This is a genomic window from Winogradskyella sp. 266wxhm (assembly GCF_058964685.1).
Genome location: NZ_CM179559.1, coordinates 3800341 through 3915683 on the forward strand (window position 1 = coordinate 3800341; position 115343 = coordinate 3915683).

Here is a 115343-nt window from a genome sequence, read left to right on the forward strand (position 1 = left end):
TATGTAAGATTAATAATATAAATAATAAAAAAAAGTAAGTTAATTCTTATTGAGAATTCTAAAATTAAGAATCTTGTGTAAAAAAAACATCAAAAAACACCTCATTATAAGACACTTAACTAACGTCTTTCATTTAATACCTTTACAATATCTTCCAACTTGAAGCCTTTTGCCTGCAATAACATCAAATAGTGAAATAATAAATCGGCACTTTCATTTAAAAATAAATCGTCATTATTGTCTTTAGCTTCGATAACGACTTCTACAGCTTCTTCACCAACTTTTTGAGCCACTTTATTTATCCCTTTTGCAAATAGTGATGCTACATAAGATTTTTCTGTGTTACCAGCTTCTACTCTACTTTGTATCGTGTTTTCTAATTTGGTTAAAAATCCGTAAGATTCGATATTAGCTTCATTCCAACACGTATCACTTCCTTTATGACATGTTGGCCCTTTTGGATTTACTGTAATCAATAACGTATCGTTATCACAATCTAATTTTATGTCTATTAAATTTAAAACATTACCACTTTCTTCACCTTTAGTCCAAAGTCGGTTTTTGGTACGACTAAAAAAGGTCACTAACTTAGTGTCTTGTGTCTTTTTTAGCGCTTCTTCATTCATATAACCAAGCATCAACACATTTTTGGTTGTTGCATCTTGAATGATTGCTGGGACTAATCCGTCTTTATTTTTATTGAAATCTATGTTCATAATGTTGATTTTTGGATTCCGTATCAAGTGCGGAATGACAAGTTATAATCTAACAGAAACACCTTCCTGTTTTAATTCTTTTTTTAAATTTTTTATTTCTATTTCACCAAAATGAAATACACTTGCAGCCAAAGCAGCATCTGCTTTTCCTACTTTAAAGGTATCTGTAAAATGCTGAATGGTTCCTGCGCCACCAGACGCAATGATTGGGATATTTACAGTGTCTGATAGTTTTGCCAAAGCATCGTTTGCAAATCCGTTTTTTGTTCCATCGTTATTCATCGAGGTAAACAGAATTTCGCCTGCGCCTCTTGTTTCAACTTCTTCTGCCCAATCGAATAGATCTATTTCGGTTGGAATACTTCCACCAGCTAAATGCACTTTCCATTGTTCTTTAACTTGTTTGGCATCTATAGCAACTACAACACATTGACTACCGAATTTACTTGACAATTCATTAACCAATTCTGGTCGTTTTACTGCAGATGAATTTATAGATATTTTATCTGCTCCAGATTTTAAAAGTACATCTACATCTTCTACAGACGAAATTCCGCCACCAACGGTAAATGGAATATTGACTTGTTCGGCGACTTTCAGCACCATTTCAATCATTGTTTTTCTACCTTCTAAAGTTGCTGAAATATCTAAAAACACCAATTCGTCTGCACCTTTTTCTGCATACTGTTTTGCTAATTCTACAGGATCGCCTGCATCTCTTAAATTAACAAAATTAACGCCTTTAACGGTGCGACCGTTTTTAATATCTAGACAAGGTATGATTCGTTTTGTTAGCATAATTTTACTTCCTGCGAAAGCAGAAATCTCATTTTTAGTTTCAAAATAGATTCCGCAACAAGTGCGGAATGACAGTTTTATAAAAAGCGTTCTAATTCTTTTAAACTTATTCTGTTTTCGTAAATAGCTTTTCCGATTATCACTCCATCGCAACCTATGTCTGCTAAAACTTCAACATCTTTAATAGTTGTTACTCCACCAGAAGCGATTAGCTTTACAGATTGATCGGCGCTACCATTGGTACATTCGCTGATAATTTTTTTATACAGATCTACTGATGGACCTTGAAGCATTCCGTCTTTTGAAATATCTGTACACACCACATATTGAATACCATTTTTTTGATAGTCTTGTATAAATGGTACAACGTCTAAACTACTTTCTTCTAACCAACCAGAAATGGCGATTTTTTCGTTTTTACAATCGGCACCAAGAATGATTTTTTGCGTTCCGTATTTATTAATCCATCTTAAAAAAGTGTCTGTATTTTTTACAGCTATACTTCCACCGGTAATTTGTTTAGCACCAGAATTAAAAGCTATAAATACATCGTCATCTGATTTAAGTCCGCCACCAAAATCAATTTTTAAATTGGTTTTGGTCGCCACCTTTTCTAATACTCTATAATTGACGACATGATCTGCTTTAGCGCCTTCCAAATCTACCATATGCAAGTATTCTATGCCTGCATCTTCAAATTGTTTGGCAACTTCTAGCGGATTTTCATTGTACATTTTTGTTGTGCTATAATCGCCTTTAGTTAATCTTACGCACTTTCCTTCAATTATATCTATTGCTGGTATTATTCTCATTTTTTCGCCTTTTGCTTTTAGCTTTTAGCTAATCGTTTTATTATTTATAAATTGATGAAATTTCTCAAAATTCGTTCGCCTGCTAAGGATGATTTTTCGGGATGAAATTGGACACCGTAAAAATTATCTTTTTGTAATGCAGAAGCGTATTCAACATCATAAGTTGTAGTTGCAATTGCTTCTTGGCATTGTTCTGCATAAAAACTATGCACCAAATACATAAATTCATTGTCTTTAATATCTTTAAACAAATCTGATTGAAGATTATTAATCGTATTCCAACCCATTTGTGGCACTTTTACTGAATTTGAAAAACGCTTTACATCTACATCAAAAACACCTAAGCCTTTTGTATTTCCTTCTTCTGTAGATTTACACATTAATTGCATACCTAAACAAATCCCTAAAACAGGTTGTTTTAACTGCGGAATTAAACAATCTAAACCTGATTCTTTTAGCTTTTGCATAGCACTACTCGCCTCGCCTACACCAGGAAAAATCACTTTGTCTGCTGCTTTAATTTCTTCAGGATTATTAGTTAACAACCCTTTAAAACCTAAGCGTTTAAAAGCAAATTGAATGCTTTTGATGTTACCTGCACCGTAATTTATGATGACAATATTAGCCCCTTCTAACTTCCCCAAAGGGAAAGAATTAGCATCTGTGTTTAAATTTTCTTTATCCATTTTTTAGAGTTATTTGTTCCTTCCCTTTGGGAAGGATAGGATGGGCTTTTACAACATTCCTTTTGTACTTGGTAAAATCATTTTTTCAACATCGCGTTTTACAGCCATTTTTATGGCTTTAGCAAATGCTTTAAAAATTGCTTCAATTTTGTGATGCTCGTTTGTGCCTTCTGCTTTGATGTTCAGGTTACATTTTGCACCATCTGTAAAGGATTTAAAGAAGTGAAAAAACATTTCGGTTGGCATTTTACCAATCATTTCGCGTTTAAAATCGGCTTCCCAAACTAGCCAGTTTCTACCACCAAAATCTATTGCGGCTTGCGCAAAACAATCGTCCATTGGTAAGCTAAAACCGTAACGTTCAATGCCTAATTTGTTTCCTAAAGTTGTTGCAAATACTTCACCTAAAGCAATTGCTGTATCTTCAATGGTGTGATGCTCGTCTACATCCAAATCACCATCAACTTTAATGTTTAAATCTAATTGTCCGTGACGCGCTATTTGATCTAACATATGGTCGAAAAACGCAATGCCTGTATCGGTATTACTTTGTCCTGTTCCGTCAAGATTTAAATCGATTTTAATCTTGGTTTCGTTGGTGTTTCGTTCGATGCTTCCTGTGCGTTCTTTGGCTTTTAAGAATTTATAAATTTCTTCCCAATCGTTACTTTCTAAAGCGATAAACTGGTCTAAAGCGTCTCGTTTTACCGTAATTTCATCGGTTCCTAAATTGGTATTATCATTAATAAAAATGCCTTTAGAACCAAGGTTTTTAGCTAATTCTACATCGGTTAATCGGTCACCAATAACAAACGAATTTTCTAAATCGTAATCTTCGCTAAAATACTTAGTTAATAGACCTGTATTTGGCTTTCGTGTTGGCGCATTGTCTTTTGCGAAAGTTCTGTCAATAAACTGTTCTTCAAAAATAACACCTTCATTTTCAAAAGATTGAATCACAAAATTATGAACTGGCCAAAATGTGTTTTCTGAATACACATCTGTTCCCAATCCATCTTGATTGGTAATCATAACGATTTCGAAATCTAATTCTTTAGCGATTTTACTTAAATACGTGAAGACTTTTGGGTAAAACACTAATTTCTCAAAACTATCGATTTGTTCGTCTGCTGGTTCTTTAATCAATGTGCCGTCTCGGTCTATGAATAGTACTTTTTTCATCTTATTTGTTATTCCTGCGCAGACAGGAATCTTTTATTAATTTAACTTCTTTAATATTTCAATCAACTTCTCATTTTCTTCACTTGTGCCAACAGTAAAACGCAAACAGTTTTCACAAAGTGGCTGATTGGTTCGGTTACGAACAACGATGTCTTTTTCTACTAATTGACTGTATCGTTTTGTCGCATCATCTACCTTAATTAACACAAAATTCGCTTGTGTTGGATATATAGTATCAATCCAAGTAATCGACATTAAGGCTTTAATTAACAAGCGTCTTTCTGAAATTATATTCTGAATTTCGTTTTGAACCTCTTGTTGCTTTTCTAAACGTTGGATTGCCTTTTGCTGCGTTAATTGATTGACGTTATATGGTGGTTTTATTTTATTTAAAATTGAAATAATTTCGGTTGAAGCATAACAAATTCCTAGTCTGATTCCTGCCATTCCGTAAGCTTTAGACAACGTTTGTGTAACTATCAAATTTGGGAAATCTGATATTTTTGAGATCCAACTTTCGTCTTCTGAAAAATCGATATATGCTTCGTCAATCACTACAATTCCATTGAAATTAGTCAATAATTTTTCAACTTTTGAAGCTTCAAAACTATTTGCTGTTGGATTGTTTGGCGAACATAAAAATAACAGTTTGGTGTTGCTGTTTTGCGTGTTTAAAATCTCGTTTACTTTTGGTTGAAAATTGGTGTCTAATTCAACAGTCAAAACATCTACAGCATTTGTATTTGCTAATACGTCGTACATACCATATGTTGGTGGTAATGTGATAACATTATCTTGATTTGGCTCGCAAAACGCTCTAAAAATTAAGTCTAACACTTCATCACTTCCGTTTCCTAATAAGATATTTTCGGTTGGAATGTGTTTAATTTTTGACAACACCGATTTTACATCTTTTTGTTGCGGATCAGGATAACGATTTACACCATTTTCAAACGGATTTTCGTTTGCATCTAAGAAAATCATTTGGTTTGAAGTTGAGTCCTTAAACTCATCTCTCGCTGATGAATACGGTTTTAAGGCTGCGATGTTTGGTCTGACTAAGGTACTTATGTTGAAAGTTTGTTTCATATTATAATCTTTAGATTCTTCGCTTTCATTTCGACTGCGCTCAATGTGACAAATCTGAATGACATTAGTTTGTTAAGTCTTTTAATCTAATCGAAACTGCATTCTTATGTGCTTGTAAACCTTCAGCTTCAGCCATTAGTTCTATAGTGTTTCCTATGTTTAATAAACCTTCTTTTGTGATATTTTGAAACGTAATCGCTTTTGTGAAACTGTCTAAATTCACGCCAGAATAGGCTTTACTAAATCCGTTGGTTGGCAAGGTATGATTGGTACCTGACGCATAATCGCCAGCGCTTTCGGGTGTGTAATTGCCTATAAATACCGAACCTGCATTTTGAATACCATCAACATAAAAGTCGTTGTTTTTAGTTGCTACGATAAAGTGTTCTGGACCATAATCATTAATTAAATCTAATGCTTCTTCATCAGTTTTCACTAAAATAGATTTTGAATTATTGATAGCTTGTTGTGCGATATCTTGTCTAGGTAAAGCTTTAATTTGTGTGTTGATTTCAGTTTCAACTTCATTAATTAAATTCTCAGACGTTGATACTAAAATCACTTGACTGTCAGTTCCGTGTTCTGCTTGACTTAACAAATCTGAAGCCACATAACTTGCATTGGCACTATCATCTGCCACAACCAACAATTCGCTTGGTCCTGCAGGCATATCGATAGCAACACCGTATTTTGTAGCCAATTGCTTTGCAACAGTTACAAATTGGTTTCCTGGACCAAAGATTTTATACACTTGCGGAATAGTTTCAGTTCCAAATGTTAATCCAGCAATCGCTTGAATGCCACCAACTTTCACAATTTTAGTGACACCACAAAGTTGAGCAGCATACAAAATTTCGTTAGCAATTTTACCGTCTTTATTTGGTGGCGAACATAACACAACTTCTTTACAACCTGCAATTTTTGCTGGAATTGCTAACATCAAAACAGTTGAAAATAATGGCGCTGTACCAGCAGGAATATAAATCCCAACTTTTTGTATGGCACGTTTTTCTTGCCAACAGGTAATTCCAACAGATGTTTCTAAACTTACCCTTTCTGTTTTTTGTGCTTTGTGGAATGTTTCAATATTTGTCTTTGCTTGGTTAATTGCAACTTTTAGTTCTGATGATAATTTGGAAGATGCCTCTTCTATTTCTTGCGTAGTTACAAGATTAGATTGTAAATCTGCACCATCAAATAAGTTAGTATACTTTTTTATTGCTGTATCACCATTGCGTTGCACGTCTTCAAAAATTTGATTTACCGTACTTTCTATATCTTTAACGGTTTGTGTTGGTCGTTTTAAAAGTTCTGACCACGTATTTTTATTTGGGTATTTTATTGTTTTCATTCTTCTCGATAATTAGGCTTCGACTGCGCTCAGCCAGACATTAAAAATTTTATTACAAGACCATATTTTCAATTGGACAAACTAATATGCCTTCTGCTCCATTTGCTTTTAATTCGTCTATAATTTCCCAGAAATCGTTTTTATTGATTACGGAATGTAATGAACTCCAACCTTCTTCAGCTAGTGGTAAAACGGTTGGACTTTTCATTCCTGGCAAAATATTTATAATGTCATCAACCTTGGTGTTTGGCGCATTTAGTAAAACGTAACGTGAGTTTCTTGCTTTTAAAACCGATTGTAATCTAAATTGAAGTTTATTTAAAATGGCTTGATTTTCAGTGGAAATTTGAGGTGACACTGCAAGTACAGCTTCCGATTTTAAAATGACTTCAACTTCTTTAAGGTTATTTTTAAATAAGGTGCTTCCGCTAGATACAATATCAACAATAGCATCTGCTAAACCGATATTTGGCGCAATTTCTACAGAACCGTTAATGATGTGCAAATTCGCATTGACATTGTTGTTTTTTAAGAATTGGTTGACTGTGTTTGGATACGAAGTAGCGATACGTTTTCCTTCTAAATCTTTAATAGAATTGTAGGTTTTTCCTTTTGGAATCGCTACAGAGACTTTACAGCTAGAAAATCCTAATTTCTCTGCAATAGTGATGTCTTGTCCTTTTTCTACTAAAACATTTTCTCCAATAATAGCTACGTCTACTACACCATCTTTTAAATACTGCGGAATGTCTCCGTTACGCAAATAAAATACTTCTAGAGGAAAGTTTTTAGCAGAAGTTTTGAGTTGATCTTTGCCATTATCAATAGCAATACCAACGTCTTTTAGGATTTTCATAGAATCCTCGTTTAATCGTCCAGATTTTTGAATTGCAATTTTTAGTTTACTCATTTTTCTTTTTTAGTTAAAAGTGTTTGAGTAAATCTTTTTGGATAAGATTCCTGTTTTCACAGGAATAAAAAAACCGCTTGATTTACTCAAACGGTTTTAAAAATATCTTGGTTTTATTCAATACATTTTCAGCTCGCTTGAGTGCAAGTATGAAAATGATGATGATGTAATTGAATAAAAATCATGTGTCGTTTTGTTCTTTACAAAGATTGTAAATTTAAATCTACAAATCCAAATCAATTTCAATTTTTATGAAAAATTTAAATTATTGATTTCCTAAAATTATAGGCATTCCGCTTTCACCAGAACCAATAATAACTACTTTACTGTTAGGTGATTCTGCTAATTTATTTGTCGCTTCAATACCTTTATCTTGCAAAATTTTATCTGTTAAAGAAGCACTTAAAATTTTATTAGCATCTGCTTTACCTTGTGCTTCAATAATTTGTCTCTCGGCTTCTTTTTCTGCAGTAACTAGTCTAAATTCATATTCTAAAGACTCTTGTTCTTGCTTTAATTTACGCTCAATAGCGTCTTTAATTGTTGGTGGTAAGGTTACATCTCGCACTAAAACTTCATCTAAAACAATGTATTGATCATCTACAATTTTTTTAGTTTCTTCGAAAATTTCACGTTGAATAGCATCACGTTTACTAGAATATAATTGTTCTGGCGTGTAACGACCAACAACACTACGTGCAGCAGAACGAATTGTTGGTAAAATGATACGTTGTAAGTAATTCTCACCGATTTCTTGGTGTAATTTACCTAAATTACGCTCGTCTGGTTTGTACCAAGCCGATGCATCTAACTGAATATCTAATCCGTTAGAAGACAGTACTTTCATTTTTTCAAAAATTTCTTGTCTACGAACTTCATAAACATACACTTTGTTCCAAGGTGCAACAATATGAAAACCTTCACCTAAAGGTGGTTGATCTGTAACAACTCCGCCATCAAAGGTTTTATATAAAACGCCAGCTTCACCAGAACCGATAGTAACAGCAGATTTTGCGATGATAATTATTAGTAGAACGATACCAATTAAAATTGGCAGTCCTATTTTAGGTAATTTGTCCATTTTAGTTTGTTTTTATATTAGTCCGTTGTACTTTCTGATAAACCACTCAGCAAACAAGCTTAAAGCGATTAAGCCAAGTAGATATTTCCAGTCTATCAAAGGTACGATATTTTTAGTGCTTTTCTGAATTGTAGAATATCGCTTATCTGAGAGGAGATTCTCAATTAAATCATCAGTTTCACTACTGAAATAAGACTTTCCTGAACTATTATTAGCTAGAGATTTTAATTTTGAAATATCAGCATTTAGAAATTGTTGTTCAACATTGTATTCTAAAACCTGAAATTGACCTAAGGCAGATACAGCTTCTGAAGCATGCTTAACTGTAAAATTATACTCGCCAGCTTTTATACCGCTGAGATCAACTGTGTAATTTCCATTATTTAATAGCAAAGGTACTTCTCTTACACTATCATCTTCCGTATTTTTTAAAGTGATACTTAAAGAAGCACTATTATCAAACTCATAATTCTTGTTGAAATATTGCGCTGAAATGATAACATCATCATTGCCATTATAGAATGATTTGTAATCGATGTTTATTCGTGTGCGCTTTTTATTAGAACTTAAGTATTGAATAAGTTTCCCAATAAAATTATCAAAATCACTGAAGCTTTCCGTATCTAAATATGATTGTGCGCGCCAACGCCATATACCTTCACCACTTAGTAAGGCGTGTTTTGTATTTTCAAACTCTATTGTAGAAAGCAAAGACTGATCCGTAGTAATGCCATTTACAGTTTTATAAAGAATAACATCAGCAGGCACTAAAAATTCTGTTTTTCCAAATTCAGATTTTAAGGGTGGATAATTATTAAAATCTAAATTATCAACGATAAAAGTGTTGTAGTTCTTGTTTAAATTAGGTTGAAAATTTTCAGTTTGATTTGTTATGGTCTGCTTAAAATAGCCTTGAGAATTATTGAGTAAATTCCAATTTGTTATTGGTCCAGAGATTGTAAATGTATTCAGCTTTTGAGCTTTAATTTCTTGAAGAACTCTATTAAAGCCATTATTCGGCTGATACAAAATAACCAATTGAAAATCATTTATTTTATCAAAATATTCTTTTGGATTTAAAATAGTAACGCTTCGCTGTTCATTACTTTCAATTGACTTTTTTAAAGCGCCTAAATCTGGATGTAATTTATCTGAAACTAAGGCTATATTTGTCTTTTGATCGATGACCTCTACTCCAAAATTTTTGGTATTGTTAACTTTATTTTTCTCATCTTCTAGGGGCACCAATTCTACACGAAACGTTTTTACACCAACTGAGTTTGCGGTTAAAGTAGTTGAGACAATTTCCGAAGTTTTTGCGTCATCAAACTGAATAGTTTTTCTGAAAACCATATTGCTTCCTGACCAAATCTTCAATTCAGTATTTACAGCTTCCGTACCATTATAGTTTGTAATAATTTCAACAGGAAAGTCATTCTTTAAAAAGGCGTAACGATTAACATTAAGCTGTTTAATGCTTAAATCTGAATACACTGTTGAGTCTCCTAAAATAATTGGATATATAGGCTGATTTACGGAATTATACACATAACTATAATCAGAACCATAGGTTTGATTACCATCGGTAACAAGGATTATTGGAGCTGTTTCATCTTTAAAAACTTCACCAAATTGCTTTAAAGCTTGCGAAATATTAGATTGACGTTCCGTAAAACTTAAACTATCTAAATTGTTTACAGACTTGCCAAAACTGTATTCTTGAATATTAAAACGTTCCTTGAGTTCTGAACTTGAATCAATAGATTTTAGAATGCTATTAACACCTGCATCTTGTTCCAAATACGAAACCGATTCTGAATTATCTACCGCAACAACTAGAGTGGGTTTTTCGTTGTAATAAGTATTGGATTGGAATTTAGGATTAATCAGCAATAATAAGATTCCAAATACAGCAATAAACCTTAACGCTACTAATATATACTTAAGATTAGATTTTAATTTCGATTTATATAAATACTGAAACAGCGCTAATAAAAGCGCTGTTATTGCAGCAATGGTTATATATAAAATCGTTTCTGTTTGCAATTATCTTTTTAATGCTTTTTTTATACAAGAATTAATATCCTTAACATGCCTTGCTTTCATATTATATGAAGATAACATTCCTGCAACATAATTTCTGTAAATGATTTCACCCGTTTTTGAGTTTATAATATGTATGAATTTTTGTGAATTCACTCTTACAAAACGGAGGTAATAAAATTCTTCTCCATTAAGAATCCTTCTATCTATCTCATTTTCATCTTGAAACTCAAACTTATAATTATAGTTTTCAAAAGTATCTTGAAATTCATCTTTATCTTCTTTGGCTTTCATTTTCCAAGGGTTGTACTTTATCAAGTGATAATTTGGAATATAAAGTGTTTCGTTAGCTAATTTTTTTAGTTCAGGTAAAAAATCATTATCATACATCCAATATTCTTCACCAGTCCCTATTTGATTATTTACCTTTTGAAAATAATTTTTTAAAAACCCTGATTTATAATTATAAAACACATCTCTAGTATAAATACTATCCATTATAACGGAAGTTTCTGAAGTTAATGCCGTAGCAAGAAAAGTGTCTTTTGGAAACAAATCAACTCTAGCTATATTTTCTCTATTAGAACTTATCGCATTATTGAGTTTTCTTTCATATTTTTTTTTGCTTTTATCTAACTTACTTATATCTTTCTTTAAACCCTCACTGTCAAGCATAAAGAAGTTTACATAAACATAAATATAGTCTACAACAGCACCTGATTTCATCTGTTTTTGCTTATGATAACCTTCTAAATTTGCAAATGAATAGTTACCATCTAAGTAATCCAACAAATTAAAATCTTCTCGGCTAATCAACTTGTATGGAGTTATATCCCATGAATCACTCAACAACTTTTTATAAGTAGCTGTATCAATTATATCTGATAAAACAAAAATTGTTTCGGTACCTTTAAATTTATCTAAACGATCTTTAGGAAATTTCTTTTGCTTACCAATATGGGTTGGCCCTACACTTACTTGTCCATTAATAGATATAGTTAATAAAAATAAGCATATAAAAACTAGGTTTATTTTTAGTTTCATTTTATTTTTTTATTGATTAATAGCTTACTGTATTTTAATGGATTTTATGTTAACATTCCACCATCAACATTCAGGGTTTGTCCAGTTACATAGGCACTAAGATCACTTGCTAAATACACACAAGCGTTAGCTATATCTTCTGGAGTACCACCACGTTTTAATGGTATTGCAGCTCTCCAACCTTTTACAGTTTCTTCATCTAGTTTTGCTGTCATTTCAGTTTCTATAAAACCTGGTGCAATGACGTTACTTCTTATATTACGAGAACCCAATTCTAAAGCTACTGACTTAGAAAAGCCTATAATACCTGCTTTTGAAGCTGCATAATTGGTCTGACCAGCATTACCCTTAACACCAACTACAGAGCTCATATTAATGATTGAGCCTTTACGTTGCTTTAACATAGTACGCTGTACAGCTTTAGTCATGTTGAATACGGATTTAAGATTCACTTCAATAACTTTATCGAAATCTTCTTCTCCCATACGCATTAATAGATTATCTTTTGTAATACCAGCGTTATTCACCAAAATATCTATTGAACCAAATTCAGCAACAACATCTTCAGCTAACTTTTGAGCTTCATCAAAACTAGCAGCATTACTTTGGTAGCCTTTAGCTTTTACTCCTTTGTCATTAAGTTCTTTTTCTAATTCATTTGCAGCCTCAACAGACGAACTGTACGTAAAAGCTATGTTTGCTCCATGATCTGCAAAAACTTCAGCAATGCCTTTACCAATTCCTCTACTTGCTCCAGTAATGATTGCTGTTTTACCTTCTAAAAGTTTCATAAATTATTTTTTCGATTAGTTAGTTCCTACCCTAACTCATAAAGGAAGGAAAGTGTTTATATAATGTCAAATATACCAATTACAAGTTGCATGAAATATAAAAACCTCACAAGATTTTGTAAGGTTTTTAACAGTTTATACCAAACTTGGTTTAGTATTTAAATATTTTGATTAGCCTAAAACTTCAGCTACTTTTTTACCAATTTCAGCAGGAGAATCAACAACGTGGATACCACATTCTCTCATAATTTTCTTTTTAGCTTGGGCTGTATCATCACTACCACCTACAATAGCTCCAGCATGTCCCATAGTACGACCAGCAGGTGCAGTTTCACCAGCAATAAAACCTATGATTGGTTTTTTACTTCCGCTTTCTTTGTACCATTTAGCAGCATCAGCTTCTAATTGACCACCTATTTCACCAATCATTACAACAGCTTCAGTTTCTGGATCATTAATTAAAAGCTCAACAGCTTCTTTTGTAGTTGTACCAATGATTGGATCTCCTCCAATACCAATTGCAGTAGTAATACCTAAACCTTGCTTCACAACTTGATCCGCTGCTTCGTAAGTTAACGTACCAGATTTTGAAACAATACCTACTTTACCTTCTTTAAAAACAAAACCAGGCATAATACCTACCTTAGCTTCACCTGGAGTAATAACACCCGGACAGTTAGGACCAATTAAACGACAATCTCTGTTTTTGATATAATCTGCAGCTTTAATCATATCTGCAACAGGAATACCTTCTGTAATAGTAATAATTACTTTTATACCTGCATCAGCAGCTTCCATAATCGCATCAGCAGCAAATGCTGGTGGTACAAAAATGATAGTTGTATCAGCCCCAGCTTGTTCTACAGCTTCAGAAACTGTGTTAAAAACTGGTTTTCCTAAGTGAGTTTGACCTCCTTTTCCTGGAGTAACACCACCAACCACATTGGTACCATATTCAATCATTTGTTCAGCGTGAAAAGTTCCTTCACTACCTGTAAAACCTTGTACAATTATGTTTGAATTTTTATTAACTAAAACGCTCATTAGATATTTCTGTTTTTAAGTTTTATTAATTTGTTATGCAAAAATAAGAGTTTTGAAATGTAAAACCGACCTCTTTTTTATGTTTTTCTACGACTTGATTATTATTTTTTGTTTTTCAACTTTTCGAGGATTTCAGGTATCATTTTTATAGAAGCAATCTCCTTGTATTTAGATCTAAAATCATCAGCTGGAACACCGAAATAGCTCTTTCCCCCTTCTAAAGATTTACTCACACCTGCTTTGGCAGAAATCACCGCTTTTTTACCGATAGTAATTCCGCTAGTAATACCAACTTGTCCCCAAATGGTAACTTCATCCTCAATCACTACACAACCTGCAATACCAACTTGTGAGGCAATTAAGCATTTTTTACCAATAACTGTATCGTGACCTACCTGAACCTGATTATCGATCTTAGTTCCTTCTTTAATTGTTGTATCCGCAGTAACTCCGTTGTCTATTGTGCAAAGTGCACCAATATCAACATTGTTTTCTATAACTACTCTACCACCTGATTTTAACTGATCGAAACCTTCAGGTCTATTTTTATAATAAAAAGCACTCGCACCTAAAACTGTTCCAGCATGGATAATAACATTATCTCCTATGATGGCATTATCATAAATACTAACATTGGAATGAATAATACAATTCTTTCCTATTGTTACATTATTACCTATAAAACAGTTGGGCTGAATGACGGTACCTTCACCAATTTTAGCTTCTTCTGCTATAGCCAAATTAGACGGCTTAAATGGCTGGAAGTGATTAGTCAATTTATTGAAATCTCTAAAGGGATCATCTGAAATTAATAAAGCTTTCCCTTCTGGACATTCAACTTCTTTATTAATTAAAACAATAGTTGCAGCAGATTGTAGTGCTTTATCATAATACTTTGGATGATCTACAAAGACAATGTCTCCTGGCTCTACGACATGAATTTCATTCATGCCTAAAACAGGAAAATTATCATTACCAACATAATCCGTTTGGATTATTCCGGCTATCTCTTTTAATGAATATTCTCTAGGAAATTTCATAAAAACCTTTTATTTATTGATTAATTTAAAAGTTCCATTTATATATTCAAAAGAATTTTCATATTTATCAAGCTTATCATTTACAGTCCAATTCATTAACATAAAAATATCTTTTTCCCCTTCCACAAATGCAATAATATAAACCACTTCAATATCATCTACTTTCCCAAATATTTTTATTTGCCTTGCTGGCTTATCATTAATGGATGATAAGCCATAATCCTGGAAAATAGGATTTGTTAAAGACTCTGTAAACATATTTTTCTGAGCGTTCTTATAGTTTTCAATTACAGGTAATTCATCATTATAATCACCAAACTCTTTGAATAACTCAACATACTCATTTTTGTCTTCTTGAATAACTACAAAATAAGTTTCCTTATAAATATTACCATATTGCAAAACCGCGTCTGAATTTAATTGATTCATGGGTTTCATATAAATCGGTAAATCTACATGGAATACACTATCCAAACTTACCTTTTCATAATTATGAGCTGAAGTAGATACTGGCTGATTATTGATTTGTTCACTAGCTGCTTTTCCTGCTTCAGAAATTAACTCAACACAAGATGTAGCTACTAAAGCTAACAAAACAACTAGAAGAATTTTTCTCATAAAACTACTCCTTGATACGCTCTTTATAAGTTCCTTTTTCGGTTTCAACTTTTATTTTATCACCTTCATTTATAAATAAAGGCACATTAACTTCAGCACCAGTCTCAACCGTAGCTGGTTTTGTAGCATTTGTAGCTGTGTTACCTTTAACACCAGGTTCTGTATGCGTTACTTCTAAAATTACAGTTGCAGGCATGTCAACCGATAAAGGCATGTTATCCTCTGTATTAATCTGAATAGTTACAATTTCACCTTCTTTTAATAAATCGGGTCTATCTAAAGCTGATTCTAGTAATCGTATTTGAGTGTAGTCTGCCTCATTCATAAAATGGTAGAATTCACCATCATTGTATAAATATTGAAATTTATGCGTTTCAACACGAACATCATCAATTTTATGACCTGCTGAAAACGTGTTATCTATTACTTTTCCTGTGGTTACACTTTTTAATTTAGTTCTAACGAATGCAGGACCCTTTCCTGGTTTTACATGAAGGAATTCAATGATTTTATAAATATCGTGATTGTATCTAATACATAGTCCGTTTCTAATATCTGATGTACTTGCCATTATAATTTATAAGTTGTTAATTTTAGTTTGATTTAAAGTAGCCTTTCATAATACCTCGATGTGAATTCTTTATAAACTGTAAAATCTCATCGCGTTCTGGAGTGGCTTCCATTTCTGCTTCAATTAAATCTGAAGCTTGTGTATTGTTATAATTTTTTTGATACAGTATTCTGTAAATATCCTGTATTTCTCTAATTTTTTCTGAAGAATACCCTCTTCGTCTCAATCCTACAGAATTGATTCCTACATAAGATAAAGGCTCACGAGCAGCTTTAACATATGGTGGTACATCTTTACGCACTAAAGAACCACCTGTTACAAAAGCATGGTTTCCTATAGAACAAAATTGATGTACGGCAGTCATTCCTGCTAAAACAACATAATCGCCTACTGTAATATGTCCAGCTAACGTACTGTTGTTTGAAAAAATACAGTTATCACCCACAATACAATCGTGTGCAATATGGCAATAAGCCATTATAAGACAATTGTTACCAATTACGGTTTTCATCTTATCTGCCGTACCACGATTTATAGTAACACACTCTCGAATGGTAACATTATCACCTATCTCAACGGTTGTTTCTTCGTCGTTATATTTTAAATCTTGAGGAACTGCCGATATTACTGCACCTGGAAAAATGTTACAATTTTTCCCAATACGAGCACCTTCCATGATAGTAACATTACTGCCAATCCAAGTACCCTCACCTATCTTTACATTGTTATGTATTGTTGTAAAAGGCTCTATTACGACATTCTTAGCGATTTTTGCACCAGGATGTACATATGCTAAAGGTTGGTTCATTTTATTTTACTTTTGAAATTTGAGCCATTAATTCGGCTTCTGCGCATAATTTTCCATTGGCATATGCATAGCCTTGCATGTGACAGATCCCTCTTCTAATAGGAGTAATCAATTCACACTTAAAAATTAAAGTGTCACCAGGAACAACTTTTTGTTTGAACTTAACATTATCCATTTTCATGAAGAACGTTAAGTAATTTTCAGGATCTGGAACAGTACTTAATACTAAGATACCACCAGTTTGCGCCATGGCTTCAACAATTAGCACACCCGGCATTACTGGAGCTCCAGGAAAATGTCCTTTGAAGAATTCTTCATTCATTGTGACATTTTTCAAACCAATAACATAACTTTCAGTAAGTTCAAAAACTTTGTCTAAAAGTAAGAATGGCTGTCTATGTGGTAACATGTTCATGATTTGATTCACGTCCATTAAAGGTTCAGAATTCAAATCGACTTGAGGCACATTATTACGTCTTTCGTTCTTTATAATTTTGGACATCTTTTTTGCAAACTGAGTGTTTACAAAATGCCCTGGTTTGTTAGCAATGACTTTGCCTCTAATACGAGTACCAATTAATGCTAAATCACCAATAACATCTAATAATTTGTGCCTTGCAGCTTCATTAGGATAATGCAGTGTAAGATTATCCAAAATACCATTAGGCTTAACAGTAATTTTATCTTTATTGAATGCGACACTAAGCTTTTCCATTGTTTCAGGCGATAATTCCTTATCGACATAAACTATGGCATTATTTAAGTCACCTCCTTTTATCAGACCATGCTCTAAAAGCATTTCTATTTCATGGAGGAAACTAAATGTTCTTGCATTTGCTATATCAGATTTAAAATCCGAAATTTTATTTAATGTTGCATTTTGAGTCCCTAAAACTTTTGTTCCAAAATCTACCATTGTAGTAATTTGGTATGAACTTGAAGGCATTAATATAATTTCGCTACCAGAGGCTTCATCTGAATAAGAAACTACTTCAGTAACTTCATATTCTTCTCTACAAGCTTCTTGCTCAACAATTCCTGCTTCCTCTAAAGCTTCCACAAAAAACTTTGAAGAACCATCCATAATTGGTGGTTCAGAAGCATTAAGTTCTATTATAACGTTATCTATATCCAAGCCAACCAAAGCTGCTAAAACATGTTCACATGTCTGAATAACAACTCCGTTTCTCTCTAAACAAGTTCCCCTTTGCGTGTTAGTAACATAGTTGGCATCAGCTTCAATTTTTGGGTGTCCTTCTAAATCGACACGCTCAAAAAGGAATCCTGAATTTTCAGCTCCAGGTTTAAAAACCAATTTAACATTTGCACCTGTATGAAGTCCTACTCCTTCAAGTGTAACTTCTTTTTCAATGGTCTTTTGCTTTATATCTGTTTTAATTATTGCCATCTACTTTTTTTTCTAATTCATTTATAGTTTTTGCAAGCTTCGGTAAGTTTTTGAAAAGCACATAAGACTTATTCCAGTCGGTATAACCAAAAGATGGTGAACCTTGCAAAACTTCGTTATCCTTTATGTTTCTTCCAATTCCGGATTGCGCTTGCACTTTTACATTGTTACCTATAGTAATGTGACCAACGATTCCTACTTGACCTCCAATAATACAGTTGCTGCCTATTTTAGTTGATCCTGCAACTCCTGTTTGAGCTGCTATAACAGTGTTTTTTCCTATTTCAACATTGTGTGCAATCTGAATTTGATTGTCTAGTTTTACACCATAACGAATTACGGTAGAACCCATTGTGGCTCTATCTATTGTAGTACCAGCTCCAACATCGACATTGTCTTCTAAAATTACATTTCCTATTTGTGGAACTTTTGAATACTCACCCTTTTCATTTGGAGCAAAACCAAAACCATCTGCTCCTATAATAGCTCCAGAGTTGATCACACAATTATTACCAATAACACAATCGGAATAAATTTTTCCGCCTGCAAAGATGATACAATCGTCACCAATTGTAACATTCTCACCAATGTATGAATTCGGGAAAATCTTAACATTATTCCCTATAGTTACATTATCTCCTATATAAGTAAATGCACCTACATAAATATTTTCACCCAATTTTGCAGTATCGGAAATAAAGCTTGGTTGCTCTATTCCTGACTTATTACTCATTTTAAATTGGTTGTAATATTCTAATAGTTTTGTAAAAGACCTGTAAGCGTCTTCTACTTTTATAAGTGTTGTACTTATTGGGTTTTCGGGTTTAAAGTCTTCATTAACAATAGTAACCGAAGCCTCTGTAGTATAAATGTATTGCGTGTATTTAGGATTTGCTAAAAAAGTTAAAGATCCTTCGCTTCCTTCTTCTATTTTGGATAGTGTAGAAACTTCCACGTTGGGATCACCATCAACAGTTCCTTCTAAAATACCTGCGATTTGTTCTGCTGTAAATTTCAATTAATTGATTTATTTGTCTGTTGGTTCAGCAAAAATAGAAAAAATGTATTACAATTTCTTCTTAGGATAGCACTTATAATATTTGGTTACAGGTTTACTTAGTGCTTTTAGGTTAACTTGATCTGAAGCTTTAACTATATCCTTTACTTTTCCTGACTTTAGAAGAATATTGATATTCTGCTTTTTACTCTTATAAGCTTGATTGGTAATTTCACCTTTAAAAACAAAATACTCTGCTTCTTCTCTAGTTAGATTATACTCGTCAACTAAAGCATTGATATGCTCTGTAAGTTCCGCTTGTTTAATATCTTTATTTTTCAACTTTATTTTGAGTAAATCTCTATCGAGAATCATTTCGCAAAGATTACTTAACACAAAATCATTATGATTTTGCCAATTCTTCATTGCTGAAACAATATCATAATCGTCCAATTTAGAGAATATGCTTAAAGTTTCACCATCAAAAGATGCTCTATCAATATTAGAATTTAAAAAATACGACAAAGCTTCACTTGCATTGAGATCAACTCCTCCCGAAACCAAATCTTTAGCTCGCTTTAAAATTCTTGTTAAAAGTTGTTCGGCCGCTAAGCTTGTTTTATGTAAATATACTTGCCAATACATAAAGCGTCTAGCAACTAAAAACTTCTCTACACTATAAATTCCTTTTTCTTCCACAACCAACTCATCTTCAACCACATTAAGCATCGTAATTAAACGTTCACTATTAATGTTTCCTTCAGCAACACCTGTGTAAAAACTGTCTCTTTTCAGATAGTCTGCTCTATCCATATCGAGTTGACTTGAAATTAATTGACACATGAATTTCCGATGGTATTCACCTTTAAAAATTGAGATTGCTAACGTTAAACTTCCGTTAAACTCATTATTGAGTTCTTCCATAAAACGCAGTGAAATTTCCTCGTGAGAAATATCATTTACTATACTATGCTCCATGGCATGAGAAAAAGGCCCATGTCCAATATCGTGCAATAAAATAGCGATTAGCAAACCGTTTTCTTCATCTTCCGAAATCGCAACTCCTTTAAAACGAAGTACATTTATAGCTTTTTGCATTAAATGCATACAGCCAAGCGCATGATGAAAACGTGTATGATGCGCGCCTGGATACACCAAATAAGATAAACCCATTTGGGTAATTCTACGTAACCTCTGAAAGTATTTGTGTTGAATAATGTCAAAAATTAGTGAATTTGGAATGGTAATAAATCCGTAAATTGGATCGTTAAATATTTTGAGCTTATTATTAGTAGGCAAAATGTATAAAAATCAATAGTTAAAAGACAAATATACCACAACATGATAAATATTCTTTGGGTAGACGACGAAATAGATTTACTAAAACCTCATATTCTCTTTTTAGAGCAAAAACAATATATAGTTACTAAATGCCAAAGCGGTACAGAAGCACTAGAAGTTATAGACGAAACGAACTTTGATATTGTGTTTTTAGATGAAAACATGCCTGGACTCACAGGATTGGAAACTTTAAATGAAATAAAAGAAAAACGACCAAACCTTCCTGTGGTAATGATTACCAAAAGTGAAGAAGAATATATTATGGAGGAAGCAATCGGTAATAAAATTGCTGATTATTTAATTAAGCCTGTTAACCCTAACCAAATATTACTAAGTTTAAAGAAGAACTTAGACCATTCTCGTTTAGTCTCAGAAAAGACGACATCTAATTACCAACAAGAGTTTAGAAAAATAGCCATGGATTTATCTATGGTAAATTCTTATCAGGAATGGGTAGATCTTTATCAAAAGTTAATTTATTGGGAACTTCAGCTTGAGGATATAGAAGACGTTGGAATGACTGATATCCTTGAATCTCAAAAAACCGAAGCTAATCTACAATTTGGCAAATTTATTGAGAAAAATTACGAAGATTGGTTTCAGTCAAATACTGAAGCACCTGTTATGTCACATACTTTATTTAAGGATAAAGTTGTGCCAGAACTAAGTGATAAACAACCAACGCTTTTAGTTGTCATCGATAATTTACGTTATGACCAATGGAAAGCTTTTGAGCCTATCGTTAACAATTATTACAAGAAAGCTTCAGAACTTTCATTCTTCAGCATTTTACCAACAGCTACACAGTATGCGCGTAATGCTATATTCTCTGGTTTAATGCCATCAGACATGGAAAAACTTTATCCTCAATATTGGAAAAACGATATAGATGAAGGAGGAAAAAACCTTCACGAGGATGATTTTCTAAGAGAACAGTTGAAGCGTTTAGGACTAACACATCTAAAGTATGAGTATCATAAAATTACCAATTTAAAATCAGGAAAGAAACTTGTAGAAAACTTTAGAGCATTAAAAGAAAACGATTTAAGTGTAGTTGTGTATAATTTTGTGGACATGCTATCACATTCTAAAACTGAGATGGAAGTTGTTAAAGAATTAGCCTCTAACGATAAAGCTTATCGCTCGTTGACTTTAAGCTGGTTTAAAAACTCTCCATTATTAGAAATGATACAACTTTCTCAACAATTAGGTTTTAAACTCATAATGACTACAGATCATGGTACTATTAATGTTAAAGCACCTTCTAAAGTTATAGGCGATAGAGATACTAGTTTGAATTTACGCTATAAAACAGGTCGTAGCCTCACCTATCAAGACAAAGATGTTTTGGCGGTAAAAGATCCAAAATCTATTCATTTACCTTCATTAAGTATGAGTAGCTCGTTTATTTTTGCTAAAGGGGATTTGTTCTTAGCTTATCCTAATAATTTTAATCACTATGTCAGTTACTACCGAAATACGTATCAACACGGTGGTGTTTCTTTGGAAGAAATGATTATTCCTTTTGTGATTTTAGAACCAAAATAACAAATCTTCCATAAAGGATAATATCTGTAAAAAGCAAAAAAAATCGACGAAATACATAAATTTCTAGGATTTTCAATATTTTATTCCTAACATTGCATCAAATTTAATTGATAGTGAATACTATAGAATTTGAATATCAACTCAATGAAATTGATAGCATTGCAACTAAAGTTTTAGAGCATTTAGTTTCTAAAACCGTGCTTTTCAATGGGGAAATGGGTGCTGGAAAAACAACTTTCATAAATGCTTTACTAAAAGCTTTAGGAAGTGATGATGTAGCTTCTAGTCCGACATTCTCCATTGTTAATGAATATGAGCTGACAAATGATAAGGTTTTTCATTTTGATTTCTATAGGATTGAAGATATTGAAGAAGCTTATAATTTTGGTGTTGAAGATTATTTTAACAGTAATAATTGGCTTTTTATTGAATGGCCTGAGCGTGTTGAAGAATTACTACCTGATGATAACCAGACAATAAGCATCACTAATATTAATAATGAGAAAAGATCCCTCAAATTAACTATAAAGACTAAACATTTAACCGAAAATAAAGCTATGACAGAAACAAAATTTTAGTTTAAATTTTGACTATATTCCTTTAAGATAGTATGCTAATTACGGGAAAACCGTAATTATAAACTCATAATTTCTAGGATTTTAACATTATTACATTTTAGCACTATTACTCTACACTGTAATTTTGTAGTAATTAATTAATTAAATCCCTTTAAATTATGAAAGCTAAAAAACTAGTACTAGCGATTGCTATCTTCGGCGGAATGTTATTCACTGCTCAAGCAACTAACATTATTGACTTAGATGGCCAAACTACAACACAAGTTGACAAAAGAAAACTTAAAATCCCAACACACGGATAAGAAATCTTATAATCGAAAGATTTTAATGGGGAGTATCATAGCTACAGTTATAGCTGGTACTCCTTTTTTATTCTATATCTACGAATATGTGCCTGACACTCCTAAATGGGAAACTATATTTGGAACATATAATAGTAATTTATATGGAAGTGCAAATGTAGGCGTCTGGGTTTTAATGATGAAAGTTATACCCTTATTACTTTCTCTCATATGGTTTTTTACTTGTAAGCATTGGTGGTATCATGTTTTAATAATCCCTATTGCTATGTTTTCTTTTCAGTGCTTAAGTGCATTAAATGATGATATAGTTTATATGGACGAACTTCATATTATTTGGCTTTTACCTTTTATGGCTATCGTTTTCCCTTCAATATATCTAATTAGAGCTAGAATGTTCAATAAAATAAACGATGCAGATAAAACTATGGAAGAATTAGAAGAAGAGTTTATGATAAAACCAAAAACCTTTTGGGGTAAGATTAAACAGTACTTTTAATTATTATATTCCTCTCTATTAAAGCATTTATTGTTTGAAGTAGAATAATTTTAGTAATTCATTTAGGCTTTCACTATATTGCAATTACTTTAAACTAACCTTCAATGAGTAAATCTTTATCTCCATTTACCAAAGCCCAACTATTACCTCAAGAAGAGACCTTAGAAATTTTTAAACGAAAAGGGGAGCTTTTTATTGGTATCCCTAAAGAAACTCATTTTCAAGAAAAAAGAGTTTGCTTAACTCCAGATGCTGTTTCTGCTTTAACAGCAAATGGTCATCGTGTTTTATTAGAATCTGGTGCTGGAGAAGGTGCTAATTTCAATGATAAAGACTATAGCGAAGCTGGTGCAGAAGTCACCAAGGATACGGCAAAGGTCTACTCCTGCCCTATGATACTAAAAGTAGAACCACCTTCCTTAGATGAAATTAGTTTAATAAATCCTCAGACAATTTTAATATCTGCCTTACAGATTAAAACTCAGAGTAAAGCTTATTTTGAAGCTTTAGCCAAAAAAAGAATCACTGCTTTAGCTTTTGAATATATTAAAGATGAAGATGGTGCTTACCCAGCAGTGAGGTCACTTAGTGAAATTGCAGGCACAGCTTCTATTTTAATCGCTTCTGAGTTACTATCTAATGTTAATGGTGGTAATGGATTAATGATGGGAAACATCAATGGTGTTCCTCCTACCGAGGTTTTAATTCTAGGTGCTGGCACAGTAGGTGAATTCGCTGCTAGATCAGCTATTGGTTTAGGTGCAAATGTTAAGGTTTTTGATAGTTCAATTACTAAACTACGCTGTATTCAGAATAATTTAGGACGTACAATTTACACCTCTACAATGCAACCAAAAAACCTACTAAAAGCCTTAAAAAGATGTGATGTTGCTATTGGTGCTGTTAGAGGCACTAATCGTTCTCCTATTGTAGTTACTGAAACTATGGTAGACAACATGAAAAAAGGCTCAGTAGTCATAGATGTAAGCATTGATATGGGAGGTTGTTTTGAAACCAGTGAAATAACCACTCATGACCATCCTACTTTTGAACACAACGGAGTACTCCATTATTGTGTTCCGAATATTCCTGCGCGTTACTCTAGAACAGCTTCAGTTTCCATAAGTAATATTTTCACACCTTATTTACTAGAAATTGGTGAACATGGTGGTTTAGAAAATGCGCTTAGATTTGATAGAGGATTAAAAAATGGGTTGTATTTTTACCACGGCATCTTAACTAATAAATCAGTTTCCGAATGGTATGGTTTAGATTACAATGATGTCAACCTATTAATCTTTTAAAATTATTCAATGAAGTTTATTCATCGACTTGGCTATTATCTTGGAGGATTTGCCATAGGTCTTATAATTCTTATGTTTTTTCTTAACGGCAAAGATGCTTCGTGTGATTATGGCCCAAATGCTAGAACAGTTAAAAACATCAGTTCTAAACCACTCTCTTATTCTGAAAGTGCCTCTACTTTTATTCAAAAAAACACACTAGATTCTTTAACTGTAGTTAACTTAATAAAGTACGGAACAGTTGATTTTTCAAAAAGTAATATTGATCTAGACTCTTGTAAAATATATATTATAGAAAACTCTTATAAAGAGCAAGAGATGGAACTCAAAGTTGAAAATTGCAACTCGCTAGCAAAAATTATAGAAATTGATTTTACGCAAAACTAATATTTATGTATTCTATCGCTAAAATCTCAAATTTATCAATCTAAATTTTAATCTTTGAGGTTAATTATTCAAAACATTAAATAAAAGATAATGAAAGTATTAGTAACTGGTGCCGCAGGCTTTATTGGCTTTTTTGTTTCAAAAATATTAATAAATAAAGGGCATCAAGTAGTAGGCTTAGATAATATAAACGATTATTATGATGTCAACCTTAAATTTTCAAGACTTAAGGAATTAGGAATTGAAAAAGAGTGTGCTAGCGAGTTTAACAAAGTATGCAAAAGTTCATCTAGCTTTTTCTCTTTTGTAAGAATGAACCTTGAAGATCGAGAAAATTTACCTGAATTATTTAAAAACGAAAAGTTTGATATCGTTTGTAATTTAGCTGCACAGGCTGGAGTTAGATATAGTTTAGAAAATCCCGAAACTTATATTGATTCTAATTTGGTTGGATTTCTAAATATTCTTGAATGCTGTAGAAACTTTGAAATTAAACATTTAGTGTATGCTAGTAGTTCTAGCGTATATGGTTTAAATAAAAAAGTACCTTTCTCTACTGACGACAATGTTGATCACCCAATAAGCTTGTACGCTGCTACAAAGAAAAGTAATGAGTTAATGGCTCATACTTACAGTCATTTGTTTAATGTTCCAACAACAGGCTTACGATTCTTTACAGTTTATGGCCCTTGGGGAAGACCAGATATGGCTATGTTTTTGTTTACTGATGCTATTGTTAATGACAGACCTATAAAAGTATTTAATCACGGAAAAATGGAGCGTGACTTTACTTATATAGATGATATTGTAGAAGGTGTTGTGAGAATTATTGAAAAGCCAGCAATATCTCGTGTTGAAAACAAAGAACTTTATAAAGTATATAATATAGGGAATAATAATTCCGTAAAACTTCTAGATTTTATAAAGGAAATAGAAAAAAATCTAAATAAGGAAGCTGATAAAAATATGATGGATATACAACCTGGTGATGTTGAAAGAACCTGGGCTGATGTAGATCAATTAATAGCAGATTATGACTACAGGCCTAATACATCTATAGCAAGAGGAGTAAAAGCTTTTGTAGATTGGTATAGAGAATATTATAAATAAATAAATAATTGATAATGGATTTTATCGTAAAAACTTGTCGTTAATATAATAATTTAGAGTAAGCGAATAATTTCTTACAAATTTGAAATCTAAATAAATAAACCTGAATCTAATAAACTTAGAAACATGAAAATAAATAAAATTTGTTGTATTGGTGCTGGATATGTTGGTGGCCCAACTATGGCAGTAATAGCAAAGAAAAACCCTAACATTCAAGTAACTATTGTAGATATAAATGAAGAGCGTATTGCCGCTTGGAATGATAAGGATGTATCAAATTTACCAATTTATGAGCCTGGATTAGCTGAAATAGTAGAAGAAACAAGAGGAAAAAATCTTTTTTTCAGTACTGAAATAGACAAAGCTATTGATGAGGCAGAAATGATTTTCATATCTGTAAACACCCCAACTAAAACTTATGGTAAGGGAAAAGGTATGGCTGCAGATTTAAAGTATGTTGAATTATGTGCTAGAAATATAGCAGAAGTAGCTACTACAGATAAAATTGTTGTAGAAAAGTCTACTTTACCTGTAAGAACAGCTCAGGCTATAAAAAGTATATTACATAACACAGGTAGTGATGTTAATTTCAGTATTTTATCTAACCCTGAGTTTTTAGCAGAAGGTACAGCTATAGATGATTTATTAAATCCTGATAGAGTCTTAATAGGGGGAGAATCTGAAGACGCTATTGAAAGCTTGGCTAATATCTATGGAAGCTGGGTGCCACAAGACAGAATATTAAGAACCAATGTTTGGTCTTCTGAGTTATCTAAATTAACAGCTAATGCCTTCTTAGCGCAAAGAATTTCGTCTATTAACGCAATTTCAGAATTATGTGAGCACACAGAAGCTAATGTTAATGAAGTTGCTAGAGCAATTGGTATGGACTCTAGAATAGGACCTAAATTCCTTAATGCATCAATTGGTTTTGGAGGATCTTGTTTTCAGAAAGACATACTAAACCTTGTCTATATTGCCAGAAGTTATGGTCTTAACGAAGTAGCTGATTATTGGGAACAAGTTATTATTCTCAACGATCATCAAAAACGCAGATTCTCAGACAATTTAATCAGCACATTATATAATACAGTTTCAGGTAAAAAGATTGCAATGCTAGGATGGGCTTTCAAAAAAGACACAAACGACACAAGAGAATCTGCTGCAATTTATGTAGCTGATCATTTACTGAGTGAGCAGGCTAATATCTCGGTATATGACCCTAAAGTATCTGATAAAAAAGTTCAAAATGATTTAAACTACTTAAATACCAGAACTTCTGAAGAAAACAGGGATTTGGTTACATCACATAGTAATCCTTATGAAGCTGTAAAAGATGCTCATGCTATTGCTATAATGACTGAATGGGATGAATTTAAAACTTACGACTGGAAAAAGATTTATGAGTCTATGAAGAAACCTGCATTTATCTTTGATGGTAGAAATATCTTAAATAAAAAAGAAATGAATGAAATAGGTTTTGAATATTCTTCAATTGGAAAATAGTTTTATAAAATGCGTTATAAATTTGATGTGAATTTTTTCACATCAAATTTATATTAAGTAAAATACCGAAAAAATCCTCAAATTTCATTTTATAAATAAAGCTTTATGTTACGAAGAGACTTGAGCCATATGAATCTACTTAGAGCCGTTGGTATTACTTTGGTTGTTTTAAGACATTCTTTTTCTCCATATAGAAATAGTTGGGATGTTAGTAAATACTATAAATATAATATCATAGCTGATTGCTTAGGACAATATATTTCAACAATTTCTATGCCTCTTTTTGTTTTTATTTCTGGATATATATACTACTATTTGAGAAATAATTATGGAAAGTATGAGAACTATAAAACTTTATTTAAAAAGAAATCAAGACGTTTAATTGTTCCCTATCTAATATTATCACCAATATATATCTATTTTTTAATTGATTATAGTTCTCTAAAGTCCTTTTTATTTTATATGTGGTCTGGTGCTGGGCATCTGTGGTTTCTCTTAATGATGTTTTTGATGTTTATCATATATTATAAATTTGAAAAGTATTTATGCAAACATTATATATTCAGTATCGCAATTGGCATTATATTATATCTACTAGTATTACCATTGAGTTATGTTAACCTTCAGCCCCTATCTTTGGTTTGTAAATATTATATTTTTTTCCAAGTAGGTAATCTTTTTAATAAATACTCTTCTATAATTTTAATTTATTTGAAGGGAAAAGTGCTATACATTTTTTTATTACATCTAATTCTTTTTTCTTTTTATTTTTTTCTAATAAACTTTTTTCAAAACAAGTATGTTTTGTTTGCAATTGACAAGACACAACTTGTATTGAGCTTATTAGCATTATGCTTTATTTACGGATTTTTAAATATCCTAATTGTTAAATATAATTCTTTACTAAGTAAAGCAAAACCAATCATCTCATATGTAAATAATAATAGTTATTATTTATATCTGATACATGAACCTTTACTTAAAGTATTTTTCACTTTCATGTTTATACAAAAAATGCCTATAATACTTGCTATATCATTAGCTTTTATAATTTCAATGACTATATCTTTAATTTTAGGAAATCTTTTGATGAAATTAAAATTAGGCAGAGCACTAATAGGTTCTTGATCGTAATTTAATCTATTATGAGTTTTTTGGTTATATCTCGGTCTCTGTCTATGAGCTGCACAAAATAAACACCTGCCTGTAACATACTAATATCTACTTGCTCAGTCGTAATAGGACTTAAGTTTTCATTTGAAATCTTAACTGATTTCACTAGCTTACCTGTTAAATCATAAAAGTGAACATCTGACTCTAATGAACTTGATGACAGTTTAACATTAACACGATTTTTTGCTGGATTAGGGAAAATATTTAGAGAAGTTTCAGATGGTTCTTCACTAGGTGCTACAACACTATTTCCGCAATTAGCATCTACCTCTACTATAACTGTGTCTTCACCATAACTCATAGCGTTAAAAACAGTTACGGTATATTCTGTTGTTTCAGTAGGAGATACTTCGATAGACTGGGTGGTTTCACCTGTACTCCAAAAATATTCATCACCTCCTGTAGCTGTTAATATTACAATTTCATCTAAACATATATTAGTATCTGCACCTGCATCTGCAACAACAGGCTCATATACATTTACTGTAACTTGTTTCTCATCAGAACAATCACCTATATACCCCATAACTTCATATGTAGTTGTTGCATTTGGACTTACAGCAATATTAGGTTGAGTCGCACCATTATTCCATTGATATGTATTGGCACCAGATGCTGACAATGTTATGAAATCACCACTTAATATATCGACACTTTCTCCGTTAGTTATAACTACTTCAGGGCTTGGATCAACATAAACAGTGACATCGTCAGTATCCTCTTGTTGTCCTTGTGTAACTGTAACTGAATAAGTTGTCGTAGACAAAGGACTAACTATAATACTTTGAGTAGTAGCACCTGTACTCCATAGATAGCTATCACCTTGTCCTGCAGTTAATACTACCTCATAGCTTTCGTTATTACAAACACGTTCATCAGTTCCTGCACTTGCCATAAATGGTTCTTCAACAATAACCGTAACTTGGGCTTCCGAAGAGCAAGAATTTGAAGTACCTATTACCGTATATGTTGTTGTTTGAACTGGACTTACTGAAATTGAAGCTGATGTTTCTCCTGTACTCCAAACATAGTTATTCGCTCCTTGAACTTGTAACGAGACAGTTTCACCTTCCACAATGGTAACATTGTCAGTAATGCTTAAAGTTGGTATTTCATTTACTGTTACAGTAACACTATCAGAATCTGAATTACCATATTCATCAGTCACAGTTATAGTATAAGTTGTTGTATTTGTTGGACTAACATTTAAACTTTGAGTATTATCACCTGTATTCCAAGCATAACTTACGCCTCCAGAGGCATTAAGGATTGTACTTTCGCCTTCACAAATTGAGACATCATCACCTGCTTCAGCTACGACTTCAGGGATTACTGTAACCGTAACTTCTTCTGTTGCTGTGCATCCATTTGTTCCAAGTGACGAAACAGAGTATGTTGTTGTTACGCTTGGGCTTATATTTATAGTATTTGTTGTTTCACCCGTACTCCATTCATAATTATCACTCCCGCTAGCCGTAAGTACTGCTGATTCACCATTTACAATGACTAGGTCATTTGTTACATTAATATTAGGCGCTTCATTTACAAAAACAATTACATCATCAACACTTGAACAATTGTTTTGAATCACCTCTACACTATAATTTGTTGTTGTACTAGGGGAAACTGAAATTGAAACTGTTGTTTCACCAGTGCTCCATATATAAGAATCACCTCCAGATGCCGTGAGCGTAATTAATTCTCCTTCACAAATTGTTTCATCCTCACCAGCGTAAGCACTAGGTATTGTATTTACTATAACAGTAACTTCATCTGTATCAAAATTACCATAACCATCTCCAACAGTAACACTGTATGTTGTTGTTTCTAATGGACTAACAGTCAATTGAGATGTTGTAGCACCAGTATCCCAAGCATAACTAACACCACCAGAGGCATTGAGTGTTGTACTTTCTCCTTCGCAGATTGAAACATCATCACCAGCACTTGCCATTAATTCATCTAAAACTGTAACAAGAATATCTGCTGAAGTCTCACATCCATTTTCAGAAATAGCAGTTACGGTGTAAGTGGTTGTTTCATTTGGGGAAACTTCAATTGAAGCTGTTGTTTCACCTGTACTCCATAAATATGTATCTCCACCATTAGAAACTAAAGTTGTTGAATTTCCAATCATGACGTAAACCTGATTGTTTACTACTAAATTAGGAGCTTCATTAACAAAAACTGTAATAGAGTCAGTATCGGAATATCCATAATCATCAGTAACAGTAACTGTGTATGTTGTTGTCTCTTCAGGACTGACAGATATTTCTGCTTGGTCTTCACCTGTGCTCCAAGAATAAGTTGATCCTCCTGTTGCAACTAAAGAAATTGTTTCACCGTTACAAATAGTTACATCCTCACCTGAATCAGCTACGACTTCAGGAATTACAGTTACTAAAATTTCTGCATAACCAATACAACCATTTTCACCAATAGAACTAACGGTATATGTTGTTGTTTCAGTAGGATTAACAGTTATAGAATCGGTTGTTTCACCAGTACTCCATTCGTAATTATCTACTCCACTAGCGATTAATGTTGTTGAAGTTCCATCTACGATAACCACATCTTCTGAAGTAATAATTATTGGTGAAGGGTTTACAAAAACAGAGACACTATCAGTGCTAGAACATGAATTGGAAATAACTTCTACATCGTAGATTGTTTCAATCTCAGGACTTACTTCGATTGATGCTGTTGTTTCACCAGTGCTCCACAAATAAGAATCACCTCCGGAAGCTGTTAATGTTATTGTTTCACCTTGACAAATAGTTTGATCTTCACCAGCATTAGCTGTAGGCATAGAATTTACGGTAACCATTACAGTAGCACCATCTGATTGACCAAAATCATCTGACACCGTTACAGCATAAGTTGTAGTTTCTACAGGAGACACTTGTATTTCTGGTGTCGTTTCACCTGTATTCCATAGGAAATAATCTCCACCTGTAGCTATTAAGGTAATCGTTTCTCCTTCACAAATTTGTTGGTCATCGCCTGCGCTCGCTTGGAGCGCTTCAGGAAAAACCGTTATCTCTGATGTATCAGTATAGCCTCCGTCATTAGATGTAAATGTAATTATTACTATGCCTTCAGAAACAGGCGTAACAACACCATTAGAATCTACCGTAGCTATTGCCTCATCACTAGAAGCCCAAACACCTGATTGGTTTGTAGCATCTGATGGCGTGAATGCTGTAGATAAGGTTATAGTTTCTGGAATTTGGATTTGAGCAGAACTAGGTAAAACTTCTACATCTTCAGCTGATACAGCTGATAAATCTACATCCACACCATTTAAGTACTCTTCAATCCAAGTATAACCTGAAGGAGCTATATCATTATGGTCTTGTCCTGCAGGTACATTATTTTGAAACCATATTTCAGGAATGTGAGGGTTTGATTGATAGAAATTATCAGGTCTTTGAACAGAAGGAATAGAAGGTAACACATATTCACTTGTTTCAAGCTTAGGTGTAAAGGATCCAGAGATAACATTATTTAACCACAGAAAATCATGCTCATCTAAATTATCACTAATACTACCGTCTTGATTTAGCCTAGAGCTACAACCAACATTAGACGACACATCTATTAGTGACTGACTTCCATCTAGAAGAGGTATTGCTCTACCTAGCAAGGTATGTTGATTATTTGCAAAATAATTATCTGGTAATTGGTCGCCATATTGGTATCCTCCACCGTCAAGAAAAAACTTCCAGCTGAGGTTATTATTACTATTCATTTCAGAAACTGAATAGGTTAAATCATTTGTATCTGTACTTTCATTTGGAGCAACAAGTATATTATCTGATGTATATATCTGAGGTATAGTACCATAAGCGAATACATTAAGGCTAGTGTTTTTCAATACAAAATTATTATAATGATAATAATTTCCTATGTGGTTCAAGCTAAAGCTACCATTACCTCTTATTAATCTTCCACTAGAATTCCAAACCACATTGTTTATAACATCTATTCTTCCGCCATCACCTGTTACATTCGGAAACCTATAACCAGAATTATAAAATAAATTACTTATAAAAGAGATTTTTGGAGATGGCCCTGTTTTTCCAGATTGTTTTCCAATGATACAACCTTTAACGCTTTCTGCAAATAAACATCGCTGTATAGTGACATTATTAACATTATCACCGTTACCTGTCGCATACCAACTTGCAGATTCATCTGCTCCAAATGCAAAACTACAATGATCAAATATTTGATTTGTCATTGTAGCTACAGAAGACAAAGAATCGTTTCCTAAGCTATCATTACTATTAGGGTAATAATCAGCATTAATTCCTCCTTTAAACCTTATATGCCTAACGATAATATTATCTACATCATTTAAATAAAACCTGGCACCATCTATAGTAATCCCCCCTTCTGGTGCAGTCTGGCCAGCAATTGTGACGTTACTATTGTCATTGTCTATATATAATAATGATGTTAAATTAATGATTCCACTTACATCAAAAACTATTATTCTAGGAACAGTCATTGATAATGCTTCTCTAAAGCTTCCTGGACCGTTATTATTTAAATTTGTAACATGAACTATAATTCCATCTCGTCCACCTGTAGTATAAGCTCCAGCTCCATAAGCGCTAGGAAATGCCAATTGTTGCGCAAATGAAGGTGGCTGAGAGATAAAAATAAATAGAATGAAGTAAAATAAGAAAGAACATTTAGGGGTAGTACACAAAAAACGCATAAGGGCTAAGTAGGTTAAGATTTAGGGACAATCTATCATTATTTATTGGCTAATCTATGGAATAAATACATAGATAACAGCTGAAAACCGTAATTATTCGACTAAAAGCAATAATTTGTAAGTTATTTCTATTGTATTAATGAATTTGATTTAAAAATATACGAATGAAGTAACCTTTTTGGATGTTATAAACATAAAAAAATGAAATTTTATTATATCAATCAACGATAATTTTATCCCGTTGACTTAAAAAGTAATATTTGAAGAACTAATTCATAATATTTGTTTTCAAAAAATCTTTGAAAATGAGTTTTAAAAGAGTTGATATAGAGAGATTATATCACTTAGATCTTATACGATTATTTGCTACTATCTATGTAGTATTTTACCACTATTGCTTTAGAGGTTACGCTAAAGGTAATTTCTCAATATTAAAATTCTCTCCTCTTGAAGACTTTTCTGAGTATGGTTATCTCGGTGTTGAGTTATTCTTTATTATTAGTGGCTTTATAATCTTAATTTCAGCTAGAAATTCTGATTTAAAAAAATTTTATATTTCTCGATTTAGAAGTCTTAATCCTGCGTTCTGGTTTAGTGTATTGCTAACTTCTTTTATTGTATTTATTTTTGGCTACCCACTGTTCCAATTAACGTATGGGCAGGTATTATTAAATCTTATTACAATGTTTAACGAATTTTTAGGTGTAGAGCATGTGGATGGCGTATATTGGTCCTTAGTAGTTGAATTGAAATTCTATTTTTTAATTGCAATTATATTATTTTTTAATCTAATAAGATACATAAGATTTTTTGCTTGGGTTTTATTATCTATAGCTATTATTCAAATTATAATCCCTTTTGCCGAAGCACCTTATTTATTGAAAATAGTATATTATGTTTGTTTTGCAAGTAAGGGCACGTACTTTGTTGCTGGAATGTTTATATATTTTATGAAATCGGAAAAAAAATTAATAAAAAATTTATTACCGATTTTACTAGCGTATGTTGTCTCAAACAAAATTGCTCATGATGATACTTTTATACGTAATGAAAGATATTTTAACTCTTATGATGAAAATGTTGTAATGCTAATAATCACACTATTTTTTATAATAATGTTTTTAGTTGGTATAGATAAGTTAAAACCATTTAATAAAAAGTTTTTCCTAAAATTAGGAATTTTAACCTACCCTTTATATTTGCTTCACCAAAATATTGGATTTATAATGTTTAATAAATTAAAACTATATATTAATAAATGGTTTCTTCTGAGTTCTGTAATAATATTCATGCTGATACTATCCTATGTAGTTAATAAATATATTGAAATCCCACTTGCTAATTATTTGAAAGAAAAATTAAAACAAAATAATATTTTTCCTAAATCTAACCCAATAAATAAGAATTCATTTTTTTAAAATTAATTTTATTCTATTATTTGTTATTTCAAATAACAAGTGAAATATTGACCTCAAACATCCATGGAACCTAAAAATTCATATAAACTCTTGACAAGACTTAAATCTTACTTGAAAAACCCTGTTTTGAGGAGTATGTTAATTGTTGCCATAGTAACTTTTTTTATTAAGGGTTTAGCCTTTTATAAAGAGACTGTTATAGCAAGTTCTTTCGGTCTTTCTGAAGTATTGGATACTTTTCTCGTGGCAGTATTGATACCTACTTTTGTACAAAGCGTTTTTTTAAATTCCTTAAAAAATTTATTCATCCCAAATTATATCATAGAAATTAAAAACGGTAGTAACAAAGGAGGTTTTCAGTCCTTAGTATTTCTAATGACTTTGATTGTTTCGTTAGTGTCTATCTTGGTATGTTATTTTTTTATGGATTTTTTTTTAGAAAATATATATCCTGGACATACAGAAAATTATTACGCTTTAGTTAAAAATCAATTAAATATTATTTTACCTAGCCTTGTGCTTTGGGGGTTTTCCACTGTTATTTCTGGACTTCTTGAAGTTGACAATAAATTCTTTGTAGCTACGATTCATCAATTTTTTCCTTTAATAATAATGTTATTATTTTTATTTTTTTTAAAAGAAAATCTTGGAGATAAAGTATTAGCTTATGGTACATTAGTAGGAAGTTTAAGTAGCTTTTTATTCTTATTAACGTATGCAATATATAGCAATAAATTACTATTAAGTAAACCTGCTATGAATACAAACTCAAAGATGATGTTATCGCAATTACCCCCAAAGATTACATCAAGTTTTCTTTCTAGTATGAATAATTTTATAGATCAATTTTTTGCTGGACAATTGGTAGTAGGCTCTATTGCGGCATTAAATTATGGTAACAGAATCCCAGCTTTTGGTGTTACCATAGTTATTATGGCCTTAGGAAGTGTGCTTCTTCCCCACTTTTCTAGACTTGTAAATACAGACATTAATTTAGCTTATAAGTATTTATTCAAAATACTAAAAATAGTTGTAAGTACTAGTGTAATTGTCGTTATAATTGTGATTTTTTTTTCCGATGTAATTGTAGAAATTTGGTTAGAAAGAAATGAATTTACTCATGATGATACGATTAAGGTTTCCCTAATACAAAAAATATTACTTTTTAATGTACCTTTTTACCTTTGTACTTTAATAATGGTTAAATTCTTAACCAGTATTAATAAAAATAGTTTCATGGCAAAAATCTCATTTGTTAATCTAATGATTAATATCTTACTAAACATAATACTTATAAAGTATTATGACGTTTATGGATTAGCTTTGAGTACATCGTTTGTACTAATAATAAGTAGTTGTTTCTACTTTAGGTATACTTATAAAGAATATAAAAAAATAAGCTAATGAAGATAGACTTTATAATTTCATCTTTAGGTGGTGGTGGTGCCGAAAGAGTTTTGGCTCTTATGGCAAACAGCTTGGCAAAAAACACTAATAATAAAATATCTGTTATAACACTTTTTGAGGGGAGAGACAACTACCAACTAGATCCATCAATCAATAAAGTTAATTTAAAACAAACAAAATTTGTACCTAGCCATACAATACGAAGTGTTTTAAATTTGTCTAGACATTATTGGAACAAGGCAAACAGACCAGATGTTATTATTTCCTTTATAACATTGACCAACTTAATAACAATAATAGTAGCTAAGCTATTTTCTATAAAAATCGTAGCTCAAGAACATAACTCTTACTTGAGATATATGAAAGGGCGAAAAAAAATTACAAATTTTACTAAAAAATATGTATACAAATTGGCTGATGTAGTTACAGTTCTCACTTCATTTGACATTGAGTATTATAGGTCTCAAGGAGTAAATGCCATAGTTATGCCTAATCCATGTAGTTTTATACCCATTACCAATAACTCCCATATTAGAGAAAAAACAATTTTAGCTGTAGGCAATTTAAATCGCTATCATCATAAAGGCTTAGACAATTTGATTAAATTAATTGAACCTATTTTAAAAGAGTTTGAAGAATGGAGATTAATAATTGCAGGTTCTGGTGATACAGGGTTGGATTACTTAAGGCTGCTAGCTACTGAAAAAGGTATTATAGAAAAAGTGGATTTTATAGGGTTTGTAGATAATATATCTGAGATAATGAATAAATCTTCAATCTTTATACTACCTTCAAGATTTGAAGGATTACCAATGGTACTCTTAGAGGCTATGTCCCAAGGTATGGCATGTATATCTTACAACTGTAAAACTGGTCCATCTGACGTAATAGAAAATGATATAAATGGCTTATTAATAGAAGATCAAAATATGGCTGAAATGCAATCAAAGCTAAAAGAGCTTATTGAAAATAAAGAGCTGAGAAAAGTACTATCTACAAAGGGTATTAAATCATTGGATAAATTTCATATTTCTACAATAACCTATCGATATGAAAAATTACTTCATGAAATGATAAAATTATAAATTAATGTATAAACTAATAACTTACATTTGTTTTTATTTTCCTTTAGTAAGCAGTTGCTTAAATCTTCAGATAACCGTTTCTAAATTTGTTTCACCTGCTTTAGCTCAATTTATTGCTTATTTTAATCTTGCCTTAATTACTTTGGGTTTGTTTCTTTTTCGTAAAAACATAAAGCACCTATCACCTACAAATCAGTTATTTTTTATTTTCTATTTACTTTATTACTCCTTTGGTTTACTTGCCATGGGAACATCAGGTTTTAAGACCTCGGTTATAGCTACTTTTGTACCTGTCATATACTTTATTGGTTTTTATTTCTTGTTAAGCAATAGAGAGCAATTCAAAATATTTTTTAAAGTAATATCCATATGTTTTGTTATCTCTGCATTTTTAACTATAATCTTAATAAAATTAAATATTAATGTATATACTGGTGAAGAACACGGTTGGGAACTCGATAGAGCTGGTGGTGTTACAGGGGATGCAAATGCTGCTGCACATACAAGTATATTTGCTTTTATTCTCTTTAGCCAATTATATAGGCCAAAAAAAAATATTTTTCGTTTTTTAAAAATAGTCATATTATTAATCATTTTTTACAGTCTATACCTTACGTTTTCAACAACTGGTCTTTTCGTTTTTACAATTGTCTTTTTCTTAATAAATTATAAGTTTTTTACTGGTCTAAGGCTTACTTTACTAGCCGCTATCATACCATTATTTTATATTGGCATATTTGCATTAAAATCCCAAACAGCTAGTTTAGGTTTGTCAAAAGCTCAAACAGATAAAGTAAATAACATTATCAACTTACTTACTTTTAATTTTGACGAAGTAGATAACTCTGGCCGTGGCGATCTTGTTGAGAAAGCATTATATTATTTATATGATCATCCTATTTTAGGTAATGGAATTGACTTTTCTGTTGATAAGCTAGTACATAATACATATGTGGGAGTTTGGGTAGATTCTGGCATATTTACTTTTTTATTTTTTATTTTTATGTTATTCTGCTATTTTTTTAGGTCGTTTTCACTTAGTCCCAATATCCGTTTTTTTTCAATATCAATTTTAACTGTATTATATATTTTCATGATTAGTCTTCAAAGCGTAATAAATCAACCTTACTTAATAGTGTTATTTGTTTTTGTAGGTTATCTAATAGATTACAATAAAATAGATAAAGGCTATACAAATATTTTTGCAAATAAAAAGGGGTAGTTTTAAAAAAAAATCAGTCACTTTCTTAACAATTTAAAGTTTTAATTATACACTTTGAAGATTTATTTTGATTTTTCGCTGAAGTTAAAACATATTTACGGAAATTTAAATAATCTGTCAAGCACCCCAAATTAACCGTATATGCTATTCAATTCCATAGAGTTTTTTGTGTTCCTTCCTATAGTCTTTGCGCTATATTGGTTCATTGGTAGCAAGAACATACGTTCTCAGAACCTACTCGTTGCTGTTGCCAGTTATGTCTTCTACGGCTGGTGGGACTGGAGGTTTCTTTTCCTTATACTTTTCAGCTCTATCGTGGATTATTCTATTGGACTCTTCCTCGATAAGACTCAAGAACAAAAGAAGCGTAAAATATTACTATGGGTAAGTATATGTGTTAACCTTGGCTTTCTGGGCTTTTTCAAGTACTATAACTTTTTTGTCGACAGTTTGGTAAGCTCTTTTACCTTTTTCGGCCAACAGCTAAACATCAGCACTCTAAACATCATATTACCTGTAGGTATTAGTTTTTATACGTTTCAGACTTTGAGCTATACTATAGATGTATTTAATAGAAAACTAGAGCCTACAAAGGACTTTGTTGGATTCATGGCCTTTGTTAGCTTTTTCCCTCAACTAGTTGCAGGACCTATAGAAAGAGCTACCAACCTGCTCCCTCAGTTTTCTGTTGAACGCAAGTTTGACTACCCAAAGGCTGTTGATGGACTCAGACAGGTACTTTGGGGATTGTTTAAAAAAGTGGTCATTGCAGACAATTGTGCTAAGTATGCCAATATGATTTTCAACAATCACACAGAATATAATGGAAGTACACTCCTTTTAGGGGCATTTTTCTTTGCCTTTCAGATTTATGGTGATTTCTCGGGTTATTCAGATATTGCCATTGGTATATCTAGACTTTTTGGTTTTGATCTAAAGCGTAACTTTGCCTTCCCTTATTTCTCTAGGGACATTGCAGAATTCTGGAGACGATGGCACATTTCGCTATCCACTTGGTTCAGAGACTATTTGTACATCCCTTTAGGTGGAAGTCGTGGAGGCACTAGTATGAAGGTTAGGAATACTTTCATAATCTTTATCGTTAGTGGGTTTTGGCATGGTGCTAACTGGACATTTATCGTTTGGGGTGCATTGAACGCTATCTACTTTTTACCTTTGTTACTGGCTAACAAAAACAGGATAAATACAGATCTTGTAGCTCAGGGTAAGTACTTACCGAGCATAAAAGAGCTTGGACAAATGGGGGTGACATTCTTTATAACATTGATTGCATGGGTATTCTTTAGGGCAGATAGTGTTTCGCATGCTTTCTCATACCTTAAAGGAACCTTCAGCTCTTCGCTGTTCAGTTGGGTGGAGATATTCCCTACTACGATATTGGCACTTTTAGTCTTCTTCCTTTTGGTGGAATGGTTGGGAAGAGCTAATGAATATGCCATAGAAAAAGCAGATGTCTTGAAAAAACCTCTTAGATGGGGATTTTACGCTGTACTTATCATTTTAATGTTTGCCTTTACAGGTGAAGAACAACAGTTCATATATTTCCAATTTTAGTCATGAAAAAGTTCTTGAAAAATACTGTTTTGTTTTTTCTTGTGATTTTAGTCATTGGAGAAATTGTGGTAAGAATAACTCATTCTGTTTCAGATATACCGCAAAGAACCATTGATAAATTTCATATTCAGAAATATTATCCTAATCAAGAAGGCTATTGGAAAGGTGGTGACCATAAATGGATGATTAACAAACTAGGTTGGCCAGGTGAATTACCTGAAAGTTTTGATGATTTAATATTAGTCATAGGAGATTCCTTTATTGAAAATTTTATGAACCCAAGTGAATGTCATCAATCCAAATACTTAAAAGAGAATATGGAAGATTATAATTTCATGGAAGCAGGAAGATCTGGTGTATCTCTAATTGAAGCCATGGAGATTAACAAACAATTAGATTCCTTAACGCCATTAAAAAGTCTGATTTATGTTAATGACAACGACTTCTTTGAAAGTATAGTTGACATAAAAACAATGAAAGACATTACTCAATTAGACTTAAAAGATGAAAATGTAGTCTATGGAGAAATGAAATCTCCAGGCCTAAAAAAAGTTTTATATAATTGGAAATTACTTTATTACTTCTATAATAGATTCCCTATAGATTTTTCAAAAAGTAAAGAAGATAGTCAAAAGATTGAAGACCTTAAAGAACTATTAAAAAATAATAAAGAAAAAGTTTTTGATCTTTTAAAATATATTACTACTCACTACAAAACAGATAATCAAATCTTAGTTTTTCACCCCAACTCTAGCGAGATTATTATTGAAGCTTGTAAAGAAGTTGGTTTTGAGGTTATAATTTTAGATTCTAGTAAAAGCTCTAATGATTGGACATTTGATTACGACAGTCATTGGACCTGCTATGGACACAAACAAGTGGCTAATCAAGTTTCAAGAGCATTAATAAATGCTCTTGAAAAAAATAATTAGACCTTATTTAAACTGTTATAATTAGTTATGATTAATTCAAAAACAGACTATAAGTACTATTTAAACCAAGATAAAACTGCATTAGGCATTAAAAAAATAAGCTTAGCAGCTTCTATTTTATCGTTTTTTTCTCCTAATCCTATATGGCAGTTTCAAAAAACAATGAGAAAATTAGAATATTATTCTAATTGCAAGAACAAAGGACTTTACAAGATATACATCTTATTATTAAGATATAAATACAAAAAAATATCATTGAAACTTGGGTTCTCTATTCCTATAAATGTTTTTGGCCCAGGACTGTCTATTGTTCACTATGGAACAATAGTCATTAACAGAGCAACAAGAGTTGGTAAAAACTGTAGAATGCATGCTTGTGTAAATATAGGAGCTTCTGGAGGAAGTAAAAAAGCACCTCAATTAGGAGATAATGTCTATATAGCACCTGGCGCCAAAATCTATGGTGATATAACCATAGCTGATAACACAGCTATAAGCGCTAATGCAGTTGTAAACAAATCGTTTGAAGAGAAAAGTATTTTACTAGCTGGTAATCCAGCAAGAAAAATAAAAGAAATAGATATCACCAAGATTATTACATATATATAGTTCTGATAATCAACAATATTACGCTAGATTAATTAATAAAGATTATTCATAACAAGTAAAGCTTTTTGTTAATAATAGTCATTATCGTACAATTCAAAGATTAATTTTGATTAATAGTTATAGTAGTGGCATATTTATACCATCAAATTATTAATGGTTTGATATACCCAAATTTAAAATTATGTTAATCAACCTACATCCAAATTTTAGATATTCATTTTTCTTTATTAAAACTAAGGTTTTTAGGTTAAAAAAAACAGTCTAATAACAAAACTGATGCTACCTAAATCTAAAATAAAAATCATTTTCATCTTACCTTCATTAGTCGCAGGAGGTGCCGAACGTGTAATCTCTTTTGTCTCACAAAGTATAGATAAAACCAAATTTGAGCCTTTGCTACTTGTTGCTGGTTATGAAAATGATACTGTTTACGATGTTAGCAATGTAAAAGTCAATTATTTAAATAAAAACAGAATATTAACGGCAATACCTTCAATTATTCTATCCATAAAAAAAGAAAGACCAGATATCGTAGTAAGCTCTATAGCTCATGTTAATACAGCTATGTCATTGATATCTCCGTTTTTTAAGAACACAAAGTTCATAGGAAGAGAAGCTACTATTTTAAGCAAAAGGAAAAATGAAAAAAAGGCTAGAAAATTCTCTCCAGTGTATTTTATGTCTAACGGATTTCAAAAGCTAGACGCTATAATTTGTCAATCACAAGATATGGCTAAAGATATGGTGGCTAATTTTGAAGTTCCTGAGCATAAAACTTATGTAATCAATAATCCTATTTCTAATTTGCCGGCTTTAAAAGATCCAAGGCCTTCTAACAAGAAAATAAAAAAATACATCACTGTTGGAAGGTTAACCGAAGTAAAAGGACATTTACGATTGTTAGAAATTTTATCTCGACTTAAGACACCTTTTGAATACACTATTATAGGTAATGGAGGTTTAAAGGACGAAATTTTTGCTAAAGCTCAGTCTTTAGGACTTTCTAACACAATTAGACATATTCCTTTCACCAATAATGTAAATGATTATATAGCAGAACATGATCTATTTTTACAAGGTTCTTATGTTGAAGGGTTTCCTAATGCTCTACTAGAAAGCTGTGTGGTTGGCACTCCTGTTATTGCTTTTAATGTACCAGGCGGCACAAAAGAAATTGTTGAAAATGGAATAAATGGCTATTTAGTTGATAGTGAAAAAGAGTTTGAAGAAAAGCTTAATGAGAAAATAGACTGGAATCCAAGTGAAATAAGGGAATCTGTTTATAAAAAATTCAATAAGGAAAAGATTATAAATGATTACGAACAATTATTTATAAATGTTTTAAAAGAGTAATAGTGGTGAATAACTCTAAAAAAAATATAAGTATACTTAGTATAACTCTAGGAAGTGGTGGAGCTGAAAAAGTAATTAGTCTGCTACTGAAGTCTTTGGTTAAAGATTATAATGTTTATTTAGTTCTTTTTTATGACAACATCCACTTCTCTATTCCTGAAGGTGTTAATGTAGTTTTCCTTTCTGAAAAAGGACCAGAAAGACCTTTTTATTTGAAAACCTTAGACTCCATAAAGTTTATTTTTAAATATTTTAAATTCGTCAAAAGGAACAATATTATTGTTTCGGTATCTTTCCTAGCATTCCCGAATCTTATAAATGGTGTTGTTTCTACTTTAAACAAAAGAGTTAAAACAATAATTAGTGAAAGAGGTTTCCCATCAGATAATGTAAGCAGTAAGTTGTCGCTTTATATCTCTAAGATTTTCTATCCTATTTTTTACAATAGATGTGATAAATTGTTTTCAAACTCCATTCACATAAATAATGATTTAAAAAATAATTTTGGGATTAAAATCCCTATGGAGGTGATTTACAACCCTATTGAAATACCTCAAAAAACAATAGAACCAACAAGTCTAAATTCTACTGAAAAAAGATTGGAAATTATTACGGCTGGCACACTCAATACAAGAAAAAATCAAGTAATGATTATACGCTCTCTTTTAGAAATACAAAATAATGATAAATTTACCATTCTTGGTGATGGTCATTTAAGAGCCTATTTAACTGAAGAGATTAAAAGCTCTAAACTTGAAAATCAAGTTCAGCTAAAAGGGAAAGTGAAAAATGTTAACGACTTTCTTCTTGAAAGTAATTGCTTTGTTTTGTCATCATTTACTGAAGGTTTTCCTAATGCTTTATTAGAAGCTATGGCTATTGGTCTACCATGTATATCTACTAATTGTTTATCAGGACCATTAGAGTTACTAAATGAAAATGATGCTGTAGACATAAAAAACGGCGAATTTGTCATTGCTAAATATGGCTTATTAGTTAATAATGATGATCATGTAGGATTAAGTAAGGCTTTAGATTTTTATAGAAATAGCCCTGAGAAACGAGTAGAGTTTGGTAAATTGAGTTTACAACGCGCCAAAGAATATCATTTAGACACCATATACACAAAGTTTAACCAATTTATAACCAACTAAAGGCTTTATAACCATGTGTGGAATAAACGGCATAATAGCCAAAACAAATAGAAATGAGAATGAGATTAAAACCATTCTCAACAATATGAATGACCTCATTATTCATAGAGGTCCGGATGAAGATGGTGTTTTTGCTAACGAAACCGAAGATTATACGGTTGGGATGGCTATGCGAAGATTGTCTATTATAGATTTATCATCTGGTAAGCAACCTATTTTCTCTGATGACAAACAAATCGTTATTGTTTTTAATGGAGAGATTTACAACTATAAAACTATCAAAGCTAAACTTGTAGCTGAAGGTGTGACGTTTCACACCACTAGTGATACCGAAGTTATTCTTAAAGCTTATGAAAAATATGGTGTCGAAGCTTTTCAATGGTTAGATGGCATGTATGGTTTTAGTATTTATGACAAAAAAATAAATAAGCTTTTTATAGCTCGTGATTTTTTTGGGGAAAAGCCACTGTATTACACACAAACTGATAAAGAATTTATTTGGGCTTCAGAACTTAAATCTATCATAAACACTATAGATTTTCAACCTGAAATTTCTAAAAAAGGGTTGAATTTATACTTTCGACTAACCTATATTCCAGCACCACATACAATTTATGAAGGTATACATAAGTTAGAGGCTAATCATTATATAGAATATGATTTTGGAACTCATAATACCTCTATCCATAAAATAAATGCCGAGCCTAAACCAAAAACAGCTAACATTTCTTTTGATGATGCAAAGTCCAAAACAAAAGAGTTGGTCTATAATAGTGTAGACAGTAGATCTATCGCAGATGTTGGTTTAGGTACATTTTTATCAGGTGGTGTAGACTCTTCTATTATTTCTCTTTGTTTATCTCAAGCTACGGATAAAAAGATAGATACATTCTCTATTGGATTTAAAAAAGCATCTTACGATGAAACAGATAAGTCTAGAGTTGTAGCTGATATGATAAATAGTAATCATCATGAATTCATTATTGATGAAGATGATTTAAAAAATAATATTCATCAAATCTTGGTGAATTTTGATGAACCTTTTTCAGATTCCGCAGCCTTACCCACTCACCTACTTTCAGAGAAAACAAGAGAGCATGTTACAGTTGCTTTAACTGGCGATGGTGGAGATGAAGTGTTTGGTGGTTATAACAAATATTACATTGGTAAAATGAATAAAAAGTTCACTAGTATAATACCTAGAGGACTTCATAAAACCATTAATAAACTAAGTAACAAGTACCTTGTTGACAAAGACGATAAACGTGGTAAAAAGTTTCAAATCAACAAATTGCTTAATGCTATAAATTATGATGGTGATTTCTATTGGGACATCATTTCTTTAGCTAACACAAGTAATCAATTAGAAGAACTCTTTCTACCAGAACAATTTGAAAAAGATCTTTTTAAAGAGTATAAAGAAGTTTTAGGCAAACAAAAAATTGAAACGCTTACAGATTTTAGACTTGTAGATAAAATTTTAAGTCTTGAAGGCGGAATGCTTGCTAAAGTTGATAGAACAAGTATGTTAACATCTTTAGAATGTAGAGCTCCTTTTCTTAACCGAGAAATATGGGAATTTACCAACACACTTCCTGAAGATTATTTGATGAAAGGTTGGGATAAAAAACATATTTTAAAAGAGGCATTTAAAGATCAATTTCCTATAGATTTTTTAAATAAAAGTAAAAGTGGTTTTGGCTCTCCAACTGGAGATTGGTTAAGACAAAGCTTAAGAAATGAACTAGAAAGCTACATAGATCCAAAAATGCTTCAGGACCAAGGCATCTTTAATGTAGATTATGTTACAAAACTAGTTAAAGACCACTTAGATAGTAAAAAAGATAGCTCTTTTAGGGTTTGGTCTTATTACTGCTTTCAGAAATGGTATAAGTATAATTATTTAAAACAAAGCTAAAATATGTCCCAAAAAAGAATATTAATCATAGCATCTTATGATGGCTCTTTAATTAGATTCCGTGGTGATTTTATTGCTAGCTTAGTAAAAGATGGTTTTGAAGTATTTGCTGCTGCTCCAGATTTTTCCAAGAAATACAGAAAAATGGTTTCTGACTTAGGTGCAACACCAATAGAGATTAATCTTCAAAGGACAGGCTTAAATCCTATTAAGGATTTAAAATCTATTCTTGAGCTAAACTCAATCATCAAAAAAAATAACATTGATATTGTTTTTCCTTACACTGTAAAACCCGTTATATATGGATCTTTTGCGGCAAACATGAGTAAAACACCTGTAATTTCATTAATTACAGGATTGGGTTATGCTTTTACAGGTCTATCTAAAAAAGCAAGATTATTACAGAGATTCAATGAAACTTTATACAAACTTTCGATCAGAAAAAATAAAGTTATTGTGTTTCAAAATAGAGATGATTATCAGCTCTTTTTAGATAGAAAAGTCATTTCTAAAAAACAAAAAGTTGATTTTGTAAGTGGTTCTGGTGTTAATCTTGACGAATTCAATTTCAAAGAGAAAAATCCAACTGACAAAGTAAGCTTTCTTTTGGTAGCACGATTAATCGAAGAAAAAGGAATAGCTCTTTATATGGAAGCTGCCAAAATTCTAAAAGCTAAATATCCAAAGACAGAATTTCACCTTATCGGTTCTACAGAAACTTCTCCTTCTGCAATAAGTGAAAATGAACTGAACGAATTACATGAAAAAAACATTATTGTTTTTCATGGTAAACAATCAAATATAGATGAACATCTGAACAAAAGAGATATTTTCGTTTTACCTAGTTATTACAGAGAAGGTTTACCAAGAACTACTTTGGAAGCCTGTGCATGTGGTAATCCTATTATCACAACAGATTCAGTAGGTTGTAGAGAATCTGTAAAAGAAGGTATTAATGGTTTTTTAATTGAACCTCAAAACCTCGAAGCATTAATAGAGCCTATGGAATTCTTTATTAACAATCCGGAAAAGATAAAAGAAATGGGCATCAATAGCAGGAAATATGCTGAAGAAAGATTCGATGTTAACATTATAAATAATGATTTAATAGATATTATTAATAAAGAACTTTAATTTTACACCAGAAAAACCATCCCTACACATGAAGTTTTATAGTGTTTTTAAAAGAATATGTGATTTTTTTGCAGCTTTAATAGGGCTTATAATAATTTCACCATTATTGATAATTCTAATTATCATACTTTCTATTTCCAACAATGGAAAACCATTCTTCTATCAAGAACGTGCCGGTAAGAAAGGAAGGATTTTTACAATCATAAAACTTAAAACTATGAACGATAAGAAAGATAGTAATGGAGAGTTACTACCTGTTAATTATCGTATAACACCTGTTGGTAACATTTGCCGCAAATATTCTCTAGATGAAATACCTCAATTAATAAATATTTTGAAAGGTGATATGAGTGTCGTTGGTCCTCGCCCACTTCTTAAAAGCTATTTACCACTCTACAACGAAGAGCAAATGAAAAGGCATGATGTACTACCAGGCATTACTGGTTGGGCACAAGTAAATGGTAGAAATACAATAAGCTGGGATAAAAAATTCAAGTTAGATGTTTTTTATGTGGAAAACCAATCGTTATTGATGGACATAAAAATAATTCTTAAGACAATTAACAGAGTAATCAGTCCGAAAGACATCAATAATTCCGAAGAAACTGACATGCCAGTTTTTACAGGAAATAATTAGATAAAATACTGATTTATTTAAACTTAGAATAAACCACAGAAACAATTAGTTCATCTACACTATATTTAGTTCCTCAAAAGAGAAAATAAAATCTTTAGGCAAATACCCATCTTTGTGGTACTTCCAATTTGTAGAGTGTATATTTAGTCCACTATCTATCATACCAATAGTTAACCAACGTAATTTATTCGGTGAGATAAAATCTTTTTTTAGATTATCCGCTATATAGATATATTGTTTAGCAGGTAATGAATTCTCTAAAATTTTGAAATTTTGAATACTAGGCTTTTCACTGCCAATGGCTTCAGAAATAATTATTTCATCAAAAAAATCTTTTATTTCTAAGGCTTCTATTTTAGCCAATTGAGTCTTTACCCTACCGTCAGTAATGATTCCCAACTTTCCTTTTTTTAATTTTATTTTATTAAGAACTTCTAATACTCCCTTATTAAGATTGATCTTGGGTTTATGAAAACGATAATAACTCAATAAATCGTCAATATTCCTATCATATCTTGAGCTTAATATCTCAAAAACGTTCTCTCCAGATCTATACATTGAGAACATTTTAGCATATAAAAATTTCCAATTTACAGGCTCAACAATCTTCGCTATATACATATAAGCAGATTTAAGATAATCGATCTCATTATAGAGTGTATCATCTAAATCAAAAACTACAACAGTCTTCTCATCAACCTTTATATCCATGGACTAAAATTTCATCATCGTATCTTATCATTAAAAGGTCGCTTTCCCAACTATCAAACTTATCCTCAATACTATTTTGTAAAAAGTATTCTTTAATTAACCACTTAGGAAAATTAGCACCTGACAAATAAGACAAAGGGTAACCACCACCAAATCTAGGATTAATCTCTATACCATATATTTTTGTTTCATCTTCTTTGTGAAGAAAAAATTGTGCTGTAACACACCCAAACGCACCATCTATGTAGTTTAGATGCTCTCTAATGTAACTGACAAGAATATTATTTTTAGTTACTGCCTTATACACTTCACCATCCCTAACTTCTAATCTTTGCCTTGGTACAACACATTTTAATTTACTGTTTTTATCAAAATACAAATCACATGTAAACTCATTATATTTATCATGGTCTAGGTATTCTAAAAACATTAATTTTTCATTCTGAAAGTGATAATCTTTTAATTCTTCCTTTTCTTTTATGATGTAGGTATCTACACTTCGACTACCATCTATCGGTTTAACAAATAGTGGTAATTGATAATTCTCTTTACTAAATTCTTTAGCGACATTAACACCTCTATCTTCTAAAAATTTATGTATTAAACGCTTATCTCTACATTGAGAAATAAAGTGATAGTCAGAAACTACAATATCAATACCTTGTTCTAAAAATTCTAATTTATTTTTTGAAAGAACAATTAGTTCTGTATCTATTGTTGGGATTATAAGTTTTATTGAGTGTTTTTCACAAATACTTTGCAATACTTCACCATATTTTGGATCATCAACTCTTGGCACAAGAAAAAAATCATCTGCTATTTGACAGGCAGCTGACAATTCTGGTTCGGAATCTGCTGCAAAAACCTTTGCTTCTGGATAAAAATTCTTTAGTTCTTTTTGAAATTCTCTAACTAAAGAAACTCGTCTTCCTGCGGAAGTTATTAATATATTCATAGGGAATATGTTGTTCTCTGCAATTATAAACAATTATCCCTCTCATCTCACAATGATTAGACATATCATAGCTTTTTTCGATTATATGTAAAATACACGATTAAATGAACTCATATTATAACTATATTGATTAAAATTTCAAGAATAAGAGTTGTTAATGTTCTAAAAGACATGCTTTTTATCTGATTTATTTTACTGTTGAAAATTAGCTCTTCATTATATATCGTTTAAAATTAACAGTTCATCGTAATATTCTAAATTTGTTTTATAGTTTGATTCATAAGGGCTTATATTAGCAATTGTAATGCTATTAATTTAGGTCCCAAACACCTTTATTTAAAAACTTTAGGTATTAACTTAAAGAATTAACCTATGAATAAAAAAATATGGCTGTCATCACCACACATGAGTGGTAATGAGCAATCTTACATAAATGAAGCTTTTGAAACTAACTGGGTTGCTCCATTAGGACCTAACGTTAATGGTTTTGAAGAAGATTTACAAAATTATCTTAATGAAGATATACATGTAGCAGCTCTTGCTTCTGGGACTTCTGCCCTACATTTAAGTCTTATTCTTTTGGGTGTAGGAAAAGATGATGAAGTTATCTGTCAAAGTAAAACTTTCTCTGCTTCTGCAAATCCAATTGTATATCAAGGTGCTACACCTGTTTTTGTTGATAGCGAAAAGGAAACATGGAATATGTGTCCTGAACAATTGGAGATTGCTATAAAAGATAGAATATCTAAAGGAAAAAAGCCTAAAGCTATAATAGCTGTTCATTTATATGGAATGCCTTATAAGGTAGATGAAATTAACAGAATAGCTAAGGAATATAACATTCCCATAGTTGAAGACAGTGCTGAATCTTTAGGAAGTCATTATAAAAATCAAAATTGTGGAACTTTTGGTGACCTTTCTATTCTTTCCTTTAATGGAAATAAAATAATCACAACATCTGGTGGTGGTGCAATTGTAACAAAAACACTAGAACAGAAACAGAAAGCTGTTTTTCTAGCTACACAAGCTAGAGATAATGCTCCGCATTACCAACACTCTCATATAGGATATAATTACAGAATGTCTAATATAGTTGCAGGTATTGGTCGCGGTCAGATGACGATTTTAAATAAACATGTGGCAAAGCGTCGTGCCAACCACGAATTTTATCAAAATGCTTTTAAGGACATTGATGAAATCACTTTTTTACCAGAACCAGAAGGGCATTTTTCAAATAGATGGTTAACCTGTGTTTTATTGGACTCTAAAGAAACAAGAGAAGCCTTAAGGCTAGCTCTTGAAAAAGAAAACATTGAATCCAGACCGCTTTGGAAACCAATGCACCAACAGCCTATATTTAAAGATTCACCAAGTTATTTAAATGGGGTTTCTGATGACCTATTTAACAGAGGATTATGTCTACCTAGTGGATCTAATCTTTCTGATGAAGAATTAAACAGAGTAGTTTCGACTATAAATACGTATTTTGTAACATGTTAGTGAATTTTTTACAAAACATATCGCAAAAGTATGCTTCGAAATGGCTAGTCTTGCTATTTGATATATGTATCATAATAGCAACATTCTTCCTTGCTTATCTTATTCGATTCAACTTTCAAATTGATTTTGATCTTAAAATTGTTTTTGAGCAAATACCATATTTAGTTATAGTTTCAGCGATAAGCCTTATTGCTGTTGGATCATATAAAGGTGTTGTTAGATTTACAGGTTTTAAAGATATATTGAACATTATAATTGGTGCTAATATCTTAGCAACTCTACTTATTTGTTGTACTTTTTTGAGCCGAAAATTCCTTAGTGAGGATAGTATCTTAAACATATCTGGATCGATAATTTATATCCATTTATTATTAAATATTTTATTTCTAATTGGAGCAAAATTATTTATAAAATCCATTTACAATTATATTACCCAAGAATCTCAAACAACTTCCAATGTACTAATATTTGGCGCTGGAAACTCTGGGATGCTGACTTATGACGCTATTCAAAACGATACTAAAAACAGTTTTGAAGTCGTTGGCTTTATTGATGATGATGAAAGAAAAATAGGAAAGAAGATAAATCTTCTAAAAGTTTATGACATCAGTTCTATTGATGGAGATTTTATCAAGAAGAATCATGTAGAAGATGTTATTATATCTATTCAGAATATTGATCCTTCAAGACTATTACAGATTACAGGTAACTTATTTTCGCTTGGTCTTAAAGTAAAAATCGTACCTCCTGTTCAAAACTGGATAGATGGCGACCTTAGTGTTGGCCAAATTAAAGAGGTAAAAATAGAAGACCTATTAGGCAGAGAACCTATAAATATTAAAAACCCAGCCCTTGAAGAACAATATGACAATAAAGTTATCTTGGTTACAGGTGCTGCAGGATCTATAGGTAGTGAAATTGCTAGAAAAGCTAGTTTATACAATTATAAAAAGCTTATCCTAATAGATAATGCTGAATCTGCTTTATATGACATTCAACAAGAATTCAGACAACAAGGTTTAGAGAACATAGACGCTATTGTAGCAGATGTTCGTAATAGAACTAGAATAGATCAGATTTTTAACCTTTATAAACCAAAAATTGTTTTTCATGCTGCAGCATATAAGCATGTTCCTCTCATGGAAAACAATCCTTATGAAGCTGTTAGTGTTAACATTGGTGGTACAAGAAATGTTGCTGATATAGCTGTAAAACATAGTGTGGATAAATTCGTTTTAATTTCTACAGATAAAGCTGTAAACCCAACCAACGTAATGGGTGCTACAAAGCGTATTGCCGAATTGTATGTTACATGTTTAAAGGGTAAAGGAAACACCAAGTTCATAACAACAAGATTTGGAAATGTATTAGGTTCAAACGGATCAGTAATACCATTATTTAAAAAGCAAATTGAAAAAGGTGGTCCACTTACTGTGACTCATAAAGAAATTACACGTTATTTTATGACCATTCCAGAAGCTTGTCAGCTTGTGTTAGAGGCTGCTGCCATGGGTAATGGAGGTGAGATTTATGTTTTTGATATGGGTGAACCAATTAAAATATTCAACCTTGCCACCAACATGATTATCCTTTCTGGATTACGCTATCCTGAAGATATTGATATTAAAATTACAGGCTTAAGACCTGGTGAGAAAATATATGAAGAACTTTTAGCTGACGGTGAAAACACCAAGAAAACATATCATGAAAAAATAATGATAGCTAAGTCCAGATACGTTGATACTGAAAATGTTGAGAAACAAATCATTAAAATAACCAACATGAATTCATTGACTCAGCCTTTAGAAATAGTATCTTCAATAAAAACACTAATTCCAGAATACATTTCTAACAACTCCACATATGAAGTTTTAGATTCAAAAAAATAATTCTATTCAATTAAAAAACTAAATTAAAACAACAGAAGATGAAAATCCGTTTACTTTTAATATCACTAATCTCAATTGCACTAGCTACTTCTTGTGCATCAAGAAAGAATATTGTTTATTTTCAGGATGAACTTCTGAAAGATGGATTAGAAACTTCTACTCCAGAACAATTGATTTACAAAACTGATGATTTGCTTACAATCAATGTTTCTGCATTTGTTCAAGAAACTGTAGCGCCTTTCAACCTTACAGTTGCTTCAAGTAATGCACTTAATACTACTAATGTTCAAGGAAATATTCAGCTTCAAACATATCTAATAGACTATGAGGGTAATATTGAATTTCCTGTTTTAGGTAAAATAAAAGTTGCTGGATTAACACGTACCGAACTCACCAAATATCTTACTGATAGGATTAGTGAGTACGCCAAAGATCCAATAGTTAATGTAAGGTTAGCAAATTTCACTATAACCGTTTTAGGTGAAGTGTCAAACCCAGGAACATTCACTATTCAAAAAGAGAGAATTACTTTAGTTGAAGCTCTTGGGCTTGCGAGTGACTTAACAATCTTTGGAAAACGTCAAAACGTTAAGTTAATAAGAGAAGTAAATGGCGTAAAGAAATTTGCAGAATTTGACCTAACATCAGTGAATACTGTAAACTCACCTGCATATTATCTACAACAAAATGATGTAATCTATGTAGAGCCTAATAGAGCCAAAGTTAGATCTTCTACATTTAATCAGAATAATTCAGTTTTAATTTCTGCTATTGGTACATTAACTACTATTTTAGCTATATTTTTAGTTAAGTAATCAATATTTATTTAAGTGTCTATGGACAAAAGTAAGCCTGTTTTTCAGTCTAATGAAATAAGACAAAACTTAGAATTATTCCTTTCTTATTGGAAAATCCTTTTAGTTTGTTTCATCGTTGCTGTATTTCTTGGTTATACCTACCTCAGATATACAACTTATGAATATAGTGCTTCTGCCACTATTAAAATTAGAGATGAAAAACAATCTCAAAAACTACCTAGTATTGAAGAAATTTCTAGTGGAGGTCTTTTTTCTGATGGAACTAATAAAATTAAGGATGAAATTGAGGTTATAAAATCTCGTACTTTAATAGCGAATGCTGTCAGAGACCTAAAACTAAACATTAGTTGTTTTGCACAAGGAAGTATTAAGGAAAGAGAATTATATCTAAACCCACCCGTTAAGCTTAGTTTTTTTGAAAGTGACTCTATTATTAACAGAGTAGATACTACGCTTTTTATTAAAATAAAATCTCCAACAGAATTCTTAGCTTTCAAAGAAGAAGGAAAATCTCTAATTGAAAGAGATGATTCTGAAGGTGTCCTTCACAGATTTGGCGAACGTATCAAAACTGGTTTTGGTGATATGGTACTCACTCCTGAGGTTGGGGAACATGCCCCAATGATCAATAGTAAACTAAAAATAGCTATAAGACCGGTTAGTCAGATTGTTAATGCTTACCAAAGAAAAATTAATATTTCTACAGCTGATGGATCTAGTATTATTAAACTAGATTTAAATGAAACCAACTCGCACAAAGCTGTAGACGTTCTTAATCAACTTATTAAAGAGTATAATAAAGATGTACTAATAGATAAAGAAGCTGTTGTTAAAGCTACTTCTGATTTTATAAATAATAGACTGCAGGTAGTCTCTGAAGAATTAGGTGAAGTAGACTCTAATGCTGAGTTAGTACAAAAACAAAATAATCTTACAGCTCTTGGCTCCCAAACAGATTTAAATTTACAAGCGAGAAAACAAATAGAACAACAAATTTCCAACACTTCTACAAATATTCAGATGATTTCTTATCTCCAGGAAGAAATAAGTGATGAGAATAGAATTAATGATATGTTGCCTGCTGATATTGGTATTGGTGATGCCAATACGGCTCAAGTAGTTAAAAGTCATAATGATTTAGTTGCACAACGTGATAGATTATTAAGAAATTCTAGTGAAAAGAATCCCGTTGTAATGCAACTTAACAATGAAATTAACGCATTAAAAACCAACCTTCAGAACTCTTTAGAGAGTATGAAAAGGACATCTGAGTTAACCCTAAACAACTTAAATACCGAAAGTAACAGAATAAGCGGTCAACTTTATGCTGCACCGACTAAAGCAAGACAATTTAGAGACATCAAAAGAGAGCAAGATATAAAAGAATCTCTCTACCTCTACCTACTCGAAAAAAGAGAAGAATCTGCTATTAGATTTGGAATGTATACACCAAATGCTAAAATCATAGATAAAGCCTACTCATCACACAGACCAGTAGCTCCAAATATGATGATGGTCTATATCGCTTCTATTATTTTAGGTTTAGGCTTACCAATTGGTTTAATCTATATTTCTGATTTAATAGACACCAAGCTATACAGAAAAGAAGATTTAGTTCAAATTTTAGATATTCCTTACATAGGAGATGTTCCTAAAACATCAAAAAAACAAAAGCTTGTAAAGAAAGTAGACTACTCACCAAAAGCTGAAGCGTTTAGAATAATACGATCTAACATAGACTTTATGCTTCGCAACGTTGAAGGTTCTAAAAAATTATTTATTACCTCTACTAAAGCTCAGGAGGGAAAGTCACATACCAGTACCAATCTAGCAACTTCAATTTCTTTTTCTGAGAAATCAGTTTTATTGATTGAAATGGACATTAGAGTTCCTAAGATACTGGATTACCTTGAACTTAAAGACAAACCGGAAAAAGGACTTTCAGATTTTATTGCGGATAAGTCAATTAAACCTGAAGAAGTTGTACTTAAACATAAGGACAATGAATACCTAGACATTATACCTTCTGGAACTATTCCTCCAAACCCTTCGGAGTTATTGATGAGTAATAGAATTGATGAACTTTTTAAGTATTTTGATGGTAAATACGACTATATTATAGCAGACACCTCTGCAGTAGGATTAGTAAGTGATACATTACTAATTGCCGGTCATGCAGATATGTTTGTGTATGTTGTTAGTGCTGATGGTGTTGATAAACGACAATTAGTACACGTCGCTCAACCATTATATAATGAGAGACGACTACCTAATATGACCATGTTGTTAAATGGCGTTAAACAAGGTAAGAAAGGCTATGGCTACGGTTATGGATACGGAAACAATCCAAACAAAAAGAAAAAGTGGTATCAGTTTTCTGCTAAGTAATAATAAAAAAGCCTTTCGTTTTGAAAGGCTTTTTACTTATAGTTTTCTACGTTTCTTTTCTTCTTTAAGCAAAGATAACTCTCTGTTGGTTTGTCCCGCTACAGATGTATTTTCTTCAGCTCTTCTTATTAAGTAAGGCATAACATCTTTTACCGGCCCAAAAGGAATATATTTAGCCACGTTATAACCTTGAGCTGCTAAATTAAAACTAATATGATCACTCATGCCGTAAAGTTGCCCAAACCAAACATTATTATCTTCCTTGCTAATATTATACTTTTCCATTATTTCCATCGCTAAATAACAACTTGCCTCGTTATGCGTACCAATAAAAATAGAAAGATCACCCAAGTTGTCAAGTATATACGTTAGTGAAGCATTAAAATTATCATCCGTCGCTTTTTTACTTTCACATATTGGTGAATCATATCCTTTTTCTATTGCTCTGTTTCTTTCCTTCTCCATATAAGCACCTCGCACTATCTTCATCCCTATCTTAAAACCTTCTTTTTTGGCTCTCTCGTGTAGTTGTTTTAAGTAATCTAAACGATCCCAACGATAGGTTTGTAAGGTATTATAAACGATTGTAACGTCTTTATTGTAGCGTCTCATCATTTCTTCTACTAAATCATCAGCTGCATCTTGCATCCAGCTTTCTTCACCATCAATTAATACCTCTACATCTTTTTCTTTCGCTAGTTTGCAAACCTTATCATATCGGTCTACTACCCTATCCCATTCCTCTTGTTCTGCTTCTGTAAATTCTTTACCTTCAGTTTTCTTATGATACAAATGAAATCTTCCAAAACCTGTAGGTTTAAAAACTACAATGGGCATTGCCTCTCGCTCATCACAAAAATTAATAATCTTTAATATTTTTTCTACTGCATTATCAAACTGAGCTTCTGTTTCTTTTCCTTCAACCGAATAATCTAAAACAGAACTAACTCCTTTAGTGTAGAGGTTATCTATTACGGTTAGACAATCTTCTTCATTTACACCACCACAGAAATGATCAAAAACTGTAGCTCTGATCAAACCTTCAACAGGTAAATTGGCCTTAAATGCAAATTGGGTAGCTAGTGTTCCTATTTTCACCAAAGGTTGAGAAGAAATCATTTTAAACAAAAAGAAAGCTCGGTCTAACTCAGAATCAGATTTTAGAACAAAAGCTGTTTCCGTATTTTCAAAAATAGTGCGGTCTATCATTAACTTAATTTATTATTACAAATATATTTATTCTAAGCCTTATTTATTTCTAAAAAAACTAACTATTTTAACGCAATCAATTAAGATAGCTTTTCAAATGAACTCTATATCAACTAAAAATTCTGTAGTTTACTTTAATTCTGAAACTTATACAGAACTTAATAAATACATACAGAATCAAAATCCTTCAAAAATATTTATTCTTGTAGATACTAATACTCACGAATATTGTTTACCGCAATTTCTTGAGCGTCTAGAATCTAACAATATTACTGTTGAAGTTATGGAAATGCCAGACGGAGAAGACCATAAAACCATTGATATATGCAATGGTGTTTGGGAGGCATTATCAGAATATGGTGCAGACCGCAAAAGCCTTATGATTAATCTTGGTGGTGGAGTTGTTACCGACTTAGGTGGTTTTGTAGCTAGTACATATATGAGAGGTATTGCTTATATCAATATACCAACAACACTTTTAGCTATGGTAGATGCTTCTGTAGGTGGTAAAACTGGAGTTGACTTAGGTGTACTTAAAAATCAAGTAGGGATTATTAATGAAGGGGAAATGGTTGGGATTGACACCGCCTTTCTAAATACACTACCTCAAAAAGAAATGATTTCTGGTTTTGCCGAAATGCTAAAGCATGGTTTAATATTCGATAAAGATTATTGGCATACCTTAACACATCTCGAAGGTATGGATTTTTCTGAATTAGATAGATTGATTTACGAATCAGTTGCCATAAAAAACAAAGTAGTAAGTGAAGATCCTACCGAAAAAGGTATGAGAAAGATTCTAAATTTCGGACATACGCTAGGTCATGCTATTGAAAGCTACTTTTTAGAAAATGCAGATAAAACACCTCTACTACATGGAGAAGCTATAGCTATTGGAATGATATTAGAGGCATACATATCCACAGAGATTAGCAATCTTAGCGAAGAAAATTTAAAGATTATTACAGAAGGGGTTTTAAAAACTTTTTTAACTACAAATATTACTGTTAATGATCAAAATATAATTATAAGACTACTGAAGCATGATAAAAAGAATAGTCATGGAATTGTGAAATTTGTTCTATTAGAAGATATAGGTCAACCTAAAATAGACTGTATTGTAGAAAATGATATAATTATAAAAGCTTTTGAATATTACTCTAAACTTTAAATAAAAAAGCCCTTGATTACTCAAGGGCTTTTTTATTTATTGCTTTACAATACTATAATTCATTAAATATAGTATGCATTAAACGTTTTTTGTCATTAATACTTTCTTCTAAGGAAATCATTGTTTCCGTTCTGTAAACTCCATCAATATCATCTAACTTAAAGATGATTTCTTTGGCATGCATGGTATCTTTCGCTCTAATCTTACAGAAAATGTTGAATTTTCCTGTTGTAATATGAGCAACAGTTACGTAAGGAATATCATTAATACGCTCTAAAACAAATTTAGTTTGTGATGTATTCTGAAGGAAAACTCCAACGTAAGCTATAAAAGAGTATCCTAGTTTTTTATAATCTAATGTTAATGAGGAACCTTTGATAATACCTGCTTCCTCCATTTTCTTTACACGTACGTGAACAGTACCTGCTGAAATCAATAATTTTTTTGCTATATCTGTAAAAGGAATACGCGTATTATCTATAAGCATATCCAAAATTTGGTGGTCTACTTCGTCTAATTTAAACTTTGCCATAATTGATTAATCTTTAATATAAATGCAAAAATAAAAGTTTTTTATTGACAAATCATCATTATTATTGAAATAATTTAGGCTTTTAGTGACGTTTTCTCATTATTTATCAAAACGAAAACGTTTTCGTAACCCACTTTTAGCTCCAAATTTTCTGCATTTTTTACCAAAGCCCCTTTTGCATCAATTTCTTTATGACCATAATAAGCATTTAAATCTGATATAGATTCCACTACCGGAATAAAATCAATTTTTCCATTTTTAAGAGACTCTTTATATTGTATAGCAACATCAAAACGTTCTTCACCTTTATTTATCCTACCATTTCTAATAATTATGTCATAAAAAGTTTTAGTGTTTTCAGGGATTTTAAAGTAGTCTTCATATTTATCTGAATCAACTCCACCAATAATAGATTCAATTCCTTTAAGGATAGCTATAAAAGCTAGTTTACGCACCCCTTCCCTATCATAATCATTTGGGTAATGCCCTGTTTCATATAAGACCGTTGGCACTCCAAAGCTTTGGAATGTATCACCTACGCAATTTAAGTTAAAACCGTCATCATAACGCCCAATCCCATTAGGAATTAAATCTTTAAGCTCATTATTTATATCAGATATTATTGTCATAGCTACTTTTCTGTTCTCTGTTAGTGACCGATTTTCATCCTCAGCAGGAGATAAAAATGACATTGTAGCAGAAACACCTGTAGATCCGGCTCCAAAAATGGTACGCTGACCATGTAGATTGAAGCAATAATGTGGTTTAAATTCATCATAAAGACCTCTTAAAACATTACTTTCTGGTTGAGATAAGTCTTGAGCATCCCTATTAATATCCACCTCATTAGCATTTGCCCTAGTATAACGCTCAGCACCATCTGGGTTTAATATTGGAATCATAACAATTGTACAAGACTCTAGAAGCTTCTTAGAAAACTCATTCTGGGTTTGAAATAGATTGATACAATCAAAAAGTGCTTTAGTAGTTGTTGATTCATTACCGTGCATCTGTGACCACATCAATACTTTTTTCGGACCAGTTCCAAATTGCAATTTATAAATCGGTCGCTTCTCAACCGAATATCCAATGGTTTCTATTAGAGCTTTAGGAAGCTTATCTAAACATTTTTCAATGTTTGAATTTGTGATATACCTACCAAACAAACCTTGCTCTTTTATGTCAGTATATATAGTATATAAATCAGTTATGTTCATTTACTTTTTCATTAGTTTACAAATGTAATCATTTGTTTTTTTACAAATATAAACAATTGAAATATGAATTATGTTTACATTAATGAACAATAGATATACATTAATCATCAATAGCTACAATTAAATATCAGACAAAAATTGAAATAAATTTTAATGCACTTAAAATACTGTTATTCAGTAAATAAAAACTATTAATTAAAGTGTAATTTTAAATTTTTTTAAACTTTTAACGCCACTTTTAATTAGAATAATCATTTATTGTTTACTTTTGTAACACCTCAATAGCTAAGACATAAGTTTACAATGATAAACTCATTAAAATTTACAGAAAGACTCCAAAAAGTCATAGAATTTTATGGCGAAACCGCATCTGGTTTTGCTGAAAAAATTGGAGTTCAGCGTTCCAGTATTTCACATATTCTATCTGGAAGAAACAAACCTAGCTTAGATTTTGTAATGAAGATTCTTGACACCTACCCTGAAGTTGAATTGTATTGGCTCTTAAATGGCAAAGGTGAATTTCCTAGAAACGAAAAAATTCAGGAAGAAATAAAAACTGATATTCAGCCAGTAAAAAAAATATCTGAGCCAGAGAATAACATCTCTGCCCAAAATTCCACACCTAATACTACTTCAGAAATTGAAAAGATTGTTATCTTTTATAAGGATGGTACTTTTAAAAGCTACAAACCTTAATTTAAATACATGATTCATTATCTTTGCCCAAAGGTTTTAGATGAGAAATTTTTATTCAATATTTATACTCTTAATTTTTACTAGCTGCTACAATACAGAACGTAACTGTGCGGATTTCAAAACAGGCACATTTCAATTTAATTACATAATTGATGGAGTTGAAAAAACTGGTAAATTTGTTCGTAACGACTCTTTGAGCATTGATTATTATGACGGTAAAGCTGATACTTCTTCAGTAAGATGGATCAATGATTGTGAGTTTATTCTAAAAAAATTGAACCCTAATAGCTTATCAGAAAAAGAACCTATCCACATGAAAATCCTTTCTACAACAAAGGACTCTTACGTTTTTGAATACAAACACGCCATTAAAAAAGCTAATAGAGATATCCACGTAGAAACAGGTATAGCAAAAAAAATAGATTAATTACCTATGTTAGATTTCCTACTTACTTCAGACGCCATCATGGCCTTGTTAACGCTAACGTTTTTAGAAATAATCTTAGGAATCGACAATATAGTCTTCATATCTATTGCAGCAAACAAATTACCCGAAAGTCAAAGAAGTAAAGCGACCAATATAGGACTGCTTTTAGCTATGGTACAGCGTATAGTGCTTTTGTTTTTTGTGTCTTTCTTAATCGGCTTAAGCGAACCTTTTTACACTATAGATACCGATTGGCTACATTTAGCTATAAGTTGGCAAGCTTTGATATTGTTTTTAGGAGGGTTATTCCTAATATACAAAAGTACTTCTGAAATAAGAGAGAAAGTAGAATCTCCAAAACATGATGAAGATAGCATGAAATCTAAAGTCATAAAGTCATTAAAACAAGCCATTGTACAGATTTTAATCATCGATTTTATTTTCTCAATAGATTCTATCCTTACCGCAGTTGGTATGACAAACGGATTACACCCAAATCATAATTACACTTTAGTTCTTATGATTATTGCTGTAATTATATCAATAGCTGTTATGATTGGTTTTGCAAACCCAATCCGAAAGTTTATAGACCGCAATCCAAGTATGCAAATATTAGGTCTTGCCTTTTTAATTTTGATAGGCTTTATGCTAATCACAGAAGCAGCACATCTTTCTCATACTGAATTTTTTGGAAAATCGGTTGGCGCTATACCAAAAGGTTACTTATACTTCGCTATTGCTTTTTCAATATTTGTTGAATTCTTGAACTTCAAGACGGTTAAAAAGAAATAATTAAAACCTTACCTAAAAGTTATAGAACGTTGTTTTTATTCCGCTTAACTAAAATTTAAGCACTTTTTAGGTCGCTGGAATTTGTATTTACTATATTTCACAAAAATTAACGTGTTTTTGCTAACCCAAATCTATAAAACTCTCAGTTAATGCTTTTTAATTCAATAGACTTCGCAGTATTCTTACCAGTAGTTTTTATATTATACTGGTTTGTTTTTAAAAAAAATCTAAAGCTGCAGAATCTTTTAATTGTAATAGCTAGTTATGTTTTCTATGGCTGGTGGGATTGGAGATTTCTTTCGTTAATTGTTTTTAGCACTCTAGTAGATTATTCCATAGGAATTGCCTTATCTAAAGAGAACAATTCAAAAAAACGCAAAATCTTTTTATGGGTAAGTATTATAGTAAACCTAGGCTTTCTCGGCTTTTTTAAATACTATAATTTTTTTCTAGAGAATCTAATAACAGCCTTTACTTTTTTTGGTAACGAACTACATGCTAACTCTTTAAAAATCATTCTTCCTGTTGGTATTAGTTTTTATACATTTCAAACGTTAAGCTATACAATTGATGTCTACAAAAGAAATCTTGAACCTACTAAAGACTTTATTGCGTTTTCTGCATTCGTTAGTTTTTTCCCTCAATTAGTTGCAGGACCTATCGAGCGTGCTACTAATTTGCTTCCTCAGTTTTATAAAAAAAGAAAGTTTGAATATAACAAAGCCGTAGACGGGTTACGTCAAATGCTTTGGGGCATGTTTAAAAAGGTGGTCATAGCGGATAATTGTGCCGAATTCGCAAATGAATTTTTTAATAACCACACAGAGTACAACGGAAGTACACTATTACTTGGCGCAATATTTTTTACTTTTCAAATATATGGTGATTTTTCAGGTTATTCAGATATAGCCATTGGCACATCTAGGTTATTCGGATTTGATTTAAAGCAAAATTTTGCATTTCCATATTTTTCAAGGGATATAGCTGAATTTTGGAGACGTTGGCATATATCACTTTCAACGTGGTTTAGGGATTACCTGTACATTCCGTTAGGCGGTAGTAAAGGTGGCACTTTAATGAAGGTAAGAAATACTTTTATTATATTTTTGGTTAGCGGTTTTTGGCATGGTGCTAATTGGACTTTCATAGTTTGGGGCGGATTAAATGCTATTTATTTTCTTCCTTTGCTTCTAACCAAAAGAAACAGGTCAAATATTGGAGTTGTAGCTCAAGACAGATACTTACCATCTTTTAAAAATATGATAAGCATTATTTCTACTTTTTGTCTTACAGTGTTGGCTTGGGTGTTTTTTAGAGCAAACTCAATTAATCACGCTTTAGAGTACTTACAAGGAATATTCTCTAACAACTTATTCTCAATACCTGAGTTTGAAAACAAGACTCATGCAGGAGAGGTTTTAATTCTCATAGTCTTTTTATTATTGGTTGAGTGGATTGGTAGAGAAACGCAATATGGCCTTGAAAAGCTAGGACTGAATTGGCCTAGAAGTCTAAGGTTGACTTTTTACGTGAGTATAGTTTGCTTAATATTTTTATTTATCGGTAAAGAACAAGAATTTATTTATTTTCAATTTTAGCATGAAAATTCTCATAAAAAAAATAATAATTTTTCTTTCGTTATCCTTCTTGGTAATTATTGCCTTAGCGTTGATCTCTAGTGAGACTATTAAATCTAGAGCCGATCTTAAAATACCAAAAAAGAACACAACGATAGTTGTAGGACACTCACACTCGCAGTGCTCTGTAAATGATTCAATTCTTTCAAACACGTCTAACCTCTCTTCTTCAGGCGAATCTTATTTTTATAATTTTCAAAAATTGAAGCAAATTATTAATGAAAATAGTCAAATTAAAACTGTTCTCATCGAATTCACCAATAACAATGTGGATAGCATAATGGATGAATGGACTTGGGGTTATGAAAAAATGTCTTTTTACCTTCAATATTACTCCCCATATATAGGTTCTGAAGATTTCAATTTATTGATGGACAATAATCCTACTGATTTATTTACAAGCTACTCGATTGCTACAAGAAAAAATCTATATAGAATTTTGAGAAGTGATTATAGTTTGATTGATGATTTTGGTGGATACACAGAATCTAAACTTAGTAAAGTTGATGATTTAATTGCTAAAAAAGATTTTAATTCTAGTATTTCTAAAAATCATGTAGTTTCCAATGTCAATCTCAAATATTTAAGAAAAATGATTGATGAGTGTAGAAAAAATAATGTAGATATTTTTTTAATTAGAAGTCCTCAACATGAATTATATGCTGACTTAGGCAATGAATCTATTTACCAAAAAGTGCTAAAAACTCAATTTAACGATGTTGAATTATTGGATTTTGACAATATGAAATTTCCAAATAAGTATTATTTAGACTTACACCATCTAAACTACAAAGGGTCTTTACAGTTCAGTAAACTGTTGAATGAATTAATAGAAAATAATATTTTAACTACAGACAACAAACAAGAAATGATTGACAAAGCTATTTTAAATTTTAATTTAAAACAGGTTAAACCTAATTTTTAACTTTCACTAAAATAATGTCCCCTGACCTTGTTCATCTTTACCTTCTGAATCATTAGATGTGTTTTCAGAATCGCTTGAAGATTCCGAATCTTCATCACTATCAACGGTTTCCTCGTCTATAACTTCTAAATCATCCGCGTGAACTTCTTCAGGAGCTTCATAAGGTAATGGGTCTAGAATGTTTATTTGGTTTATTTTATCTCTAGTCAACTGATTTCCTAGTGCATTAATGCCTTTTACTGCAATAAACTCTTCAAGATTAACCTCCATATTAGGCTTACGATCTTTACCTCGTTCTTTCGTGAATTCAACATCTACCATAGGACGCCAATCTGTTGAGATAACTTCTAATTGAGAGCTTGGATGATCCGATATAAAAGTTTCCTCTTTTCCTTCTTGTTCTATCAAAAAGCGTTTCACATAGTAACGCTCTTTTTCACCATCGTAGTAAATTGCTGAAATAGGTTTTTTAGGCACCCATTTTTCTAAAACAATCATATCGTCTTCAAAATGAGTCGTTAATTCTGGTATTATCGTTTTTGCCATACCTGACTGCGTAATAATCAACAAACGGTCTTCACCCCTAAACTCACCAATCAACTCACCTCTACCATCCACATTCAATCTTTGAACAGTATCATCGAACCAAATCTTTCTTGGTTTCAATGTTGAAACGCCTTTTTCTTTGAGCTCTACACGTTTTATAGCGTATTTAGTAACCAAGTTACCTTTAGACGATCTCCCTTTTATTAAAACATCAGAAAAATCTAAGTCCCATTTCAGCTTTTTGATACTTCCAACCTGTCTTAATAAAATAGTTACTACTTCCGCCTCTCCATTTGGATTTGCGGAAAAATACCAAAGAGACGATCCTTTATTGCCATTGGTCATATCGTACTCTCTATCTCGAGTCATACTTGTAACAGCAAAACGTTTCACGTAAGAAGGGCCTTTCTTGCCATCGCGATAAATCATGTTGTAGATCGTGCGCTTGTCCTTCTTCTTAAAAACAGCAACATGGATAATATTCTTACCAATAAATGTTTTCGTATCCACTTTGGTTACCATCATCTTACCATCAGCAGTGAAGCAGATAATATCATCTATATCACTACAATCGCACACATATTCATCACGCCTTAAAGATGTACCAATAAAGCCTTCCTCTCTGTTTACATAGAGTTTTGTGTTTCTTATAACAACCTTAGTAGCATCTACATCATCAAAAACTCTAATTTCAGTTTTACGCTCTTTACCTTCACCGTAATCCTTTTTTAGTCTTTCAAAATACGCTATGGCATAATCTATAAGATTAGCTAAGTGATGTTTTACTTCAGCTATTTGATCTTCTAAAGCTTCAATTTTTTGCTGTGCCTTATCAATATCGAATTTTGAAATTCTTTTGATTCTAATTTCCGTAAGACGTGTAATATCTTCTGTGGTAACTTCTCGCTTTAAATGCTTAATATGTGGCTGAAGCCCTTTATCAATTGCCTCTATCACTCCTTCCCATGTTTCCTCTTCTTCAATATCACGGTAAATTCTATTCTCAATAAAAATACGCTCTAAAGATGCAAAGTGCCATTGCTCTTCAAATTCACCGAGTTTTATTTCTAACTCTTGTTTTAAGAGCTGAACGGTGTTATCTGTAGAACGACGCAGCATTTCTGTAACACCAACAAAAAACGGCTTATTATCTTCAATAACACAGCCTAATGGAGAAATAGAGGTTTCACAACTTGTAAAAGCATATAGTGCATCTATAGTTTTATCTGGAGATAAACCAGACGGAAGATGTACTAATATTTCAACTTCAGCAGCTGTATTATCTTCAATTCTCTTGATTTTTATTTTACCCTTATCATTGGCTTTAAGAATTGAATCTATCAACGAAGATGTTGTAGTTCCAAATGGAATTTCAGTAATAACCAAGGTATTTTTATCTCGCTGTGAAATTTTAGCTCTTACCCTAACTCTTCCGCCACGCATACCGTCATTATAGTTAGTAAAATCAGCAATACCTGCTGTCGGGAAATCTGGCATTAAGCTAAATCGCTTACCTTTAAGATGTTTTACAGAAGCGTCAATTAATTCTATAAAATTATGCGGAAGAATCTTTGTTGAAAGTCCTACCGCAATTCCTTCACCTCCTTGCGCTAAAAGCAAAGGAAACATCACAGGAAGATTAATCGGCTCTTTCCTTCTACCATCGTAAGAAGCTTGCCACTCTGTAATTTTCGGATTATATACAACATCTAAAGCAAATTTTGAAAGTCTAGCTTCAATATAACGAGAAGCTGCCGCACGATCACCTGTAAGGATATTTCCCCAGTTACCTTGAGTATCTATCAGTAAGTCTTTCTGACCAATCTGAACCATAGCATCCGCTATACTGGCATCACCGTGAGGATGATATTGCATGGTATGACCGACAATATTCGCTACTTTGTTATAACGACCATCATCGAGATCTTTCATGGAATGCATAATTCGTCTTTGCACAGGTTTGAAACCATCTTCTATAGCTGGCACAGCACGTTCCAAGATTACATACGAAGCGTAATCTAGAAACCAATCTTTATACATTCCTGTAACCTTGGTTATTGTTTCCTGGTTACCGCTTTCATCGTTTAAAAGCTCTTCATTTTCTTCTGACATCCTCTATCCTAATTTGCTAATTTTTCTTTCCTTGAATATTTTCCTTAGAGACTGCTTTACATATCTGATTTTCTTAGGCTTTAGTAAAGTAACATTAAAGCGATACTTTACCACCCTATCTTCATGAGTTTTGATTTGTAAAACCAATGATTTATAAAAAAAATAATTTTTAATCTTGAATCCTACTAGTTGATTCCTTTTGAATTTAATCTTCTTCTGCCTGTAATTAATGTATTCCGTAAGAATTAACCCTTTATTAATTACAATAATTTTATCACCATCACTATCGTACTCAAAATAACCTGCTATAGATTGCACTAGCACTAAAAGCACTAAAAACCCTAGAAAGACATAAAAAACACCATTCTCAACCAATTCTAATGAACTAAATACCGTTGCCATTAAAACCGTTAGCAATATCAATACAAAATAAATGGAAATAACCGTATTTCTTACTTTTCTATTGTCGGTTCTCATGCAGTTTCTTCAACAATATCAAGTTCAACTTTAAGATTTTCGATAATGAATTCTTGTCTAGTCGGTGTGTTTTTTCCCATATAAAATGACAATAATTCTTCAATAGACATGTCTTTATCTAGCATTACGGGATCTAAACGCATATCTTCACCAATAAAATGCTTGAATTCATCTGGTGAAATTTCACCCAATCCCTTAAATCGTGTAATCTCAGGTTTAGGCTTTAATTTTTCAATAGCATCTACACGCTCTTCATCCGTGTAACAATAAATCGTCTCTTTTTTATTTCTAACCCTAAATAAAGGAGTTTGCAAAATATACAAATGTCCCTCCTTTATAACTTCAGGAAAAAACTGTAAGAAGAAAGTAATTAACAACAAACGAATGTGCATACCATCAACATCGGCATCAGTTGCAATTACAACATTGTTATAACGCAAATCCTCTAAAGACTCTTCTATATTTAATGCTGCTTGCAAAAGATTAAACTCTTCGTTTTCGTAAACTATCTTTTTGCTAAGTCCATAACAGTTTAAAGGTTTTCCCTTCAAACTAAAAACAGCTTGTGTGTTAACATCTCTAGACTTTGTAATACTACCTGATGCAGAATCTCCCTCTGTAATAAACAATGTTGTATCGAGATATCTTTCGTTTTTGGTATCACCAAAGTGAATACGACAATCTCTAAGTTTTTTATTATGAAGACTCGCTTTTTTAGCTCTGTCCTTAGCCAATTTTCTAATTCCGGATAACTCCTTACGTTCACGCTCTGCCTGTAAAATCTTTCGCTGAATCTTTTCTGCAGCCTCAGAATTTTTATGAAGGTAATTATCTAAATATGTTTTTACAAAATCATTAATATAAGTTCTTACCGTAGGCAATTCGCCACCCATATCTGTAGAACCTAGTTTTGTTTTTGTCTGACTTTCAAAAACTGGCTCCATAACTTTAATAGCTATAGCAGCTACAACAGACTTTCTTATGTCTGATGCGTCATAGTTTTTACCGTAAAACTCTCGAATGGTTTTTACAATAGCTTCTCTAAAAGCCGCTAAATGGGTTCCTCCTTGTGTTGTATTCTGGCCATTTACAAAAGAATGATATTCTTCGCTGTACTGAGTTTTACTGTGCGTAATGGCAACTTCAATATCGTCACCACGTAAGTGAATAATCGGATAAAGTAAATCTGAAGTATTGATGTTTTCAGAAAGCAAATCTTTTAAACCATTTTCACTGTAGAACTTTTCACCATTGAAAACTATAGTTAAACCTGGATTTAGGTACACATAGTTTTTAAGCATACGTTCTACATACTCATTTCGGAATTTGTAGTTTTTGAATATCGCTTCATCAGGAATAAAACTAACTTTAGTTCCTTTTCTTCTACTCGTTTCTTCAAGTAATTCCTGATTAGTTAAGTCCCCTTGTTCAAACTCAGCTGAAGCCGACTTACCATCTCTAGTTGATTCTACTCTAAAATAAGTCGATAACGCATTTACCGCTTTGGTACCGACACCATTCAAACCTACAGATTTCTTAAAGGCTTTGGTATCGTACTTTCCACCTGTATTCATTTTAGAAACAACATCTACCACTTTCCCTAACGGAATACCTCGACCATAATCTCTAACAATGACACGTTCGCCTTGAATGGAAACCTCAATAGTTTTACCAGCTCCCATAACAAACTCATCTATAGAGTTGTCTAAAACTTCTTTAAGAAGGATATAAATACCATCGTCTGGCGAAGAACCATCACCCAACTTACCGATATACATACCAGGACGCATACGGATGTGTTCTTTCCAATCGAGTGAACGAATATTATCTTCTGTATAGTTAGATTGTTCTGCCATAGAAAAAGGACGGTTATTATTACGGTGGACTGCTAATATAATACTATACCGTAAAAAATGAAACTCGCTTTTGGTAAAGTAATTAACAATAAAGTACCGCTATTGTTGAGAACCTATAACAGATTTCATCGTTTTGATAATTCCTCAGCTTTTTGCTTAAAAATTTCGTTTCTATCAATTAGAATACGCTTAATATGTCTTTTTAAAATTAGGTTATCTATAAGTTTACCTAGAATTCCATATTTAGAAGTAAAGTGAAGTTCATTTATCATTATGGTTTTACCTTCTTGTTCTTCTTTAAAAATATGTGCATGCCTGTAAGATTTAAAACTACCATCAGTCATTTCGTTCACATATAAAAAAGGTTTTTCAAAACCTGTGACAGTTATTGTAAGGTGTTGTACAAAGCCAAGATGATTGGTTTCCCAAGTTACAAAATCCCCTTCCTCCATAAAACCAGATGTTTTTCCACTAACAGGAATTTCATTTCGGTTTTTTAAGGATTCAGCATAAAAACGAATATCTCTTGCCAAATCAAAACAAACCTCAATATTGGCATTAATTACGGTTTCTACTATAATTTGAGGCATAATCTATCTTTATGTATAAGACACTTCACTTAAGAAGCTGTCACATAATTTTCTTTGATTTTTTCAGCCCAAACAAGACGTTAACTGATAATCAAGACGTTAAAAACCGAATAAATGATAAAAAATTTACACGTTGAATAAGAAATGCATCACATCTCCATCCTTAACAATGTAATTTTTACCTTCAACACGCATTTTACCTGCTTCTTTTACTTTATTCTCACTTCCATATTGCACGTAATCGTCGTATGCAATAACCTCTGCTCTAATAAAGCCTTTTTCAAAATCGGTATGAATAACTCCAGCAGCTTGTGGCGCAGTAGCACCAACAGTTACCGTCCAAGCTCTTACTTCTTTTACACCAGCAGTAAAGTAAGTCTGCTGTTTTAGTAATTTGTATGCGGCACGAATTAATTTTGCCGAACCAGGTTCGTCTAAACCTATGTCTGCCAAAAACATTTGGCGCTCTTCATAATCATCTAGCTCATTGATATCTGCTTCTGTACCAACTGCCAAAACTAATACTTCAGCATTTTCGTCTTTTACAGCTTCTCTTACTTTTTCAACATAATCATTACCTGTTGTAGCAGCACCTTCATCTACATTACAAACATACATTACAGGCTTATCGGTAATGAATTGTGCAGGCTTTACGTAATCTTCATAATCGTCTTCAGAAAACTCTAATGCTCTGACCGATTTCCCCGATTCTAAACCTTCTTTTATTTTTAAAAGTACTGCTTCTTCAGCTTGTGCTTCTTTATTACCTGTTTTTGCAGCACGCTTTACCTTATCTAGCTTTTTCTCTGTAGTCTCTAGATCTTTAAGCTGAAGCTCCATATCAATGGTTTCCTTGTCTCTTAGAGGATTTACAGAACCATCAACATGAACAATATTATCATTATCAAAACAACGTAAGACGTGTAGAATAGCATCTGTTTCTCTGATGTTTGCCAAGAATTGATTTCCTAAACCTTCACCTTTACTCGCTCCTTTTACCAAACCTGCAATATCCACAATCTCTACGGTTGCTGGCATAACGCGCTCTGGCTTTACCAATTCCTCTAATTTTGATAATCTTGGATCTGGTACGTTTACCACACCAATATTAGGTTCTATGGTACAGAATGGAAAGTTTGCACTTTGCGCTTTGGCATTAGACAAACAGTTAAATAAAGTTGATTTTCCTACGTTTGGTAATCCTACAATTCCAGCTTTCATAATATTTCCTGCGAAGGCAGGAATCTTTTTAGTTAAACATCATACCCAACTTTTGTGTCCTCTTTTTTGGGATTAAAGATGGATTCTTTTTACGCGCTGCAAATGTAGTTAATTACATTGGTATTTTTTAAATGATTTTTGAGGTTTGTAAAAACTGGATTATTAGCTTTTATAAAATTATTTTGATCGTTACGCTTATCGGTCAAGTATAAGCGTAGTGCGGGTTTTCGGAGCAATACACTGTCCGCCAACACGAACTTTGATAGATGGCAAAATACTAAATTTTAGCCACTTCGCCCGCATTACGCTTATACAATGTTGTAGGTAGTGCTTTCTTTTTCGTCCGTGCGTTGAGGAAGACACACTTATTGACAAGCTTAGGATTGTGCGGCTGATTCGAGCGGCTTGGCAATGTGTGTGGCTGTCGAGCGTTGGCTTTGATATTAATGTCAATAGACATAATCCGAGGCTTTATTTTAGACGTTTATTAATCTTTGTTTCGGGATTTCAACTTTAAAGCAATTGAATGCCAAATCAAACCAACACCTAATAATGCAAGACCACCAATCCAAAAAGTAGGTTCAATCCAAAAGGCGAGAAACAGACATCCAAATAAGCCAAAAGCGGGAATCCAACGAGGATATAAGCGTAAGTCCGCAGGCATTCTCAGAGCCGCTAGATTAGTAATAGCGTAATAAATCAATACTGTAAACGCACTGAATGACCAAGTAAAAACAACATCTCCGCTTAACACCAATACTCCAATTATACCTCCTGTCACCCAAACAGCTACAGCGGGACTTTGAGTTTTGTGATTTATTTTGGACAATTTAGCAGGCAGGTCTTTTCTCCGTGCCATACTAAGAATTACACGCGACAAACCAAGCAGTAAATTAAGCACTACTCCTAACATAGCAGTAATGGCAGCAATAGTGATTACAGAGCCAATAACAGGTACTGAAAGTGACTGAGCAACTAACATCAATGGCGCTGCTTTTCCCTCAACGCTTAGACCAAATGCTTCCGCTCCCATAACATTTATCGCTGTAAGTGAAACGGCAAGGTAGAGTATTACAATAATTACCATTGCAAGAATAATGGCTTTGGGAATTGTAGTACGTGGTTCGGAGACCTCTTCCCCGAGTGTTGCAATTCGCCCATATCCGGTATATGCGACAAACATTAAAGCTGACCCATAGAGAATTGATGTAATAGAGGTGTCTTTTACAGAGTCAACAATTGGTTGAACAGGAAAGCCCTTAACAAAGAAACTGACAATTACGAGTGCAGCAAGTCCTAATAAGGTTGCAGAAACAATAATTATATTGGCCTGATTGCTTCGCCTAATACCACCGGAAACAAGTAATGTCATCACAAAAAGTAACAAAAGTCCGGCTCCTACAATGCCCACATTGTCAGCGTTTACACCAAAAGCATAAAATAGGTAGCCTACACACCCTAATACTGCGGTTGCAGCAGACGCTGATTTTGCTATCAAAAACATCCATCCTGCAGCAAATCCAAAATAAGAGTTTAGAAAGCGGTTTCCATACTCATATGTGCCTCCACTCACCGAATGTGCAGCAGCAAGCTGTGCACTACTTAAACCATTGAAAGCTGCAAGTACAGCAGCGATTACCACTGCGATAATAATGCCACTACCTGCTATCTGGGTAGCAATGGCTATACTTACAAAAATGCCTGTCCCTACGATTGAACCCAAACCCATTAAAATGGCTCCTGGTGTTTTTAGTTCTCGTTTTAGTTCGTTTTCCATTTTTAATTATTTTTTTGAAATGTCGAGTCAAGCGACCATTTTCCACCACCTTTAATTATCAAAAACAGACTTCCTAAAAGCATTGCCCAATCGGTGCGGCTACCGTGCATCATTACCCAAAATCCGTCATTGACTAAAATTTCTGATTTTGTAGTAGCAATGGCAACCAACATTATTACGAGTGTTGGAACACTTGCCAATCTTGTCAGCAAGCCAAGTAAAATCAACGCACCACAAACAATCTCAAACGTGCCGACAAAAGCACCGAGAAATTCCGGTGACGGAAGTCCGATTTTTTCAAATCGACCCGCACCACGAATAGCAGGAAATAAGAATTTTTGAATGCCTTCCGAAAGGAAAACCGCACCGACCATTAAGCGAATAATGATGGTGGTTTTTGAATAGTCTGAACTAATTATTTTTTGAAACATACTTATTTGCGAATTGGTGATTGTCTGTAAAGAGGTTTCTTTACTGTAAAATGCGGTACTTTTTCCGTTGCGTGGCAACTGATACAACTGTTGGTCAGCATTTGGAAATTTTTGTTGAATACGACTGTATCTCTTTTTTCAAGTGCCTTTTCCATTTCTGGAAGTGCTACGGTTAAGAAATGTTCTGCGGATTTTGCACGTTTAGGTCTTCGTTCCAAGCCGTTTTCAATCGCTTTTCGGATTTTTTCAATTTGATAGTCGGCATATTCCCAATTTTCGTCTTGTCCTGCCCAATACAGTTCCTGATAGCGGTAGCCTGTTTCTACCATTGCCATATCAAAACCCCTAAATTGGTTTTCAATGCTTTTTAATTTTTCCTGTTCCGTTCCTTTTATCCATTTGCCTTGTACATTTTGCTCTTGATTGTTTCCACAAGACCAAAGCAGAAGCAAAGCGATAATTGATACTGACCATTTCATATTTCGTGGTTTTTAATGTCGTAAAACTATACAACACTTAACCAATAATATGGTCTATTTGAAAAATGTGTGGTATTTAGTTGTTGTCGCTTCTAAAGCCCACTGGAGTTTGGTCAACGTGTCGTTTGAAGTATTTTGAAAAATGGGAATTGTCCTTGAAATCAAGTTTGTGAGCAATTTCGCTTACGGTAATGTCTGTGTAAAGCAAAAGCCTTTTTACTTCATTGATGATGTGTTCTGAAAGTATCTCGGCAGAGGATTGTCCTGTTTCTTTTCTGCAAATTGCATTTAGGTTTTGTGGTGTAGTGTTCAACAATTTGGCATAATGGCTTACTTTGTTTGTTAGTTCATCTTCTTTGCTCAAAAGGTCAATGAATTTTTGAAAGATTGTGCTGTTGCCGTTTTTAGAAATATTTGGCGTTGCTGATTCAAGAAATTTTGCCAAAAGTGCTTTTAACAGTCCGTCTATTATCGGTTGATTTGTTTTTTTCTTTTGTTGATATTCATTTAGTAAAATATTGAAAATGTCAATAGCAGTATTGTCTTTGGGAAAAAGACAGGTTTGTGCACTCAATTCTGAAATCAGGCGTTTGATGTCCTTGTCCAAACAGTTATCAATAAAGGATTTTTTGATGATAAGTACAAAGCCTTGGGGTTCTGTTTTGATGTCCCAAAAATGAACCTGCTCTTTCCGGATAGTGAAAATTACAGGAGGTTTTATTTTATATTCTTTGGTGTCAATGGTGTGGGAACCTTTTCCTTTGGTCAGGTAAATTATTTCAAAATAACTGTTGTGTTTGTGTGGAGATGTTTTTCTGATATGCTGTCTGAACGGAGCAATTTTTAGTCCTTCGGTCTGTCTGGTTTTGTCTTTTATTTCGAGTTCTGTTTTCATTTATTGTATTGTCCGTCCGTGCGGTGGCAAAATTAGGCTCTTTTGGTTTTTTCAGCGTTGGCTTTGTGTGTTGGCAAAAACCAAATGTGCCTAATGTGCGGCTGGTTTTTTGCATTACCTACAACGTTAAGATATAGTTCCGTTTCAATGAACTATATCGATTGATAAGCGAAGTTAGCCTTTTTAAACCTCATTATCAATACGTAAAGTTACGTATTAATCAAAACAAAAAAATCCCAAGCCATAGACTTGGGATTTCCTATCAACACAATTTAACTATGATGCATTTATGCATAGGTTTCTTTTAAAAAGTCTGCAATGGACTGTGTTGGTCGTCCTAATACCGTTTCTAAATCGTTGGTATTATGGTTAAATTCCCCATTAGCAATACCAAGGCTAAACATTACCACCATATCTATAATCTCTTGAGGTAAGCCTACTGCTGCCAATTGCTTTCTAAACTCACCTTCTTCTGGTGATATATAAGGAATGGTTTCACCAACCACTGCAGATAATTTTTCTGCAACGTCCTTAAAGCCTACTTGCTCACTACCGTTAAACTCTAAAATCACATTTTTATAAGCTTCTGGTTTAGCCAAAATAATAGCCTCTGCCTCAGCAAAATCCTTTCTTGGCACAAAAGATACGACTCCGTCTTCTGTTGGTAAATAAATAGATTTGGTTTGTAGTACTTGGGCTTTGTCACCAATAAACATATTAATGACCTCAGCATACAAGTTGTGTCTTAATATGGTGTAGTTTAATCCTGAAGCTAAGATTAAATCCTCGGTTTGTTTGTGTGAGTCTACCACTGGAAATAATGGTGCAGCTTCGCTTTCATCATTTCTAACCGTACTTGTGTATAAGATATGTTCTACACCAGCTTGTTCTGCTGCTTTAACAACATTTTTATGCTGTGGCAAACGTTTGCCTATATCACTACCAGACACAAAATACAAAAGGTCTATACCTTTAAATGCTTCTGTAAGGCTCTCAAAATTATCGTAGTCTCCTACTCTAACATCTATGCCTTCAGACTTATAGCTTTTAACGATATCACTATCTGTATTACGCACTAAAACAGCGATTTGATCTGTGCTTACTTTTTCTTTTAAAAAACGTACTGTACTACTTCCTAAATGTCCTGTAGCACCTGTTATCAATATTTTTTTCATTATTATAAATTTATAGTTTAACTTTACAAAAGTTTATTACTTACTTTTAGTGAGTCAAAGGTAAAAAGTAATTAAAGACTAAACAAGAACTGTAAAGAAAGTGAGACACTTACTTTTTGGTAACTACTATTGAAAATGAGATTGTTATGACTGAAAATAATTTAGAAAAATATTTAGATGCTGATAATTGCCCAGTGCGAAATGTGCTGGATAGAATTGGAGACAAATGGTCTGTATTGATTATTCTACTTCTGGAAGACGCTAAAACACTACGTTTTAATGAGATTCATAAATATATTGGTACTATTTCCCAAAAAATGCTCACGGTGACTTTAAAAAAGTTAGAAGCCGACGATTTGGTAAAACGTACCATATATCCGCAAGTACCACCAAAAGTTGAGTACAACCTTACCGAACGTGGACAAAGCCTAGTGCCTTATATTCAAAATTTAGTGCAATGGGCCAATACTAATCTTGAAGGGATTAAACAATCGCGAAGCAGAGTACAATAGATCCTATTCTGGTTTCCAACCTCCAAGCACAAATGTAGGATCAGTGTATTGTTGAATAAGCAAACTGTCGTTTTCTTTTGTTAACTGACGAGAAATAGGATGCCTCTCGCTTATGTTTATTGGTTCTCCAGAAGTTTTATCTGTAGAATTATATTCCCAATAATGAATGCTATGTGTGTTTTCACCACGTACAGCCCAACCTTTTGGATCAATACCATCTAAAGTACAGTTAAGCAACACAGCTTCGCAATATGGATATCCTTCTCCTCTATTATCTGTGGTACGTGCTAAAACGGCTTTATTTTTTCCTGTGTTTGTAAAACTACAGTTTAGAAATACGTTACCATGATTCTCGGCTGTGTTTCTAATCCACATGAATGGTCCAGGCGATAAAAACTCACAGTTTTTAAAGAATGCTGGACCTCTGCCTAAAATCATATCTCCACCTCCATCTATTTTTACATCTTCAAAATATGCTGGTCCGTTGGTTTGCAAAGCATCTCCATCACCAACTATAGTGACGTTTTTTACTAACACCTGATCTCCGTTAATCAGTAAGCCTTCCGCCTGTCCTTTTAATAATGTTTTTACAGTGAGGTTTTTCAGCTGAATGTTACTACAATTATCTATCGCAAACGCAGCACGTCTCGATGGAAACGTTCCTGGTTTTTCATTGGTCTTTAAATTTCTTGGATGCGGATTGAAAACTTCATTATTAGCATATTGTACAATAGTGCTTGCTCTGCTTTCACCTTCAATAATGATGTTCGATTTATTCCTGAAATAAATCAACTCTTCATACACTCCATTTTTAATTGAAATATGAATGGTATCTTGGTGATGCTCTGGTATAAAATCTAACGCACCTTGTAAAGTGTTAAAGTCACCTTCTCCTCTATCATCCACAACTAATTTCTTTTTAGAAAGTTCTGGTTTATCTTTTTTTGTCTGGAATTGCCATGAGTTTTTATTGTAAATGCCTTTGAAATTTCCATCTGGTGTTGACAACACTGTACTGTCCATTAGAACATAGTACTGCTTATTATAATGAAGCAAATTATGATGTGGATAAATGATTGCTGTACTGTCGTGAACTATAATAGGATAAAAGTGAAATGCATCAGAAAACCCACCAATAATAGTTAATTGGTAATCGTCTGAAGTAGGCAAAGCTCCACCTGAAGGTGTGCCTGGTTTTGTATTGGCATTGGTAGAAACAGGAGTATTATAATTGTATGGTTCTTTAATATAATCGGCATAAGGCTTCTTTTTATATTCGGTTGGTCCTGGTGGAATACTAAGATCTAAAACATCTACTAACGAATCATTAGAGGCGTCAAATATTTTGATTTTTCCTTTGTTGCCGATATTTGGCTGACTTTTAAAAGTAATTTTAAGATGTGTGTCTGGCGAAATTCCCATCTCATTTGCCTCTGGATAAAATACCAAATCTGTACTTTCATCCTTTGTTTCACAAGATACAAGAAGGGTTATTGTTAGGATATAGATGAACTTTATTATTAAAGCGGATGGCTTAGTTTTCATATAATAGCTATTGTTTCTTTTAGTTTTTCATAAAAGTAACAAACTAAATTTTAAAACAGCTTCAAATAAAAAATCCTGAGCGTTAACTCAGGACTTATTTTCATCTACTAATGAAGTTCCTCACAATAAAAACCGTGCATTCCCAACAAGCCCAAAACTGATTCGGCTGTAATGGTGTTACTCTCAACTCGAAGTATGTTATCACAGTCTTCCAAATCAAAATTCCAACGGTCATTTTTAGCCACTAACTTATTAAGTAATGGATTCAGCTTTTGTACTTCATCAGTGTTGTAAATTGAAGTTTTAAATACCAATACAGTTTTTAATAATGTCTCCTTCATAATTACTGTTTTAGTCTCTCATATAAAATAAAGGCGGCTCAATACCCAAAGAACGTAAGTACACATAACCTTGTGCTCTATGGTGAATTTCGTTATCTATAAAATATGAGATCTGTGAATACACCGTACCTTCGTATTGTCCAAATAGCGTAATGTTTTCTTGAAACTGCTCTGGTTTTAATTTTGCCCAAAGCGTGTTGATAGCTTCCGTAGCATCGTCCCAAAGTTTTAAGAAATACTCCTTATTTTTTTTGTGCTTAAACTCTTCGTCAAAAGATTCTGGTTTATCTCCTGTAATTTCTCTTAAACCTGGTTCCGCAATAGCTAAAAGCTCCATAACCATTTTATAAAAAGGACGCATACCTCCTATACTATGATTAAAAAAAGCATCTTCTGGAAAAGCTTCTATAGTACGACGCGTAACACGTCTATGACCTTGCCAATGTTCTAAAAGTTCTGCTGGACTAACAACCTGTGGTTGCGTTTGTTTTGCTGTGGTTTCCATAATAATTTCTGTTTTAATAATTAATGATACAGCAAATGTAAAAGCAGCTTGTGACAGCAGTATGTCAGTAGTATTTTAATTATTTTTATTCTGCTTTTATGTTGTTATGACGTTCCTAAACTTCCTGACAAACCCTTGTCACTATGCCAACCTAAATTTGATCCATCAACCAATAGCATTTAAAAACATAGTGCTATGACGAAACTAAAAGACCTTAATAAAATTCAGATTCATCTTAAAGATTATCTTTGGGATATATGTTGTGCCATTATGAGTATAGATACCGTAAAACGATTCGATCGTATTGTTGCCATACTAGTAAAACTACAATCTAAACGCATTGTTAAAGCTCAAGAGTTAGCAGATAAGTTTGATGTGAGCCTTAGAACCATTTACAGAGATGTAAGAACCTTAGAAGCAGCAGGCATCCCAATTGTTAGTGAGGCTGGTATTGGTTATTCTATAATGGAAGGCTACCGATTACCTCCCGTAATGTTTACCAAAGAAGAAGCTAGTAGTTTTGTAGCTGCTGAAAAGCTTATGCAGAAGTATGTAGATAAATCTTTAGGTAATTATCATGAGTCTGCCATGCTTAAGATAAAATCGGTTTTAAGAGGCAGTGAAAAGGATTGGATTACAGCATTAGAATCTCAGATAACGGTAAGTCCATCGCAACAATTATTTAATAAGAATCTACCTGATGCATTAGAAATTATTTTTGAAAGCATTACCGAACACAAGCAGTTTTTCTTAAAATATCATTCGTTAAATAGCGAAACACCTTCTGAGCGCTTTATAGAACCTGTAGGTTTATTTCATGAAAATAATGCTTGGTATCTTTTAGGATATTGTCTTTATCGGAATGATTACAGACAATTTAGAACCGACCGAATGCTGAACATAAAACGAACCGAAATACCTTTTACCAAAATCCACGGAAATCTTGAAGACCACTTAGCAAAAACAAAAGCACACGAAAAAACCAAAGTGGTTATTAGAGTTGACAAAACTGTAGCGCGCTATATCAGTAGTAGTAAAAAACAAAATGGATTTATCTCTGAACGTATAGTTGGTAACCAAATAGAAATGACGTTTATGTCGTCTCACTTAGAGGACGGTTTTGCCAGATGGTATATTATGTTTGCTGACTATGCCGAAATCGTAGAACCCGAAAGTCTAAAGACACGCCTTAAGGAGATTATGAAAAAAGCTACGGAACGGCTTTAGGTGGTTTTTGGTTTATTGCGCTTATGGTTTGTGTATAGTGTCGTTGTGTGAAAACCCACTAGGATTTTCGTGTTAAGAAACTAAATTAGCAAATCGTTTTTTATTCAAATTCATCACTATTCATTAGTTTTTCAATTTTCCATTGAGAAACTTTACGAATTCTTTTAATTCTGTCCGACAATTCTGAATTGTATTCACAGCGGTTTCTTTCAAATCCAATCCAATCAGGAAAATATTTTTTAGCTAATTCAAAAGTTCGTTTCTCAATCCTTTTCGAGTTCTTCTTTTTGATTACAAAGTTCTTATCAACAATCAAATTCGTTCTATAATTAAGAGCGTATCTTAATGCATTTTCCAATTCTGGATCACATTTTTCAATTCCTTCATCATTCCAAACAATAGCATCAGCTAAAACGTGATAATTCATTTTTGGTTTTTCAGAAACAGATTGAGTAGGAAGACTGTTTTTGTATTTTCTAAAAACTCTTCTCATTAATAATTCCTGTGTAATCCATTCTGCTATTTTGTGCATTAATTATATTATTTTCTAAGGCTAAAATATAGTTCCTTTTCAATGAAATATATCGATTGATAATTAAATAAATTCAGGTTAATGACTAAAAAACAACAGCTATCATATGCCTAAATTCCAGCCTATAATTAGTTTGATCGTATTTGTTTTTACCGTTCCATCTAAATGGTTTGGAACACCACCAATATCAATAACTCCAAAATCATCTCTAATTTCAACAACTAGGTCATTGCTTTCATTTAATGCAATATTTGTTCCTACACCAAATGATAACCCCAAATCAATTTTTTTCTGTTCCGTTATTTCATCATTACTATCATTGGGATAGTTAGAATCAAGTTTGTTATTTAATAAATAATTGAAAAATGGACCACCATTTATAAAGAATTTTGATTTTCCAAATTCATATTTCAATAATAGTGGGACATTTATATATTCATAAATCTCACTAAAACTTTCATCTCCTACTTCTTCTGCATCATAGTTGAAGTATGTCAGTTCTCGTTCCCTATTTTTTCTTTCATAATTAATATTTGCTTTTATTGATAAATCTTCCTTCAGGTAATAATCGAAAGAGACACCTAACAGATAGCCTATTTTAAATTTTCTATTCTTTGCATATTCATACCCTCTGTGATCTGGATAATTTAATCCAGCATTAACTCCTATTTTAAATTTATTTTGGGCTCCTATAGTAACTGAAAACAAAAATCCAATTACAATTAAAAATAATTTACGTTTATACATACATTTTTTATAATTAAAGAAATATTAAATAAACAAGATATAAGTAGTACTATACAACACATCTCTTTATCAACAAATTTAAACTTTGTAGATTCACTTTCAATACGTAAAGTCACGTATTTTAATCTAGTCTTGTAATAAAACAGATATTATTCCGTATAATCCATAAAAATCTTAACCAAAGTAGTAATGCCTATAAAGAGAATAAAAAACAAGGATAACTTTCTAAACTTAGATTGTGGGATATAAACCAATATCTTTTTCCCTATAAATGACCCTACCAAACCTATAATTAATAAAAAAGGGACATACTTTAAATCGTGTTTATGTATATAGCCATTATTGTAATACACAAACGTCCGAGAAAAGTCTATCATAAAATCAATAAAAGCTGAAGTGGCTATAAATGCACTTTTTTCTAAATTAAAAGCAGCCATGGTAAGACCTCTAATTGCACCACCTGTTCCTAATAAACCAGCCGAAAAACCTGATAAAGATCCACCTACAATAGCATTCTTGTTTTTTGGCTGAACAATGACGTTACTTTTTATCAAAAAGAATAGGCTTAAAACCACCAAAAAAACACCCAAGAAGATTTCTAAAAAATAGGTGTTTAGATATTTTGAAACAATACCACCTAAAATGACAAATATTACCGAAGGTAAACCTATGTATAACAACAGTCTTTTGTCTAAGCCTTTCTTAAATAAGAAGATTTTACTCAAATTGCTAGACAAATGAAAAATTGCTGTTAAGCCTAATACTGAATAAAAATCGAAATAAAAGTTGCCAATAGGCACAAAAAATACTGAAGAACCAAAACCACCTATTGTACCTATAATTTCAGCTACTAATGCCAAAAGCAAAAATATATAGCTAATATCTTTCATGGTATTTAGTTTTAGTAGATAAACAGCCTTATTAGGTCATATTAAATGTATGAAATAATTAAGTGTAAAACCATTTTTGAGGCTTAATTTATTAGTGAAGTCTTAAAGTTTTTCGCAAATAATATCCAATATTTTAAATGTAGACTTTTACATGTTGCGCTTATCTTTGTGTATAATTGGCTAAATGTTTGAGCAACTAATTTAGAAAATAAAAAACGAATAGAAAATCCGCAAGGATTTTCGTAAGTAGGCCATAACTTGCAATTAATTATACATGTTTTTGTGTGTAGTTTTTCGTATAATAATTTCTGCTATCCCTAGGTTTATTGTCCAGCCTAAAACAGAAACAATTTTATAAGTGTCCATTGGTGGTAATTCAAAAACCGATACAATTCCATATTTAAATAGTCTTAAACTTATTGCAGATAAAGTTAAAGCATAACTTCTAATCATAAAGTTTCTATGTTTTTTAAAACTTCTTTTTTTTATGCTTGTATATGCACTTAATGTAAATACAAACCATAGGATTGAAAGGGTTAAAAAGGATATTTGAGAAATTAAACCTCCGTTTGCGTGATATGACATTATTAATCCAGATGGTGAAGCAACTAATAAAATCAAAAGAATATATACTTTTCCACTAATTTTATGAATAGAAGAGAATCGATTTCTTATTGTTTTAGAAAACTGGGTTAAGCCTAAAGATATAATAATTATGCTTGAATATACGTGACTAAAAAACGCTAATTTATAATAAGCTAATTTAATTTCCTCTTGTTTTAAATTGAGAAAAGCTATTTTGTAATTTATTGGAATGTATTGTATTGTTATTAATACTAATAGATATATGAAATAAACTAAAGAGCCATATAAAATAGCTTTAAGGAAAAAAAAGCGATTTAATTTTAATTTCATTATCCTCTCCCAAAATAATCATAATATTCAATTGCATTCTTTTCATAACGCAAGAGAAGTTTAATATTTTCTTTTTCAATTTCGGTGAATTCTGACTTAACATCTGTATGAACAGGAATATACCAACTTTGAGCATCAAAGAATACTCTTAGTGGTCTATTTTTAAATGAATATCCGTGTCTTGTGTAAATTGTATTTCTTATTATTGTTAAGTCTCCTTTTTTTAAATTTTCGACATCATTTTTTTTCAATAAAGTATTTGACGCATTAATAGTATAAATTAATTTGGTAGCAGTGGCAAATTCTTTTGTTATCCATTCTTCAAATTCTCCTTCTTCATATTCTTCAAGAGTTTTTTCTTCAGTAAAATTATTCCAATCAACATACTCTTTTACTTGCTCTAGCATTATATCTGGATTATATGCAAAAACTTTTTTTATCAGCTCGTATTTTCGATTCTTGATATCAATATTTTTATAAGCAGTCCATTTACCAATTAATTTATTTTCTGTAATTGTAAATTTAAATTCCCCATCATATTTATCATCTCCTGGTTCTTTTACGTGGAACACCCCATTTAGTAATTGCCCTGCGAAGGGTCTGTTGTTACCAGCAACAACACTATGCCCAATTATTAAACTGTCAGTGATTTTATCTATTGATATATTTATTTTATTCTCCCTATTCCAATAAAAACCTTCGTCAGCATAAATAGCTTTTTCAGTATAACTATCTTTTGTGTCTTCTTTGAAATATCCAATCCAAGAGCCTAAAATCTTCTCATTATTAGAATTAGCTTTGACCTTGTTTTCAGGTATGTAATTTGTTTTTTTTTCTTCTATTATTGTATTCTGTTCAATAATTTCAGTTCCATTCTCAATTTTAATTTTTGACTCTGAATCTTTAATTTTTGAATTACAACTAATAATTAAGAACGCAATAACAAGAATAGATATATAATTTTTCATTTTTCAGAATTAATATTTTCAATTACGACAACGTTAAGATATAGTTCCAATTCAATGAATTATATCGATTGATAGGCGAAGTTAGTTTTTTCTAAGCATAGTTTCAAGACTTAAAGTCACGTATTTTCTTACTAAAAAGAACATTTACAACACAATAGTAGGAGAAATGCGTTTTAAATTGTTATATATTTATAACATAAGAAGTTAAATTTAACAGCTTAATAATCAATTTAATCAACTATTATGAAAAAATCAATCGTACTTATTCTTTCTTTAGTTTTAGTATTTGCCTGTTCTAAAGACAAATCAGAAAATATTGAAGGAGACTTTTCTATCTCTGGAAAATTTGTAACTCCAAACAGTAACGATGCCATATCTAAGGCATCGGTTAAGCTATACAGCAATAGTACTATTGTAAAAGAAACAGATACAGATAGTGAAGGTAATTTCACCCTGTCTGGTATTGAATCTGGCGAATACGAATTAACTATTGCTAAAGGACTTTTTACAACTACACAAAACGTAATATTAGATGAAACTAATGATGTTTTTGACATCACTTTAGATAATATTGAATTTACAAGTTTTCCTAATATTGCCGTAGTAACAGGCTCTTACGATCATATTGAAGATGTATTATACAATATAGGTTTAGTAAACCCTATAACACAAGAACCTTTATTTGACATCATAGATGGTAGTGGACCTTTTGATAGACCAATTGGAGATGCCCATAATAGTAGACATCAATCTTTAATGGGTAGAAACTTTAACCCTCAATTAGAACCAAATGTAGATTTTGATTTTGGTGATCTTATTGATTCTCCAACCTTATTGAGTAATTATGATATCATTTTCTTAAACTGCGGACTAGATAATAGTAAATTGGCTTCTAGTAATAATCTTACACAATATGTCGCTGATGGCGGTTTATTATATGCTACAGACTGGGCTTATGAATATCTTAATGATATTACTGCTGACGGTAATCAGTACCTGAGCTTCTATAATCCTTACAAAAGCGGAGAGTCACTAAGCACTGAAGCCGAAGTCTTTAATACGGATTTGCTAGATTGGTTAACACTAAATTATAATATTACCATAGAAAATAACACAGTAACTATTGATGAATTTTTACCTAGCTGGCAAGTTGTTGATAGTTATGATGAAACTACAGTTTTGCCTTGGTTAAATGGACCAATAACTTATAACGGCATAACCGAAAACAAGTATTTAGCATACACATTCCTTCATGGAAATGGTGGTGTGCTTTACTCCTCTTTCCACACTGAAAATGAAACTTCTGATGCCACAACTGTAGAACGTGTAATGCAATATCTTACTTTTGAACTCTCAGATTTAAAGAACGAATAAGAAGTAAAATCTTTCTATAATTAAAAAAGCCCTGAGAAGTCCTTGGGGCTTTTTTGATAATTCTTGTTTTCTCATAAAATATCAAAGGGGAAATTGAGTATTCAGAAATACCTCTTTAAATTCACGAAATTAAGATCATACATAATCTAATCTGAATATAAATCTACATTGGTAACAAAAGCTCTATATTTAAAAAGTGCAACGAACACAACTCCTCCTATAGCATTTCCTATTAATGCTAGCACTTGAAATGTTAAGTAGTCCACAAAACCTATATCTGCACTAGTGATCATTCCTGAAAATACTTCTATACTTCCTATAATACTATGATGTAGTCCTGTAAATGACATCGTAGCGGTAATCATAAAAATAATTACAAAACGGGTAATAGTATCCCTAGATGAGGTTACTAGCCAAGACAACAATCCCATTAACCATCCTGCCAAAATTGCACTTACCAAAATAACTAATGGAGAAAAACTAATCACATGATTAGCAACAATAGATACAGTATCGTACTCAAATAAACCCAGTTTAGGACAAATCCATAAAAAAACTAAAGAAATGATATAGCCACCGATTAAATTACCTGCTATAACTATTCCCCATAATCCCAACAAACTTTTAACCGAACGTTTTTTATTAAAAACTGGTAGAGATAACAAGGAAGTCTGTTCTGTAAACAATACTGACTGACCAAATACCACTAAGATAAAACCTAAAGGATAAGCCAGACTGATAAGCTTAAACAATGCATCATTAGAAAAATCATTACTAAAAAAACTAAAAATAGTACCCATCAACAAATAACTAAACCCTATTTCCATACCAGCAGTAAACGAAGAAATGAATACGCTTCGTCTATGAGCATCAAAAGTTTCCATACCTTCAATAAGCTGTTCGCGTAAAATTTCTCCGTGAGACTTAGCTACATCAGCCGAATCAGAAACAGATTGCTTAATTTCCTGATCTATTGTTTTTTGAGCTGAATCGGCTGGAGGTGTCTGTTCTTTCATAATTTTTCAAACACAAAATTACTCAAATACATTGCTGTATACAACTTGTACTACACTTTTGAAGACATAATAAGAATATTTATATTCTACTGATATTATCGAAATAATTATGGGTTATTTATTAAGTGTCAGATTGTACTAGAAACCAAAACCGTAGCTTTATACAATCATTTTAGTTGGTATCTAGTTAATGTTGGTTACTTCAATTCCTTTATTTTTGTTAAATTTGCAACCATAGGCTATTATTAAAATAGTAGATTCTTTAATTGGATATGAAAAAGAATCTTAGCTATATCCATTACATGTTGTACCAACATTTTTTCTATCCAAAAATCCTTGTTTTACTATAATTAGAGTTATTAGCAGAACTTGGATTCACTATTTAAAAGTGCTAATTCTTCAAGACAACTTACGTTGTGGTTTTAGAAAACCTAATCATTAAAATACGAAATGAAAAATAAAATGAAAATCAGAGTCACACTCAGTAAAGGTGTTACTGTGCCTAGTCTTATTTTTATTGTAATCATTTGTTTACTCTCGGCAATTTATCCAAAACTTACCGAGAACTTACTCAATACAGTTAAGGATTTTATTTTCATCAACCTGAACTACGTCTATGTATGGTCAGTGACTATTTTCATACTCTTCCTTTTTTATCTTATGTTCAGTAAATTTGGAAATATTAGGTTGGGCAGAAACAACAGTAAACCCGATTACTCTTTCTTTTCATGGATTTCTATGCTTTTTGCAGCAGGTATGGGTATTGGGCTGATGTACTTTAGTGTAGCCGAACCTATGCAACATTATTCTAATGAAGTTTTTTCTGCAAATACTACTGTTCAGAAAGCTAAAGACGCTCAACTCTTTACCTTTTTTCATTGGGGCATACATGCTTGGGCTATTTATGGTATTGTTGGTTTAGCCTTATCTTATTTCGCTTATCGTTACCGATTACCATTATCACTACGAAGTTGTTTTTACCCTTTGTTAAAAGATAAAATCAAAGGAAAATGGGGAAATATTATAGATGTGTTTGCGCTTTGCAGTACATTTTTTGGTATTACAACAACCTTAGGGTTTGGAGTTGTTCAGATTAACTCAGGATTAGAAACACTCAACGTCGTTCCTGGAAGTAGTTTTACTTACCAAGTAATTATTGTTGTAGTGCTAATTTCACTTTCCATAATTTCTGCTGTAAGTGGTGTAGATAAAGGAGTAAGAATTTTGAGTAGTATCAACATCATTAGCGTTATTGTACTTTTGCTATTCGTTTTATTTTTAGGCCCAACTGTTTATCTTATTGGTAGCTTTACCGAAGGTATTGGGAATTATATCAACAATTTTTTCACCCTAACTTTCAACACCCATGTTCATGAAGAAAACATGCAACCTTGGTTTTATGATTGGACAATCTTATACTGGGCATGGTGGATTTCATGGTCGCCTTACGTAGGACTCTTCATTGCGAAAATATCTAAAGGAAGAACCATAAGAGAATTCATAGCTGCTGTTCTCATTCTACCTACAGTATTCAATTTTATTTGGATGACAGTCTTCGGGAACAGTGCCATATGGTTTGATATGAATGTTGCTGATGGAGCATTAAGCCTTCTGGCTTCAAACCCTGATGCGCTAATGTTTCGCTTTCTAGAATACTTACCCTTAACCAAGATTACTAGTTTTTTAACCATAGCTATCATTATTATTTTCTTTGTTACTTCTGCCGACTCTGGCATGTTTGTAATGAACAGCATTGCCACAAAAAATGCTCGTATCTCTCCTAAATGGCAAACTGTGGGTTGGGGAATTTTACTTGCTTGTTTGGCTTTAATGTTATTAAATGCAGGTGGATTAAACGCTCTTCAAAGTATGACCTTGATAACCGCATTGCCATTTTCAATTATTATGCTGCTTTTTATTGTGAGTTTGGTTAAGGCACTTTCTATCGACAAGAATTATTACGAACGTGATTTTTCGTTAACTACTGTACCTTGGTCTGGCCAGTCTTGGAAAGAGCGATTAGGTAGAATCAACTCCTTAAAGGATAAAAAAACAACAAACCAATACATCAATACCACTGCTAAGGAAGCGTTTATAGAGTTACAAAAGGAATTTGAAAAGAACGGAATAGATGCTAGAATTAATCAGTATAGCGATCCTCAAAAAGTTGAAATCGAGATAAAGTACGATATTGTAAATAATTTTATCTATGGTGTAAAGAACGAATCTAAAATAGTATCCGAATATCTATTGAACGAGGAAAATTTACAGGATATTGATGATAATCAGACCTTTTTTCCTAAGTCTTATTTTGGCGATGATCGTAAAGGATATAATGTACTACTCTTTACAAAGAACGAACTCATATCAGATGTTCTGAAACACTATGAGCGATTTATAGAAATCATTTCTGAAGAAAAAAATGAAATGTTTGTAAGCAGTAATACCAACAGAAAATTGAGGTGATCTAACTATTTAGAATAATAGTATAATTAGCTCATCTAAAAAATAAAAAACTAGTTACAGATCAGTTTATATTTCCAAACTTATCCTTTTATAGTATAAATCATATAAGTAAATTTAGGCTGTAAATCATTATAAACTGTGTTTTATTTCACTGACAATTCATTACTGATGATTTGAATAAATTTTTCATTCCATTTTTTATAATCGTGCCCACCATCAAACTCATTAATTTCAGATATTAAATTCAGTTCTTCATATTTTGTTTTCAAAAACTCAGCATCTTGTTTAAGAAAAAATGGTTCCTCACTTCCATATTCTAAGTACAGTTTAGGATAATCAACGTTGCTTTTCCAAGAGTTTGTTTGAATATCTCCACCAAATGTTGAAAAACAAAGGTAAGTCCCTATACTCTCTGGATGACTATTTAATAAATGTAGTCCAAAGCCAGCACCATTTGAAACTCCATAAAAATATCTATCTTCTTTAGTTAGTTTTTGGTTTAATTTACTTTCTACCGAGGATATCAATTCGTCGTTAAAGTATTGCATATGGTTTTTAAACCTGTTAGCAATTTTAGAATTATTATAACCTTCAGAATACTGATTTAGGTATTCAAAATATCTATATGCTAAATACATTTTATCTCCGTTTCCCAATGTACCACTACTGTCTGCAATTTTCTGGTTTGAATAGCTTTTAATTAAAATAGTTGGTTTAATGATGTTCCTTTCGATTAAGGAGTCTAATGTTTTTTGATAAAAACTATTCTTCTTTATTTCGTTACCATCCGTTGAGTATATAATGGGATATCTTTTTGTGCTATCAAAGTCTTTTGGCAAGTAAACGTTATGTTTACGGTATTCATTCAGAAAATTACTGTAGATTGAATCTGTGAAATATTTAGATTCTGAATTTGATGTAGATATTTTCGATTGACAAGAAACTATTAAAAATCCAACAATTGCAATTATTATTCTATTTTTTCTCATTGATTGTTTTTTTTTGTAATACCATAACGACCTAGAATTTATTTCATTGCGGAATCATCTGCTCAATTATTTCATCAATAGCAAAAGTTAGCAAGCTTGTTTTAAGCTTTCTTATAATCTAAGCTGCTGCGAATTAAAACATTTATATGAAATGTTATTTTTTTAGCTCAAATTCAATTTTTTTTACTTGAGATTTCATTTCCTTTATTGCATAATTGATGTTTTTATTGGCAACAGGTATATAACCGCCTGAAAGAACTAAAAATTCATTGAAGTCTTCACTATCATGTATTAACTCATAATTAACCTTATAGTTTACTTTTATACCATCTGAAGTATCAGGGATAACCTCTTTTTCAAAAATTTTAGAAACCAAATCATGCTTTTTATAAAGTTGTCTTCTTATAAATTCATTGACCCAAAATTCGACTGCTTTTAATTTTACCTCGTATAAATTTGTAATGCTGTTTCTGAGTTCAGAATTAGAAATTTTATCTAATCCCGTAGATTTTATAGACTCATATGGACTATAATTTATCACCATAGCTATACCACCTTCTCTTACCTTGGTAAAATGGTAAACTAGCGAATCGTGAGAGTATGTAGGTTCATTACGAATAGTTGTCAATTTAATTACGCTTCGTTTTAAATCTTCAAGAGCATTAAGCCCTCCCTCCATATTATATATATCTTTATCTAAAGCATCCTTAATCTCCCTGAGCATAGTCAACTCATAATTCCTATTTATTCTTTCTTGATTTTTATTATTGATTTGTAGCGCTATCAATATTCCAATAACTACAAGTATGATTTCACCAACAGCATAAATCAGATATTTACTGAATTTATTTTCAGAGAGGAGTTTCTGTCTTATTTTTCTAAAGAATTTTATCATTGGTAAAGGTTAGTTATACTAAAGAACAACTGCTTGGATATGATTTGTGTGGAATCGTCCAAAAGACCATTCCTTGCAAGAAACCAGCTTGGTTAAGTTTACATTTTATACAAATAAAACATAGATCACACTGAATAATAGACATTGTTGTGCTTTCGTTATTATTAAAATTCAATTCTCAAATTTCTTCAACTCTAGTCTTACATCATCTAAAATTTCAGAAATGCGCATGTTTATTCTTTCAGTGTACTGAAAGTTTAATTCTGCGTCTACACCTATCAGTGTGCTGACGTGGTACTTGGAGTTGGAATCATTTTTAAAGCCTTCAATGTCTGTTTTAAAATGCTCTAAATCTTTATTTGAAATTATTCTATTTTCTCTATTATAATTTTTCCACAAGTGCGCCATTATTTCTGCATCAAAATATTTGTATAAATGAGCATTATACTTCTCTTTATGCTTATGAGCTTCCGTAAATAAAAATGAATTGGCAGCCCTAATACTACTCTTGTAATTTGAAATTTTTGTTTTCAAATTTTCACTTTTAATAAGACTCAAATTTCCCGAAGAAATGATTTCATCATACGTTGGTGTGCTACTATTAAAGAGCAAGGCTTTACTATTATAGAACAAGAGGCTTACTAAAGAATCAGCTCGGAGGTTGTTCTTTCCTTCTAAAAATAGTCTTATTCTCATCCCATCCTGTACTTTTAAGTTAGTCAACCAAGCCTGTGTTTCAATATGGCTACTATCCTTTTCAAATTCCTTTTGCAATTGTTGTAATAGATAATATTCTTTCTTGGAGTTCTTTTTTCGTTCATTCCAAGTGTTGATTTGAAGGGCAATCAAAATGCCTATAACTACAAGTATAATTTCTCCAATTGCGTAAATCAGATACTTACTGAATTTATTTTCAGACAGAAGCTTTAGTCTAAATTTTCTAAAGAATTTTATCATTAGAGGTTAGTTTCTCTAAAGATATGATTTTTAATCTATTGAAATTCTGGAAATGGTAAAGCAATTCCGATTAGGACACGAGCACGCAGTGCAAACTATGCGATAGCAAATTTTCAGAAGTGAGCGAGTTTATCTTTGAGCATATCTATGCCAATACACAGGGATACCGTAGAGCTTTAGATAACGATTTACTGCCTTTTCTAAACAACCGTTAGGTCCCCTTCCTAACAGAAGAACAAATGATTTACGACAAAGGTGAAGATCTAAAACTAAAGCTCAAACGCATTATGAATTCTTATGTTATAGAATAAATAAAAAGCCTCTCATGGTCATTGAGCTTGCCAAAATGTGAGAGGTTTTTTTTAATGTGCTTATCGGTAACGTATAAGAATAGTAGCAAATTTTAAGTAATTACTTTTCAGTCTATAACTGACCTTTATTTTATTAATCATCTTTCGTTTAAGCACCAAAAATCTCTATTTTTTATATACATTGTTGACAATAGTTTTTATTTCATTTAAATATGTTTTTTTCATTTCAGGTGATTGAAATTTAACAAGCTCGTTTATTTTTCTGATTGAAATATCCTTTTTAGCATAAAAATAAGCAAATAGTTCAGTTGTAATCAATGTAACATTTCTAAAATATCTGAATTCAAATTTGCCCTTTTCATCATCAGGTATATTTGGAATTTTAATGTTTTTAAACATTACATTCTCTCTAATTTCTCTTCTTTTATTTGGCATTAAATTAAAAGGAATAAGTAAACCAGAAATAACTGCATTCCAACATCTACAACCTTCGATGAAGTTTATATTCTTGAAGCTAGTACTCCACATATAACTATGTGAAAAATCCACATCAACTAAAGTTATATGATTAAATTTCGTGTCACCTAATACACAACCACTGAAATCAATGTTTTTAAGGTAGCTAAATGAGAAATCTAGATGATTCAAAACGGCATATAAAGAAGTACGCTCGTCAATTTGACTCATATCAATTCCTTTAAATAAATTTCTACCCCATTCTGGAATATTGTTTTCATTTGTTCTTCTATTAGTAGATTGAATTATTAAATCAAATAACTTTTTTGGGTTTATTTCATACTCTTTATTAAATAACACAGGTTTGTTAATATTGCTTAAGTCATTACAAAGTTTATTTCCAACTAGTAAAGCTATCCATTTATCAAAATCAAGAGGTAATTCATAAATAGAGGTATTTTGGATTAACGTTAACTCATTGTCGTATAATGATGATTTTAAATCACTTTTTGTAAGCAAGTAAGTATTATTTGAGTTTATAATTTCCTTACACAAATAAAGTATCTTGTCTATCTTAGCTTTATTAAAAGCCCAATCTTCAATTAGTTCTATTGGATATTCTACTTCATCGGGTTTTATAGGGTATTTGTTAAACCACTCGTAGTATAAGCTATTACAGAATAGATTATTGTTTTTTTCTGTTGCCAGCGTAGCTAATAATGGAAATAATAGTTTTCTTTTTTCAACTGTTTCAGAAGCTTTTGTGTCGTTTGTCGAATCCTTTAATAAAATTAATAGGTCAATTAAAAATCTAATTGTTTGTTCAGTTGGAAAGCCCAGAAGAAGTTTTGCTCTGGCTTCTGCTATATTGAAATCTTTGTCTACCGAGTATTTAATAAATACTTTCAAGTAATACTCAGCCAATAGTATCTCGGCAAAGGATTGATGTTGAAAATGTAATTTATTATCATTTTCGCCAAAATATGAATGAGATAAAAATTCAATTTCTGTAACCTTTTTGTTTTTATAGCGTTCTAATATTTCATTGTCAGATTCGTGGCGGTTATCTCCGTCAAGAACTCGACATATATCAGCTTTTTTTAATGAACCTTGCTTACCTTGATGTCTTTCAAACATCCATAATGCTGATATTGAATGAAGCAAATTTCGATACTCAAATTCTTCACTTAAGTTTACGTGATAACTAGGATCGTTAATATGCTTTGCATCTTTCGAAAGAAGATTTAGAAATGATAAATAAACTCCTATTTTACCAACCTCAAGAAAATTTACATTATTTAAGATTAGTTGATAAATCATATAAGCAAAAATGGGTCTTCTTAATTCGCTTTTTGACAATGTTTTATTTTCAACTAATGCTTTGTAAATGTCGTATTCCCCATCTTCATAAACAGCTGTTAATATTTTATTTATAATTCCACTTGTTTTTGATATATCGATTCTTGGTGCATTTTTTATGGAGGAAATTAGCCAATCATTGAATTGTTTTTTTTTGAAACCATATATCGAAATAAATTGAGGAATTTCTCTTTTTGCTTTATTTAATCTGGTTTTGGGTTTATGACATTTTAAGTGTTGGTCCAATCCTTCGTCAAAAGGTCTTGTAGTGACTATAATTTTATTAGTCCTATATTTTTGTTTATCAATATTTTGTATTTGTTGAATAGAGTTAATAACTTTCTCAATACTCACTTTATTTAACTCGCCACTTTCATCTAATGAATCTATTAAAAACACATATTTCTTTTTGGCAAATTCATCTGATTTAATATCAATGGCATATTCAGTTAATAAATAATCTTCAATTACTCCAAGTCTTGTGTTGTGTGAATAATTATGAAAATTTCGCAGATTAAAATAGATTGGAAATTCACCCTCTCTAGTATTAATGTATTTTTTAGCTAATTCAGAAGCATAATGTTTTAGAAAAACCGATTTACCTTTACCAAAATCTGCCACTATAAATAAAATTTTGTCTAGGTTGTTTTCTGAATTGATTTTAAAATATTCTTCAATCAATTCTAATACTGGATTTAATTTTTTTTCTTTTTCATTTTCATCATCATTTTCCTCATATAAATTCTCATTCTCGCTTTCAAAACTTTTGAAAGTATTTACATCTTTCCATATGCCAAATGTTTCCTCATATTTAAGATTTTCATTAGAAGTAAATCCTATTACACCTAATTTGGACGTATCCCAAAGTAATCTAGTCTCGTTTTTTCCTAATGCATATTCAGAAATTAGTTTTAAATGCTCCTCATAACTTTTGCCGAAATTTTTTTCAACTTCAGAGCTGATATTTGAATTAAAATCTAAAAGAAATTTATTAATTACACTTGTATTAATACCAAGTTTTTTAAGAATACTTACATAATTGTTTTTTACAAAGTTTATAGATGGATGATATTCGGGTTGAAATATTAGTAGTATATTAGAAGAATGAAACGTTTTAATTTCTTTGTCGACTATTGATTCATAAATCAAAGAAAATTCATTGGCAGATAACAAGTTAGTTAAATCATCTTCAATTTTTTCAATTGAATTATTTGCTTGAATAAAGGCTGACTTAAGATATACTTTTTCTCCAAAATCTTTGAGCTTATTTTTCTCAAGTTTATCAAAGTATTTATCTATCAGTGTTTTACCAAACAACTTAATTATTATTCCAGCAGTACCAGTAGAATTCTCTAATACATCTTGAGCATTTTCTTCAAAATTATTCTTTGTCCAGTCAGCAACATTTTTGATGACATCTGGTAAATTATCAATTATTTTTGAGGTTATTTTATTCATTCAGTTCAAATTATTGCTAACGTCAAGACACAGTTTCATTTCAATGAACTATATCTGTTAAAAGGCAAACTTAACTTTTAATAAACTATAAGTCAATACGTAAAGTCCGTACATTTTAAACAAACTGCTCTAAGTCCATAACATTAATCGTATCATGGCTGGTATGCGCCACCACTACTCCTTCTCGTATCACTAAAAGTTGAGCTACAATAAATTATAACCCATTAGTATATGCCTTTTTCTTATAAACTACTGACAGGCTTTTAATATCATTCCCCATTTATTTGGAACTATTATTTTATCGCCATCAAAAACAGTTTCACTTAATAAGTCTACCATACAATGAGTTCTCAACTCTGGAATATCTAAAATGAATTCTTCACCTCCATTGTTGATGGCAACAACTATGCTTTCACCTTCATATTGGCGTTCAAAAACAAAAATACCTTTAGCATCATTCGTAAATACTGTTTTATATGTACCTTGTTGTAGTGAAGGGTGATCATTTCGTATAGAAATGAGCTTTTTGTAGTGATTAAATAAAGAGGTATTGGTTTCAACCTTATCTGGTTTGTGAGTAGAACCATCTGCATTAAAAACTTCATCTTCATACACAATATCATCCCAAATCATCGGTTTTCTACAATCCGGATCATTACCTCCCCACATTCCAACTTCATCACCATAATAAATCATAGGTGCGCCTACGTAGGTCATTTGCATAATGGCAAACAGTTTTTGCAAATCAATATCTTCTTTTTGAGGTTTCCGTGTGGAATAATTAGGATTGTTTCCTGCTACCGAAGCATTAAAATATGTTCCCCAGTTTCTAAAATTTCCAATTCCCCTATCACGATTTACAATGTGTGAACCAATTCTATTAGAATCATGACTACCAAAAAGGTTTTGAGAAACATAAGCCACACCTTCAGGATATAAGTCTCTAAGAGCTTTTAATTTTTGAGCATATGTACTCGCATTAATTTTAGTAGAATCTGTATTGAAAAAGAATTCTGCTGAGGCAAATGCAAAATTATAGTTCATTTCTCCATCAAACTCATCTCCTTGCATATATGGCGTCACTTTTTCTGGATCATCAACAATTTCAGCTGTCATATAAGCTTCAGGGTTAATTGATCTAACATGTTTTCTCCATTTTTTCCAAAATGGATGACCAATACAGTAGGCAACATCTAGTCGCCATCCGTCTATGCCGTGTTCAATACCCTTGTTTTGAGGATTCATCCAGCGTTGGGTAGCATTGAAAATATATTTTTTAGGACCTTCTACAATTCCTGTACTATCTTCTTTAAATTCTGGAAGCGATTTTACTCCAAACCAGCCTTCATAATCAAATTCAGTTCCTTTTTCTTCATCATTCCAAGACTTAATCATAAACCAATCCTTGTACGGCGAATTCTGTTGGTTTTTTACCACATCCTGAAAAGCAAAACTATTGTAACCTAAATGGTTGAACACACCATCAAAAATGATTTTCATATCACGGCTATGCGCTTCATCAATTAATTGCAAGGCTAGTTTATCAGCACTCGTCCAAACCCAAGTAGATGGATCCAAAGGATTTTCAGATGCTATTAATTTCCTATCACCTTCTGGATCAGGACCAAAATTAGGGTCTATATGATGGTAACTTTCGCCATCATATTTATGTAACGAGGGCGACTGAAAAACGGGATTTAAATAAATAGCTGTGATGCCTAAATCTTGTAAGTAATCTAGTTTATTTATAACTCCCTGTAAGTCTCCTCCATAACGTCTTCTTAAAATATGTTTCCACAATTCAGGCTCTCCGTTTGCCTTCTCATAGTCTTGTAAGGCATACCAATCGCTTCCCCATGGATGAACCTCCCATTCTTTAGGTAGTTCTTTAGGATCCGCTCCTTTTAAATCGTTTATTGTCGGATTATTAGTTGAGTCTCCGTCTCTGAAACGCTCTGGAAAAATTTGATACCATACCACGTTTTTAGCCCATTGAGGAACAAATTCTTTATTAACTTTAGATTCTGGTGGATTATTACATGCAGATAAAAAAAGTATTGATAATAGAATACATATCTGGTTGTAGGTGTATTTCATGTTTTTAGTTTAAATTGTATACATCGCTAAGATATAATTACGTTTGAATGAACTATGATACTTGATAAGCGAAGTTCGCCATTTTAAACCAAAAGGCAATACATAAGCTTAAGTAGTTTTAGATATATTACCTAAAAACTATAGTGTTAATACCTATGAACTGTTGTATGCAATCGCTACAACATTTAATAATTTATGATTTCAGTCTTTCTATAATCATTGAAGAAAAAAAGTTAACTCCAGAGGCTATACTATTTTCATCAACCGCAAAATTTGGCGAATGTGGCATGGAAATTATACCTTTTTCAAAATTAGATGCTCCCATTAAAAAATAGACTCCCGGAATTTCACGTTGAAATAATGAGAAATCATCACCACGGCCATCTGGTATAGCTCCGTAAAGAGGAAGAACATGTTCATTTCCGTAAATTTTACCAATTGAAGCCATTGCTGATGAGGTTAATTGAGCATCATTAAGAACTAATGAGGTTTCATAATAAAAAGCACCATTAATAAATTGATCTGCGTAGTCAGAGGCTTTAAATGTCTTTTTTATTTCGCTTAAAAGTATGTCTAGCTGAGTTTCTTTTTCTGCACTTAGGTAGGCTCTTATCGAAATTTCGTCATCATTTTCTTTAACCGCAATATTAGTGTTAACAGTAACATAGCCTTTAAAAATGGTATTAGGATTACCTAGTCCAATATTAGGGTCTAATAAATTTCTATTATCCCAGAATTTACTGTCAGCTGAAACATTCTGAAGGTTTAAAAGTAAATCTTTTGTATAGTTAATCAGCTCTGTGTTATTCTCAACGTTTTTAAAAGTAAGTTCAATTCCCTTATAATCCGCATATGGGTTTCTTGCCTTGGTGCTAATCATCCCTTCAGACATTGGTGCAATATGTAATGCATAGATTTCGTCTGGACTTATTATATTTAGTAAGCCATCATTTAACATAGCTTTTGCTCCCTCCCAATTTTCCTCTGCTGGCTGAAAAATAAAATAAATGGTTCCTGTTAGGTTTTCTTTTAAACTTGTTAATACATTTGCTATCCCAAGCCCAATAGTGGTATGCACATCGTGTCCGCAAATATGTCTTACTCCTTCATTTTTTGAAGAAAAGTCAACAACATCAAGATGGTCAGAAGCTAGTGCATCAATATCAGCTCTCCATGCAATCCCTTTACCTTTTTTGTTTGTTCTTAAAATTCCAACAACACCATAACCTCCAACACCTGTATGTACTTCTAATCCTAATGACTTAAGATAAGTTGCTATTTTAGTTGAAGTCCGTTTTTCTTGCTCAGCTAATTCAGGATAGGTATGAAAATCTCTTCTGATGCTCACCAAGCTATCAAAGATAAGTTCAGTACGTGTCTTAACTTTTTCATGAATATTGCTATCTACTGTTTTGCTTTGCGCAAATATTAAGGAAGGTAGATAAGCTAACTGTATAACAAGTACTATTTTGATAAGTTTTTTAATTGATGTCATTTTTACAATATTTTAAATTACACTGTAAAATTGCAAATCAATAATGAAGTGAACCTGACACATTTGTGACAATTTTACTTTTTAGCAATTTTTTTTCGTATTCTACTTAATGATTGTCTTTCAATACCTAAGTAAGAGGCTAAATGAGTTAAGCTTATTCTATTAATAATATCAGGATTGTCATGTATGAAGTTTAAATACCTTTGCTCGGCATTTTCAAACAAAAAACTTTCCACTCTATCAGTTTGCACTGTCAAAACATACTCCGCAATTAACCTTCCATACATTTCATTGTTTTTAAATTTTTTGTATCCTTCTTGTATATCTTGGTAAGACAATTCAATAATTACGGATGGTTCAAGGCACTCCATGTAATATTTTGTTGGTTTTTGCCTTATAAATGCAGGATAATCCGTTGCATATTCATTTTCCTTAACAAAGCCAGTTGTTATTTTGTTACCTTTTTCATTGATGTAGTATCTTCTTAATAAGCCTTTACACACATAACCCATATGTTTTTGAACTTCCCCTCTTTTTAAAAAAAAGTCCTTTTTACCTAGTTCTTTAATCTCTAACTGTGAGCGTAAAATCTCTAACTCCTCTAAGCTTAAATGAGTAAATAGTTTGAGATAAGAATCATAATATGTTTTGAATTTCTCTTTCAAAAATCGAAGTTTATTTTAGCTTATCATTTACTTTAAGATATAATTCCGTTCTCATTAAATTATAGATATGTATAGTAATTTTTAACTAAACACAATTTCTCATATACTTAAATAAACTTCTCTAAATCCATATCAATAATCCCACCATGGCTCGCATGCGCCACCACTACTCCATTTCGTATCACCAAAAGTTGTGGAGACTCGTGCATCACCTGGAACTTGTAACCCACTTCGTTAGACACCTCTCTATAACTCAGCAAATCCAAATAATACAAATCGGTATTTAAGTCCAAATCATAGGCAGCTACAAACTGGTTCATCACCATTCTGCTAATCCCACAACGCGTAGAGTGCTTAAAAATAAGCTGCGTTTTCCCTTTAGATTTCTCTTCAATAATATCCAATTGGTCTATGCTGTTCAAAGCAATCCAAGGCAGTATTTTTTCTTCTTTAGGCTCAGATGAGCCAAACAATTTTTTAAACATTTTAAATCTATTTTTTAATGTCAGTTCGAGTGAAATGCGCAGCATTATGTATCGAGAACCTCCATGACCTCAAAACCACATTATAGCAATCTCAAACATAAAGTTCATCCGTATCTACTTCGGGTCTAATTCAGGTTTAAGTCGAGTTTAAAGCGTATCAATCTTGGGTCATACCCAGATATAACCACAACTAATCACAGACAAAAAGTCACTACAATACTAATAAAACCAGTCATTTTGTCGTTTTTGTCTTACCAAACATAAATGGTAAGATAATTGCCTAAAGGTAATCAAACAGAATAATAAATTAAAACAATAAAGGTGTCATTCAGAGCGTAAGCGAAGAATCCTTCAACAGATTGCCACGTCCTACGTCCTCGCAATGACACTAAAACAAAATACTATATGAACTTTAATAATTATACCATAAAATCGCAAGAAGCCATACAGCAAGCACAACAGCTTGCACAAGGCTTTGGTCATCAACAAATAGAAAACGAGCACATATTCAAAGCGCTATTCGAAGTTGATGAAAACGTACTACCATTCATCCTTAAAAAGCTGAATGTTAATGTGTCTTTATTACAACAAATATTAGACAAAGAACTACAGAGTTTTGCTAAAGTCTCTGGTGCAGAGCTAATGATTTCCAGAGAAGCAAGTAAAGCCCTCAACGAAGCATCGATCATCGCCAAAAAGATGAATGATGACTACGTATCTATTGAGCATTTAATCTTGGCAATATTTAAGTCTAACAGTAAAATCGCCCAGATTTTAAAAGACCAAGGCGTTACAGAAAAAGGACTCAACTCAGCCATTGAGGAACTGCGTAAAGGAGATAGAGTAACGTCTCAAAGTCAAGAGGAAACCTATAACTCTTTAAATAAATACGCTAAAAACCTTAACCAATTAGCACAAGATGGTAAGCTAGATCCAGTTATTGGTAGAGATGAAGAGATTCGTAGAATACTTCAAATCCTATCACGACGTACCAAAAACAATCCTATCTTGGTTGGTGAACCTGGTACTGGTAAAACTGCCATTGCAGAAGGTTTAGCACATCGTATCATAGATGGTGACGTTCCTGAGAACCTTAAAGACAAGCAAATCTTTGCTTTGGATATGGGAGCATTAATTGCTGGCGCGAAATATAAAGGTGAGTTTGAAGAGCGACTTAAAGCCGTTATTAAAGAAGTAACCACTAGCGAAGGTGATATCGTCCTATTCATTGACGAAATCCACACCCTTGTTGGCGCAGGTGGTGGCCAAGGTGCAATGGATGCTGCAAACATCCTTAAACCTGCTTTAGCACGTGGCGAACTGAGAGCTATTGGTGCCACTACGCTAGATGAGTACCAAAAGTACTTCGAGCAAGACAAAGCATTAGAAAGACGTTTCCAAAAGGTAACGGTAAATGAGCCAGATACAGAGAGTGCCATTTCCATCCTTCGTGGTATTAAAGAAAAGTATGAAGCACATCACAAAGTGCGTATCAAGGATGAAGCTATTATTGGTGCTGTAGAGTTATCAAACCGATACATTACCAATCGTTTCTTACCAGACAAGGCGATTGACCTTATGGATGAAGCAGCTTCTAAATTACGTATGGAAATAAACTCTAAACCAGAGGAATTGGATGTCCTGGACCGTAAGATTATGCAGCTTGAAATTGAGCACGAAGCTATAAAACGTGAAAAGGACGAAACCAAATTAAAAGCCTTAAAAGCTGAATTGGCTAATCTTAAAGAAGAACGTAACGAGCTTAATGCCAAATGGAAGTCTGAAAAAGAAACAGTTGAAAACGTTCAAAACATAAAGCAAGAAATAGAAAACTATAAGCTTGAAGCTGAACGAGCAGAGCGTGAAGGTGATTATGGTAAGGTTGCAGAAATCCGTTACGGAAAGATAAAAGAAGCCACAGAAAAGCTTGAAGCGTATCAAAAACAACTGGCAGAACAACAAGAAACAGCCTTAATTAAAGAGGAAGTTACTTATGAAGATGTCGCTGATGTTGTTGCCAAATGGACAGGAATTCCTGTAACCAAAATGATACAAAGTGAGCGCGAAAAGCTTTTAAAACTTGAAGACGAATTACATAAGCGTGTGGTCGGCCAAGAAGAAGCCATTGAAGCCGTGAGTGATGCTGTGCGTCGTTCTAGAGCTGGTTTACAAAACCCAAATAGACCAATAGGATCATTCTTATTCTTAGGTACAACAGGTGTTGGTAAAACAGAATTAGCAAAAGCACTAGCAGAATACTTGTTTGATGATGAAAATGCCATGACGCGTATCGATATGAGTGAATATCAAGAGCGTCATGCGGTGAGTAGATTAGTTGGTGCGCCTCCAGGATACGTTGGCTATGATGAAGGTGGGCAATTAACCGAAGCTGTAAGACGTAAGCCTTATTCAGTAGTATTGCTAGATGAGATTGAAAAAGCGCATCCAGATACCTTTAACATCTTATTACAAGTATTGGATGAAGGACGTTTAACAGATAACAAAGGTCGTATTGCAGATTTCAAAAACACCATTATCATCATGACCTCTAATATGGGAAGCCATATCATCCAAGAACGTTTTGAAGCTACAAAAGATATTCCATCTGCGATGGAAGCTGCCAAAGTAGACGTTTTAGGTTTGTTGAAACAAAGTGTAAGACCAGAGTTCTTAAACCGTATTGATGATGTCATCATGTTTACACCTTTAACCAAGGAAGACATTGTTTCTATTGTAGACCTTCAATTGAAAGGCATTACAAAAATGATTGCTCATCAAGGTATCACTTTTGATGCTACTCCAGAAGCGAAAGCTTATTTGGCAGAAAAAGGATACAATCCAGAATATGGTGCAAGACCAGTAAAAAGAGTCATACAGAAAGAAGTATTAAATCAATTGAGTAAAGAAATATTAGCTGGCAAAGTAACTACAGATAGTATAATTCTTCTTGATGAGTTTGACGGACAATTGGTTTTTAGAAATCAAGGAGATTTAGTGGTTGAAGAATTGTAATATCTGTAACAATTTTCAACGCAAACAGTCTTTATAATGATTGGTTGGTAAAAGCAACACAAATTTTGAGCAATTAAAAGGCGTGTTGCTTTTTTATGTTGTTTTTTTTGAGTACATTAATATGATAATTCTGTGTGTAAATAAAATCAATTTGTTATGGGAATATTTAAGTACTATGACATTGGTCACGCTGAGGTTTTTGTTTTTGACGACTTTCTCATTAAACAAGTAAAAGAAGGAGTAATCATTGATTTGAAAGAAACCGATGCCTTGAAAGAAGTTTTGGAAGAAAACTTTAAAGGTAGAAATGTAGCTTATATTTCTAATCGCATGACCTCTTATTCTGTTAACCCTTTGGTTTACAAGGAAATTGAAAACATCTCAAATTTAGTTGCGATTGCAATTATTCCCAACAATCACTTAAAAAAGTCTAATGCGGAATACGAAAAGCAATTCTTTAAAAAACCCTTTGGTGTTTTTGATTCTCTTGATGAAGCCATTAAATGGGTGCATCACATCATCTCTAAGGAAAATTCTGAAATCCCTGTTTAGTACTTTTTTCCTTAGACCAACCCTAAAGATTTAATTAAAAGCAAAAAAGAGTCTCATTCTGAGACTCTTTTTCAATTACTATGAAAATTAAAGTTGGTTTAAAACTTCATACCAACCCCTAAACCAATGATTAATGGATCTATATCAACCTCAACAGGCAAAGTAGCATCTCCTAAATCAACATCTACGTCTGTCGATAGAAATAATTTTTTGATATCTAAGTTTAAAAACCATTTATCGTTTAAATTATAATCTAAACCAGCTTGTAATGAGAAACCAAAAGAATTCTCATAATCCATACCAGCGACATCACCTTCATCAACACCATAGAAGAATGTATAATTTACACCTGCACCTACATAAGGTTTAAAATTATCTGCAAAGAAGTGATACTGTAAGTTTAAAGTTGGAGGTAATGACCAAACATGTCCCAAATCTGTGCCTTCAACATCTACATTGTGTTTTGTTGTTCCCAAAATAAGTTCTGCAGCAATGTTTTTGGTAAAGAAATATGTAAAATCTAATTCAGGAACAAAAGATGTACTTATGTCTACATCTGCACCATCTATATCATCACTAGGTGATGGAATTACAGAAATAAGCCTAAATCTAGCTTGCCATTTATTATAATCTCCTGTTGATTGTTCTTCTTGAGCTTTAACACTAAACGTAAAACCGATTGCTAGTACAAATAATAGTATTTTTTTCATGATATAATTAAGTTATTTATTTCCGTCAAAAATAAACGTCTCAAATACCATAAATACTGATAAAAATCAGGTTTTAAACCACTATTTTTAATTAAAAAAGCACATTTTAAGTCTTACTTTTTTTGTTAGTCTATCTTATTTAAAATGAGTCCATTTAAAAAGTTATTAACAATAAATCGATGAAATGCATAATAAAATTAAAAATGCAGAGTTACTTTTTAACGAAGAAATCATTAATTTTGTCGAGCTATTAATTCCAACATAACTTAAATTCTATTAAGACTTGTTATAGAATTCCCTCAATTTCTGGGAGTTACTATGGCTGATAATTTTTATAACCCTATTTTAAAGATATATAATGGAATTAAACCAGTATTTGGACCACACTTTATTAAGTGCCTCTGCCTCTGAATCAGACATATTAAAACTGTGTGAAGAAGCTATTAAATATAATTTTTACTCCGTATGTGTTAACAGCTGTTATGTACCCATAGCAAAACAAGCTTTGGGCAGATCTAATGTTAAGATTTGTACCGTTGTAGGATTTCCTTTGGGAGCGATGTCTACAGAAGCTAAAGTCTATGAAGCTAAAAAAGCTATTGAGCAAGGAGCTAGCGAGATTGATATGGTAATAAACATTGGCCGTATGAAAAGCCAAAACCATGTTGCCGTTTTAAAAGATATTACCGACGTAAAACAAGCCATTGGTCTTACTCCTCTAAAAGTAATTTTAGAAATCAGTGAGCTTTCTAAAAATGAAATTGTAAAAGCATGTGAAATCTGTATTGATGCTAAAGCCGATTTTGTAAAGACCTCAACAGGTTTTTCTAAAAGTGGTGCGACGCTAACTGCAGTAAAGATTATGCGTAAAACCGTAAGAGACCATTTGAAAATAAAAGCTTCTGGTGGTATTAGAGATGCAGAAACTGCATTAAAATATATTGATGTTGGTGTGGATAGAATAGGAACTTCATCAGGTGTTGCAATGATGGAAGATTTACCATCTTATTCGTCTTATTAATTATTCTTTATATGTAAATTTACGGCATGAGTGTACACATTGGTGCCAAGAAAGGCGATATAGCAGAAACTATTTTATTACCTGGAGATCCATTACGAGCTAAATGGATAGCTGAAACTTTTTTTGAAAACCCTATTTGCTTCAATGAAGTAAGAGGCATGTATGGTTATACAGGTACATATAATGGGAAACCCATTTCAACCATGGGAACAGGAATGGGTATTCCTAGTATATCAATTTATGCCAATGAGCTTATTAAAGATTTTGGTGTAAAAAATCTTATTAGAGTTGGTAGCGCAGGATCATATCAAAAGAATGTAAAAATCAGAGATGTTGTCTTAGCTATGGCTGCCTCTTCTACATCTGGTGTTAACGAACTTCGATTTGGTGGTGCAGACTATGCTCCTACTGCAAATTTCGATTTGTTTATCAAAGCTGTTGAAGCTGCAAAGGCTAAGAATATTCCTATTCAAGCTGGTAATGTATTATCTTCTGATGAGTTTTATGAAGACGATATGGAGTCCTATAAAAAATGGTCTAAGTTTGGTGTACTTTGTGTTGAAATGGAAGCTGCTGGCTTGTATACCGTAGCTGCAAAACACAATGTTAATGCTTTGGCAATTCTAACCATTTCAGATTCTTTGGTTACTGGTGAAAAAACAACCAGTAAGGAAAGAGAGACTACATTTAGAAATATGATAGAGATTGCATTAGAGCTCGCCTAGTTTTAACATTTTTTGATGCAACCTTTTCAATTTTTTACGTCTTACTAATATGATCAAAGACTAAACTATTATGAAATTAAAGTACTTGTTCCTACCTTTTCTGCTATTTCTTTTAACCAACTGCTCTAAAGATGACGATAATTCAAGTAATGATTTAATCGTTGGTAAATGGCAACTCGATAAAATTATTCTTAATGGTTTTGCAGGTCAAACAGAAACTTTATACAATCCCGAAGATGTTATTTATAAATTTTATTCAAATGGAACCTTAGAAATTATAAGTAACATTTCAGATATTAATTCTGAAACAATGAATTATTCTATAGAATTGGATTGTTTGAATTCAAATTGTGACAATAATGATCAGATGTATGAATTTTTATTCTTAAATGGTAATAAAAACGAATTTTGGATTGAGGAAAATACTCTTAGTTTTGGCACAGCTTATGTCGATGGTTCTACTTTTGTTTTAAGTCATTTGCAATAGACATTTAACACTCTTTTAAAGATAAATTGATTTTTTATAGCCTATTTTTGAGAGGTTTAACAAATCATCTTTCAAAATGAAATCTCTGTTCTTTAGTCTGCTATTTTTACTTTCATTCAACATTTTTGCTCAGGAAACACCTGAAAAAGAACAGAAAGTCACGACCTACTATCTCATTCGGCATGCAGAAAAAGATCGTACAGACAAGTCTAATAAAAATCCTGACTTAACAGAAGCTGGACATAAAAGAGCCAGAAATTGGGCAACCTATTTTAAAGATATTGAGTTTGACGCTGTATATTCAACAGATTATAACCGAACTAAACAAACCGTTTTACCAACAGCTGAATCTAATAATTTAGATATAGAAATTTACAACCCTTTTACCATCAAAATCGATAGCTTTTTGATGAAAACAAAAGGAAAAACAGTTCTCATTGTTGGCCACAGCAACACTATCCCTAAATTTGTAAATCAACTAATTGGCGAAGAAAAATATAAAGACATAGCTGATGATAATAATGCTAATCTTTATATCGTAAAAATTAAAGAAGGTAAAGCTATATCTGAATTAAAAGTTATTGAATAATTTTAACTTTTACATTTTCCAATTCTATTTTAGATAATAGTTCTAGTTGGTTTTGTTCAAAAGCTTTTACTAAGTCTTCTAGTCGAATAGATTTATTTTCAGATTTAAAATTATTGTAGTCTACAAAACGTAAGTCATCAATAAAGCGTTCGTTATAAGCTTCCCTAAAACGCATTCCAATACCACTATCTTCTTTGTATGAATATGCTAGATAATCAACTTTAAAAGTTTTCTGGTTAACCCAATACACAAATACATCATCAAAGTCTTCTCCGCCTCCATCTTCACTAAAGGTCACTTTAATTTTATAATAGCGCTTTCCATTTATGGTGTCTTCACCAAATAACGATTTATTTACAGCCTTATCATTCAAGCCATAAGGTAAAACCGAAAAATAATGTACAGAATTTACAGATGCTGAGTATCTAGGCACCATTGAATCTTCAACCGCAGTTATGTTCTCGTTCACCAATCTTTCAAATCCATTATTACTCAAGATATCAACAATTGTATCATTATCTTTTGTGAATTTTCTTTTAAGCTGAAACTTACCGTTATTTCGCTTTGCCGAATAGAACATATCCCTAAAATCAAAACTAATAATAGACTTATCAAATTTTGATCCTCCTGAAACTTCAATAGATTTATCAACGATTTCATTGGCTGTTAAGTCTTCAACATTAGAGCTCTTAGTATTTTCTTTACAAGCCACTAAACTTAAACTCACTACTAAAACTAAAATATATTTCATGTCAATTCTTTAAGTGAAACTGTCGTAAAATTAAAAGTTTGTTTACACACCTTCTTAACTTTTTACTTATTACTTTTAACTTCAAACTATATCGATTACCTTTGCGGACTATGCAAAAAACAGTTAACATACTTAATAAGAAGGCCAAATTTCAGTACGAAATATTAGATAAATACACGGCTGGAATTGTACTTACTGGCACTGAAATAAAATCCATCAGAGCGAGCAAGGCTTCTATTGCAGAAAGTTTTTGCGAGTTCAATGAGCACGGTGAACTGTTTGTTATTAACATGACCATTCAAGAATATATTTTCGGAAATTATTACAACCATAAACCAAAAGCTGAGCGCAAACTTCTTCTTAATAAGCGCGAACTAAAAAAACTCGAAAAGGAGGTTAACATCAAAGGAAATGCAATAATTCCGACACGTCTTTTTATTAATGATAGAGGCCTTGCCAAACTTGAAATTGCGCTGGCAAAAGGTAAAAAATTGTTTGACAAAAGAGAGGTTATCAAAGACCGTGACAACAAGCGAAACCTAGACCGTATTAAGAAAAGTTTTTAATAACTTTAAGATTGCTATAACTTTAGGCATTGAGATTTTAGTCTATGTTTGAAACATTATAGGCAACCATTCGTCAAAGAATTGCGTCTATACAAATACAAACCATCAATCAATACACTATGCTAAAAAAACTACTTTGCCTTACATTCATTTCTTTATTTTATTTTTCATCAGCTCAAATTGTAGGTACTGTTAAAAGTACCAAGGGAGAACCGCTTCCATTTGTAAACATCCTTATAGAAAACACCTATAAAGGAACTACCAGTAATGACGACGGTTATTACGAGCTTAACATTACCAAGCCAGATACCTACACTATTGTTTACACGTATCTTGGTTATAAAACCGTAAAAAAGAAAGTTGCTGTAAGTGATTTTCCTTATGTTATCAATGTAAATTTAGAAGAAGAATCAGTTTCTTTAGGCGAAGTTGTGGTTAGTGCAGAGGACAATCCTGCAAATGCCATTATGCGACAAGCTATAGCTAAACGAAAAGAAAATCTTGAAAAAATAGAATCCTTCAAAGCAGATTTCTATTCAAGAGGTTTAATCCGAATTAAAGATGCGCCCGAAAAAATACTCGGCCAAGAAGTTGGGGACTTAGGCGGAGGATTAGACTCTACCAGAAGTGGTATTATTTATTTATCCGAAACCATTTCTAAAATTCAGTTTTTACAACCCGATAAACTAAAAGAGAAAATCACAGCATCTAAAGTTAGTGGTGATGATAACGGCTTTAGCTTTAATAGCGCTTTGGATGTCGATTACAATTTTTATAATAATACGGTTGAATTTGGTAATCAAATCGTTTCTCCTATTGCGAATAACGCCTTTACCTATTACAAGTACAAGTTAGAAGGCATTTTTTATGATGATAGAGGTAATCTTATCAATAAAATAAATGTAATACCAAAACGAAAGAACGATCCTGTTTTTTCTGGTTCAATTTATATTGTTGAAGATCAGTGGACCATTTACGCACTAGAATTAGATATTACAGGTGTGCAAGCTCGTATTCCTGCCGCAGACTTAATTACGTTGAAACAAAGTTTTTCCTATTCTGAAAAAGATAATATTTGGCCAATTATCTCACAAAGTATAGACTTTAAGTATGGTATTTTTGGTATAAAAGGAGATGGACGTTTTACGGCTGTTTATAGCAATTATGAATTCAATTTACCTTTAACACGAAAGGATTTTGGTAGAGAATTGGTTGCTTTTGAAAATGAAGCGAACAAGAAAGATTCGCTATACTGGGAAAGCATTAGACCTGTACCTTTAACAAAAGAAGAGCGAACAGATTATACAAAGAAAGACAGTATACAGATTGTAAAAGAATCGAAACCTTATTTAGATTCTATAGACCGCGTCAATAACAAATTTAAACTAGGTGATATCTTAGGCTACACCTATCAAAACTCGCATAAAGATTATCGTTTAGGGTTTAATATGCCGATTACTGGTGTCCGATTCAATACCGTTCAAGGTTATACGGCGAAAGCTAACGTATTTTACACAAAAAACTATGACGAGTACAAACGTTACTTTAATGCCAGTGCAAGCATTGAATATGGTTTTTCGGATGAACGATTAAGAGCTACTGGGTCTTTAAACTACAAGTTCAACAATACCTCTAGAGCTTTTCTTTCGCTTTCAGGCGGCGTGAGTGTTCAACAATTTAATCCTGCAGAGCCAATTTCACCATTAATCAACTCCGTGAGTACTTTGTTTTTTGAAGACAACTATATGAAACTTTACGACCGTAGTTTTCTTCAACTTAATTATTCCGAAGAATTATTCAACGGTTTTAGACTTTATGCTGGTTTAAGCTACGAAAGACGAAAAGCATTATTCAATACTACAGACCAAACATTCTACAATGATAAAGATGATGCCTATACAAGTAACAACCCGTTAGACGAAACAGCATTCGGTATTGCTCCTTTTGAAACTCATAATATTGTAAAAGCTAATGTTTCGGCTCAAATTAATTTTGCTCAAGAATATTTTAGCTATCCAGATAGTAAGTTTAATGTTGGTAATGAAGATTATCCAACTTTAGTGTTAAGCTACGAAAAAGGTTTAGGAGCTACTAATAGTGATTATAATTTTGATCAAATCAAAGCAAGACTATACCAAACCTTTAGTATTGCAGACAAAGGAAGATTTAGGTACAACATTAGAGCGGGAAAATTCTTTAATGCGGATGATATTGCTTTTATGGATTACCAACATTTTAACGGTAACCAAACTCATGTAAGCACCTCTGGCAGTTACACCAATGTGTTTAATAATTTAGATTATTATACTGCAAGCACTAATGATTCTTATTTAGAAGCACATGCAGAACATGACTTTAATGGTTTTTTACTTGGAAAAGTACCAGTATTGAATAAATTGAACTTCAATTTGGTTATCGGTGCGCACTTACTTTCTACTCCAGACATGAAACCTTACCAAGAATACACTATTGGTGTAGATAATATCGGTTGGGGAAAATGGAGATTTTTACGAGTAGATTATGTACGCTCTTACCAAAGCGGATTCCAAAGCGATGCTATTTTGTTTGGATTAAAATTCTTTTAAATTTACATAATTGTATTCCTGCTTGTCATACTGAGCTTGTCGAAGTGTAAGCAGGAGTCTAAAACTCTAGATATTTGCCAATTATGAAAAAACTACTATTAATTTTTACACTTATTTCGTTTAGCGTTTCTGCACAAGAAACCGAAAAAAAAGATTATTCTAAGAATGTAGCAACATTAGATAGTACTATTGAAAGTTTATATACTGTAATTTCTGGTGACAAAGGTTTTAAACGCGATTGGGCTTTATTCAAACATTTATTTCACAAAAAAGCAAAACTAATTCCAACGGGTAAAACTGAAAAAGGTGAAACAATTTCACGCTATATGACACCTGAAAGTTATATTGAAACCTCAGGCGAATGGTTAACACAAAATGGATTTCACGAAAGAGAAATTTATAGAACCGTTGAAACTTTTGGAAATATAACGCATGTATTTAGCACTTACGAATCTTACAGAACCAAAACGGACGACAAAGCTTTTATGCGAGGTATAAATAGTATTCAACTAATGTATGACGGTACGCGTTGGTGGATTATAAATATCTTTTGGTTACAAGAATCTAAGGAAAACCCAATTCCTGAAGCCTATTTACCTAAAGGTTAAATTAATTTTTATCCTCTAGAAGCGGTACAAATCGGAATTCGCCAAACTCATGTTTTTCGAATTCCTTTGCTCCTTTTCGAATAAACAACGTCATTGTTTGAACATCATCACCAACAGGAATTACTAAACGTCCTCCAATTTTTATTTGACTCATTAAAGGTTTAGGAACAAAAGGTGCACCTGCGGTAACAATTACACTATCAAAAGGTGCTTCTTCTGGTAAACCTTTATAGCCATCACCAAAAATTAGTTTTTTAGCTCTATAGCCTATTTTAGGTAAAAACTTAGACGTTTTTTTAAATAACTCTTGCTGACGTTCTATACTAAACACTTTTGCTCCAAGTTCTAGCAAAACAGCAGTTTGGTAACCACTACCTGTTCCAATCTCCAAAACTTTATGTCCTGGTTGAATCTGTAATAATTCCGATTGAAATGCAACAGTATAAGGCTGCGAAATGGTTTGATCTGCAGCAATAGGAAACGCTTTATCTACATAAGCATGGTCTATAAAACCAGAATCCATAAATAAATGCCTAGGGATTTTGCCAATGGCTTTTAAAACCTTTTCATTTGTTATGCCCTTTTTTATCAGTGTATCAACAAGTTGTTGACGCATGCCCTGATGCTTAAATGTATCTTTCAAAGTCTAGTTTAGTTTCAGGCTAAATTAATTCATAGAATTACAAGTTCAAAACCAGATTGTCAAACTTTATTAAATTAATAATTCCGCAGTATTTTATATTTTCTTTTTTAACTTTCTAAAGGAAAACGATTATTTTTGAAAAAAACAGAAAAACATGCTAAAAGCTGGTGTTCTAGGTGCTGGTCACCTTGGAAAAATTCATTTAAGACTTCTTAAACAATCCGAAAAATATGAGCTTGTAGGGTTTTATGATGCCGACCCTGAAAATGCAAAACGTGTAGTTGAAGAGTTTGATTATAAATACTTTGAAACTATTGATGAATTGATTGATGCTGTTGATGTTGTGGATATTGTAACTCCTACCCTTTCGCATTATGATTGTGCGAAACAAGCTATTAAAAAAGGAAAACACATTTTTATAGAAAAACCAATTACTAATACCGTAGAAGAAGCTGAAACTATTAGAACTTTAGTGGCAGAACATGGTGTTAAAGGACAAGTTGGTCATGTAGAGCGTTTTAATCCTGCGTTTATTGGAATAAAAGACAAATTGGAAAATCCAATGTTTATTGAAACCCATCGCTTGGCAGAATTTAATCCTCGTGGTACTGATGTTCCTGTAGTTTTGGATTTAATGATTCACGATATAGACATTATTCTAAGTGTCGTTAATTCACCTGTAAAACATGTTTCAGCAAGTGGAGTTTCAGTTGTCAGTGATACTCCAGATATTGCTAATGCACGTATAGAGTTTAAAAACGGTTGCGTTGCCAACTTAACAGCTAGTCGTATTTCGCTTAAAAATATGCGAAAAACACGTTTCTTTCAAAAGGACGCTTATATCTCTGTAGATTTCCTTGAGAAAAAATGCGAAGTGGTAAAAATGAAGGATGCTCCAGAAAATCCTGGTGATTTTGATATGATTCTTCAAAATGCAGAAGGTATCAAAAAACAAATCTATTTTGATAATCCTGAAATTACTTCAAACAATGCCATTTTAGATGAATTGGAAACCTTTGCAGATGCCATTAACAACAACACAAAACCAATTGTAACATTGCATGATGGTACAGAAGCTTTGCGTGTTGCAACCATGATTATTAATCAGTTTTAAGACTGAATTTAAGTGGTCATTGAGGCTCTCGAAATGACCATAATTTTAATTCTCCGTGACTTCGAGAGCCTCAGTCACCAAAAAATATTATGAAAAACATAGCAGTAATAGGCGCTGGTACTATGGGAAACGGAATTGCCCATACATTTGCGCAATCAGGATTTAAAGTAAAACTTATAGACATCAGTGAAGCGTCTCTAGAAAGAGGCTTGGCAACTATTTCTAAAAACTTAGACCGAATGGTCTCTAAGGAAAAGATTACCGAATCTGATAAAGAAAGTACCTTAAATAACATTTCAACTTTCACTAAAATTGAAGACGGAGTTAAAGATGTTGAACTTGTTGTAGAAGCTGCAACAGAAAATGTAGATTTAAAACTTAAAATCTTTAAGCAACTAGATGAAGTCTGTGGTAAAGACACTATTCTAGCTACAAACACGTCGTCTATATCTATTACACAGATAGCAGCAGTAACTTCTAGAGCTGAAAAGGTTATTGGTATGCACTTTATGAACCCTGTGCCAATTATGAAATTGGTAGAAATTATTAGAGGTTACAACACAAGTGACGAAGTTACTAATACCATTATGGAGTTATCTAAAACTTTAGGTAAAGTACCGACTGAGGTTAACGATTATCCTGGTTTTGTGGCTAACCGTATTTTAATGCCAATGCTTAACGAATCTATTGAAACACTTTACAACGGTGTCGCTGGAGTTGAAGAAATTGACACTGTAATGAAATTAGGTATGGCACACCCAATGGGTCCATTACAACTGGCCGATTTTATTGGCTTAGACGTTTGTCTTTCCATCTTAAATGTTATGTACGATGGATTTAAAAACCCTAAATATGCTCCTTGTCCTCTATTGGTAAATATGGTACAAGCTGGAAAACTTGGTGTAAAATCTGGTGAAGGTTTTTACGATTATTCTGAAAGCCGTAAAGCGGAAAAGGTTTCTAGACAATTTGCTAAATAGAAATTGTAAATAATTTAATGACTCGATTTTCCTTATGTATATTGACCCTATTGATATTCTTTTCATGTAAAAATGAAAAAGCTATTTCAATAGAAGGTTTCAGTAATACTGGAGAATACATGGATTATAGTCTAAAGATTGAATTTGGTCAGGATATTGATTATATAGAGTTATTTGATAAAAATCCCTCATACATTTCAAACGGTTTTGATTTCCCTGTTGGAAAGCCAAACGCAAGAGGCTATTACAATGCCCAAAAATTTCAAGAAAACAATCATTTAGGTGATGATTGGAATGGTAATGGCGGAGGCAATTCTGATTTAGGCGACCCAATATATGCAATTGGTAATGGCTATGTTAGCGTTGCTGAAGATTTGAAAGGTGGATGGGGAAATGTGGTCAGAGTTATTCATTTGTATGATGGAAAACTTTATGAATCATTATATGCACATTGTGATTCTTTAT

General features: G+C 32.2%; 102 protein-coding genes (1 of these 102 running past the window's edge). 46 read left to right on the top strand and 56 right to left on the bottom strand.

The annotated features are described in order from the left end of the window. Window positions 1–119 precede the first annotated feature (119 nt). The 20 genes from hisIE to AC2H4K_RS17280 all read right to left on the bottom strand — a co-directional run bounded on the left by hisIE (window position 120) and on the right by AC2H4K_RS17280 (window position 20288). On the bottom strand, window positions 120–716 hold the full coding sequence (gene hisIE / locus AC2H4K_RS17185; RefSeq protein WP_281140924.1) for a bifunctional phosphoribosyl-AMP cyclohydrolase/phosphoribosyl-ATP diphosphatase HisIE: 597 nt from the start codon (window positions 714–716) through the stop codon (window positions 120–122). A 42-nt stretch (window positions 717–758) separates the two neighbouring features. Further along, a complete protein-coding gene (gene hisF / locus AC2H4K_RS17190) occupies window positions 759–1514 on the bottom strand; it encodes an imidazole glycerol phosphate synthase subunit HisF (RefSeq protein WP_281140925.1) in 756 nt (251 codons plus the stop codon). 77 nt (window positions 1515–1591) lie between these two features. Continuing rightward, window positions 1592–2326 carry a 1-(5-phosphoribosyl)-5-[(5-phosphoribosylamino)methylideneamino]imidazole-4-carboxamide isomerase gene (gene hisA, locus AC2H4K_RS17195; RefSeq protein WP_281140926.1) on the bottom strand — a complete coding sequence of 245 codons (735 nt, stop codon included), beginning with the start codon at window positions 2324–2326 and terminating at the stop codon, window positions 1592–1594. Window positions 2327–2370: 44 nt separating this feature from the next. After that, window positions 2371–3012 (bottom strand): imidazole glycerol phosphate synthase subunit HisH, encoded by a 642-nt coding sequence (gene hisH, locus AC2H4K_RS17200; protein ID WP_281140927.1) that lies wholly within the window; start codon window positions 3010–3012, stop codon window positions 2371–2373. Window positions 3013–3060: 48 nt separating this feature from the next. Further along, window positions 3061–4194 carry a bifunctional histidinol-phosphatase/imidazoleglycerol-phosphate dehydratase HisB gene (hisB, locus tag AC2H4K_RS17205; protein ID WP_281140928.1) on the bottom strand — a complete coding sequence of 378 codons (1134 nt, stop codon included), beginning with the start codon at window positions 4192–4194 and terminating at the stop codon, window positions 3061–3063. A 36-nt stretch (window positions 4195–4230) separates the two neighbouring features. After that, on the bottom strand, window positions 4231–5283 hold the full coding sequence (gene hisC / locus AC2H4K_RS17210) for a histidinol-phosphate transaminase (RefSeq protein WP_281140929.1): 1053 nt from the start codon (window positions 5281–5283) through the stop codon (window positions 4231–4233). Window positions 5284–5347: 64 nt separating this feature from the next. Then, a complete protein-coding gene (hisD, locus tag AC2H4K_RS17215) occupies window positions 5348–6634 on the bottom strand; it encodes a histidinol dehydrogenase (protein ID WP_281140930.1) in 1287 nt (428 codons plus the stop codon). A gap of 52 nt (window positions 6635–6686) precedes the next feature. After that, complete coding sequence (hisG, locus tag AC2H4K_RS17220) at window positions 6687–7544, bottom strand: ATP phosphoribosyltransferase (RefSeq protein WP_281140931.1); 858 nt, start codon at window positions 7542–7544, stop codon at window positions 6687–6689. 265 nt (window positions 7545–7809) lie between these two features. After that, window positions 7810–8625, bottom strand: coding sequence for a prohibitin family protein (locus AC2H4K_RS17225; protein ID WP_281140932.1), 816 nt, complete (start codon window positions 8623–8625; stop codon window positions 7810–7812). Window positions 8626–8637: 12 nt separating this feature from the next. Next, complete coding sequence (locus AC2H4K_RS17230) at window positions 8638–10671, bottom strand: VWA domain-containing protein (protein ID WP_281140933.1); 2034 nt, start codon at window positions 10669–10671, stop codon at window positions 8638–8640. Further along, window positions 10672–11712 carry a hypothetical protein gene (locus AC2H4K_RS17235; protein WP_281140934.1) on the bottom strand — a complete coding sequence of 347 codons (1041 nt, stop codon included), beginning with the start codon at window positions 11710–11712 and terminating at the stop codon, window positions 10672–10674. A gap of 44 nt (window positions 11713–11756) precedes the next feature. Then, entirely contained in the window at window positions 11757–12503 is a 747-nt protein-coding gene (gene fabG / locus AC2H4K_RS17240) for a 3-oxoacyl-[acyl-carrier-protein] reductase (protein WP_281140935.1), read from the bottom strand. Between the two features lie 171 nt (window positions 12504–12674). Further along, entirely contained in the window at window positions 12675–13547 is an 873-nt protein-coding gene (gene sucD / locus AC2H4K_RS17245) for a succinate--CoA ligase subunit alpha (RefSeq protein WP_281140936.1), read from the bottom strand. A gap of 101 nt (window positions 13548–13648) precedes the next feature. Beyond that, window positions 13649–14587, bottom strand: coding sequence for a UDP-3-O-(3-hydroxymyristoyl)glucosamine N-acyltransferase (locus tag AC2H4K_RS17250; RefSeq protein WP_281140937.1), 939 nt, complete (start codon window positions 14585–14587; stop codon window positions 13649–13651). A 9-nt stretch (window positions 14588–14596) separates the two neighbouring features. Beyond that, entirely contained in the window at window positions 14597–15205 is a 609-nt protein-coding gene (locus AC2H4K_RS17255) for a hypothetical protein (protein ID WP_281140938.1), read from the bottom strand. Between the two features lie 4 nt (window positions 15206–15209). After that, complete coding sequence (efp, locus tag AC2H4K_RS17260; protein ID WP_281140939.1) at window positions 15210–15776, bottom strand: elongation factor P; 567 nt, start codon at window positions 15774–15776, stop codon at window positions 15210–15212. A gap of 22 nt (window positions 15777–15798) precedes the next feature. Further along, window positions 15799–16584, bottom strand: a complete 786-nt coding sequence (gene lpxA / locus AC2H4K_RS17265) for an acyl-ACP--UDP-N-acetylglucosamine O-acyltransferase (protein WP_281140940.1) — start codon at window positions 16582–16584, stop codon at window positions 15799–15801. A 1-nt stretch (window position 16585) separates the two neighbouring features. Next, the gene (locus tag AC2H4K_RS17270; protein WP_281140941.1) at window positions 16586–17992 is read right to left on the bottom strand and encodes a bifunctional UDP-3-O-[3-hydroxymyristoyl] N-acetylglucosamine deacetylase/3-hydroxyacyl-ACP dehydratase; all 1407 of its coding nucleotides are present in this window, start codon (window positions 17990–17992) and stop codon (window positions 16586–16588) included. Continuing rightward, on the bottom strand, window positions 17979–19010 hold the full coding sequence (gene lpxD / locus AC2H4K_RS17275) for a UDP-3-O-(3-hydroxymyristoyl)glucosamine N-acyltransferase (protein WP_281140942.1): 1032 nt from the start codon (window positions 19008–19010) through the stop codon (window positions 17979–17981). The genes AC2H4K_RS17270 and lpxD overlap by 14 nt, the downstream gene beginning before the upstream one ends. Window positions 19011–19058: 48 nt before the next feature. Beyond that, window positions 19059–20288 (bottom strand): HD domain-containing protein, encoded by a 1230-nt coding sequence (locus AC2H4K_RS17280; protein WP_281140943.1) that lies wholly within the window; start codon window positions 20286–20288, stop codon window positions 19059–19061. Window positions 20289–20330: 42 nt separating this feature from the next. Here AC2H4K_RS17280 and porX point away from each other — a divergent pair, with 42 nt between their 5' ends. The 8 genes from porX to AC2H4K_RS17320 all read left to right on the top strand — a co-directional run bounded on the left by porX (window position 20331) and on the right by AC2H4K_RS17320 (window position 28689). Continuing rightward, entirely contained in the window at window positions 20331–21878 is a 1548-nt protein-coding gene (gene porX, locus AC2H4K_RS17285; protein ID WP_281140944.1) for a T9SS response regulator signal transducer PorX, read from the top strand. A 122-nt stretch (window positions 21879–22000) separates the two neighbouring features. Then, the gene (gene tsaE / locus AC2H4K_RS17290; protein WP_281141070.1) at window positions 22001–22456 is read left to right on the top strand and encodes a tRNA (adenosine(37)-N6)-threonylcarbamoyltransferase complex ATPase subunit type 1 TsaE; all 456 of its coding nucleotides are present in this window, start codon (window positions 22001–22003) and stop codon (window positions 22454–22456) included. Between the two features lie 243 nt (window positions 22457–22699). Beyond that, window positions 22700–23254, top strand: a complete 555-nt coding sequence (locus AC2H4K_RS17295; protein WP_281140945.1) for a hypothetical protein — start codon at window positions 22700–22702, stop codon at window positions 23252–23254. A gap of 104 nt (window positions 23255–23358) precedes the next feature. Beyond that, window positions 23359–24558, top strand: coding sequence for an alanine dehydrogenase (locus AC2H4K_RS17300; protein ID WP_281140946.1), 1200 nt, complete (start codon window positions 23359–23361; stop codon window positions 24556–24558). A gap of 9 nt (window positions 24559–24567) precedes the next feature. After that, window positions 24568–24945: a hypothetical protein gene (locus tag AC2H4K_RS17305; RefSeq protein WP_281140947.1), complete on the top strand. Its 378-nt coding sequence runs from the start codon at window positions 24568–24570 to the stop codon at window positions 24943–24945. 90 nt (window positions 24946–25035) lie between these two features. Continuing rightward, window positions 25036–26055, top strand: coding sequence for an NAD-dependent epimerase (locus AC2H4K_RS17310; RefSeq protein WP_281140948.1), 1020 nt, complete (start codon window positions 25036–25038; stop codon window positions 26053–26055). Between the two features lie 126 nt (window positions 26056–26181). Next, window positions 26182–27561: a nucleotide sugar dehydrogenase gene (locus tag AC2H4K_RS17315; protein WP_493742650.1), complete on the top strand. Its 1380-nt coding sequence runs from the start codon at window positions 26182–26184 to the stop codon at window positions 27559–27561. Window positions 27562–27690: 129 nt separating this feature from the next. Further along, window positions 27691–28689 (top strand): acyltransferase family protein, encoded by a 999-nt coding sequence (locus tag AC2H4K_RS17320; protein ID WP_493743076.1) that lies wholly within the window; start codon window positions 27691–27693, stop codon window positions 28687–28689. 7 nt (window positions 28690–28696) lie between these two features. Here the strand turns inward: AC2H4K_RS17320 and AC2H4K_RS17325 are convergent, their stop codons facing one another. Further along, window positions 28697–33367: a T9SS type A sorting domain-containing protein gene (locus AC2H4K_RS17325; protein ID WP_493742651.1), complete on the bottom strand. Its 4671-nt coding sequence runs from the start codon at window positions 33365–33367 to the stop codon at window positions 28697–28699. Between the two features lie 398 nt (window positions 33368–33765). Here AC2H4K_RS17325 and AC2H4K_RS17330 point away from each other — a divergent pair, with 398 nt between their 5' ends. From AC2H4K_RS17330 to AC2H4K_RS17385, 12 genes are all read left to right on the top strand, one after another. Then, window positions 33766–34878 (top strand): acyltransferase family protein, encoded by a 1113-nt coding sequence (locus AC2H4K_RS17330; RefSeq protein WP_281140951.1) that lies wholly within the window; start codon window positions 33766–33768, stop codon window positions 34876–34878. A gap of 63 nt (window positions 34879–34941) precedes the next feature. After that, the gene (murJ, locus tag AC2H4K_RS17335) at window positions 34942–36282 is read left to right on the top strand and encodes a murein biosynthesis integral membrane protein MurJ (protein WP_281140952.1); all 1341 of its coding nucleotides are present in this window, start codon (window positions 34942–34944) and stop codon (window positions 36280–36282) included. After that, entirely contained in the window at window positions 36282–37370 is a 1089-nt protein-coding gene (locus tag AC2H4K_RS17340; RefSeq protein ID WP_281140953.1) for a glycosyltransferase family 4 protein, read from the top strand. Before murJ ends, AC2H4K_RS17340 begins: the two co-directional genes overlap by 1 nt. A 4-nt stretch (window positions 37371–37374) precedes the next feature. After that, on the top strand, window positions 37375–38592 hold the full coding sequence (locus AC2H4K_RS17345) for an O-antigen ligase family protein (RefSeq protein ID WP_281140954.1): 1218 nt from the start codon (window positions 37375–37377) through the stop codon (window positions 38590–38592). 141 nt (window positions 38593–38733) lie between these two features. After that, window positions 38734–40167 carry an MBOAT family O-acyltransferase gene (locus tag AC2H4K_RS17350; RefSeq protein ID WP_281140955.1) on the top strand — a complete coding sequence of 478 codons (1434 nt, stop codon included), beginning with the start codon at window positions 38734–38736 and terminating at the stop codon, window positions 40165–40167. A gap of 2 nt (window positions 40168–40169) precedes the next feature. Continuing rightward, entirely contained in the window at window positions 40170–41099 is a 930-nt protein-coding gene (locus AC2H4K_RS17355; protein ID WP_281140956.1) for a hypothetical protein, read from the top strand. Window positions 41100–41126: 27 nt separating this feature from the next. Then, window positions 41127–41708, top strand: a complete 582-nt coding sequence (locus AC2H4K_RS17360) for a serine O-acetyltransferase (RefSeq protein ID WP_281140957.1) — start codon at window positions 41127–41129, stop codon at window positions 41706–41708. Between the two features lie 276 nt (window positions 41709–41984). Further along, a complete protein-coding gene (locus tag AC2H4K_RS17365) occupies window positions 41985–43061 on the top strand; it encodes a glycosyltransferase (RefSeq protein ID WP_281140958.1) in 1077 nt (358 codons plus the stop codon). Window positions 43062–43066: 5 nt separating this feature from the next. After that, window positions 43067–44215, top strand: coding sequence for a glycosyltransferase (locus AC2H4K_RS17370; RefSeq protein WP_281140959.1), 1149 nt, complete (start codon window positions 43067–43069; stop codon window positions 44213–44215). 13 nt (window positions 44216–44228) lie between these two features. Then, complete coding sequence (gene asnB / locus AC2H4K_RS17375) at window positions 44229–46133, top strand: asparagine synthase (glutamine-hydrolyzing) (RefSeq protein ID WP_281140960.1); 1905 nt, start codon at window positions 44229–44231, stop codon at window positions 46131–46133. Window positions 46134–46136: 3 nt separating this feature from the next. Next, a complete protein-coding gene (locus tag AC2H4K_RS17380; protein WP_281140961.1) occupies window positions 46137–47267 on the top strand; it encodes a glycosyltransferase family 4 protein in 1131 nt (376 codons plus the stop codon). Window positions 47268–47295: 28 nt separating this feature from the next. Then, complete coding sequence (locus AC2H4K_RS17385) at window positions 47296–47904, top strand: sugar transferase (protein WP_281140962.1); 609 nt, start codon at window positions 47296–47298, stop codon at window positions 47902–47904. A 54-nt stretch (window positions 47905–47958) separates the two neighbouring features. Here AC2H4K_RS17385 and AC2H4K_RS17390 read toward each other — a convergent pair whose 3' ends face one another. Continuing rightward, window positions 47959–48615: an HAD family hydrolase gene (locus tag AC2H4K_RS17390; RefSeq protein ID WP_281140963.1), complete on the bottom strand. Its 657-nt coding sequence runs from the start codon at window positions 48613–48615 to the stop codon at window positions 47959–47961. Beyond that, a complete protein-coding gene (locus AC2H4K_RS17395; protein ID WP_281140964.1) occupies window positions 48599–49570 on the bottom strand; it encodes an ATP-grasp domain-containing protein in 972 nt (323 codons plus the stop codon). Before AC2H4K_RS17395 ends, AC2H4K_RS17390 begins: the two co-directional genes overlap by 17 nt. Window positions 49571–49942: 372 nt before the next feature. Here AC2H4K_RS17395 and AC2H4K_RS17400 point away from each other — a divergent pair, with 372 nt between their 5' ends. Genes AC2H4K_RS17400 through AC2H4K_RS17415 form a run of 4 tightly spaced genes read left to right on the top strand, consistent with a single transcriptional unit; the run spans window position 49943 to window position 56165 of the window. Next, entirely contained in the window at window positions 49943–51070 is a 1128-nt protein-coding gene (locus tag AC2H4K_RS17400) for a DegT/DnrJ/EryC1/StrS family aminotransferase (protein WP_281140965.1), read from the top strand. A gap of 50 nt (window positions 51071–51120) precedes the next feature. Next, complete coding sequence (locus tag AC2H4K_RS17405) at window positions 51121–52959, top strand: polysaccharide biosynthesis protein (RefSeq protein ID WP_348634910.1); 1839 nt, start codon at window positions 51121–51123, stop codon at window positions 52957–52959. A 38-nt stretch (window positions 52960–52997) separates the two neighbouring features. Beyond that, window positions 52998–53774 carry a polysaccharide biosynthesis/export family protein gene (locus tag AC2H4K_RS17410; RefSeq protein ID WP_281140967.1) on the top strand — a complete coding sequence of 259 codons (777 nt, stop codon included), beginning with the start codon at window positions 52998–53000 and terminating at the stop codon, window positions 53772–53774. A gap of 21 nt (window positions 53775–53795) precedes the next feature. Next, window positions 53796–56165 carry a GumC family protein gene (locus AC2H4K_RS17415; RefSeq protein WP_281140968.1) on the top strand — a complete coding sequence of 790 codons (2370 nt, stop codon included), beginning with the start codon at window positions 53796–53798 and terminating at the stop codon, window positions 56163–56165. A 36-nt stretch (window positions 56166–56201) separates the two neighbouring features. Here the strand turns inward: AC2H4K_RS17415 and AC2H4K_RS17420 are convergent, their stop codons facing one another. Continuing rightward, the gene (locus AC2H4K_RS17420; RefSeq protein ID WP_281140969.1) at window positions 56202–57374 is read right to left on the bottom strand and encodes a proline dehydrogenase family protein; all 1173 of its coding nucleotides are present in this window, start codon (window positions 57372–57374) and stop codon (window positions 56202–56204) included. Between the two features lie 97 nt (window positions 57375–57471). Here AC2H4K_RS17420 and aroB point away from each other — a divergent pair, with 97 nt between their 5' ends. Next, window positions 57472–58545 carry a 3-dehydroquinate synthase gene (gene aroB / locus AC2H4K_RS17425; protein WP_281140970.1) on the top strand — a complete coding sequence of 358 codons (1074 nt, stop codon included), beginning with the start codon at window positions 57472–57474 and terminating at the stop codon, window positions 58543–58545. A 52-nt stretch (window positions 58546–58597) separates the two neighbouring features. Here the strand turns inward: aroB and AC2H4K_RS17430 are convergent, their stop codons facing one another. Beyond that, entirely contained in the window at window positions 58598–59077 is a 480-nt protein-coding gene (locus AC2H4K_RS17430; protein WP_281140971.1) for an Lrp/AsnC family transcriptional regulator, read from the bottom strand. 74 nt (window positions 59078–59151) lie between these two features. Further along, window positions 59152–60294: a M14 family metallopeptidase gene (locus tag AC2H4K_RS17435; RefSeq protein WP_281140972.1), complete on the bottom strand. Its 1143-nt coding sequence runs from the start codon at window positions 60292–60294 to the stop codon at window positions 59152–59154. 303 nt (window positions 60295–60597) lie between these two features. On the opposite strand from AC2H4K_RS17435, the gene AC2H4K_RS17440 reads away from it, so the two are divergent. The 5 genes from AC2H4K_RS17440 (at window position 60598) to AC2H4K_RS17460 (ending at window position 64771) form a co-directional block, all read left to right on the top strand. Next, the gene (locus tag AC2H4K_RS17440; RefSeq protein WP_281140973.1) at window positions 60598–60990 is read left to right on the top strand and encodes a helix-turn-helix domain-containing protein; all 393 of its coding nucleotides are present in this window, start codon (window positions 60598–60600) and stop codon (window positions 60988–60990) included. Between the two features lie 40 nt (window positions 60991–61030). Next, window positions 61031–61417: a hypothetical protein gene (locus AC2H4K_RS17445; protein ID WP_281140974.1), complete on the top strand. Its 387-nt coding sequence runs from the start codon at window positions 61031–61033 to the stop codon at window positions 61415–61417. A gap of 6 nt (window positions 61418–61423) precedes the next feature. Continuing rightward, complete coding sequence (locus AC2H4K_RS17450) at window positions 61424–62209, top strand: TerC family protein (RefSeq protein WP_281140975.1); 786 nt, start codon at window positions 61424–61426, stop codon at window positions 62207–62209. A 149-nt stretch (window positions 62210–62358) separates the two neighbouring features. After that, window positions 62359–63807 carry an MBOAT family O-acyltransferase gene (locus AC2H4K_RS17455; RefSeq protein WP_281140976.1) on the top strand — a complete coding sequence of 483 codons (1449 nt, stop codon included), beginning with the start codon at window positions 62359–62361 and terminating at the stop codon, window positions 63805–63807. 1 nt (window position 63808) lies between these two features. Next, window positions 63809–64771: an LB_356 family protein gene (locus AC2H4K_RS17460; protein WP_281140977.1), complete on the top strand. Its 963-nt coding sequence runs from the start codon at window positions 63809–63811 to the stop codon at window positions 64769–64771. A 6-nt stretch (window positions 64772–64777) separates the two neighbouring features. Here the strand turns inward: AC2H4K_RS17460 and AC2H4K_RS17465 are convergent, their stop codons facing one another. From AC2H4K_RS17465 to AC2H4K_RS17510, 10 genes are all read right to left on the bottom strand, one after another. Next, window positions 64778–67429, bottom strand: a complete 2652-nt coding sequence (locus AC2H4K_RS17465) for a DNA gyrase/topoisomerase IV subunit A (protein ID WP_281140978.1) — start codon at window positions 67427–67429, stop codon at window positions 64778–64780. Between the two features lie 3 nt (window positions 67430–67432). Continuing rightward, a complete protein-coding gene (locus AC2H4K_RS17470) occupies window positions 67433–67906 on the bottom strand; it encodes a hypothetical protein (protein ID WP_281140979.1) in 474 nt (157 codons plus the stop codon). Continuing rightward, window positions 67903–69762, bottom strand: coding sequence for a DNA topoisomerase IV subunit B (locus AC2H4K_RS17475; protein WP_281140980.1), 1860 nt, complete (start codon window positions 69760–69762; stop codon window positions 67903–67905). Before AC2H4K_RS17475 ends, AC2H4K_RS17470 begins: the two co-directional genes overlap by 4 nt. 125 nt (window positions 69763–69887) lie before the next feature. Then, a complete protein-coding gene (locus tag AC2H4K_RS17480; RefSeq protein WP_493742652.1) occupies window positions 69888–70352 on the bottom strand; it encodes an SRPBCC family protein in 465 nt (154 codons plus the stop codon). Between the two features lie 126 nt (window positions 70353–70478). Then, window positions 70479–71573, bottom strand: a complete 1095-nt coding sequence (gene ychF, locus AC2H4K_RS17485) for a redox-regulated ATPase YchF (protein WP_281140982.1) — start codon at window positions 71571–71573, stop codon at window positions 70479–70481. 487 nt (window positions 71574–72060) lie between these two features. Further along, window positions 72061–73350 carry an APC family permease gene (locus tag AC2H4K_RS17490; RefSeq protein ID WP_158210464.1) on the bottom strand — a complete coding sequence of 430 codons (1290 nt, stop codon included), beginning with the start codon at window positions 73348–73350 and terminating at the stop codon, window positions 72061–72063. Between the two features lie 2 nt (window positions 73351–73352). Then, entirely contained in the window at window positions 73353–73781 is a 429-nt protein-coding gene (locus tag AC2H4K_RS17495; protein WP_168817718.1) for a DoxX family protein, read from the bottom strand. Window positions 73782–73783: 2 nt separating this feature from the next. After that, the gene (locus tag AC2H4K_RS17500; protein WP_286406365.1) at window positions 73784–74260 is read right to left on the bottom strand and encodes a hypothetical protein; all 477 of its coding nucleotides are present in this window, start codon (window positions 74258–74260) and stop codon (window positions 73784–73786) included. A 76-nt stretch (window positions 74261–74336) separates the two neighbouring features. Continuing rightward, window positions 74337–75155 carry an AraC family transcriptional regulator gene (locus AC2H4K_RS17505; RefSeq protein ID WP_493742653.1) on the bottom strand — a complete coding sequence of 273 codons (819 nt, stop codon included), beginning with the start codon at window positions 75153–75155 and terminating at the stop codon, window positions 74337–74339. Window positions 75156–75442: 287 nt separating this feature from the next. Then, the gene (locus tag AC2H4K_RS17510; RefSeq protein ID WP_281140985.1) at window positions 75443–76330 is read right to left on the bottom strand and encodes an SDR family oxidoreductase; all 888 of its coding nucleotides are present in this window, start codon (window positions 76328–76330) and stop codon (window positions 75443–75445) included. Between the two features lie 146 nt (window positions 76331–76476). Between AC2H4K_RS17510 and AC2H4K_RS17515 the strand changes: the two genes are divergently transcribed. Further along, the gene (locus AC2H4K_RS17515; RefSeq protein ID WP_281140986.1) at window positions 76477–76842 is read left to right on the top strand and encodes a winged helix-turn-helix transcriptional regulator; all 366 of its coding nucleotides are present in this window, start codon (window positions 76477–76479) and stop codon (window positions 76840–76842) included. A 3-nt stretch (window positions 76843–76845) separates the two neighbouring features. On the opposite strand, the gene AC2H4K_RS17520 is transcribed toward AC2H4K_RS17515, so the two are convergent. The 3 genes from AC2H4K_RS17520 to AC2H4K_RS17530 form a co-directional block, all read right to left on the bottom strand. Beyond that, on the bottom strand, window positions 76846–78387 hold the full coding sequence (locus tag AC2H4K_RS17520; protein WP_493742654.1) for a pectinesterase family protein: 1542 nt from the start codon (window positions 78385–78387) through the stop codon (window positions 76846–76848). A 107-nt stretch (window positions 78388–78494) separates the two neighbouring features. Further along, the gene (locus AC2H4K_RS17525; protein ID WP_281140988.1) at window positions 78495–78728 is read right to left on the bottom strand and encodes a hypothetical protein; all 234 of its coding nucleotides are present in this window, start codon (window positions 78726–78728) and stop codon (window positions 78495–78497) included. A 10-nt stretch (window positions 78729–78738) separates the two neighbouring features. Next, window positions 78739–79233 carry a DinB family protein gene (locus tag AC2H4K_RS17530; protein WP_281140989.1) on the bottom strand — a complete coding sequence of 165 codons (495 nt, stop codon included), beginning with the start codon at window positions 79231–79233 and terminating at the stop codon, window positions 78739–78741. 270 nt (window positions 79234–79503) lie between these two features. Between AC2H4K_RS17530 and AC2H4K_RS17535 the strand changes: the two genes are divergently transcribed. Continuing rightward, complete coding sequence (locus tag AC2H4K_RS17535; protein ID WP_281141071.1) at window positions 79504–80460, top strand: helix-turn-helix transcriptional regulator; 957 nt, start codon at window positions 79504–79506, stop codon at window positions 80458–80460. 100 nt (window positions 80461–80560) lie between these two features. Here AC2H4K_RS17535 and AC2H4K_RS17540 read toward each other — a convergent pair whose 3' ends face one another. The 5 genes from AC2H4K_RS17540 to AC2H4K_RS17560 all read right to left on the bottom strand — a co-directional run bounded on the left by AC2H4K_RS17540 (window position 80561) and on the right by AC2H4K_RS17560 (window position 84512). Then, the gene (locus tag AC2H4K_RS17540) at window positions 80561–80992 is read right to left on the bottom strand and encodes a hypothetical protein (RefSeq protein ID WP_281140990.1); all 432 of its coding nucleotides are present in this window, start codon (window positions 80990–80992) and stop codon (window positions 80561–80563) included. Between the two features lie 102 nt (window positions 80993–81094). Continuing rightward, entirely contained in the window at window positions 81095–81739 is a 645-nt protein-coding gene (locus AC2H4K_RS17545) for a porin family protein (RefSeq protein WP_281140991.1), read from the bottom strand. 149 nt (window positions 81740–81888) lie between these two features. After that, window positions 81889–82629 (bottom strand): sulfite exporter TauE/SafE family protein, encoded by a 741-nt coding sequence (locus tag AC2H4K_RS17550; protein WP_281140992.1) that lies wholly within the window; start codon window positions 82627–82629, stop codon window positions 81889–81891. Between the two features lie 264 nt (window positions 82630–82893). Next, a complete protein-coding gene (locus AC2H4K_RS17555; protein WP_281140993.1) occupies window positions 82894–83544 on the bottom strand; it encodes a DUF2306 domain-containing protein in 651 nt (216 codons plus the stop codon). After that, the gene (locus tag AC2H4K_RS17560; protein ID WP_281140994.1) at window positions 83544–84512 is read right to left on the bottom strand and encodes a YARHG domain-containing protein; all 969 of its coding nucleotides are present in this window, start codon (window positions 84510–84512) and stop codon (window positions 83544–83546) included. The genes AC2H4K_RS17555 and AC2H4K_RS17560 overlap by 1 nt, the downstream gene beginning before the upstream one ends. A 243-nt stretch (window positions 84513–84755) precedes the next feature. Between AC2H4K_RS17560 and AC2H4K_RS17565 the strand changes: the two genes are divergently transcribed. Then, complete coding sequence (locus AC2H4K_RS17565; RefSeq protein WP_281140995.1) at window positions 84756–85886, top strand: carboxypeptidase-like regulatory domain-containing protein; 1131 nt, start codon at window positions 84756–84758, stop codon at window positions 85884–85886. A gap of 146 nt (window positions 85887–86032) precedes the next feature. On the opposite strand, the gene AC2H4K_RS17570 is transcribed toward AC2H4K_RS17565, so the two are convergent. Next, entirely contained in the window at window positions 86033–86902 is an 870-nt protein-coding gene (locus AC2H4K_RS17570; RefSeq protein WP_281140996.1) for a formate/nitrite transporter family protein, read from the bottom strand. 462 nt (window positions 86903–87364) lie between these two features. On the opposite strand from AC2H4K_RS17570, the gene AC2H4K_RS17575 reads away from it, so the two are divergent. Next, complete coding sequence (locus tag AC2H4K_RS17575; protein WP_281140997.1) at window positions 87365–89368, top strand: BCCT family transporter; 2004 nt, start codon at window positions 87365–87367, stop codon at window positions 89366–89368. A 143-nt stretch (window positions 89369–89511) separates the two neighbouring features. Here AC2H4K_RS17575 and AC2H4K_RS17580 read toward each other — a convergent pair whose 3' ends face one another. The 8 genes from AC2H4K_RS17580 to ytxJ all read right to left on the bottom strand — a co-directional run bounded on the left by AC2H4K_RS17580 (window position 89512) and on the right by ytxJ (window position 100535). Then, window positions 89512–90357, bottom strand: coding sequence for an alpha/beta hydrolase (locus AC2H4K_RS17580; protein ID WP_281140998.1), 846 nt, complete (start codon window positions 90355–90357; stop codon window positions 89512–89514). A 154-nt stretch (window positions 90358–90511) separates the two neighbouring features. Then, on the bottom strand, window positions 90512–91252 hold the full coding sequence (locus AC2H4K_RS17585) for a DUF6090 family protein (protein WP_281140999.1): 741 nt from the start codon (window positions 91250–91252) through the stop codon (window positions 90512–90514). 171 nt (window positions 91253–91423) lie between these two features. Continuing rightward, window positions 91424–92209 (bottom strand): DUF6090 family protein, encoded by a 786-nt coding sequence (locus AC2H4K_RS17590; RefSeq protein WP_281141000.1) that lies wholly within the window; start codon window positions 92207–92209, stop codon window positions 91424–91426. Window positions 92210–92685: 476 nt separating this feature from the next. Next, entirely contained in the window at window positions 92686–95793 is a 3108-nt protein-coding gene (locus tag AC2H4K_RS17595) for an NACHT domain-containing protein (RefSeq protein ID WP_493742655.1), read from the bottom strand. 249 nt (window positions 95794–96042) lie between these two features. Next, on the bottom strand, window positions 96043–97890 hold the full coding sequence (locus tag AC2H4K_RS17600) for a glycoside hydrolase family 13 protein (RefSeq protein ID WP_281141002.1): 1848 nt from the start codon (window positions 97888–97890) through the stop codon (window positions 96043–96045). A 193-nt stretch (window positions 97891–98083) separates the two neighbouring features. Continuing rightward, window positions 98084–99385, bottom strand: coding sequence for a M20 metallopeptidase family protein (locus tag AC2H4K_RS17605; protein WP_281141003.1), 1302 nt, complete (start codon window positions 99383–99385; stop codon window positions 98084–98086). Between the two features lie 74 nt (window positions 99386–99459). Continuing rightward, the gene (locus AC2H4K_RS17610) at window positions 99460–100050 is read right to left on the bottom strand and encodes a Crp/Fnr family transcriptional regulator (protein ID WP_281141004.1); all 591 of its coding nucleotides are present in this window, start codon (window positions 100048–100050) and stop codon (window positions 99460–99462) included. Window positions 100051–100157: 107 nt separating this feature from the next. After that, window positions 100158–100535 carry a bacillithiol system redox-active protein YtxJ gene (gene ytxJ, locus AC2H4K_RS17615; RefSeq protein ID WP_281141005.1) on the bottom strand — a complete coding sequence of 126 codons (378 nt, stop codon included), beginning with the start codon at window positions 100533–100535 and terminating at the stop codon, window positions 100158–100160. Window positions 100536–100940: 405 nt separating this feature from the next. Between ytxJ and clpB the strand changes: the two genes are divergently transcribed. Continuing rightward, complete coding sequence (gene clpB, locus AC2H4K_RS17620) at window positions 100941–103547, top strand: ATP-dependent chaperone ClpB (RefSeq protein ID WP_281141006.1); 2607 nt, start codon at window positions 100941–100943, stop codon at window positions 103545–103547. A gap of 156 nt (window positions 103548–103703) precedes the next feature. Further along, the gene (locus AC2H4K_RS17625) at window positions 103704–104099 is read left to right on the top strand and encodes a hypothetical protein (protein WP_281141007.1); all 396 of its coding nucleotides are present in this window, start codon (window positions 103704–103706) and stop codon (window positions 104097–104099) included. 98 nt (window positions 104100–104197) lie between these two features. Here the strand turns inward: AC2H4K_RS17625 and AC2H4K_RS17630 are convergent, their stop codons facing one another. Then, the gene (locus AC2H4K_RS17630; protein ID WP_281141008.1) at window positions 104198–104809 is read right to left on the bottom strand and encodes an OmpW/AlkL family protein; all 612 of its coding nucleotides are present in this window, start codon (window positions 104807–104809) and stop codon (window positions 104198–104200) included. A gap of 358 nt (window positions 104810–105167) precedes the next feature. Here AC2H4K_RS17630 and deoC point away from each other — a divergent pair, with 358 nt between their 5' ends. From deoC to AC2H4K_RS17650, 4 genes are all read left to right on the top strand, one after another. Then, complete coding sequence (gene deoC, locus AC2H4K_RS17635) at window positions 105168–105830, top strand: deoxyribose-phosphate aldolase (protein WP_281141009.1); 663 nt, start codon at window positions 105168–105170, stop codon at window positions 105828–105830. A gap of 26 nt (window positions 105831–105856) precedes the next feature. Continuing rightward, complete coding sequence (deoD, locus tag AC2H4K_RS17640; RefSeq protein ID WP_281141010.1) at window positions 105857–106555, top strand: purine-nucleoside phosphorylase; 699 nt, start codon at window positions 105857–105859, stop codon at window positions 106553–106555. A gap of 70 nt (window positions 106556–106625) precedes the next feature. Continuing rightward, window positions 106626–107042 (top strand): hypothetical protein, encoded by a 417-nt coding sequence (locus tag AC2H4K_RS17645; protein WP_281141011.1) that lies wholly within the window; start codon window positions 106626–106628, stop codon window positions 107040–107042. Between the two features lie 76 nt (window positions 107043–107118). After that, on the top strand, window positions 107119–107631 hold the full coding sequence (locus AC2H4K_RS17650) for a SixA phosphatase family protein (RefSeq protein ID WP_281141012.1): 513 nt from the start codon (window positions 107119–107121) through the stop codon (window positions 107629–107631). Here AC2H4K_RS17650 and AC2H4K_RS17655 read toward each other — a convergent pair. Then, a complete protein-coding gene (locus tag AC2H4K_RS17655) occupies window positions 107621–108382 on the bottom strand; it encodes a DUF6503 family protein (RefSeq protein WP_281141013.1) in 762 nt (253 codons plus the stop codon). The two genes, AC2H4K_RS17650 and AC2H4K_RS17655, sit on opposite strands and share 11 nt — an antisense overlap. Before the next feature lie 110 nt (window positions 108383–108492). Here AC2H4K_RS17655 and smpB point away from each other — a divergent pair, with 110 nt between their 5' ends. From smpB to AC2H4K_RS17670, 3 genes are all read left to right on the top strand, one after another. After that, window positions 108493–108948: an SsrA-binding protein SmpB gene (gene smpB / locus AC2H4K_RS17660; protein ID WP_281141014.1), complete on the top strand. Its 456-nt coding sequence runs from the start codon at window positions 108493–108495 to the stop codon at window positions 108946–108948. 119 nt (window positions 108949–109067) lie between these two features. Continuing rightward, window positions 109068–111533 (top strand): DUF5686 and carboxypeptidase regulatory-like domain-containing protein, encoded by a 2466-nt coding sequence (locus AC2H4K_RS17665; protein ID WP_281141015.1) that lies wholly within the window; start codon window positions 109068–109070, stop codon window positions 111531–111533. Between the two features lie 83 nt (window positions 111534–111616). Beyond that, window positions 111617–112141, top strand: a complete 525-nt coding sequence (locus AC2H4K_RS17670) for a hypothetical protein (RefSeq protein ID WP_281141016.1) — start codon at window positions 111617–111619, stop codon at window positions 112139–112141. 1 nt (window position 112142) lies between these two features. On the opposite strand, the gene AC2H4K_RS17675 is transcribed toward AC2H4K_RS17670, so the two are convergent. Further along, window positions 112143–112784, bottom strand: coding sequence for a protein-L-isoaspartate(D-aspartate) O-methyltransferase (locus AC2H4K_RS17675; RefSeq protein WP_281141017.1), 642 nt, complete (start codon window positions 112782–112784; stop codon window positions 112143–112145). A gap of 154 nt (window positions 112785–112938) precedes the next feature. Between AC2H4K_RS17675 and AC2H4K_RS17680 the strand changes: the two genes are divergently transcribed. From AC2H4K_RS17680 to AC2H4K_RS17690, 3 genes are all read left to right on the top strand, one after another. Further along, window positions 112939–113898, top strand: a complete 960-nt coding sequence (locus AC2H4K_RS17680) for a Gfo/Idh/MocA family protein (protein ID WP_281141018.1) — start codon at window positions 112939–112941, stop codon at window positions 113896–113898. Between the two features lie 89 nt (window positions 113899–113987). Then, on the top strand, window positions 113988–114878 hold the full coding sequence (locus AC2H4K_RS17685; protein ID WP_281141019.1) for a 3-hydroxybutyryl-CoA dehydrogenase: 891 nt from the start codon (window positions 113988–113990) through the stop codon (window positions 114876–114878). A gap of 17 nt (window positions 114879–114895) precedes the next feature. Then, on the top strand, window positions 114896–115343 hold the 5' portion of the coding sequence (locus tag AC2H4K_RS17690) for a M23 family metallopeptidase (RefSeq protein ID WP_281141020.1). The gene runs 188 nt beyond the window's last position; only the first 448 of its 636 coding nucleotides appear in the window; the start codon lies at window positions 114896–114898; the stop codon falls past the right edge of the window.

What these genes read in the sequence shown, in the direction of transcription:
- hisD (WP_281140930.1), bottom strand. Translation starts at nt 6,634, where the DNA reads ATGAAAACAATAAAATACCCAAATAAAAATACGTGGTCAGAACTTTTA.
- fabG (WP_281140935.1), bottom strand. Translation starts at nt 12,503, where the DNA reads ATGAAACTTTTAGAAGGTAAAACAGCAATCATTACTGGAGCAAGTAGA.
- asnB (WP_281140960.1), top strand. Translation starts at nt 44,229, where the DNA reads ATGTGTGGAATAAACGGCATAATAGCCAAAACAAATAGAAATGAGAAT.
- aroB (WP_281140970.1), top strand. Translation starts at nt 57,472, where the DNA reads ATGAACTCTATATCAACTAAAAATTCTGTAGTTTACTTTAATTCTGAA.
- AC2H4K_RS17630 (WP_281141008.1), bottom strand. Translation starts at nt 104,809, where the DNA reads ATGAAAAAAATACTATTATTTGTACTAGCAATCGGTTTTACGTTTAGT.
- AC2H4K_RS17235 (WP_281140934.1), bottom strand. Translation starts at nt 11,712, where the DNA reads ATGAAACTAAAAATAAACCTAGTTTTTATATGCTTATTTTTATTAACT.
- AC2H4K_RS17535 (WP_281141071.1), top strand. Translation starts at nt 79,504, where the DNA reads ATGAGTATAGATACCGTAAAACGATTCGATCGTATTGTTGCCATACTA.
- hisH (WP_281140927.1), bottom strand. Translation starts at nt 3,012, where the DNA reads ATGGATAAAGAAAATTTAAACACAGATGCTAATTCTTTCCCTTTGGGG.
- AC2H4K_RS17250 (WP_281140937.1), bottom strand. Translation starts at nt 14,587, where the DNA reads ATGAAATTTCCTAGAGAATATTCATTAAAAGAGATAGCCGGAATAATC.
- AC2H4K_RS17390 (WP_281140963.1), bottom strand. Translation starts at nt 48,615, where the DNA reads ATGGATATAAAGGTTGATGAGAAGACTGTTGTAGTTTTTGATTTAGAT.
- AC2H4K_RS17570 (WP_281140996.1), bottom strand. Translation starts at nt 86,902, where the DNA reads ATGAAAGAACAGACACCTCCAGCCGATTCAGCTCAAAAAACAATAGAT.
- AC2H4K_RS17435 (WP_281140972.1), bottom strand. Translation starts at nt 60,294, where the DNA reads ATGAACATAACTGATTTATATACTATATATACTGACATAAAAGAGCAA.
- AC2H4K_RS17460 (WP_281140977.1), top strand. Translation starts at nt 63,809, where the DNA reads ATGAAAATTCTCATAAAAAAAATAATAATTTTTCTTTCGTTATCCTTC.
- AC2H4K_RS17515 (WP_281140986.1), top strand. Translation starts at nt 76,477, where the DNA reads ATGACTGAAAATAATTTAGAAAAATATTTAGATGCTGATAATTGCCCA.
- AC2H4K_RS17525 (WP_281140988.1), bottom strand. Translation starts at nt 78,728, where the DNA reads ATGAAGGAGACATTATTAAAAACTGTATTGGTATTTAAAACTTCAATT.
- AC2H4K_RS17670 (WP_281141016.1), top strand. Translation starts at nt 111,617, where the DNA reads ATGAAAAAACTACTATTAATTTTTACACTTATTTCGTTTAGCGTTTCT.
- AC2H4K_RS17490 (WP_158210464.1), bottom strand. Translation starts at nt 73,350, where the DNA reads ATGGAAAACGAACTAAAACGAGAACTAAAAACACCAGGAGCCATTTTA.
- AC2H4K_RS17495 (WP_168817718.1), bottom strand. Translation starts at nt 73,781, where the DNA reads ATGTTTCAAAAAATAATTAGTTCAGACTATTCAAAAACCACCATCATT.
- deoC (WP_281141009.1), top strand. Translation starts at nt 105,168, where the DNA reads ATGGAATTAAACCAGTATTTGGACCACACTTTATTAAGTGCCTCTGCC.
- AC2H4K_RS17430 (WP_281140971.1), bottom strand. Translation starts at nt 59,077, where the DNA reads ATGGCAAAGTTTAAATTAGACGAAGTAGACCACCAAATTTTGGATATG.
- AC2H4K_RS17300 (WP_281140946.1), top strand. Translation starts at nt 23,359, where the DNA reads ATGAGTAAATCTTTATCTCCATTTACCAAAGCCCAACTATTACCTCAA.
- AC2H4K_RS17530 (WP_281140989.1), bottom strand. Translation starts at nt 79,233, where the DNA reads ATGGAAACCACAGCAAAACAAACGCAACCACAGGTTGTTAGTCCAGCA.
- AC2H4K_RS17320 (WP_493743076.1), top strand. Translation starts at nt 27,691, where the DNA reads ATGAATCTACTTAGAGCCGTTGGTATTACTTTGGTTGTTTTAAGACAT.
- AC2H4K_RS17585 (WP_281140999.1), bottom strand. Translation starts at nt 91,252, where the DNA reads ATGATAAAATTCTTTAGAAAAATAAGACAGAAACTCCTCTCTGAAAAT.
- AC2H4K_RS17455 (WP_281140976.1), top strand. Translation starts at nt 62,359, where the DNA reads ATGCTTTTTAATTCAATAGACTTCGCAGTATTCTTACCAGTAGTTTTT.
- smpB (WP_281141014.1), top strand. Translation starts at nt 108,493, where the DNA reads ATGCAAAAAACAGTTAACATACTTAATAAGAAGGCCAAATTTCAGTAC.
- AC2H4K_RS17415 (WP_281140968.1), top strand. Translation starts at nt 53,796, where the DNA reads ATGGACAAAAGTAAGCCTGTTTTTCAGTCTAATGAAATAAGACAAAAC.
- AC2H4K_RS17560 (WP_281140994.1), bottom strand. Translation starts at nt 84,512, where the DNA reads ATGAAAAATTATATATCTATTCTTGTTATTGCGTTCTTAATTATTAGT.
- AC2H4K_RS17625 (WP_281141007.1), top strand. Translation starts at nt 103,704, where the DNA reads ATGGGAATATTTAAGTACTATGACATTGGTCACGCTGAGGTTTTTGTT.
- AC2H4K_RS17470 (WP_281140979.1), bottom strand. Translation starts at nt 67,906, where the DNA reads ATGAGAACCGACAATAGAAAAGTAAGAAATACGGTTATTTCCATTTAT.
- AC2H4K_RS17645 (WP_281141011.1), top strand. Translation starts at nt 106,626, where the DNA reads ATGAAATTAAAGTACTTGTTCCTACCTTTTCTGCTATTTCTTTTAACC.
- AC2H4K_RS17590 (WP_281141000.1), bottom strand. Translation starts at nt 92,209, where the DNA reads ATGATAAAATTCTTTAGAAAATTTAGACTAAAGCTTCTGTCTGAAAAT.
- AC2H4K_RS17305 (WP_281140947.1), top strand. Translation starts at nt 24,568, where the DNA reads ATGAAGTTTATTCATCGACTTGGCTATTATCTTGGAGGATTTGCCATA.
- clpB (WP_281141006.1), top strand. Translation starts at nt 100,941, where the DNA reads ATGAACTTTAATAATTATACCATAAAATCGCAAGAAGCCATACAGCAA.
- AC2H4K_RS17520 (WP_493742654.1), bottom strand. Translation starts at nt 78,387, where the DNA reads ATGAAAACTAAGCCATCCGCTTTAATAATAAAGTTCATCTATATCCTA.
- AC2H4K_RS17505 (WP_493742653.1), bottom strand. Translation starts at nt 75,155, where the DNA reads ATGAAAACAGAACTCGAAATAAAAGACAAAACCAGACAGACCGAAGGA.
- AC2H4K_RS17650 (WP_281141012.1), top strand. Translation starts at nt 107,119, where the DNA reads ATGAAATCTCTGTTCTTTAGTCTGCTATTTTTACTTTCATTCAACATT.
- AC2H4K_RS17360 (WP_281140957.1), top strand. Translation starts at nt 41,127, where the DNA reads ATGATTAATTCAAAAACAGACTATAAGTACTATTTAAACCAAGATAAA.
- AC2H4K_RS17475 (WP_281140980.1), bottom strand. Translation starts at nt 69,762, where the DNA reads ATGGCAGAACAATCTAACTATACAGAAGATAATATTCGTTCACTCGAT.
- AC2H4K_RS17680 (WP_281141018.1), top strand. Translation starts at nt 112,939, where the DNA reads ATGCTAAAAGCTGGTGTTCTAGGTGCTGGTCACCTTGGAAAAATTCAT.
- AC2H4K_RS17315 (WP_493742650.1), top strand. Translation starts at nt 26,182, where the DNA reads ATGAAAATAAATAAAATTTGTTGTATTGGTGCTGGATATGTTGGTGGC.
- ychF (WP_281140982.1), bottom strand. Translation starts at nt 71,573, where the DNA reads ATGAAAGCTGGAATTGTAGGATTACCAAACGTAGGAAAATCAACTTTA.
- AC2H4K_RS17385 (WP_281140962.1), top strand. Translation starts at nt 47,296, where the DNA reads ATGAAGTTTTATAGTGTTTTTAAAAGAATATGTGATTTTTTTGCAGCT.
- hisF (WP_281140925.1), bottom strand. Translation starts at nt 1,514, where the DNA reads ATGCTAACAAAACGAATCATACCTTGTCTAGATATTAAAAACGGTCGC.
- AC2H4K_RS17540 (WP_281140990.1), bottom strand. Translation starts at nt 80,992, where the DNA reads ATGCACAAAATAGCAGAATGGATTACACAGGAATTATTAATGAGAAGA.
- AC2H4K_RS17565 (WP_281140995.1), top strand. Translation starts at nt 84,756, where the DNA reads ATGAAAAAATCAATCGTACTTATTCTTTCTTTAGTTTTAGTATTTGCC.
- AC2H4K_RS17255 (WP_281140938.1), bottom strand. Translation starts at nt 15,205, where the DNA reads ATGAGAAAAATTCTTCTAGTTGTTTTGTTAGCTTTAGTAGCTACATCT.
- AC2H4K_RS17665 (WP_281141015.1), top strand. Translation starts at nt 109,068, where the DNA reads ATGCTAAAAAAACTACTTTGCCTTACATTCATTTCTTTATTTTATTTT.
- ytxJ (WP_281141005.1), bottom strand. Translation starts at nt 100,535, where the DNA reads ATGTTTAAAAAATTGTTTGGCTCATCTGAGCCTAAAGAAGAAAAAATA.
- hisB (WP_281140928.1), bottom strand. Translation starts at nt 4,194, where the DNA reads ATGAAAAAAGTACTATTCATAGACCGAGACGGCACATTGATTAAAGAA.
- AC2H4K_RS17480 (WP_493742652.1), bottom strand. Translation starts at nt 70,352, where the DNA reads ATGCCTCAAATTATAGTAGAAACCGTAATTAATGCCAATATTGAGGTT.
- AC2H4K_RS17600 (WP_281141002.1), bottom strand. Translation starts at nt 97,890, where the DNA reads ATGAAATACACCTACAACCAGATATGTATTCTATTATCAATACTTTTT.
- AC2H4K_RS17340 (WP_281140953.1), top strand. Translation starts at nt 36,282, where the DNA reads ATGAAGATAGACTTTATAATTTCATCTTTAGGTGGTGGTGGTGCCGAA.
- AC2H4K_RS17345 (WP_281140954.1), top strand. Translation starts at nt 37,375, where the DNA reads ATGTATAAACTAATAACTTACATTTGTTTTTATTTTCCTTTAGTAAGC.
- AC2H4K_RS17365 (WP_281140958.1), top strand. Translation starts at nt 41,985, where the DNA reads ATGCTACCTAAATCTAAAATAAAAATCATTTTCATCTTACCTTCATTA.
- AC2H4K_RS17395 (WP_281140964.1), bottom strand. Translation starts at nt 49,570, where the DNA reads ATGAATATATTAATAACTTCCGCAGGAAGACGAGTTTCTTTAGTTAGA.
- efp (WP_281140939.1), bottom strand. Translation starts at nt 15,776, where the DNA reads ATGGCAAGTACATCAGATATTAGAAACGGACTATGTATTAGATACAAT.
- porX (WP_281140944.1), top strand. Translation starts at nt 20,331, where the DNA reads ATGATAAATATTCTTTGGGTAGACGACGAAATAGATTTACTAAAACCT.
- hisA (WP_281140926.1), bottom strand. Translation starts at nt 2,326, where the DNA reads ATGAGAATAATACCAGCAATAGATATAATTGAAGGAAAGTGCGTAAGA.
- hisIE (WP_281140924.1), bottom strand. Translation starts at nt 716, where the DNA reads ATGAACATAGATTTCAATAAAAATAAAGACGGATTAGTCCCAGCAATC.
- AC2H4K_RS17330 (WP_281140951.1), top strand. Translation starts at nt 33,766, where the DNA reads ATGAGTTTTAAAAGAGTTGATATAGAGAGATTATATCACTTAGATCTT.
- AC2H4K_RS17500 (WP_286406365.1), bottom strand. Translation starts at nt 74,260, where the DNA reads ATGAAATGGTCAGTATCAATTATCGCTTTGCTTCTGCTTTGGTCTTGT.
- AC2H4K_RS17420 (WP_281140969.1), bottom strand. Translation starts at nt 57,374, where the DNA reads ATGATAGACCGCACTATTTTTGAAAATACGGAAACAGCTTTTGTTCTA.
- hisC (WP_281140929.1), bottom strand. Translation starts at nt 5,283, where the DNA reads ATGAAACAAACTTTCAACATAAGTACCTTAGTCAGACCAAACATCGCA.
- AC2H4K_RS17350 (WP_281140955.1), top strand. Translation starts at nt 38,734, where the DNA reads ATGCTATTCAATTCCATAGAGTTTTTTGTGTTCCTTCCTATAGTCTTT.
- AC2H4K_RS17410 (WP_281140967.1), top strand. Translation starts at nt 52,998, where the DNA reads ATGAAAATCCGTTTACTTTTAATATCACTAATCTCAATTGCACTAGCT.
- AC2H4K_RS17685 (WP_281141019.1), top strand. Translation starts at nt 113,988, where the DNA reads ATGAAAAACATAGCAGTAATAGGCGCTGGTACTATGGGAAACGGAATT.
- AC2H4K_RS17450 (WP_281140975.1), top strand. Translation starts at nt 61,424, where the DNA reads ATGTTAGATTTCCTACTTACTTCAGACGCCATCATGGCCTTGTTAACG.
- AC2H4K_RS17545 (WP_281140991.1), bottom strand. Translation starts at nt 81,739, where the DNA reads ATGTATAAACGTAAATTATTTTTAATTGTAATTGGATTTTTGTTTTCA.
- AC2H4K_RS17580 (WP_281140998.1), bottom strand. Translation starts at nt 90,357, where the DNA reads ATGAGAAAAAATAGAATAATAATTGCAATTGTTGGATTTTTAATAGTT.
- lpxA (WP_281140940.1), bottom strand. Translation starts at nt 16,584, where the DNA reads ATGAACCAACCTTTAGCATATGTACATCCTGGTGCAAAAATCGCTAAG.
- AC2H4K_RS17465 (WP_281140978.1), bottom strand. Translation starts at nt 67,429, where the DNA reads ATGTCAGAAGAAAATGAAGAGCTTTTAAACGATGAAAGCGGTAACCAG.
- AC2H4K_RS17380 (WP_281140961.1), top strand. Translation starts at nt 46,137, where the DNA reads ATGTCCCAAAAAAGAATATTAATCATAGCATCTTATGATGGCTCTTTA.
- AC2H4K_RS17445 (WP_281140974.1), top strand. Translation starts at nt 61,031, where the DNA reads ATGAGAAATTTTTATTCAATATTTATACTCTTAATTTTTACTAGCTGC.
- AC2H4K_RS17655 (WP_281141013.1), bottom strand. Translation starts at nt 108,382, where the DNA reads ATGAAATATATTTTAGTTTTAGTAGTGAGTTTAAGTTTAGTGGCTTGT.
- AC2H4K_RS17355 (WP_281140956.1), top strand. Translation starts at nt 40,170, where the DNA reads ATGAAAAAGTTCTTGAAAAATACTGTTTTGTTTTTTCTTGTGATTTTA.
- deoD (WP_281141010.1), top strand. Translation starts at nt 105,857, where the DNA reads ATGAGTGTACACATTGGTGCCAAGAAAGGCGATATAGCAGAAACTATT.
- AC2H4K_RS17295 (WP_281140945.1), top strand. Translation starts at nt 22,700, where the DNA reads ATGGCCAAACTACAACACAAGTTGACAAAAGAAAACTTAAAATCCCAA.
- AC2H4K_RS17550 (WP_281140992.1), bottom strand. Translation starts at nt 82,629, where the DNA reads ATGAAAGATATTAGCTATATATTTTTGCTTTTGGCATTAGTAGCTGAA.
- AC2H4K_RS17605 (WP_281141003.1), bottom strand. Translation starts at nt 99,385, where the DNA reads ATGACATCAATTAAAAAACTTATCAAAATAGTACTTGTTATACAGTTA.
- AC2H4K_RS17270 (WP_281140941.1), bottom strand. Translation starts at nt 17,992, where the DNA reads ATGGCAATAATTAAAACAGATATAAAGCAAAAGACCATTGAAAAAGAA.
- murJ (WP_281140952.1), top strand. Translation starts at nt 34,942, where the DNA reads ATGGAACCTAAAAATTCATATAAACTCTTGACAAGACTTAAATCTTAC.
- AC2H4K_RS17310 (WP_281140948.1), top strand. Translation starts at nt 25,036, where the DNA reads ATGAAAGTATTAGTAACTGGTGCCGCAGGCTTTATTGGCTTTTTTGTT.
- AC2H4K_RS17440 (WP_281140973.1), top strand. Translation starts at nt 60,598, where the DNA reads ATGATAAACTCATTAAAATTTACAGAAAGACTCCAAAAAGTCATAGAA.
- AC2H4K_RS17225 (WP_281140932.1), bottom strand. Translation starts at nt 8,625, where the DNA reads ATGGACAAATTACCTAAAATAGGACTGCCAATTTTAATTGGTATCGTT.
- AC2H4K_RS17595 (WP_493742655.1), bottom strand. Translation starts at nt 95,793, where the DNA reads ATGAATAAAATAACCTCAAAAATAATTGATAATTTACCAGATGTCATC.
- AC2H4K_RS17400 (WP_281140965.1), top strand. Translation starts at nt 49,943, where the DNA reads ATGAATAAAAAAATATGGCTGTCATCACCACACATGAGTGGTAATGAG.
- AC2H4K_RS17555 (WP_281140993.1), bottom strand. Translation starts at nt 83,544, where the DNA reads ATGAAATTAAAATTAAATCGCTTTTTTTTCCTTAAAGCTATTTTATAT.
- AC2H4K_RS17510 (WP_281140985.1), bottom strand. Translation starts at nt 76,330, where the DNA reads ATGAAAAAAATATTGATAACAGGTGCTACAGGACATTTAGGAAGTAGT.
- hisG (WP_281140931.1), bottom strand. Translation starts at nt 7,544, where the DNA reads ATGAGTAAACTAAAAATTGCAATTCAAAAATCTGGACGATTAAACGAG.
- AC2H4K_RS17575 (WP_281140997.1), top strand. Translation starts at nt 87,365, where the DNA reads ATGAAAATCAGAGTCACACTCAGTAAAGGTGTTACTGTGCCTAGTCTT.
- sucD (WP_281140936.1), bottom strand. Translation starts at nt 13,547, where the DNA reads ATGAGCGTTTTAGTTAATAAAAATTCAAACATAATTGTACAAGGTTTT.